This is a genomic window from Lacrimispora sphenoides JCM 1415, from assembly GCF_900105615.1.
Taxonomy (GTDB): Bacteria; Bacillota; Clostridia; order Lachnospirales; family Lachnospiraceae; genus Lacrimispora; species Lacrimispora sphenoides.
In genome coordinates, this window is record NZ_LT630003.1 from 576,714 (window position 1) to 692,056 (window position 115,343).

A 115,343-nucleotide genomic window follows, 5' to 3' on the forward strand; every position below is an offset into this window, starting at 1 on the left:
ACGGATACCTTTGGCTGGCTGTTTATGGCAGCGCTGATATTAACGGTTATGAATCTATCCATGTACCCCATTTACTTAAGATTAGTGGAAACCATTCAGCTAAAAAGGAATTCTTCTATGTATGTAAAACAATTGGAAAACTATGAAAAACAGCATGGCCTGGAGGAAGCGGCGGCAGCAGAGATACAGGAAATGAAACATGATATGAAACAGCACCTGATCTATTTACAAGAGCTGACAAAATCTGATCAAAAAGAAAAATTATTAGTGACTTTGGAACATTTGATCGGCCAAACAGGGAGCATAGGACGATTGGAGTCAAGAACAGGAAATTTGATAATAGATGCTTTTGTAAATCATGTGTGGGAAAAGACCTGTAAAAAAGGGATACTTTTACATACAAAGCTGGATGTACCTCATGTGATGAAGATAAAAGATGAAGATCTGGGAGTTTTGCTGGGAAATGCCTTGGACAATGCGGTGGAGGCTTCAGAACATGTAAAAAGGGGCAAGGGAGAGATTTGGATAGAGATAACGTATGAAAAAGGATATTTGTATATTTTCGTCAGAAACCGCTATCAGGGAAAAATAGAGTATAACAAAGAAAACAGACTGGAAAGCCGGAAAGAAGAGGCATTTCATGGCTGGGGGATTCACTCGATGAAGAAGATAGCAAAAAAATATCATGGTCATGTGGAATTGGATTGGGAGGGAGATATATTTTCATTGGAAACTATATTATACGATGATATATAATTAAATTTAAAATTAAAGATTTCATGAAAGACAGGATGACATTGAAGCATGAGTTGGATGTCATTTTGTCTTTTTTATTGGATCCATTTCATTTAAAAGTTACATATAAACCGTTAATAATTACATGGAAGGGGAAAAACACGAGAATTATAGTATATTGTAAAAAAATAAAGGGGAGGTTGTTTGCTTATATAAAGATTTAAAAAGCATTCAGGTTGCGAAAGATGTATTTTTAAGGTTTGGTCTGGCGATTTGAGAGAGATAAGGAATTAATAAAGTAAGAATCTAAGAACCAGTTAAAGAAAGGTTAAAGATTCCGAATGATTAAGTGGAATCAATAGGAGGTCATAATTATGCAATCATATTTTGTACAAATGAACGAGGATTATATTAACAAACATTACCCGAAGCGTTCCGTATTTTCTTCGGTTAATAAATCTAATCAGAAAAATGGAATAGGTATTTATGTCTTCTTTGGTATTCTTATGGTGATGTCCGGATTGGGAACTGCTTGGGGGATCGTAACAACGATAGGAAGTATAAAAGAAGGGGAAAGTGATATGGTTGCTCCAGGTTTATTTATCATTGGGTTTTTCTTTGTCATTTTTGCTATTTCGATTTTTACAATAATATTCACCCATAAGCGGAATAGCCTAGGTGCCGAGGGGTTGATTAAAAAAAGCGCTAAAAATAGTGAGTGTAGTGAAAGTGAAATTCGCGAATTTGAGCTTCAGGCAATGGCTTCCGATAGCTTTATTCTTGCACTCACAGGGAAGATGAAAGCTGTGTTGTCCGGGCAGAAAGATGGGATACTGACAAGAGATTTCATCTATTTAGCCGATTGTAAAAATATTGTTATGAAACGCAGCGATATTGTTGGGGCTTTTCTTGTAGAACGGACATTTTATATTAATGAAAATAAATATACCCGCAAACCTGTTAGATATTTAACGATTACTATTGTTTCAAATAAATGCATTCAAACGTTAGCAGAAACTTCTATAGAAGCTGGCAAAGCTCTTTTAACGATGCTTCAAGAACAAAACCCACAGATTGATACAAAAGATTGCAGTGTCATACAGGAGAAGGAACATAATAAATACTGTAAAATGATGCTTTCTTCTCATTCATAGTAATAGCAAACTATACATAATCCTGTTGAGGGGTATAAGTAAACCGTAAAAGTTTAAACTCAAGTTGGCAGGATACTAATTAATAAGATAAATGAGGGGATCAGCTATGAGTTTAAGAAACATATATCGTAAAATTGCTAAGGGGAATGGTGTATCGGTTGCAGAAGTAAAAAGAGAAATGCAATCTGCAATTGACTATGCTTATAAAAAGAATGATAAATCTGAGCGTGAAAGGGTTATTCAAGAGAGTTTTTCTTGTAAGGGAGAAGTGCCTGATGCGGAAGAACTTATTAACGCCTCGGTTCGTAAATTAAAAGGCAACAGATCATAATAATGAATAAAAAATGACTACATATACCTCATAGGAGATATATGTAGTCATTTGAATGATTGCGCGTGTAATTTTATAGAATATACTCTTATTGTTTTATCTTACAATTTGAAATATAATAAACAGAATAATTACAATCTGGAGGAACGACCCCAATGACAAACCAAAGCCATTTTTGCACCTGTACAGAAACCACTTGCAAACTCAACCCATGCAATCACAACCTGGGCTGTGACCCATGTATCCGAAAGAATTTAAAGCAAGGAGAAATCCCTGGCTGTTTCTTTCACCTAATCAGTGATGATACATCTCAGCTTAAAGAATTTACTATTGAAAGTTTTGTCCAGTTCTATTTAAAAAACAAAGAATAGATGTTACGCTAAGCCTTCACCGGTCCAGCGGTTATTTACATAATATTGCCTGATTAAAATAACACCTATCACATCTGCCAGAGCCCACCCAATAGGAATTGCCCACCATATCCCAACCATTCCGATCCAATTTACACCCGATAATATATAAGCCAGGATAACTCTGGTACCAAGGCTTACAACGGTAAGTATAATGGATACTCCTGGCTTTCCGATCCCACGGAACAGGCCATAAAACATAAACAGATACCCGATCAGGCAATAAAAGCCAGCTACAATAGAAAGGTACTGCACTCCAATCCTCAATATCTCTGTTTCACTTTTATTAATAAAGATATACATCAAAGGCTTTGCAGACAATAATATTAAGACGGAAATGATAACGCAGTAAATGGTTATTATTTTAACTGCGGAGCGTATTCCGGTGTAAATACGTTTTTGCTTTCCTGCACCCATATTCTGGGCGATAAAGGTAGAAAAGGCGTTGCCAAAATCCTGCACCGGCATATAAGCAAAGCTTTCTATTTTAACGACTGCCGCAAAAGCTGCCATTGCAGAAACACCGAAGCTGTTTACCAGACCCTGTATCAACAAAATTCCAAAATTCATAACCGAATACTGGATGCTTGAGAGTATGGAGAAATTTGAGATTTTTTTAATAATATTCTTATTAAAATACAAATGCTCCCTTTTAAGATGGATCAGAGGAACGCGCAGCATGCAGAAAAGAGCAATGCCAATGGCAGAAAATCCTTGTGCAATGATTGTGGCATAGGCAGCACCGGCAATCCCCATCTGAAGTGGAACAACGAATATGATATCCAGCACGATATTAATAACTGCAGATAGAATAAGAAAGATAAGCGGCACTACCGAATTACCTATGCTACGCATAGCAGCGCTGAAATAATTATAAATATATGTAAAGCTAATCCCATAAAAAATAATCTGCAGGTAAGTTTTTGCGTCCCTAAAAATTTCCTCAGGAATATTGATAAAGGTTAAAATCTCATCAATAAAAATGATAGAGCACACATTGATAATAACTGTGACGATTCCAATGAAAACAAAAGCTGTAAAAAAGCAGTTTTTTAGTTTATCAATTTCCTTTGCTCCAAAGATCAGGGAAAATACCACGCTGCTGCCCATGCAGAATCCAATGATGATAGAGGTCAATAAAACCATAACAGAAAAAGAACTGCCTACCGCAGCAAGGGCATTGGCACCAATAAACTTTCCCACAATCACTGTATCTGCAACATTATATAATTGCTGAAATATGTTTCCTATGATCATGGGGATAGCGAAATTTATCATGACCTTTGTCTCATTGCCGTTGATCAGATCTCTTGTAGTGTTCATGTTTATCCATAATATCCTTTCAAAGTATTAATTGCGGCAGGGAAAATCAATTTGTGAATGTTTTTAAAAATTCATTGTGTCATGTAACCCCTTATTTATGCAATGCATAAAGGGTATCATTAGAATATTCTTTTGTCAATAAGTAAGGAAATAGCGATATTGGTAAAAAGGAGCCGTCAAAGCTGTGACATTAATGCTTCCTAAGGGCCATAAAAAATACTTTTCTTTTACATTAACCAGGCGTTCAGATATGAGCGTCTTTTTTCATGCCAAAATCTATGAAGAAAGTATAGCATAGACAGCATCATTAATACCGGTCCTTTTATACTGCCCCATCCCGTTTCGTTACAGCTCCACCCTGCGTGAGATGATATTCTTAATCACTGTTAAGGCAGATAAGCCATAAACCGTATATCCGCCATATTTAAGTATATAAATTGCCAGAACAAACGGCGGGTTTGAAAGTTAATTAACAACATTGTTAAAAAAATACCTAACAAGTCGAAGATCATTGTGCGAATCATACAAAAATCCAAAAACGGATTATCTGGTTTGGATGATGTATTGTAAGAAAAATTTCTTTAAAATAAAACCATGGATTCGAATCGATAGAAAAAAGATTCAGGAGGTAGCACAAATGGATATTTCCGTCAATGAAATCAGGGAAGCATTGGACTGGATGTCCTCTTATGGGAAAAACCAAACAGGGGGAATGACCAGACTCCTATATTCCAGGAGCTGGCTGGAAGTACAGCTGGCTTTAAAGGAAAAATTTGAGCAAATAGGAATGGAAACCAGGTTTGACGAAGTGGGGAATTTATATGGAAGGATTATTGGAACGGAACCGGAATCCGGTACCATTGCCACAGGTTCCCATGTGGATACGGTAGTGAATGGAGGGAATTTAGACGGTCAGCTTGGAATCTTTGGAGGATACTTAGCTGTTAAGAACCTTCTGGAAAACCATGGAAGACCGAAAAAGAATCTGGAGGTCATTTCCATGGCAGAAGAGGAGGGAAGTAGATTCCCCTATGTTTTCTGGGGAAGCAAAAACTTATTTGGCTTGGCAAAAAAAGAAGAGGTCGAAAATCTCACAGATTCAGAAGGAATCAAATTCGTGGATGCCATGCATGAGTGCGGATTTGACTTTAAAAAGGATGCTGTTGGTTCCATGAACGATGTAAAGGCATTTATTGAGCTGCATATCGAGCAGGGAAATACCCTTGAGATGGAAGGAAAATCCGTAGGAGTGATCACTGGAATCGTAGGGCAGAGAAGATATAACATCACCTTAAAAGGTGAAGCAAACCATGCCGGCACAACTCTCATGAAATACAGAAAGGATGTAATCCAAGTATTTTCCGAAATCGTATATGATTCCTTACATAAGGCAAGAGCCATAGGGGACCCGTTGGTTTTAACCTTTGGAAAAATCGAAGTAAGACCAAATACAGTAAACGTGGTCCCTGGAGAAGCTTTGTTCACCATGGATTGCCGCCATACGGATAAAGCTCTTTTAAAAAACATAACTACCGAGCTGGAAGAAAACATGAAGCAGATCGCAAAAAAACATGGGGTGGAAATAGATTTAGACTTATGGATGGATGAGATGCCTGTTCCAATGAATGATGAAATGATCCGTCTCATAGAAAAGGTTTGCAGGGAAAAAGGCTTGAATTACCGGATGATGCACAGCGGCGCAGGCCATGATTCCCAGATCATAGCGCTCAGGATTCCTACCGGCATGCTATTTGTCCCAAGCATTAAGGGAATCAGCCATAATCCGGCGGAACGGACAGAACTATCGGATTTGAAGCAGGGAATTGAGGCATTAACGTCATCTCTATATGAATTATCATATCAATAAGAAAAGTGAGGGGCATTATGGGAGATCAAAGTTTAGCAAAGCAACTGCCAAAGGATTATTGGAAGACAATCGTATTTACCTTCTGTTTAGGTTGGGTAGTCATCTGGATCTACCGGTCCATGCTGTCGCCCATCTATTCGGAAATCCAGGGGACAGTAGGGCAGCATTCCAACACGGCAATGGGGCTTATTGCAAGCTGTTATTTCTTTGGATATACATCGTTACAGATACCATCCGGATTCTTAGTAGACAGATTCGGACAGAAAAAGGTTCTTATACCGGGCTTTCTCCTCTTTGCGATAGGAGCCTTCAGCATTGCCATGTCTAGGTCCCTAAATACGATTTACCTTGGCAGCGTTTGTGCGGGTATAGGCTGCGGAACGTATTACGGCGCAGCGTTTTCCTTAACAGCAGAGCACGTGCCGCCTGAGAAAAAGGGGATCTCTACGGCAATTGTAAACAGCGGTTCTGCCCTGGGGCTGATCCTTGGAATGACAGGTTCCAGTTTTATCGTTAAGACCTTACATCTGCCCTGGCAGACAATGGTGACGATCTCAGGCAGCCTTATCGTGCTTTTAGTTATCTGGTTTGCCATTGCGATCAAGGACAGGGGAAGGCACCATGACATTCAGAAGGAAAATAAAGGAAAGACAGAAGATGCAGTTTTAGGATCAGAGAAAAAGGCTTCCTTACTTTCACTTAACATGATTTCCTGCTACATACTGTATTTTTCCACCTGCTACGCCTATTATCTGATTGTAACCTGGCTTCCCAAGTTCTTAGAGTCAGAGAGAGGGATCACCGGAGGAATGATTGGCCTTGTGGTTTCCATGATATCGGTTACGGCAGTACCGGGAGCGCTGTTTTTTGCAGGACTGTCCGATAAGTTCAGAGGAAAAAAGGCTCTGATCATCATTGGCTTAGAGCTTTCCGCATTTGTGTTGGTGGCCTTATCCATGTCAATGCCAAATGCTATATCCCTGACTATCATTTTACTGCTGTATGGGTTCCTGGGCAAGATGGCCGTTGACCCTGTCCTCATATCCTATGTGTCAGACAGAGCCAATAAAAAGAACATGGCAACCACTCTGGGACTGTTCAACTTTTTCGGAATGTCCTCATCCATTATCGCACCGGCGGTAACAGGATTTATTATAGATAAAACCGGATCAGGCACCGCAGGCTTTTATATCGGAGCATTGCTGCTGATTTTAGGAACCATACTATTCCTGATATTTAATGCAAGGACATTTTTCAGTAAAGCAAAATAATTACAAAATAAAGGAGAAATTATCATGAGCTATCTAAATCACATAACAGGGTACCGGGAAGACATTTTATCAAGCCGTTCCATCGTAAAAAGGGGGAACTTCGCATTAATAGAACCGGATGGCCTGGTAAAAAATGTGGTACCTGGATTTGAACTATGCGCTGTTACTATTTTATCCTCTCCAAAGCTGGGAGCTTCCTTCGTAGATTATCTGGTAACAATGGAGCAGGGCGGAGGACATCCAAAGGGATTTGGAGGAGAAGGGATCGAAGTATTCCTCTATATTCTGGAAGGCAGGGTAAAGGTGAAAAATAAAGATAAAGAAGAAGAACTGACAGAAGGCGGTTACATTTATTCTCCTGAGGGAAATTTGGTAAGCTTTGAAAATATAGGAGATACCCAGGCAAGGGCGTTTCTATATAAGAGGCGCTATCACAGAATCGAGGGACACCAGGCCTATACGGTTTGCGGAAATATTGGAGATGTGCCGTTTACTCCTTATGAGGGAATGGAAGATGTAGGAGTTAAGGACTTTCTGCCGTCAGCAGCTGACATTGGATTTGATATGAATTTTCATATCTTAAGCTTTAAGCCCGGGGCCTGCCATGGCTATATTGAAACCCATATCCAGGAGCATGGCGCATACATCTATTCAGGGGAAGGAATGTACAACCTGGATAATCATTGGATTCCTGTTAAAAAGGGTGACTATCTGTTTATGGGTGCTTATAGCCTGCAGGCTGCATATGGAGTAGGTCGAAATGAAGATTTCGCCTATGTGTATTCAAAAGACTGTAACAGGGATGCAGAACTATAAAAAAATATAACCGAAGAAAGGTTGCATATCTTATGAGATTAACGGAAGGACAATTACATGAATTAATCAGCAATAAGCTTCAAAAGGCAGGGCTTACCAAGGAACATGCGGATATTACCGCAGATATCCTTACATGGTCTGATGCAAGAGGGATCCATTCCCACGGAGCTGTCAGAGTAGAGTATTATTCGGAGCGGATAGCAAAAGGCGGTATCACCATCCAGCCGGAATTTAAATTCGAGAAAACAGGCCCGGCAAGCGGAATCTTCCATGGAGACAATGGTTCAGGCTATGCAGCGGCAGTGCTTTCCATGAAAGAAGCCATTAAAATGGCGAAGGAAACAGGGGTTGCAGTGGTTGGAGCCAAGCATATTTCCCACAGCGGCAGCTTGGGATATTATGTGGAGATGGCTGCGGACGAAAACCTGGTTTCCATCTCCATGTGCCAGTCAGACCCAATGGCAGTTCCTTACGGAGGATCAGAACCTTACTATGGAACCAATCCCATTGCCTTTGGAGCTCCGGGAGCTGATGGAAGAAATATCATATTTGATATGGCGACTACGGTTCAGGCCTGGGGAAAGGTACTGTATGCCAGGTCTAAGAAGGAACCCATTCCAAGCACCTGGGCAGTGGATATTAACGGCAACCCCACAACCGATTCCACGTTAGTAAATGCCCTTGTCCCTATTGCAGGAGCGAAAGGATACGGACTGATGATGATGGTGGATGTGCTGTCAGGCATCCTTTTGGGCCTGCCCTTTGGAAAACACGTAAGCAGCATGTACGAAGACTTATCAAAGGGCAGAGATCTGGGACAGCTGCATATTGTACTGGATCCAAACAAATTTGTAGGCCTGGATCAATTTAAAGAAAACATAACCACTACCATGGAGGAACTAGCCGCTATTAAGCCGGCAGAAGGTTTTGAAAAGGTGTGTTATCCGGGAGAACGGGGGCTTTTGAGAAAGGCCGGTTATGACAAGGATGGGATAGAAATCGTAGATGATATCTATCAATACTTGATCAGTGAAGATATCCATTACAACCGCTACGACCACAAGAACAAATTTGCCGAGTAAGAACATGCAATGATTATAGTTAAAAGGAGAATCGTAACATGATTAAAACGATAATTCGTAAAGGAAGTTATCAGGATTCCGTGGTTCTTATGTTGCTGACAAATAAAATTTCCTCCATGCCGGGAATACATAAAGTCTCCATTATGATGGCAACACCCGCCAACAAAGACTTATTTAAGGCGAGCGGTCTGGATACTTCTGAATTAATGGAAGCCCAGTCCAATGATATGGCGATTGTGGTAGATGTGGAATCAGAGGAGATCATCGGGCAGGTTTTAAAAGAGGCGGAGGAATTTCTAAACAACCAGTCCAAAAGTTCCTCCGGAAATGAAGAAAAACACATCGTTTCCTCCTGGGAACAGGCTATTAAAAGAATGCCGGATGCCAATCTGGCAGTCCTGTCCATACCAGGCATGTATGCGGCGGCTGAGGCCGACAGGGCACTTGATGAGAATCTAAATGTATTTATTTTCAGCGACAATGTATCAAAAAAGGATGAAATATATCTGAAACAAAAGGCTCATGAAAGAGGCCTTCTGGTCATGGGACCGGATTGCGGGACCGGTATTATCAAGGGGGTGCCAATCGCCTTTACCAACCATGTCAGGATGGGGAAGATCGGAGTCATCGGCGCATCTGGTACAGGAATCCAGGAAGTTACAACCATCATTGATCATCTTGGGGAAGGAGTGGCAAATGCCATCGGTACAGGCGGCCGGGATTTATCGGGGGAAGTAGGCGGAATCACCATGCTTGATGCCATTGACGCCATGGAAAAGGATCCCCAGGTAGAGGTGGTGGTCATCCTGTCAAAACCTCCGGCAAAGGAAGTAAGAGATGTGATTGTAAACAGGCTTTGGGATTATGAAAAGCCTGTGGTGACCCTGTTCCTCGGGGAGAAGCCGGAAATACATGAGGAGAATTTCTACCATGCCTGCACCCTGGATGAAGCAGCCAGGATCGCGGTTTCCTTAGTAAGAAACGAAGAAATCACAAAGGATACATGGAAACCGGAGTTACAGGGAGGATTTAAAAAGGAAGATCATAAAACCATAAAAGGTTATTATTCCGGAGGAACTTTGGCAGCAGAGGCTGTAATGCTTATAAAGGATACCATTGGCATTACCGGAGCAGGAGGAAAACAGGAAGGTTATCTGCTTAATACACAGGGCTATACCATCATAGATCTGGGAGATGACATCTATACCGTGGGAAAACCGCATCCCATGATCGATCCCTCAAACAGGATCTCATGCATGAAGCAGGCCCTGGAGGAGGAGCAGACAGGAGTCATTCTGTTCGATCTGGTACTGGGATATGGTTCTCATGAGGACATGGCCGGAGTTCTTGTTCCGGGGATCCTGGATATGATGGGACAGGTGAAAAAGCAGGGGCGAAAGGTTTATTTTGTAGCGACGATTTGCGGAACCAGAGGGGATATGCAGAATTATGATCTGCAGAAGAAAAAACTGGAAGATATCGGTGTCATACTTTGTACCAGCAATAAAAGAGCGGTGGAAACAGCTCTCTCACTGATCGGCCATCCATACGTGGAGAAGGAAAAAACGATTCTTCCCAGGGAAAAGATGAAGGCAGATAAGGATCATGCCGTATCCGAAAAGGTTATGGAATTGCTTGGGCAAAAGCCCAGAGTCATCAATATCGGACTGAAAGGTTTTGCCGATGTACTGGAAGAATTCTCATGTAAGGTCGTGCAGTATCAATGGACACCGCCTGCAGGAGGGGATTTAGAGATGATCAAAGCCCTGCAGTATTTAAGAGGTTACAAGTTTTCCGGGCAGTAGGAATCGGTAAAAAGACTTATGTGGATATAAGGAGGTTCTTATGTTGTACAATACAATCGACGATGCAAATCAGGCGGTCATACAGAAAATAATCCTTGCTTCACCGGTTTTATTGGATGTGGTACCGGCTAAAACCGTGATGAAAGAATTAAACCAGGGAAAGGTACTTCTCCATGCAGGACCGCCTATCCGGTGGGAAAATATGACCAGCCCTATGAAAGGCTCCTGTATAGGTGCCGCCCTGTTTGAAAAATGGGCAGCTACCAAGGAGGAAGCAGTGAAGCTTTTAAGCCAGGGAGAGGTGGATTTTATTCCCTGTCACCATGTGGATGCAGTAGGACCTATGGGAGGCATTACTTCTGCTAACATGCCTGTATTTGTAGTAGAAAATACCACGGATGGGAACAGGGCCTATTGTTCCATGAATGAAGGAATTGGCAAAGTTCTCAGGTTTGGTGCATATTCCAGTGAGGTGATCCTAAGATTAGGCTGGATGAGAGATGTACTGGGACCGGTACTTTCTATGGCGCTTAAGGAGTCTGAAAAGGGGCTTGCTATTAATCCCATGATCGCAAAGGCCATTGCCATGGGGGATGAATTCCATCAAAGGAATATTGCAGCTTCCCTTCTATTCTTAAAAGAGATGTCCCCAGTCATATCAGGTCTTTCCATAGAAGAGGAGAAGAAAAAAGAAGTCATTCAGTTTCTGGCTGACACGGATCAGTTCTTCTTAAATATTATGATGGCAGCTGCCAAGGCGGTAATGGATGGGGCGCGAAAGATCACAGAAGGTACCATTGTGACAGCAATGTGCAGAAATGGAGAAAACTTTGGGATCAGGATCAGCGGCATGAAGGAAGAGTGGTTTACAGCTCCTGTAAACACTCCCCAGGGCCTTTACTTTACAGGATATTCCGGAGAGGATGCCAGTCCGGATATAGGAGACAGCGCCATCACGGAAACCTTTGGAGTAGGAGGAATGGCAATGATCGCAGCACCTGCTGTTACCAGGTTTGTAGGAACAGGCGGCTTTCAGGATGCACTTCGCATCAGCAATGAGATGATGGGGATTGTCATTGGCCAGAATCCCAATTTTTCCATTCCTACATGGAATTTTCAGGGAACCTGCCTGGGCATTGATGCGAGAAAGGTAGTAGAAACAGGGATTACTCCTGTGATCAATACGGGAATCGCCCATAAGGAAGCCGGTGTGGGGCAGATAGGAGCGGGAACCGTTCATCCCCCTGTTGAATGCTTCCAAAAAGCAGTGAGGGCTTATGCAAAAAAACTGGGATATAAAGGGTAAAGATATGAGAAGCTTATCAGCAAAGCTGGCAGCGTCAGAGCTGTTTGAAGCATTAAAGGAAGATGAAGCTTATAGAATCCACAGCCAATTTGAGAGCGGATGCAATCTGTCGCTTCCTCCGTTCCTTTGCTTTATTGGAAATAAAAACGAAGCCCTGGTCCCATATGGTATTTTATTAGACAAGGAGGATCTGCCTGTATTACTGAAACAGGCAGCCTCCTCCAGCTGTTTTCGGTGGAATGAGAAGGAAAGGACCCTGTATTCGGATTCCATCCGGCTTTGCTTAAAAAATACCCGGAAATACAGCAGCTTTATTCAGAAAAGGGATTATCCCATAGACGGTGAAGGGCTTTCCATGTTTGAGAGGCTCATTGATTGGAATCTTCCAACAGGATTTGGGGAATCCATAGGCTCCTTTTTGATAACAGAGAAAAAAGAAGTGGAGGAATTATATCAGGCATTTTCCAAACCAAAAGAAGAGGCTGAGAAAATGATAAAGAGATGGATCGGAAGAGGGAGGGGTCTGACTCCTTCAGGTGATGACGTTCTTATGGGGCTTCTGTATATGGACAGAATTTGCCCTATATTGGAAATACCTTTTCTCCAGAGCTTAAAGGCACTCATTGAACATCAATACACCACAGATATCAGCGGACATTATTATCATTGTGCATTGGAAGGGTATTTTAATTATGTTTTGATGGAACTGTTGGACGCCTTGATTCAAAAGAATTCTCCGAAAATGAAGATGTGCATAGACAGGATAAAGATGATAGGTTCTACCTCTGGCTGCGATATGTTGTTAGGTATGGCAGCAGGGGTTAATTTTATCAAAGGTGAAGCAAACATATAATGGGAGGTCCGTGAATGAAAAAAATGAAATTATCAATGACAGTGCAGATCATGATTGGAATGGCTGCAGGACTGCTGCTTGGAATCATTCTGGGGGATAAGGTGAAGGATATCAAGCTGATCGGAGATATCTTCCTGCGTCTCATTCAAATGTCTGTCGTGGTAATGATCATGGGGGCGGTCACTGAATCAGTGGCTAATTTAGATCCTAAAGAATTGGGGAGATTTGGGGTAAAGATGTTGTTCTGGTTTCTGCTGACCACGGTTCTGGCGGCAGTAACAGGAGCGGCTTTAGGCCAATTCTTTTTGCCTGGAAAAGGACTTTTTCTCCCTGCCACCGACCAGATTGTTCAGACGTCAGATAAGGGGCTTTATAACATCATTCTAGATTTTTTACCCAGCAATATCGTTCAATCTATGGCAAACTCCAATATGATCCAGGTAATTATATTCTCTGTATTATTCGGTGCCTCCCTCGGATCCTGCCGCGTAAAAAAGGGGAGAAGCCAGCTTATGGGAGTCATAAAGGAATTTAATGAAGTAATATTGGGAATTGTACATAAGGTTATGAACCTGGCTCCTTTGGGGATCGGTGCCCTGTTAGCCTATACCGCGGGCACAACAGGTATTAAGGTCATTATGCCATTGATCAGGTTTCTCTTAATATTCGCGTGTGGTTCTCTTCTGTATCTGGGGGTTATGATCGCATTCGTATCTTTTTACTGTAAGACCAATCCATTGAATGTTGGAAGAAAGCTGTGCAATATGACCATTGTAGCATTTACCACAACCTCTTCCGCCGTTACTCTTCCCACAAAAATGGAAGACAGTGAGAAGAAGCTTGGAGTCAGCAAAAAGGTATCAGGGATTGTCAATCCCCTTGGCATGACCTTGAACAGCAATGGTTTATCCATGTTTCTCGCTCTGGCATGCATTACCGTTTCCCAGATTTATGGAATTCCCCTCCCCATGCCCCAGTTGGTCCGTGTGATCATTATATCTACGTTAGCCTGCCTGGGAACGGTGGCAGTACCTGGAGGCGGTCTTGTGGCATTGGCTACAGTGGTTCCCGCACTTGGGCTTCCGCTGGAAAGCATTGCTTTCTTATCCAGCATTGACTGGTTTTCCGGGATGTTCCGCACCATATTGAATGTGGATATTGACGCTCTGGTTGCCATGATGATAGCAAAGGATGAAAAGGAACTGGATTACGGGATTTTAAACGGAAATCAATAATCAGAGGATTTATTTATAAATGCCGGATTGCCAGGCTGGCAGGGCCATAGTATAATGAGTGCAGGTGAGAAGAATGTGCTTGCACAATGAGCGAACGGTAGATGACGATAAACGATTCCGGATGTAAAAAGAGGGGCTTAATATGACCATAGGGAAATTACTGGAAGAATCAATATTTCAAAATCTAAAGGTGCTGAATAAAAAGGCTGATTTAAGCAGAGAGATTTTCACGGTTGAGTCCACGGAAACTCCGGATGTTGCGTCTTATTTGCCGGAGAATACGTTATTGATCACTACCGGGATGGCGTTTAAGGAAAACCAGTCTGGATTGTGTGAATTTATTCTCAGTCTTGACCGCCTGCCCTGTGCTGGGCTTGCTATTAAGCTGGGACGTTTTATCGATCATCTGGAGCCGGAGGTCATAGACCTTGCAGACCAGTTGGAATTTCCCCTGATTCAGATTCCTTATCATATGACATTGGGGGAGGTCTTTCAACAGTTATTGGCTTATATCTGGGATAATCAGAACGCAGAACTGACCTTTGTCTTAAACACGCAGAAGAAATTCTCTGCTTTGCTTCTTCAGGGTGCTTCCATGAGTGTCATGATGAACAATTTAGGGCTTGTCATTAAGAAGCCGGCCGCATTATTAAATCCCTTTGGTGAAGTAGAGGCTGCAACTCATACGTGTCAAAAGGATTATTTAAAGGCGGCACAAAATCTGTTCTATGATCTGTCACTTTATGAAAGAAGAACGGACAGTTTTGAGAATTTCGTTTATGTGTCAAAGATTAAGGAAAAGGTTTGTATCTATCCGATTCAGACGGTGGGAAAAAATCCTTATTATCTTTACATCTATGGCGGCCAGGGAAAGGAAGATACCTTGTCCGGCATGGTGATCGAACAGCTGGTACTGGTGTTTGGCATCTTTCTATATAAGAACCTGTATGTGAGATGCAATCCATTAAAGCAAAAAGAAGCGATTTTACATATCCTTGTCAATAAATATAAGAAAGAACGGTGGTCCTCTGCCCAGTTATACACGGTAGGGGAGAAATATGGGCTTAAGCCGGCAGCCGGCTATAAGATAATCCTGGCGACCCTGGAGCCATTTGGAGGAAGAGAGTTTGATTTCCTAAACTTATCCCACAGGGAGGAACGGTACATCTTAATCTATGACTGGCTTAGCAGGAAGCTGCAGGAGAAATTCCATGGGGATATCATCATATTTCCAGAGCCCCTGACGTACCAGTATATTTTGCTGATACAGGGAAATTACAGGGAGTTGGAGAAGGTTCTGGAGGAGTACCACGAGGCTTTGCAGCATTTTTTGCAGGTCTCTGTCACATTCTCCTTTGGAAATGGTGTAATGGAGCTGGAAACCATTGGAAATTCCTATGTTACGGCATTGGAAAGCTATCAGTACGGGGAAGAGAAGGAGAATATTCCCTATATTAAATATTTCAAGTCAACCGATGCCAATGAACTGTTTAAAATGGTATCCAGTGAACAGATCAAAGGATACTGCTTATACCATTTAAAGGGCTTAACGAATCCTGAAGATGAGATGACATTGGAGCTTAGGAGGACACTTAAGACGTATCTGGATTGCAGATGCAGCGTCACTGAGACTGCCAATCATATGTTCCTTCACAGGAACACCATAAAATACCGGATCAAAAAATGCGAAGAAATTCTCGGCAGGGAAATCGTTGATGCCAATTACTGCTTTCAATTGCAGTTAAGTCTGGTGTTATTAGAACAAAATGAATGAAAACGGAATGTTAGCATAACGGATAAAAAGGGAAAACGCCCTGCAGAAAGTTTAAAAGCCTGCAGGGCGTTTTTGTATCGTACCCATTTGAAACAAACAAAAATTTACCGTAGCATTATGCCGCTTTTCATTTACCGTTGACGTCATTGTAGTGATAAAGTTAATATAACCTAAAGAAAGCGAGGAGGAAGTGTATGAAGATTTTAGCCATCACGGCATGTACGGCAGGAATCGCCCATACGTACATTGCCAAGGAAAAGCTGGAAAATGCAGCGAAGGAATTGGGAGACTATATCAAGGTTGAGACCCAGGGCTCCATTGGGGTGGAAGATGAGCTTACCCCTGAGGATATCCGGGATGCGGATGTGATTTTGATTTCCGCGGATATCCGGGTAAACAAAGACCGTTTTGCAGGAAAACCGGTCGTGGAGATACCGATCAGCATGGTTATGAAATCTCCAAAAGGGGTAATTTCAAAGATTCACGAAAAATTGGGGAAGTAGCCGAAACGCAGCAAAGAAAAGAATATGGAGAAAGAGGGGAATACAATGGCAAGGCAAAAACTTGATATTAAAAAACATGTTATGACTGGAATTTCTTATATGATCCCTATTGTTGTATGCGGGGGAATTCTCTGTGCACTGGCAAAAGGGTTTGGCGGTTATGACATCGGCAATGCCGTAGAGGCAGGGGCAACACCGTTTACAAATTTAAATCCCTTTTCCTGGTTAGGCTTCTGGTGGGGAGTGAATAAGTTGGGTTCCGTAGCAATGGATTTTGCGGTAGCTGTGATGACGGCCGGTGTGGCCTATTCGATAGCGGGGCGGCCTGGAATTGTGCCTGGTATTGTAATCGGCTACTGTTCGTCCCAATCCAAGGCAGGATTTCTTGGGGGACTGCTCATGGCCTTTATCATCGGTTACTTTGTAAACTGGATGAAGACCTGGAAGCTTCCAAAATGGTGCGTAGGGCTGATGCCGGTTATGTTCATACCGGTGATATCGACTGTGGTATGCGGCATGATTTTCCTCTGCGTGTTCTCAATTCCACTTTCCTTTATTATGAATGTGTTCCAGCAATGGATCATCTCCTTAAACGGAGGAGCAAAGGCTGTAATCGGTGGGGTTATCGGCGCATGTATGGGATTTGATATGGGCGGCCCCATTAATAAGACGGCTTCCATGGCTGCTAACGCTCTGGGAACAGATGGAATTAACGGCCCTATGGCTGCCAAGATCATCGGAGGTATGACCCCTCCTATCGGTATATTTATCGCAACCTTATTAAGGAAAAACAGGTTTTCAAAAGTGGAACTGGAAACTGCTAAAACGGCGCTTCCTATGGGCCTTTGCTTTATTACGGAAGGTGTTCTTCCCTTTGCGGCAGCGGATCCTGCAAGAGTAATCCCCAGCAGCATGATCGGTTCTGCTGTGGCCGGTGCCATTGCAGTAGGCATGGGCTGCGAGTCAGTAGCAGGTCATGGAGGTATATTCGTAGTTCCCATGATGAAGAATCCCCTGTGGTTTTTGATTGCCCTGGTTATTGGGTCTTTGGTGACGGGAGTAATCTATGCAGTTCTTAAGCGTCCCTTAGATGAACAGGTGGAAAAGGAAGAGGAAGAACTTGACTTTGAACTGGATATTAATATCCAGTAAGACTGAGGATAATATGGAACGCCCTGCGGGCATACCTTTATGCCCAGAAAACATGGGCATAATTAAGGAAAGGAAGAGGAAAGCATGTTAGTATCAATGAAAGCCATCCTTGATGATGCAAATAAAAATTACTACGGTGTTATGGCGATGAACAGCATTAACATAGAGATGGCCAGGGCGGGAATTATGGCAGCAGAAGAGGAGCATTCTCCCATTATTATGCAGTTTGGACCTGGACAGATGAAAAATCATGCTCATGCGGAAGAAATGCTTCCGGTGATAAGGGAGCTGGCGGCAAGGGTCCATGTACCGGTCGCCCTAAATCTTGACCATGGTTCTGATTTTTACACCATTGCGGACTGTATCAACCGTGGATTTACCAATGTTATGTACGATGGCTCCTCCCTGCCTTATGAGGAGAATGTTAAACGCACGGCTATCATCACTGCTCTTGCTCATGGAATGGGCTGTTCCGTAGAAGGGGAACTGGGACATGTGGGCCAGGCAGATCATGAGGACGATGCGGATACGGATTTGTATACCGATCCTGACCTTGCAATGGATTTTGTAGAAAAGACAGGCATCGATGCTTTGGCTGTGGCAATTGGCACGGCTCATGGGGCTTATCCAAAAGGAAAGATACCGAAGCTGGACTTTGAACGGCTTCATCTGTTAAAAGAGACGTTGAACATGCCATTGGTACTTCACGGCGGTTCCGGTTCCGGAGAAGAAAATTTAAGAAAGGCAGTTGCCGGAGGCATTAATAAGATCAATGTATGCACGGATGCCTTTGAAGCAGGAAAAAAGGCCATGCTTATGGAGATTGGGCAGAATCCGGAGATCGATTATATGCATCTTTGCATGGCGGCGGAAGCAGGGATCAAACAGTTTGTAAAGGACTATATGAAGGTGATCGGTTCCAGCGGAAGATATATATATGGCGCAGCAAAGCAGGCAGGAAATGAGTAATTCCTAAAGAATAGGGGTGTTTACTTGAAGGTAGATAAGAACGCATTATATAACAATAAAATATTGCAGTGCCTGATAGGCGGAGAAACTTACACCATACTGCAGCTTGCCGATAATGTGGGATTATCTGAAAAAACGGTGAGGACCCGTATGAAACAGCTTGATGAATGGCTGGAGGCGGAAGGGCTTGGCAAAATAGAAAAAAGACCGGGAACCGGGATATGGCTGGAGCTTGACAACAGGCAGAGAAAGATCCTGGAAGGCCGCCTGAAGAAGGGAGAAGACCCTGCCGGGGATTTGGATAACCGGAATATACAGCTTATAGGCAAGCTTCTCAAAATGAGGCCTGGAGAAGTCGTGACTCTTCAGCAGCTGGCAGACAGCCTCTATTTAAGCCCTCCCACTGTCAGCAATCTGCTGAAAGATATAAGGTCATGGTTTGAGGAACGGAACATAAAAATAACAGCCGTACGAAACAAAGGTATCTGCCTGATAGGGAAGGAGTACAGCTTCCGGATTGCCATCAAAGACTATATGCTGGATATGCTGCCGGAAATCATGGAGGCGCTCTTTGGAACCTATGCACCGGGAGTGGATGCGGCCCGCATCCGGCGGATGATCGTGGAAGCGGAAAACGCCTGGCGAATCGAGCTTGCCGACCATTCCTTTAAGATGGTATGGATCATGACCTGCCTCTCTGTTTCCCGAAAAGGTCTTGACGATGGACTTCTTTCCAGCAATATGCAGGAGGAAAATATCCAGCGCTATAATGAATATTCCTTTGCCGAATCCATTTACCAGAGGATCGGAAGGGAATATCAGATTGACTTAACAGAGGATGATACCGTTCTTCTGGCGGTGCTGCTGCTTTCGGCTAAAAAACTGAAAACTTTTACCGATGTCAGTGACGAAGATTATGCCATGCAGTATGATAAGAATCTGGAGCACTTTGTAAAACTGGTGATCGAAACCATTGGTGATCTGCTGGAAGCAGACCTTTCCGGGGACCAGATGCTGTATGAAGGCCTGTTGATCCATATGAGGTCGGCCATATTCCGAATGAAGTATTCCACGGTTGCGGGAGACAGCATAAGCAAGTATGTTAAGAACGAATATAAGCAGACCTTTCTGGCTGCCTGGTCGACCAGCAGCCTGTTTGAGGAGTATTACGATGTACAGGTGACAGAGGATGAACTGGCAGGAATCGCACTTTATATCCAGGCTGCCATAATCCGCAGAAAAAAGGGGAGACCCCTGACCGCACTGCTGGTGAGCCAGAGGGGCATGGCTGCCTGCCAGCTTTCCATTGAGATGATTAAATACAGTATTCCTGAGATCACGGACATACAGGCGGTCAGCCGTCATGATTTTAAATTGTCCCTTCATTCGGAAACGGATATCATTATCAATGGATCCGGCCTGGATTTAGATGATTCCAGGGTGGTTACAGTGGAAGACCGCATAAGCGAAAAAGAAATTGAGATCATTCGGCGGAAGGCCGCCCAGGTTTCCAGGCTAAGGAATAAACCGGATTTCCAGTTTAACAGCTTATGCCATCAGTTGTTTGAGGTCGATTTAATCCTGGTAAGGCCTCAGGTCAGGGATAAGGACCAGCTGATCACCATGATGGTGAAGAGGCTGGAAGAAAAGGGAGATGTGACTCAGAATTATCTGGAAAGTGTATTTGACAGGGAAAGGGCTACAACGACTAGTATCGGCAGAGGCATCGCCATTCCTCATGGAAACATAGCAGAGGTGAATGAAGCCCGTATTGTGGTGGCTATTTTAGATAAACCGGTCAAATGGCATGAGGATATGGTTGATACCATATTCCTTCTTGCGACAAAAATGACGTCAAAATTTGAGATAAAAAGGACAAAGCAGTTTTATAAAGATTTTCTGCTGCTTACAGAGAATGACGAGAATATGGAGGCAATGAAACGGCTGGAGTCATCTCTGGAAGTCTATCAGTATTTTATCAAGTAAGGGGAGAAACAAGATGGCAGTAAAAGAGATTCTGGATAAGAGAGTCATTGATTTAAATATGAAAGCAGGTAATAAGGATGAGGTGATCCGCCATCTGGCAGGCCTCTTAAAGAAGGCGGGATACGTGGAGGATCTGGAAGGCTTCATTAAGGATGTATATTTAAGGGAAGAGGAAGGAATCACAGGGATCGGAGGACATGTGGCCATTCCCCACGGAAAATCCGATTTTGTGGATAAGGTAGGGATTGCAGTGGGCAGAACGGAGCAGATGGTGGAATGGGAATCCTACGATGAGGAGCCTGCGGACCTTTTCTTCCTGTTTGCAGTGCCTTCCGATAGCGGAGGTGCCAAAGACCATCTTCGCCTGATAGCGGAACTGGCGGGTAAACTTGGAAATGAGACCATCATGGGAAAACTGCAGGCTGCATCTACTTATGAAGACTTATTAGACGCATTTTCATAAAGGAAAAACATGGAGGTTTGGTTATGGAAATGAGAGAGATAGGAAAATCAGGAATCAGGACCAAAGCCCTTGCCCTGGGCTGCTGGGCAATCGGCGGCGGAGAATGGTGGGGAGCCAATGACGATGAAATGTCAGTGAAAACCATCTTAAGAGGACTGGAACTGGGGATCAACTGGATTGATACTGCAAGGGTTTACGGCTTTGGACATAGTGAGGAAGTCATCGGGCAGGCGTTAAAACAGACGGACCGCAGCCGTGTCATCCTTTCCACCAAATGCGGACTCCAGTGGTATGACCATGGCGGAGAGGTGCATTTTACAAAAGAAGGCAATACCGTGAGCAGGGATCTATCTCCCAACGCCATACGGAGGGATTTGGAACTGAGCTTAAAAGCCCTGGGAACGGATTATATTGATGTATATTACACGCACTGGCAATGCAAAACCTATGGGATGGTACCTGTGGCAGAGACCATGGGAGAACTTTTGAGGATGAAGGAAGAGGGAAAGATCAGGGCCATCGGTGCTTCCAACGTGGATCTGACAGTTCTTAAGGACTATGTAGCCGCAGGGGAGCTGGATGTGATCCAGGAAAAATTAAGCATCCTGGACAGGAAAGCGGAATCAGACCTCCTTCCATTCTGTGAAGCAAATGGGATCACCCTTCAGACCTATTCCCCCATAGAACAGGGACTTCTTGCCGGGAAAGCCCCGGATGATTATATACCAGCAAAGGGAGAAGTACGGGACGGAAAAATCTGGTGGAAGCAGGAGAATATCAGGACAGCAAATGAGATGCTGGCAGGCTGGAAGGATTTAACGGATAAGTACCGGTGCAGCCTTGCAAACCTGTGCATCAAGTGGAATTCCATGGTTTCTCCTAATATCAACGTGCTTTGCGGAGCCAGAAAGCTGTCCCAGATCGAGGATACCGCAAAATCCATGGACATTCCTATGTCTCAGGAGGATTTTTTAAGGATGAGAAGGGATGCGGACAAGGCCATAGGAAAACAGGTTTAGAAAAATAAACAGACGGAGAGGAATGGAACAAATGAAAATTGCATTATTAAATGAATTCAGTCAGTCACCTAAGAACGGGATTATATTAAAGGAGTTAAAATCAGTAGCAGAGCCAATGGGGTATCAGGTATATAATGTAGCTATGGAAAAACCCCTGTCAGACCAGGATGTGCCAGAGGCATATACCAAGGAAAATCCCAGGCTTACTTATTTGCATTTAGGCATCCAGGCAGCCCTTCTATTAAACTCAGGGGCGGTTGATTTTGTAGTAACCGGATGCGGCACGGGACAGGGGGCATTGATGTCCTTAAATATGTATCCGGGAGTTGTGTGCGGCTACTGCATAGAGCCAACGGATGCCTATCTGTTTTTGCAGATCAATAACGGAAATGCTTTATCCCTTCCTTTTGCCAAGGGCTTTGGCTGGGGAGCGGAGCTTAACTTAAATAATATTTTTACCAGGGCTTTTGGTTCCCCAAAGGGAATGGGATACCCGGAAGACAGGAAAGAGGCGCAAAACAGGAATGCCAACCTTCTTTTTGAGGTGAAAAAACAGGTGGCAAAACCACTTTTGGAGGCTCTTAAATCCCTGGATCCCCAGATGGTAAAGGAATGCATAATTCCAAGATTTCTGGATTGCTTTTATGAGGGATGTAAGGATGAAGAAATCAAGGCTTTTGTGGACCAGATGGCCGCGGAAGCAAATGGAAATTAATCATATGTTTTTACTCTATATGAAATAATTCCTGTAGAAAAAACACAAGGTGTCTTTTATGAGAAACATGTACCTAAACGGTATGTCATGTTACTGGATGGGCCGCCTCTGTTTTCTTACCCTCTTTTTTGTATTATAATTTTTATATAAAAAGGAGGGCTTTATATGAACAAGAAAATTAAAATTGTAACCATTGGAGGCGGTTCCAGTTACACTCCTGAATTAATGGAAGGGTTTATTAAGAGAAAAGACGACCTTCCCATAAAAGAAATCTGGCTGGTTGATATTGAAGCAGGAAAAGAAAAGCTTGAGATTGTTGGGAATTTGGCAAAGCGTATGGTGAAGGCAGCAGGACTTGACTGGGAGATCCACCTGACATTAGACCGGCGGGAAGCTCTTAAGGATGCAGATTTTGTCACGACCCAGTTTCGTGTCGGCCTGTTGGATGCGCGTATCAAGGATGAAAGAATCCCATTATCCCACGGAATCCTGGGCCAGGAAACCAATGGCGCCGGAGGTATGTTCAAAGCGTTCCGTACCATTCCAGTCATTTTAGATATTGTAGAAGACATGAAAGAGTTGTGTCCCGATGCATGGCTTGTTAATTTTACAAATCCATCCGGAATGGTTACAGAAGCTGTTATGCGCTATGGCAACTGGAATAAGGTGGTAGGTCTATGTAATGTTCCCATTCTTTGCAGAAAGATTGCAGCAGGAGCTTTAAAGGAGAATGAGGAGAATCTGTTTTTCCGTTTTGGAGGCCTGAATCATTTTCATTGGCACAGGGTATGGGACAAAGCCGGCGGGGAAAGGACCAATGAGGTACTTGAAACGGCTTATACCAGTGTTGAAAATATGAAAAATGCGCTGAAAAGCTTTACAAGTGCAAATTCAGGAGTGCAGAACATTCCAAATATCTCGTTTTTACCGGAACAGATTTTAAATCTTGGAATTATCCCCTGTATGTACCACAGATATTATTATATTACAGATGACATGCTGAGGGAAGAATTGGAAGCCTTTGCAAAGGGTGAGACCCGCGCCGAACTTGTAAAACGTACGGAAGCTGAATTGTTTGAACTGTATAAGGATCCGAATCTGAGCATTAAACCGCCGCAGTTAGAAAAGCGGGGCGGAGCTTTTTATTCTGATGCTGCCTGCGAATTAATTAATTCCATCTATAATGATAAGCGTACCCATATGGTAGTCAGCACGAGAAATAATGGAGCTATTTCTGATTTGCCCGATGATGTGGTTGTGGAAGTAAGCAGCATCATAACATCAGGCGGTCCGGTTCCGATCTCCTGGGGTTCCTTTGAACCTTCCTGCAGAGGACTGCTGCAGTTAATGAAAGACATGGAGTTAACTACCATTAAAGCAGCGGTAACCGGTGATTACGGAACTGCCCAACAGGCATTTACCATAAATCCTCTGGTTCCCAGCGGCAAAATTGCTAAGACGGTTTTGGAAGAATTATTAGTTGCACATAAGGAGCATTTACCTCAGTTTAAAGAGACGATTGATCATTTGGAAGCTAAGAACAGCTAAATTTCCGATAGTTTTTTTACATCCTGCTGTGTAAGGAGTCATTGCAAGCTAAGTTAGCGGCAATGACTCCTTTTGGTGGTTAAAGATATCCTGTTCATTGAAAATACACCCCCTTTATGTTAATATTAGAAAGACAACTTACAGCAGTCATTGGAATATCAGATTTTAACCGAATCAAGTAAGGTCACGGATTGCGAATATCTGCTTGACTTAATAAATATAAAAGGCGGTAGCGGAATATGATGATGTTTTCCAATCAGGTACTGAATCAGTTTAGTGAACTTGATTATGAGGTTTATAATTTCATATTGAAAAACAGTGAGAAGATTCCTTATATGACCATTCGGGAATTTGCCAATGAAGCCCATGTTTCCACCACCACCATTACCCGGTTCTGCAGGAAATTAAATTGCAATGGATTTTCCGAGTTTAAGATCAGATTTAAGATGGAGCAGGAGAGTACAAAATCAATTAAGCAGAAATTTGATTCCAGCTCAATTTTAGATTTTTTCCAAAGAATCGAAACGGAATCTTTTCATAAGCAACTTAAGTCTATCGCCAATATTATCGCTGAAAAGAAGCAGATTATTTTTCTTGGAATAGGTAATTCCGGAATTATTGCAGAGTATGCCAGCCGGTATTTTTGCAATATCGGTATATTTGCCACAGGAATAAATAATCCTATGTTTCCTATTAATCTGGAATTTCCTAAGGAAAGCATTATTATCATTCTTTCCGTAGAGGGGGAAACGGACATACTCATTGAAAATTCAGAGATCATTAAGCAATGCAACAGTACGGTAGTATCGATTACAAACAGTAAAAACAGTACATTGGCCAGGATTTCTGATTATAATATCTCTTATTATATCCAGGGAGAGCGGACGGATTATAAGAAGATGAAGGTGGATATAACTTCTCAGATACCGGCAGTTTATATCGTGGAAGCATTGGCTAAGCTGGCGGTGCAGAAGAAACAGGGTTTTGTAAATTAATTAATAAGGATGAGATTGTATGGAAATTGACCATATTTACATATGTACAGAAATTAAAGCACCATCAGGAGATTTACTTGTGGAATTTGGACTTGTAGAAGGTTCTTCAAATACACACCCTGGACAAGGGACTGCAAATAGGAGATTTTATTTTCATAATTTAATGTTGGAACTTTTGTGGATTGAAAATTTAGAAGAAGTGCAAAGTGAACGAACAAAGCCAATGAGATTGTTTGAGCGATGTGAATTGACTTCAGATAAGGTTTCTCCTTTTGGAATTGGATTCAGACCTACAAAGGAAAAAGACGAAACAGCACCATTTCCATCATGGGATTATCATCCTATTTATTTGCCGGATTTTCTTAAAATTCAAGTGGCTGATAATACACCTTTGAGCGAGCCAATGTATTTTTATCTATCTTTTGCTATGCGACAAGATAAAGTTTCCGATGATAAAAGAGAACCGATGGAACATAAAGTTCCTTTAAAAGAAGTAACAAATGTAAAAATACATGTAAATCAGGATATTTCATTATCGGCTTCTGCTTACATTCTAAATCAACTTCATGATTTATCAATTGAAAACGATAAAGAACATTTTATAGAGTTAGAATTTGATAATGGAACAATAAATCAATCGAAAGATTTTAGACCGAATTTACCTTTATTAATTAAGTGGTAATTATATTTATAAAAAGAATTCTATAAAATAAGGATAATTGGATCGGATACCGGTGGGATGCTCTTGTGAAAGGGGGCGTTATCACCGGTATTTTTGTGATGCGTGCCAATGGATCTTGACTCAAAATTGCACTTGATGATCTCCTGTAAAATATTAAATCTTAATAAAAATAATTGACACATCGTTTAATCAGATGTAGAATGATAAACATTGAAAATTGTTAACATTGTTAAGTGAAGAAAATAGGGGGGTTTTATAGTGAAGGATGGACAGGAAGAGTACATAAAGAAGTTTAAAACGGAATTAGCGATGATGATGGGAAGAAAGCAAAGCCTCCATAGAAACTGTATTCCGGAAGGCGTCACGCGCAGCGAATTCTTTGCACTGCATCAAATATGGACCGGTATGAATGAGAATCCGGAAAAGAAGGGGATTCATGTATCTGATTTGGCCAAGAGGATGAATATTGCATTGTCGGCAACATCCCGGATGCTGAATTCTCTGGAGGAAAGGGGCTTGATATACAGAGAAATAGATCCCAAAAGCCGCAGAAATATCTGTGTTTCCTTAACGGAAGATGGAGAAACTCTATGGAAGAAGTGCTCGGGAGGTATGAGTGACCTTCTGGAGCGGGTAGTGATTGGCATGGGAGAAGAGGATGCATGTAAATTAATTGAATTGTGGAAAAAGTTCACAGATCTAATGGAGAAAGAAGTGGATTTAATGATGAAAGAAAAGGATATGTGAGGAATAAAGTAGATTGCAGAGGATAAAGACAGATTTAGAAAAGACAGACAGATCTACAAAACGTTTGAAAAAAAGTATTAGAGATGAAAGGAAAGGAGGGAATAAATGTGAAAATATTTTTTCGGTATTTTAAGCCATATATTTTATTTTTAGCAGTGTCTGTAGCACTGTTATATAGTCAGGCTACTTGTGACTTATCACTTCCTGATTTCATGTCTGATATTGTAAATAAAGGAATTACAACGGGCAACACCTCTTACATTTTGAAAGTGGGATTTCAAATGTTAGGCATTGCCCTTATTAGTGCCTGTTGTACGATCTTAGTAGGTTTCATCGCCGCCAGAATAGCGGCCGGTGTCAGCCGGGATATGCGCCAGGACATTTTCACGAAAATAGAGAGCTTTTCCAATACAGAGCTGGAGAAATACTCTACCTCTTCCCTGATCACAAGGACAACAAACGATATCACCCAGATCCAGCAGTTGATCGTTATGGTGATCCGAATTGTATTTTACGCACCGATCATGGGAGTTGGAGGCGTGATCCATGCACTGGACAAAAACAAATCAATGTCATGGATTATTGCACTTTCTGTGGCGTTATTGTTAGTAGTGGTTTTCAGTATGCTTGCAGTTGTTATGCCAAGTTTTCAATTTGTTCAAAAGCTCATTGACCGATTAAACCTGGTAGTAAGAGAAAGCCTGGAAGGAACGCTGGTGATCAGGGCATTTAACACCCAGCGTTTTGAGGAAAAACGGTTTGAAAAGGTGAATGCAAGGCTGACTGAGACAAATTTGTTTGTCAATAGAGTCACCTCCGGTATGATGCCGGCCATGATGCTGATTATGAATCTGACCAATCTACTGATCATATGGGTAGGGTCAAAGGCAGTATCCTCCTTCCGTATGGAGGTGGGAGATATGATGGCTTATATGCAGTACGTTATGCAGATCATCATGGCATTTTTGATGATGACCATGATGTTTATTATGATCCCGAGAGCGATCGTTTCCATCAGGCGTGTTGTTGAAGTACTTCAGACGGAACCTTCCATTGCAGATCCCAAGGTTGCGGCTGTTATTCCTAAATCTCCCAAGGGGGTTGTGGAATACCGGGATGTATCGTTCCGGTATCCGGATGCAGATGAGGATGTGTTACATAATATTACGTTTACGGCGATGCCGGGACGTACTACGGCATTTATCGGCGCTACGGGAAGCGGAAAGAGCACGTTAGTGAACTTACTTCCCAGATTCTACGATGTAACGTCAGGAGAAATCCTGATTGACGGAATAAATATCAAGGATTGGCCCATTCACCAACTACGGGGGATAATCGGATTTGTTCCCCAAAAAGGGATCCTATTTTCAGGGACAATTGAAAGCAACCTGATGTATGGAGACCGGAAGGCCACCAAGGAACAGATAGAAGAGGCTGCACAAACAGCTCAGGCTACAGAATTTATCAATTCCAAGGCGGACGGCTTAGAGTCCTCCATTGCCCAGGGAGGGGGAAATGTATCCGGCGGACAAAAACAGCGTCTTTCCATTGCCCGGGCACTTGTAAAAAGAGCTCCTGTTAACGTATTTGATGACAGCTTTTCTGCTCTGGATTTTAAAACAGATGCAAAGCTTCGGGCGGCCCTTCGTGAAAAAACCGGTGACAGCGCGATCTTTTTGGTGGCACAGCGCATCAGTACAATTATGAATGCAGACCAGATCATTGTTTTGGAGCATGGAAGGATTGCCGGAAAAGGAACTCACCGGGAGCTGATGAAAACCTGTGAGGTTTACCGGGAGATTGCATTGTCACAGCTTAGCGAGGAGGAATTGAAATGACAGAGAAAAAACCATCCAGTTCCCCCATGGGCCCAGGAGGCGGAATGCATAAACCGGAAAGCGCAAAGGACTTTAAAGGAACCATGCTGCACCTGGTCGATTATTTAAAGCCATATAAAAACTCCGTATTTATCGTAATTCTGTTTGCCAGCTGCTCCTCCGTATTTTCCATTGCAGGACCAAAGATTTTAGGAAAGGCCACGACAAAGCTGTTTGAAGGCCTGATTGCCTGGGCGGCGGGGACCGGATTATTGACGGATTTCCGGTATATCCGAAACCGTCTGCTGCTTTTGGTTGTGCTTTATCTGATATCGGCTGCATTTTCTTACTTGCAGAGTTATATCATGTCCGGCATCAGCATGAAGGTCACTTATGAGCTCAGGAAAAATATTTCGGAGAAAATGAACCGTCTTCCCCTTAATTATTATGATACAAGAACTCATGGTGAGATTTTATCAAGGATCACCAATGATGTGGATACGGTGAGCCAGACATTGAATCAGAGCTTGACCCAGATCATTACCTCAGTGACCACACTGGTGGGTATCGTGATCATGATGATATCCATCAGCATCCGGATGACCTTGGTGGCTGTTTTGGTCCTTTTCGTTTCCATGGGCCTGATTATGGGTGTGGTAAAGAAATCCCAGAAATATTTCCAGAAGCAGCAGGAGAGCCTTGGATATTTAAACGGCCATATTGAAGAAATTTACAGCGGCCATAATGTGGTTCAGATATTTAACGGAGAACAGGAAGCAATTGAAAAATTCCGGTCCATCAACCACAAATTATATGGATCAGCCTGGAAATCCCAGTTTTTATCAGGTATGATGATGCCCATCATGACCTTTGTCAGCAACTTAGGCTATGTCGGTGTCTGTTTATTAGGCGGATATCTAACGGTAGAAAAGGTAATCGAGATTGGAGACGTTCAGGCATTTATCCAATACATGAGATCCTTTATGCAGCCCATTTCCCAGATTGCCAACGTATCCAATACACTGCAGTCCACAGCAGCAGCTGCTGAGCGTGTATTTGAGTTTTTAGATGAGCAGGATGAGGTGCCGGAAAACGAGGCGCCGATCCAGCTGCAGGAGATCCAGGGAAATGTGGAATTTAAAAACGTTAATTTTGGTTATTCGCCCAATACAATGATCATCCACGATTTCTCTTCCGCCATAAATGCCGGCCAGATGGTCGCCATCGTAGGTCCTACTGGAGCGGGTAAAACAACGGTGGTGAAATTGCTGATGAGATTTTACGAATTAAATGCCGGTCATATTTTGATCGACGGTCATGACACCCTTGACTTTACAAGAGGGTACTTACGATCCATGTTCGGTATGGTGCTTCAGGAAACATGGCTGTATAATGCAACCGTAATGGATAATATCCGGTATGGAAATTTTGATAAAACAGATGAAGAAGTCATGGAGGCGGCAAAAGCGGCTCACTGTGATGAATTCATCCGGTCATTGCCGGGTGGCTATCATATGGTGATCAACGAGGAATCCAGTAACCTGTCCCAGGGGCAAAAGCAGCTTTTGACGATTGCCAGGACGATTTTAGCGGATCCAAAGATCTTGATACTGGATGAAGCAACCAGTTCCATTGATACAAGAACAGAAGTCTTGATCCAAAAGGCCATGGGTAAATTAATGCAGGGCAGAACCAGCTTTGTAATCGCCCACCGCCTTTCCACCATTCGGGATGCAGACTTGATTCTGGTAATGAAGGACGGCGATATCATAGAACAGGGTAATCATGAATCGTTGTTGGAAAAGAAAGGATTTTATGCAGATCTGTACCACAGTCAGTTTGCAGATCAATAATAGAATGGAGAGAAAAAATATGCAGGAAAACAAACATATTAATATTGAGGATCAGGAAATAAAGACAGGAACAGGAAAACTAAAAAAGATCTTAGCTCCCCTGCTGATCATACTGGTGCTTGCCGGATGCGGGGTCGGATATTATATCTATGATTCCAGTGTCTCTTACTTTAAAACCGATAATGCAAAAGTAACAGCAAAGCTGTATTCCATAAAAGCAGTAGCAAGTGGCAAGCTTTTATCATGGGATGTGGAAAATGGGGACTTAGTAGAGCAGGATCAGGTGATGGGGCGGCAGGAGGTTCTTCCTTACATTAGTTCCCCCATTGCAGGAACTGTGGTAAAAAATGACGGAGCCGTGAATCAGACGGTGGCTCTGGGATCAGAACTGGCGCAGGTAGCCGATACCTCAAATCTATACATAGGGGTAAATGTGGAAGAAACAGATATCATGAAGGTTCACTTAGGACAGCGGGTGGATGTGAAAATCGATGCATATCCCGGAAAAACCTTTAAGGGGCAGGTGACGGAGATCGACCCGGCCACTCAAACCTATTTTTCCGGTAATATGAGCTTTAACACCAGCGGGGAATATACAAAAGTGACGCAGCTGATACCAATTAAGGTGACGATTGAAAACGAAGAAGATCTTCCCCTTGTTTTTGGGATGAATGCATCTGTTAAAATACATCTGAAATGAAAAGGGCTTACAGGAGGTCGGAAAAGATGAGAAAATTGATCACAGGTTTTATGGCGATGGCAATGCTGGTGGGCCTTCTTACCGGATGTGCGGGAGAGAGTAAACAGACTGAGGTAACCGTAGCGGTAGCGAAATCAGGTAAGGATTTGTCCACCATGGTGTGGCAGGGAACCGTGGAAGCGCTCAGCAGTGTTGATGTGATGCCAAACAGCAATGGAAAAATTTTAGAGATCCCGGTAAAGCAAGGGGATCATATAAATGCAGGAGACGTTTTGTTCCAGGTAGATAATCAGGATGCAAGGCTTCAGCTGGAACAGGCAAAGGCAGGCTACCAGGCAGCAGAAGCCGCTTTTAAAAATGCAGAGAAGGCAAGCCAGCAAAATACAAGCGTAAGGCCGGCGGAAATTGCCTTTAATACAGCCAGAGATAATTTTAGCCGGCTGGAAGCCTTATATTCCGGCGGAGCTATTTCCCAGGCAGAATATGAGGGTGCCAAGGCGCAGATGGATTCGGCGTCCGTACAGCTTCAGGCGGCAAGAAACGGGCAGACAGGCAATTATGAGGTCACAAAGGCCCAGATGGACAGCGCCAGGGCTGCACTGGATATTGTGCAGAAAAAATACGATGACTGCACGGTTACATCACCCTTATCCGGAATGATAACAAATGTTTATGTGGAAGTTGGTCAAATGGTTTCCCCGCAGGTTAAGGCCATGGCGGTGATTGACGACAGCGGAAAGAAGGTGAAGATTCAGGTGGCCGATATGGACATTGACCAGCTGAAAACAGGAATGCCTATGAATGTCAGCCTTCAGTCATTGGGTGAGAGCTGCCAGGGAACGATCTCCGAGATATCCGCAGTCAGCAATGCTTCCACAGGGATGTTCACAGTGACCGTACAGCTGGAAGAGGCAAGCAAGGTCAGCTATATTGGCATGACGGCGGATCTAAGGGTGGCCGATAATAAGGAAAACACTTCTGTATACATTCCGGCAAAGTGCATCCAGTCCGATGACTCCGGGTCTTTCGTTTATAAGGTTTCAAGTGGAACTGTGGTAAAGACGGCAGTCACAGAGGGGAAGAAAAAGAACGCTTATTATGAGGTATCCCAGGGTTTGTCCGAAGGGGATGAAGTGGTAATGCAGAGCAGCAGTCCTTTGGAAGACGGCAAAAAGGTTCATGTACTGACTGTAAAGTAAACTGGTATCGGGTAAAAAAACATAAGAAAAGCACCGCCTTGTATATGCCTGGCCAGTTAAGCGGGCATGTACAAGCGGTGCCAGTTTATAGACAAATTATTATAAATCCTCAATGGAATCCTTCTCAAGATTTAACATTTCATGACATTTAGAACAGGGGAAGTTATTGGCGATGCAGATATCAACATTGCAGGTGGTCGTTTTATTTATGTATGATGCACCCCACTCCATTATTTGAGTCATTACGGGAATAAAGCTCTCTCCAATGCCCGTTATGGAATACTCTACTTTTGGCGGTACTTCCTTATATACTTCTCTATGAATGAGATTATCTCGTTCCAATTCTTTCAGCTGCTGTACCAGGACCCCGCGGGACACATCGGGTATAAGCTTTTGCAGCTCACCAAACCGTCTTGTTTTGCGGCTGACGATCCATAAAATAGTTAATTTCCATTTGCCCATCAATAAATTCTGCGTTACATTTACGGGACATAATTTGTTTGCATCAAATTTATCAGACATCAAGTTCCGCTCCTTTTCTGATAGTCATATTTTTATGACTATGTCATAATCCTATGCCTACTTGTAAAGCATATCTTATTGCCGTACTATTATATAGCAAAGAAAAACAGCAGTCAATCCCTACGAACATGGAGGATAAGTGAGTGAAAGAAGTTTATGAATTTTTAAAAAAGTGTGAAACATATTATATTGCAACCATGGATGGCGACCAGCCAAGGGTCCGCCCATTTGGCACAGTGGACATATTTGAAGACAAACTTTATATTCAAACCGGCAAGGTGAAAAAAGTATCAAAGCAGATTCATGCCAACCCGAAAATTGAAATTTCCGGTATGGCTGATGGGAAGTGGATCCGCATAGAAGCTGCTGCTATTGAGGATGACAGGGTGGAAGCTAGGCAGCATATGCTGGATGCTTACCCCATTCTTAAGAAAAATTATGGGGCTGATGATGGCAATACCGAGGTTTTTTATCTTAAAAATGCAACCGCAACGATTTCTTCGTTTACGGATGAGCCAAAGGTCATTCAATTTTAACGAAACTACCTGCCCGCATTGCCGGGGCCTAATGGTCAATGGAACCATCCAAGATACCGCTACGCACATGCCCGACTGCGAATTGACCGGGCGTGCACAAGGCGGTGTTTTTTTGCTTCCGGAGATTTTTTGGGGAGACTGGACTAACACCGTTTTTTAATCACATATGCTTACCGGCTTCTATTATATCGTCTTTAAGCATTTCGTTCATACTCCCGGTACGGTAGCCCAATAAATCCAGGGTAATATATGTAAATCCAATTTCTTTAAACGCGCAATGGATTTTTTCGCGGTTGTCAGGGGAAAGCATGATAGAGAATCCATCCGCGTCGGTTTCGATTCGCGCAAGCTTGCCGTGATAGCGGACCCGCACCTGGTGAAAGCCCATATCTAAAAGAAACTGCTCTGCTTTATCGATCATTGTTAAACGCGGGATGTTAATTTCCTCACCATAAGGGAAACGGGAGGAAAGGCAGGCAAAGGATTGCTTATTCCATGTCGGCAATTCCATTTCTTTGGAAAGCTGCCGGATTTCTTGTTTGCTCAATTCTGCATAGCGCAAAGGGCTTTTTACGTCCAGCTCCGCAACTGCAATCAAACCGGGACGATAGTCACCGTTATCATCCATATTAGAGCCTTCGGCGACATGGGCGATCCCGTGTTCTTTTGCGACCTTCCAGATTTTTGTGTAATTCCTGTTTGCAAAGATAACAGCGGTTTGTGGGGTTTTTAGAAAACCCGTCTATCTCAAGTTCTTCGGAATCGCATATGATATGAGCAATCCCTTCTTTTTTGCAAAAAGCGGCTGCTTCGTCAAGCTCTCTCTTTGGGAAAGAGCATGAGCGGGCAGTAACGGCTATGACCTTATTGCCTAAAACATCATGAGCGCATTTTAATAAGAACGTAGAATCGACACCGCTGGAAAACGCGATTGCCACACTTCCTAAATCCTGCAGATAACCTTTTAGTTTTTCGTGTTTTTGTTTTGCTTCCATGATTCTTTATCCTCCTGATTATTGAGCTGTTAGGCAGCTTGGGATCCGGCCATATAAAATCTCTTATTCTCCATAAAATAAAAAAGATGCCAAAAGACACTTGCGTTACTGCTGTCACGCAAGATACCTTCATGGCATCCGTTTGCTTTTATTGAGAGAATTGCTATCATACCTTCATGATATGAATTTCCATTATTTTACTACAAGCATAAGAATATGTCAATCTATGGACCAGAGAAATGCTGATGAAATCGTGCATGCCTGGCTTTTATTTGACCAGGCATGCGGCGCTTTTTATTGGAAACAGGTTCGGTCCCCGCTGGGGAAGAGGGAGTCCGTGGACTTAGTTCCGGCATTTATTGCATTCAAAGCATTCCAGGCATTCCATGTAATGCATATTGGCACACTCCCAGTCCACCACATTGAACCAGTTCTGAATGTATGCTTCCCTGTCATTGTAATGCATTAAGTAATAGGCATGTTCCCAAACGTCTATAGTAAGTACCGGACAAAGGTTTTGGACAATAGGAGTATCCTGATTTGCTGTGGTTATGATTTGAAGCTTGCAGTCTTGGTCTACAGTCAGCCATGCATATCCGGAACCAAAAACAGACAGTGCCTTTTCTTTAAACTCATAAAAAAAAGCTTCTACGCACCCGAATTCGGTCACAATTGCATCATAGAGTTTTCCGGCCTGACAGCGTGTTTCGGAGTTTGAGATGCCGTTAAAATAAAAGATATGATTGAAAACACCGCCTCCGTTATTCCGAATGGACCGCCGAATATCTTTTTTTAGACAGTCTACATTGCAGAGCAGCCTTTCCAGTGACCAGTCATGCAGGTCCGGACAGTCTTTTAAGGTTTCGTTAAGGTTGTTCACATAGGTTTGTAAGTGCCTGTCATGATGGAGACACATGGTCAGAGCGTCGATGCACGGCTCCAGCGCATCGTAAGCATATGGAAGGGGAGGATTTACAAATGGATAATGCTCGTTCATTCGATAGTTTCCTATTTCTGTCATTTGTATAATTATATTCAGAAAATATAAGCATGTGAGGGTAAAAACTAATTTGTTATTTTTTTATTTTAATGTTTGTCTGATAATTAGTGAATAACTTTCCTTGTTTCCCCCGTTGTTTTCGGTGTCCATCCGGGAAGAAGTTCCGGAAAATGGAAAAGTTTAGAAAATAATAAGAATTTTATACTTAAAAAAGTTATATCAGCCCGCTATAATAAAGAAAAAAGAAGTGTCAAGCACAGGAGGGAAACGGGCATGAACAGATTTAAGAGCAAAGTGGAAGAAACAGACGGAGCAGCAGAAATGGAGCAAATGTCTGATGAAGCCTTTGATAAAGAGTTAGAAAATCTTATGGAAGAGGAAAATACCGGCAAAAAGAAGAAAAAGAAAGGCTCAAGAAAAAAGTGGAGCAAAAAGAGAAAGATCATAACCATTGGAGCAGCGGCCATTGGGGCCTTTTTTATTGCCTTTAAAGTTCTTGCAGGGGGCGGCGGCGTAGCATTACCGGTAACCGTTTCACCACTGGCCAAAGGAGAGGTGGTTGATATGCTGTCAGTCAGCGGCCCCGTCCAGGGAACGGACAGTGTAGAAGTGGTATCCAATCTTCATGCGGAGATCCTGGAGCTTCCGGTAAAGGAAGGGGACAGTGTAGAAAAAGGGCAGGTTCTGGCATTGCTTGATGACAAGGACGCAAAAAAAGAAGTGGACATTGCCCAGAACGCCTATGATCTGGCTGTCAGCACCTATCAGGATAAGCAGCTGGAAGCAGAGAACGGATATGCAAAGGCAAAGCAGGATTTTGAAACAGCCAAGGCCAACTATAACCGGACACTGGCTCTTTACCAGGGTGGAAGTGCTTCCCAGGTGGAGCTTGAAGCAGCTTCTAATACCATGAATGACGCACAGAGGGAAATAAGTACATACACGTTAAAGAACGGAAAACCTGTAGCAAATGAGTCATATGCCCTGCAGATCGAGAAAGAGGCCTTTGAACTGGAACAGAAGAAGGAAGCGCTTACGAATACCAAAGTTACCAGCCCCATTGCAGGAACCGTAGTAAGAGTGAACTGCAAGGTAGGCCGTTTTGCGGATAAAACCGACGATGACAAACCAATGTTCATTATTAACAACCTGGATGTATTGGAGATGAAGATCAATGTCAGTGAATATTCCATCGGAAAGGTAGCCATCGGTCAGCCGGTGGAAATCAGCGCCGATATTTTAAGCGGTGAAACCGTAAGAGGTGAGGTAACCGCCATATCACCAACCGGTGAGGAGAAGGGAAATGGTTCCACGGAGAGAGTCATCCCGACCACCATACGGATTATTGATCAAAACACCCGGCTGATTGCAGGCATTACTGCCAAGGCGAAGATCGAGCTTCGAAAGGCAGAAAATGTATGGGTTGTTCCGATTTCCGCTGTTGTCCAGCAGCCGGATGGCAGCATAGCGATCGCTTGTGTAAAGGATAATACCGTATCATTTATTCCGGTGACAACCGGGGTGGAGAGTGACATCCAGGCGGAAGTCATTCCAGAGGAAGAAGGGGCCTTAACAGAAGGGCTGCAGGTCATCGATACTCCCTCCTCCATGCTTACAGAAGGAATGACAGTAACCGTGATTCCAACCGTTCAGTAAGGGGGAGCCAGTATGTGGAAAAAGAAAGATAAGCTTCCCGATTGCGTAACAGAGAATGTTCGGGAAGATTTGATAAAGCTGGTGGATGTGGTGAAGGTTTATGATACCGGATCCATTAAAGTACTTGGTTTAAAGCGGGTGAATTTAACCATTAAACGAGGAGAGTTTGTTGCCATCATGGGGCAGTCCGGCTCGGGAAAATCAACGCTTATGAATATTTTAGGATGCCTGGACCGGCCCACCATGGGACATTATTATCTAGACGGCATCGATACGGCAGAACTTTCTGCTGATGACTTATCGGCAATCAGAAACCGCAAGATAGGATTTGTATTCCAGTCCTTTAACCTAATTTCAAGGACCTCTGCGTTAAAGAATGTGGAGCTTCCCATGACTTATGCCCATATTTCCAAAAAAACAAGGGAAGAACGTGCCTTAATGCTTTTGGAACGGGTTGGCCTTGGAAAAAGATACGAGCATATGCCCAATGAGCTATCCGGCGGGCAGCGGCAGAGAGTAGCCATTGCCAGAGCCCTTGCCAATGAGCCGCCACTCATTATGGCTGACGAACCTACGGGCAATCTGGATACCGCTTCCTCCGTGGAGATTATGGGGCTGTTCTCCCAGCTTCACCGGGAAGGCGCCACTGTGGTGCTGGTAACCCACGAAGAGAATATTGCTGCATTTGCAGGGCGTATCATACGGTTTCGGGATGGACAGCTGGTCAGCGATTTACCCAATGTCCCTCAAAGCCAGGGACAGGAGGAGACTGCTAAAACGGAGAAAGAGGGGGCGCCATGCTGATAGAAAATATGAGTATGGCGCTTCACGCCATACGATCCAATAAAATGAGGTCCTTTTTGACCATGCTGGGAATCATCATTGGTATTGGAGCAGTAATTGCTATTGTATCAGTGGGGGACAGCATGAGAAACCTGTTTTCCGATGCCTATAAGGATGTGGGCTTTAACCGGGCCGTTATCATGGTATCCTGGGATGTAACAGATTTCCGCATGACGGATTATTTTACCAGGGATGAGATGGACCGGGTCAGGGAAGTATACCAGGATAAAATTCAGTATATTGACAGCGATGCCAGCACCGAGGCAGAGGCCGTCAATGGGCGCAGAAAAGTAAAGTATCAGTTCCAGGGAATTGACTCCAATTATTCCGATGTGCAGCCACTGGATATTATTTACGGCAGAGCCCTCAATACGACGGATATAAAAGCGGCGGCAAATCACGTGGTTCTGGAAGATAAGGGGGCAGTACAGCTGTTCGGTACGGCTGACTGCGTCGGCAGAACCTTCCGTATGACCATAAATAAGGACACTCAGGAATATATGGTCGTGGGAGTCTATCATAAGGATATTTCTCCCATGATGGCCATGCTTATGGGAAACGGGCAGACACAGTCAGGATTTCTGCCATATACAGTTCTAACAAAATCTAATGGTTATTTTCAAGACTTAAATTTTTATGTCCGGGATGGAGTAGATGTGAAAGCATTCCTGGCGGAACTCACCCGGTACGTGGCAAAATTAAAGGGCCGTCCGGAATCGGAGATCCGAACCATGTCAGTGGTAGAGCAAATGGGGAGCGTGGATACCGGTCTTTCCGCCATGGCGGCAGCGGTAGGTGGAATTGCTGCCATCTCTTTGCTGGTAGGCGGAATCGGAATCATGAATATCATGATGGTTTCTGTCACAGAGCGGACGAGGGAGATCGGGATCCGAAAGGCCCTGGGCGCGAAGACAAGAGATATCATGATTCAGTTTTTAACGGAATCTGCTTTTATGTCGGCCTGCGGAGGGATTATCGGCATCTTTCTTGGAGTAGGTCTCGTTAAAGCAGGAGGAGCCGCCTTTCAGATGACTGTGGTCGTCAGGCCTTCTGTGGTGGTCATGGCTGTTGGCTTCTCGGCTCTTGTGGGCATATTCTTTGGTCTTTATCCGGCTTCCAAGGCAGCGAAAAAAGATCCCATTGAAGCATTAAGATATGAATAGGAGGGGAGAACATCATGCTGCTGGAAAATATGAGTATGGCAATTCATGCCATTAAGGCGAACAAGATGCGGTCCTTTCTGACCATGCTTGGAATCATTATAGGCATTGGGTCTGTCATTGCCATCGTGTCCATTGGTGATACCATGCGGTTTATGGTATCGGATCTCTATAAGAATGCGGGAGTAACTCTTGCCTATGTCTACGTCTGGCCAAAGGACGGCGGGGATATGAGGGATAGCGACTACTTTACTCTTGATGAAATGGACCGGTTAAAAGAAGTATTCGGAGATGAAATCAGTTACATAGACAGCAATGCCAGCACAAATGCAGAAGCCGTTGTCGGCCGCAATAAAGTCAAGTACCGGTTTGAAGGTATTTTCTCCAATTATCCTCAGGTCCAGAAGATCAATATTATCTATGGCCGTAATATAAACGAAGCCGATGTAAAAGGAAGAAAGAATAATGTTGTACTGGAGGCAAAGGGAGCAAAAGAGCTTTTTGGCACGGAAAATGCAGTGGGAAAGACTTTCCGCACCACCATTTATGGCAATACGGACGATTATAATGTAGTCGGAGTTTACAGAGAGGAATTAAATCCCTTTGAGGCGATGATGGCGGGAACCAACGCTACCAGGGCCGGATATGTACCGGATTCCTTATTAACCTGGCCAAATGACAACATTTACGGTCTTCGTCTCTATGCAAAAGAAGGAACTGATATGAATGGGTTTTCTGAATTGTTCACTTCCTATCTGGCAAAGACCAAGAACCGGAATAAGGAAGATGTCACCTTCTATTCGGTATCCAGTGAAATGGGAAGTGCGGACACCATAATGGGCGGCTTATCTGCTGCTGTAGGTGGAATCGCAGCCATCTCCCTATTAGTTGGAGGGATCGGAATCATGAACATCATGCTGGTATCCGTTACGGAACGGACCCGGGAAATAGGGATCCGTAAAGCTTTAGGTGCAAAAACAAAGGATGTTTTGATCCAGTTTTTAACGGAATCCGCCATACTTTCCGCCCTGGGAGGAATCCTGGGTGTCGGCGTCGGCGGGGGGCTTGTGTTAGCAGGAGGAGCGCTGTTTGGCATGAAGGTGGTCATAAAGCCGTCAGTCATCCTGGTAGCGGTGGGATTTTCAGCTTTAGTAGGCTTATTTTTTGGTATTTATCCTGCTTCCAAGGCGGCAAAGGCAGATCCTATTGACGCCCTGAGGTATGAATAAAAGAGCGCAGCATATCCGCTGCGCTCTTTCATTCATAGCAGCGGCGTCCCGCAGGCTTCTGACTTTGCCGGAATCCTTCATGAAATACCAGAAATGATATAAAATAATAAAAATTCCGTAAACGGCTCGCAAAGTAAAAGGTTCTATGATATAATAGGGTGATATCTTATGGTTTAGTGAGGGAACTATATGCTTAGTGAAGAGAAAATAAAGATCATGACCAGCCTTGCAATGTTTGAAAAACACGAAGGAAAAAGGATATTTCCCATCAACCGGTACTTTAAAAGTGATTACATCAGCAGTAAGCTGTTCCGTTCTTTTTTCAGCTACACCCTGAGCTTTGTTTTATGTCTGGTTTTATGGGAATTATATGATATGGAACAGTTGCTGGGTACCATGGAGATAAAGGGCCTGACGGCGGCCGGGATGCGAATTGGACTGATCTATCTCGTTGGACTGATCATTTACCTGGGAATCAGTGCTGCTGTATATATGAAGCGATACGAATATGCCAGCCGTGGTACAAAGGTATATTTGGCAAAATTAAAAAGGCTGGACAAGCGGTATGAGGGAAATACCAGACCTTTAAAAAGAACTAAGGGAGGACGAACATCATGATGAGCCTTCTTGTATTTAAAGAACGATTGAAAGAGTTTTATGCCAGGTTTGAAATTTATATAACGCCTGCGATCAAATTTCTATTCAGTCTCCTGGCGTTTTCTCTGATGAATAAGAATATTGGCTTTATGACAAAGCTAACGGTGCCATACATTCCATTAGTACTGGCTCTGGTATGCTCTTTTTTGCCCTATGGAGCCATCTCCTTTCTGGCGGCATGCTTTATGCTAGCCCATCTGTCGGGAATTTCCCTTGAGATCACTCTGGTCATGGCTGTTTTTATTGTGGTGGCAGGACTTCTTTATTACGGATTCCAGCCGGGTGACAGTTATCTGCTGGTGCTGACCCCGGTATTTTTCCTGTTAAAGATCCCTTATGCGATCCCTTTGATCGTAGGGCTTTCAGGGAGCGCCATATCTGTGATACCGGTAAGCTGCGGTGTATTTATTTATTATACGCTTTTATATGTGAAGCAGAATGCAGGAGTGCTGACCAACGATATGTCGGTGGATGAAATCGTTAAATTCATGCAGCTCATGAAGGTTCTGCTGTCTAATAAGCTGATGCTTGTGATGGTTACGGCGTTTGCCCTTTCTCTTGTGGTGGTGGCGGTTACCCGTAGCTTATCCATGGATTATTCCTGGATCATTGCCATTGTGGCAGGAACCATTGCACAGCTTGGTGTAATTTTTGTCGGAGATATCGTTGCAGATGTATCGGTATCGGTTATCGGACTCCTGGTAGGAATCCTGTTTTCCATCGTAATTGCAGGGATTTATACATTTTTTGTCTTTGCAGTGGATTATTCCAGGACAGAATACGTACAATTTGAAGATGATGATTATTATTATTACGTCAAGGCAGTTCCAAAGCTGACAGTCAGCGCGCCTGACGTGAAAGTTCAGAAAATCAATGCCAGAAAGCTCCAAAGGCCGCAGAGGTAGGAAAATAAAGGGAGGTGGAGACAATAGCAGATTTTTTAGACGGAATGTACTCCTGGGTATCGTTCCTGCCCAGAATATCGAAAACAAACTTAGTTGAAATTATTATCATAGCCGTTCTGCTGTATGAGCTGCTGACCTGGATCATGAATACAAGAGCATGGACATTATTAAAGGGAATTATTGTGATCCTTCTTTTCTATCTCTTTGCATATGTATTCCGGCTGGATAATATTTTTTGGATTCTAAATAAAATTGCTACGCCGGCTGTGACCATGGCGATTGTAATCTTTCAGCCGGAGCTTCGGAAGGCTCTGGAGCAGTTAGGAAGCAAGAATCCCTTTACCGGGATTCTCACATTTGATGACGGCAGGGATAATTCCGCTTTTACGGATAAAACCATCAACGAGGTGGTAAAGGCTACTTTTGAGATGGCAAAGGTCAAGACCGGAGCACTCATGGTCATCGAACGGGGGGATTCTTTAAAGGAGATCGAACGAACGGGAATAGAAGTGGGAGGAGTTGTAAGCAGCCAGCTTATTATCAACATCTTTGAGCATAATACACCGCTTCATGACGGGGCGGTGGTAATCCGGGGAAACCGTGTTGCAGCGGCTACCTGTTACCTGCCTCTATCCGATAATATGAGCATCAGTAAGGATCTGGGTACAAGACACAGGGCCGCAGTAGGTGTCAGTGAAGTAAGCGACAGCATTACCATTGTGGTATCGGAGGAAACCGGGCGTGTGACGGTGGCTCTGGAAGGCGGCCTTAGGAAGATTGCGGATGCTGATATGCTCCGGTCTGTTCTTGCAGGTGTAAAACAGGCGCAAGAGGAAGGAAGCAGATTCAGGATTTTGAAGGGAAGGCGTAAGAATGAAGGAAAAGCTGTTAAATAATCTTGGACTGAAAGTTGCCTCTCTGGTGCTAGCCTTTGCAGTATGGATGGCTGTTGTCAACATTTCCAATCCCATCATTGACGATTCCCAGATAGTTACGGTCGAGGTGCTCAATGAGGATGTGCTGGAGGCTTCCAATTTAACCTATGAAATTGTGGGAAAGGATTCGGTAACAATCAGTTATCAGGTGAGAACAAGAGACCGTTCCCTCTTGAGGGCTTCGGACTTTCATGCCTATGTAGATTTAAAGGATTATAACGTGACTGGAGCCATTCCGATCACGGTGGAGATTAATAAAGATAAAGAAAACCTTGTAAAGAGCGATGCCATTACGGCTAAACCAATGGTGATCCGAATCAGAACGGAAGAGCTTCAGCGCAAGAAGTTTGATCTTCAGGTTCAGACCAAAGGAAACCAGGAGGACGGGTATGAATTGGGAATGATCACCCTTTCACCGGATTATGTGACAGTGGAAGGTCCCGAATCCCAGATCGGCCAGATCAACCATATGGGAATCGAAATCGATGTGGATAATGCCAATGCGGATATAAAGGGAGTGGCTAATCCGGTCTTTTACGATGCCAACGGCAACAAGATGCCGGAACTGGAAAATAAGGTAACTGTTAACAGGCATGAGATCGAATATACGGTATCTGTGCTAAAGGCAAAAAATCTTACGATCAACTTCGAGGTTTCAGGGGAAGTGGCAAAAGGATACCGGTATACGGGATTGGAATCTAACTTTAAATCCGTGCCGGTGGTAGGTACGAATTCCCTTCTTGCCTCCCTGACCAGCTTATCTGTTTCTTCTGATAAGCTGAATATTGACGGTGCCACCTCTGATAAGGTGGTTCAGCTGGATTTAAGCCAGTATCTGCCGCCAAACACCTCTATTGCAGGGGAAGAATATAAGAATGTAACCGTGAAGCTGAAGGTAGAACCATTGACTACCAGGGTATTCACTTTAAAACTGAAGAATCTGGATAAAAAAGGTGCAGAAGCTGATTACGATTACAGTTTTGATAAAGAAACTTCTGATGTTACGGTAAAAGGGCTCAAAGCAGATTTGGATGCATTGACGGAAACGAACTTGAATGCAGTTCTTGACGTAACGGACCAGGAGGCTGGCCCTCATGCCGGAATGGTGACATTTGAGGTTTCAGGAGGATTGGAAGTGGTTGGTTATACACCTTTCAATGTGACGGTAACCCATAAGAATCCTGGACCCGGAACGGATGAAAGTACTACAGCCACTTCTGCGGAAGTGCCTGAGTCACAATGAGAACGTTTGATGAAGGAATGGAGGGAGGGAATTCAGTATGGTTAGTGCTAAAGTTGTTATAAAGAATCCTACCGGCCTGCACCTAAGGCCGGCGGGGATTCTTTGTAAGGAAGCCATGAACTTTAATTCTTCGGTGAGTTTTCGATTTAAGAACACCACCGCCAATGCGAAAAGCGTGCTTAGCGTATTGGGTGCCTGCGTAAAAAGCGGGGATGAGATTACTTTTGTCTGTGAGGGAGCAGATGAGGAGGAAGCTCTGGCAACCATGGTCAAGGCTGTTGAAGAGGGTCTTGGCGAATAGATTAATGATCCAGTAATTAATAAGGAGGCTAATTATGTTTAAAGGAACAAGTGCATCTGCGGGAATCGGTATTGGGAAGGCCGTTAACGTGGAAGAAGCAGAACTTAAGATCAGGAAAGAGGCAATAACGGATCCGGAGGCTGAAAAGGCCCGCTTTCAGGCAGCAGTCAAACAGGCCATGGAAGAGACAGGCCTTCTGGCACAGGATCTGGCAACTAAAGTGGGAGAGAAGGAAGCGGAGATTTTAAATGGTCATTTATTGCTCCTTTCCGATCCAATGCTCACAGGTGAGATCGAAAATTCCATAACAGGGGAGAAGGTTAACAGCGAATATGCGGTTGAAAATGTATGCAATACTTATGCCGATATGTTTGCTTCTATGGGAGACGAGCTCATGCAGCAGAGAGCAACGGACATGCACGATATCAAAACCCGTGTGCAGAAGATACTTATGGGGGTAAGCTCTGTGGATATTTCCGCTCTGCCGGAAGGAAGTGTGATTGTAGCAAGAGATTTAACACCTTCCATGACAGCCGGGATCAATCCGGAAAAGGTAGTAGGTATTGTCACAGAACTGGGAGGAAAGACATCCCACAGTGCAATTCTTGCAAGAGCCTTGGAAATTCCTGCAGTGGTTGCCATTGAGGGATTTTTAGGCCAGGTATCCGATGGAGATGATATGATACTGGATGGTTCTCAGGGAATTGTCATCGTAAAGCCGGAAGATTCGTTAAAAGCGGAGTATTCCGTAAAAAGAGAAGCCTTTTTAAAGGAAAAGAAGGAACTGGAGCAATACATCGGAAAGCCTACTGTGACAAAGGATGGCACGACCATTGAATTGGTAGCCAATATCGGAAAGCCTGAGGATGTGGAAAAGGTTCTACATTATGATGGGGAAGGAATCGGACTGTTCCGTACGGAATTTTTGTTTATGGACCGTACATCAATGCCAACAGAGGACGAGCAGTTTGAAGCTTACCGGAAGGTTGCGGTTGCTATGAACGGCAAGCCCGTGATTATCCGGACTCTGGATATCGGTGGAGACAAGGAAATCCCATACATGGGCCTTGAAAAGGACGAAAATCCATTTTTAGGATACAGAGCGATCCGTTTCTGCCTGGACCGGAAGGAAGATGTGTATAAGCCTCAGCTGCGGGCCCTTTTAAGAGCCAGCGCGTTCGGCAACATCCGCATCATGGTTCCCATGGTGACCTGTCTGGAAGAGTTCAGGGAAGCAAAGGCACTTGTCGAGGAGCTTAAGAAAGAATTTGATGAAAAGGGAATAGCATATAAAAAGGACATTCAGGTAGGAATCATGGTGGAGACGGCTGCTGCTTCTTTGATGGCGGATGCATTTGCAAAGGAAGTTGATTTCTTCAGCATCGGAACCAATGACCTGACCCAGTACACCATGTCCGTGGACAGGGGAAATGATAAGGTATCCTACTTATATTCCCCGTTAAATCCTGCAGTATTAAGAAGCATCCGCCATGTCATTGAATGCGGACGCAGAGAAGGGATTATGGTTGGAATGTGCGGGGAAGCTGCCAGCGATCCCATGATCATCCCTCTGCTTCTGGCATTTGGCTTAAATGAATTCAGCATGAGTGCGTCGGCTATCTTAAACGCCAGAAAGCTGATCACCGGTTACAGCATTAAGGATTTACAGGCAGTGGCAGAAAAGGCAATGTCCTATTCCACTGTAAAAGAGGTAGAAGATTACATGAGAGAGTTTATTAGTCATATATAATGGACGACCAAAGGGGAAGTGCGGCTGTCGCTAGGGCGGCGGCTGCCTTTTTCCATATAAGACGGCGTTTCTATTATTTGCAAAAGGGGATATTTTGTGATGAGTGTTTATCTGATCAGCTATGGAGCGTCTTTTTTATTTGCAAGAGCAGGTTTCTACTGGCTGTCTGGTATTATATTAATACTGGCCGCTCTTTTCCTGTATTGGCGGGATTACTGCCGAACCGAGAATATCATTCATTTGAGGGGATTGTTTTCTCTGTTCTGGGTAGGAGGAGAAGGCATCGCCTGTTTTAAGCTCTCAGAGCTTTCTTTTGACTGGAATATTATTACGTGGCTCTGCTTTCTGGTAGCATTCCTGGGATTTTGGGTCACCTTTGAATTTTTTGCAAAGCTGCAGGGAGAATCAGGAGGGCAGCGTTCCAGCTGGTTCAGTTTTAAAGGCTATGAAAGGCCTCTGTTTCTATCTATGGTTTTTGTCACCTTTGTATCCCTTGCCGGTTTTATCGTTGAGGCGGCGGTGCTGGGATTCATCCCCTTCTTTGTAAAAGGAGTGCCCCATGCTTACTCTGCGTTCCATATAACAGGAATTCATTATTTCACGGTATCCTGTGTGCTGGTGCCTGCGCTGTCGGTCCTTTATTTTTGCATAGAACAAGGGAGAAACGGCTTAAGGCTGATTCTGGCCATACTTATGGACGTTATCGCATGTTTGATTCCGATTTTATGTGTGTCCAGGTTCCAGCTGATCCTTTCTGTGGGATTGGCAGTTCTCACCTATATTGCGATGGAGCACAGGCTGAAGATCGCTTATGGGGTGGGCCTGGCGATCGGTATGATCCCCATTTATGTGATTCTCACCATTGCAAGAGGCCATGATGTCTCCTATTTAAACGGCATATTTCAGATGAAAAACAGCCAGATGCCCATATTTATCACCCAGCCTTATATGTACATTGCGAACAACTACGACAATTTCAACTGTCTGGTGGAGTGGCTTCCGTCCCATACCTTTGGTCTTCGGATGCTCTTTCCTTTATGGGCGCTTACAGGGCTTAAATTCCTTGTCCCGGCTCTTGTGGATTTTCCCATCTATGTGACAAAAGAGGAATTGACTACGGTTACCCTGTTTTATGATTCCTTTTATGATTTTGGAATCGTGGGTGTCCTTCTTTTTGGATGTATTCTTGGCGGAGTTGCGTTTTTCCTGGTGAGGATGGTAAAGCGTATCCGAAATCCCATCGGCTATCTGTTCTATGCCCAATTTGCCATGTATATGATCCTTTCTTTTTTCACGACCTGGTTCAGCAATCCCTCCACCTGGTTTTATTTTGTGATGACAGGGTTTTTATTCGTTTTCTGTTCGTGGAAGAACAATGGAAGACATGGATGACGTAGATGACAAATAAAAAAAGCTCCTGGAAAAAATCCGGGAGCTTTTTTTATTTGGTATGATTTGAAGTCAAACTTTGGGTGTGCCGGAAGGTTCTTTCTCCTCCTTGGTAAGAGCAATGGGAGGGAGTATTTTCTTTCTTCGCCTGCGGAAGAAGATAATGGCAGAGGCGGCGGCTGCTATGGGGAACCAGAATGGAATGGTAGTAATGATACCGATCGTAAGGTTTAACACGACATTCTTAAAAAGCTTAAGATTGCTTGTAAATCCATTACTAATGCGGGTACCGGCTGATTCCGGGGCAATGGGAGTAAATGTGGTGACTTCCGTGATACTGAGAGAAACCGTACTGTAATCCACCTGATTGTCGTAAAGCTTAAGCTGGGATTCCATGGATTCCAACTGATAGCGTATCTCAGAAAGCCTCTGCTGAAGGGTGATGACCGTATCAATTGATTCCGCCTTTTCAAGGAATTCCCACAGCTTTTCCTGCTCTATTTCCAGAGACTTCTTTCTGCTTTCCAGATCGCTGTACTGCAGCGTAACATCCTGGGTGGATTCGGATTTATTCGTGACATTTCCGTTTGTTTCTACTGTATCGATAAAGCTGTCAATTTGGTTTACGGGAACCCGGACTGTCATATTGGCAAATCTTGGACTTGGACTTCCCATGCGGTCCTGGCGGCTGCCTGACATGTCGGACTGTTCCACATATCCGCCAAGCTGTGTGATTTTGGACTGCAGGTTTGACAGTAGTGTTTCAAACTCATTTGTTTCCACGTTCATGGATATGTTCCGTATAAGCTTTCTTCCAGCCGGAAGCATCTGTCCGCCTCCGGTTTCGCTTGCCAGTGATGTTACCGACTTTTCCCCCGTCTCATTTTCGTACTGGCTGTCTGCGCTAACCGAGTCATTTATCTCTGCAGGCATAGCAACCCCATAATCTGATGCGGTGTTCTGGGCCATTGTTGCGGACTTGCTTGAGCATGCACTTAAGCAGAGAACGAACAGAAGAGACGGAATAAATCCCCATTTTCTTATTCTCATTGAACCCCTCCTTTTATCAGCATATTTCTAAGAATCATATGATATCCTTAGAATAGCATGACGCCTTGACCATTTCAACAAGGGCAGAGGAAGCTTAAGAAAAACTTATATATTTACACGTTTTTTTATGGCTTCAGATGGAGAAACGTGATAGTGTTTTTTATAGGCTCTGAAAAACGTTGAGTAGTTTTTAAAACCGCTGGCAAAGCATGCTTCGGTAACTGTCATTCCTGTTCTTAACAGATCCCTTGCCAAAGTCAGACGTTTTTCCGTGATATAATCAAACAGCGTGTAGCCGGTTTCCCCTTTGAATAAGTGCATCAGGTGATAACGGCTGATATAACAGGCCTCTGCAATTGTTTCCACGGTTATCTCCTCTGTTAAGTGATTGTTGATGTAGTCCATAATGTTTAAAATGCGCCGGTCACCGGTGGAAGGGGGCAGGTATTGTACCCGGTTGGCCAGGGAGGCACGGTTTAACTGGATCATGAATTCCAGAAAAACCACCTGGCAGTACAGATCTCTGGCATATCCGTCATGGGTACAGGCATATTCTAAGTTCGCCAATGTGCGGTATATGCCGCTCTTTTCCATGGAATGAATCCGCAGGACGTGGGAGTGAAGCTCTTTCGATTTCTGAAAGCAGGTGCTCAAATCATAGCTTTCGGACCGGTAAGCCAGTAAGAAACCGGGAGAAAGATAGACGATGATCCGTTCATAAGGCACCGAAGGATCGATGTCAGGCTTATGGATATCGTTATGGCGGACCAGTATAATGTCATAAGGCTTCAGTTTATAAGCGCATCCTTCGATCCGGTAAGTCACGGATCCCCGGATGAATATGATAATTTTATCAAAATCATGGTAATGGTATTCAAAATCCTGTTTTTTTGTATCGGTCAGATGAAACAGACGGAAATCACTGTTTAAATATCCCCGCTTTTCGTAGTTGTCCATATCAATCTTAATCCTCCTGTATACTGCCTTTTATAATACAACATAATTTGCAATAAAAAAAGCATTATATTGATGGAAATGATAAATAGTGCTGTATATAATGGAGTATATAAAACAAATGTGCAGGAACAGAAGGAAGACAAGAATGAAAATAGTCGTGATGGCGGGCGGTTACAGCCCGGAAAGAGAAGTCTCATTATCTTCAGGTGCGATGATTACAAACGCTCTGATAAAAAACGGACATGAGGTTTACCTGCTGGATTCTTATCTGGGAGTTGCTGACGGAGAAGCGGTCTGCTTTAAAAGCCTTAAAGATGGTACAGACTTTTCCTGGGAAATCGGAAGAAAGGTACCGGAGCTTGACCGTTTGAGCGAAGAGCGAAGGGGAGAAGGATATATAGGAAACCGGGTCATTGAAATCTGCAGTAAGGCAGATGTAGTATTTCTGGCCCTGCACGGAGGGGCGGGAGAAAACGGACAGATACAGGCCGTTTTTGATGCTTACGGCATTTCCTATACCGGAACTGGTTATGAAGGGTGTTTAAAAGCCATGGATAAGCCTATGGCAAAACTCCTGATGAAAGCTTCAGGCATACCAACCCCGGATTGGCGTCTTTATACGAGAGGGGAGCCTTTGGAACCGTTTTCATTTCCCTGTGTGGTAAAGCCATGCGGCTGCGGATCCAGTGTAGGTATTACCATGGTGGATAAGGAGGAACAATGGGAGCAGGCCCTTGATTCTGCTTTTGCCTATGAAGAACGGATACTGGCGGAAGTAAAAATTACTGGCAGGGAATTTTCTGTTGGAATCCTGGGAGAAAGGGCCCTTCCCTCAATCGAGATCATACCAAAGTCTGGGTTTTATGATTATGAAAATAAGTATCAGGCAGGCATGACAGAGGAGGTCTGCCCGGCAAGGCTGACAGAAAAAGAGGAGGAGGCCTTGGGTTTTATGGCTTTAAAGGTCCACCGCGCTCTGGGACTTGGCTATTATTCCAGGGTGGATTTCATCATGGAGGAAGATGGCAGTCTTTACTGTCTGGAGGCCAATACGCTGCCGGGAATGACGCCTTTCAGCCTTCTTCCGCAGGAGGCTTTAGCTGCCGGAATTTCATATTATGAGTTATGTGAGGATATTGCAAGACACGGGAAAGGAGTTCTATCATGAATATCACATTGGAAAAATACCATGGACTGGGCAATGATTATCTGATTTTTGATCCCAATAAAAATGAATTGGAGCTGACAGAGGAAAGTGTCCGGCTGATCTGCAACCGGAATTTTGGCGTCGGATCTGACGGGCTTTTGGTTGGTCCGATTCTGGGGCAGGATAAGCTGGAGCTAAAAATCTTAAACCCTGATGGAAGCGAAGCTGAGTTAAGCGGCAACGGAGTCCGGATCTTTGGAAAATACTTAAAGGATGCCGGATACGTACAGAAAAACCGCTTTATTGTCAATACATTAAGCGGGCAGCAGACGATCCAGTACTTAAATGAGACCGGGACCAAAATAAAGGTATCCATGGGAAAACTCAGCTTTTACAGCGATGAAATTCCTGTAACAGGGCCGAGGAGAGAGGTACTGAATGAAACCATGATGTTTGGAAGCATCCCTTACCGGGTTACCTGTGTGACCATAGGCAATCCTCACTGCGTCATCTGGCTGAATGACATATCAAAGGAACTGGCCTGCAGGATCGGAAAGCATTCAGAAGCAGCCGATTATTTCCCGGAAAAGATTAATACGGAGCTTTTGAAGGTTGTGGACAGGACCAATATTGAAATTGAGATTTACGAAAGGGGAGCCGGATATACCCTTGCCTCTGGAACCAGCGGCTGCGCGGCGGCTGGTGCGGCATACCGCATGGGGCTTACAGATCCCAAAATGTACGTGCACATGCCGGGAGGCGTGCTTGAGGTAGAGATTGAAAAGGATGGCAGCGTGCTGATGACAGGAGAAGTCGGTTACGTGGGAAGATTTACCCTTTCTCATGAAATGACGGAGGAGCTGCGGGCGATCCGGTAATTAAATATAATGATTAAAAAACAGGCACGACGATCACCGTAAACTCAGAGCAGGAGGGAACTGCCCTGTCTGGGATAAACGGAGGACCGTAGTGCCTCTTTCGTGTTCCTGTTTCATGATCTGGGGCTGAACCGGTTGACGGAATCAGCGTTTTCATACTATAATATTACAATAATTTATATGGTCGCAGATAATGTGATGCAGGAGAGGCGGGGGCTTATGAATCTTATGTCGGCTGAAAATGTAGAAGCCGGTATTTACATAGTTAACCAGGATTACAGAATCATTTATCTCAATGATGCGGCTAAATCATATTATCCGGATTTAAGAGAAGGTATGTACTGTTATCAGGGGGTTGGGAAAGGACCGGAACCCTGTAAAGACTGTCCTGGTGCAGGGGGAAAGTCCGGGCATGTGATATTATATAATTCTGCCTCAGAGCTTTGGATGGATGTATCCTCAGGCACAATTGACTGGCCGGGACACGACGGATGCAGGCTCATCATGTTCCGGCCGGTGGCTGAAAAGAATAAGAATCTTTTTTATCATCTGACGGACAACACCGTTTATGATGAGCTTTTTGAATTGAACATTGCATCAAATTCCTATAGGATCCTGTTTCACCAGAAAGATAAATTTAAGATCCCCAAGCTGGAAGGACAGTTAGATGCCATGTGCCTGGAGGTGGCGGATTACATGATCTACCCGGAGGACAGGGAGAGGTTTTTGGAATTCTGGGATGGGCCTACCCTGCTTGACCGCCTCCATGCCAATGGAAAGATCATTAGGGGAGAATTCCGCAGGTTGCTGGTGGACGGAAATTATTGCTGGACCAGTGTGATCGCTGTTTTGTTCCGGTGCGGGGATTGCGCGGACCCTATAATCATGAGTTATGTCCAGGATGTTGACATAAAAAAGAAGCAGGAAGAGGAAGAAAAGAAAAAGCTTAAGGAAAAGCGGGAAGAAACGGATTCCATGACAGGGCTTTTCCGATACGGTCCTTTTTTTGAGAAAGCGGAGCAGCTTTTAAAAGCTCAATCCGGCACAAGGTATTTTATGGTGGCCATTGACATTGAGCATTTTAAACTTTTTAACGAATGGTATGGGGAAGAGGAAGGGGACAGGTTCCTGATAAAGATCGGTAAATATCTGAAGTCCTTGGAACTGCTGTATGGGTCCATCGCAGGGTATATGGGAGGCGACGATTTTGTCGTCATACTTCCGGAAGATATCTCCATTTTAAAAAATCTGGAAGGCGAGATCAATTACTATGCCAGACAATATGGCGGTAATGCAGGATTTCTTCCGGCATTTGGCGTCTACCGGATCGAGGACCGCAGCCTTTCAGTCAGTATGATGTATGACAGGGCGGCCATTGCACTGAACTCCGTAAAGGGCAATTATGCCAAGAGAATCGGCTGGTATGACCCTGGCATGAAACAAAAGATGGAAAATGATCAGATCCTTCTCTCAGAAATTCAGAGCGCCCTGGAAAAGAAGGAGTTTATTTTTTACGTTCAGCCCCAGTGCAATATGCTTACAGGCAAGATCATCGGTCTGGAATCCCTGGTCAGATGGAGGCATCCCTTACGTGGGCTGATCTCTCCCGGAAAGTTCATACCGCTTTTGGAGCAGAATGGGTTTATTACATATCTGGATATTTATATCTGGGAGATGGTGTGCAGGCAGTTAAACATCTGGGGGAAGGCCGGGAAAAAGCTGATACCCATTTCCGTCAATATGTCCCGCATGGATATCTATGCCATTGATGTCGTGGAGAAATTCAAGGAATTGGTGGGCAAGTACGAGATCGATCCAAAATACTTGGAAATCGAGATTACGGAAAGCGCTTATGCAGAGGATGATGATAAGATGCAAAGGGTACTGGAGGACCTGCGCAGGGCAGGCTTTCCGGTGTTCATGGATGACTTTGGAAGCGGCTATTCCTCACTTAACATGCTCAAAGATGTCAATGTCGATGTCATTAAGATCGACACCAAATTCCTGGATATGAATGAGAACAGCCAGAGCCGTGGAATGGGAATTTTAGAGACCATTGTGAGAATGGCAAGGGTCATGCAGATGAAGATCATTGCGGAAGGGGTCGAAACAAAGGATCAGGTAGATTTTTTAAGAAATATCGGCTGTATTTACGGGCAGGGATATTATTATTATAAGCCGCTTCCTGTGGAAGAAGCGGAGCAGCTCCTGATGCAGGAGGATCACGTGGATTACGGGGGGATCCAGGCCCGCCAGTTGGGGCAGCTGAAACTGGAGGACTTATTTAATGAGAACATCACCAGTGAGGCGATGTTAAATAACATGCTTGGAGCAATCGCTCTGTATGAAGTGTATGAGGACCGGTGCGAGGTTCTCCGGGTAAATCAGGAATATTACCGCATTACAGGAGATAATCCGGTGGATATGGAAGACCGCAGATGGTTTCTCTTAAACCGGATCTATAAAGATGACAGAGACTGGGTTTTGAATATATTTGAGAACGCATACAGCAATCCGATCCGGGGAGGGGAAGGTATTTTCCGGCAGTACCGTCTAAGCGGGGAACTGATGTGGGTACATCTTCGCGTATTCTTTTTAAGGGAACAGGATGAGCACCGTTTGTACTATGGAGCGGTAAGGGATGCGACTGAACAGATGGAGCAGCGCCAGAAGCTTGAGGACTCCCAGAAAATATTAGGAGATGTGCTGAGGCTTTCCGGGAGAGATCTTTCCTTTGAGAGGCTGCCCGACCGTCATGCCGCCATTTCCATGATGGAGTCTTATGTGATGCGCCGCCGCTTCCAGCCTTCTGCTCTGGTTTTGTTTGAGATCCTGGGGCCGGAAGATATAAGCAGAAAAGGCTGCAAGGCAGAAAAGCCGATTTTTGCACCTTATGTGGACTGCTTAAAGCGCTTTTTCAGGGAAGATGATATCATCTGCCTGAATGGTGTATATGAAGCAATGGTATTATGCAAAAATATCCGGAGCAGTGATATGGAACATAAGCTTAAGCGGGTGGCAAATGCTTTAACCCGGGAACTTAAGGGAAATGAGAAAGACCCTCTGTTTTGGATCAATACCGCCTTTGCTGTGATCGAGGCGCAGGAGAAGAATTTTGAAGATTGCTGTGATAAGGCAAGATTGGCTCTGATACAGTCCAGTAAGATTTCAGATAGAGAAAGTGTGAAATTGGAATAGACCGCTTCCGGCACTTGTGATACAATGAGCGCAAGTAAGCGCAAGTGAGCGAAGATAAATTCACTTCAGGGAAAGGAATAAGATTATGATAGCAGACAAGATGAGACCCCTTGTAGAAAACAATTCCGCCATCCGTGCCATGTTTGAAGAAGGTAAGAAGATGGCTGCCGTATACGGCAGGGAGAATGTCTATGATTTCAGCCTTGGAAATCCCAATGTGCCGGCTCCTCCGGCGGTAAACCAGGCCATTCTTGACATTATCCGGGAAGAGGAAACCACTTTCATCCATGGATACATGAGCAATGCGGGATTTGAAGATGCGAGAGATGCAGTTGCCCAGTCCTTAAACAGGCGGTTTGGAACTCATTTTCGTCTGGAGAATATCCTTATGACCGTTGGAGCAGCCAGCGGCATGAACGTCATATTAAAAACCATTTTGGATCCCGGCGATGAAGTGGTGGTATTCGCACCGTATTTTATGGAATACGGTTCTTATGTCCGGAATTATGACGGCGTTCTCGTGACAGTACCTCCGGATAAGTCCAGCTTTCAGCCTGATTTAAAGGAGTTTGAACGGCGGATCACCTCTAAGACAAAGGCAGTGATCATCAATACTCCCAATAATCCTACGGGTGTGGTTTATTCTGGGGAAACTCTCCGGGAGATCGCAGGCATCCTTATGAAAAAGGAGACAGAGCTTGGTATCCAGATTGTGCTGATCTCTGATGAACCTTACCGGGAACTGGCTTATGACGGGGTGGAGGTTCCTTATGTCACACCGTTTTATCATAATACCATAGTCTGCTATTCTTATAGCAAATCATTATCCCTGCCTGGGGAACGGATCGGATATCTGGTAATTCCCGATGAAGTGGAGGATTCCCCTAAGGTCATAGCTGCCGCCGCTGTTGCCACCCGAGTGCTGGGCTGTGTCAACGCACCTTCCCTTATGCAGCGGGTGATCGTCCGCTGTGTGGATAGCCAAGTAAATCTGGAAGCCTATGACAGGAACAGGGAGCTACTCTACAACAGTTTAAAGGAATATGGGTTTGACTGCATCAAACCGGAAGGGGCTTTTTACTTATTTGTAAAATCTCCTGTTGATGACAAGGAATTCTGCCAGTCCTGCAAAGAGCACCGGGTACTTCTGGTGCCTGGAACTTCCTTTGCATGTCCGGGCTATGTAAGGATCGCTTATTGCGTATCCTATGAGCAGATCGAACGCTCTCTGCCTGCATTTAAGAAGATAGCAGAGGAGTATGGCCTTACAGGAAAAAGGGAGGAAGCAGAATGAAGCCATGGGAAGCCAACATCCGCAGAGTTGCCCCTTATGTACCTGGGGAGCAGCCAAAAGGAGAGAAGTTAATTAAGTTAAATACCAATGAAAATCCCTATCCGCCGTCTCCCGGCGTTAAGCAGGCTTTGGCCCAGATGGACTGCGACTGGTTCCGCAAATATCCGGATCCGGCTGCCACAGTTCTTATTAAAGCCCTTTCAGAAGCTTATGAGATAGAAGAGGACCGGATTTTCGTAGGTGTAGGTTCTGATGATGTGATCGCCGTAGCTTTTATGACCTTTTTCAATTCCGGCAAACCTCTCCTGTTTCCTGATGTGAGCTATTCCTTTTATAAGGTTTGGGCGGATTTATTCCGGATTCCATATGAAACACCTGCCCTTGATGAGGAATTTTGCATCCGGAAGGAAGATTATTACAGGGAAAATGGGGGAATCATATTTCCGAATCCCAACGCGCCCACCGGTCTTCTTATGCCTCTTTCCGAAGTAGAAGATATCATAGCCCATAACCAGGAGTCAGTGGTGATTGTGGACGAAGCTTACATTGACTTCGGCGGAGAAAGCGCGCTAAGGCTGACTGAAAAATACGAGAACCTCCTGGTGGTGCAGACCTTCAGCAAATCCCGTTCCATGGCCGGAATGAGAATCGGCTGTGCTTTCGGACATCCGGATCTGATCCGTGCACTCAATGATGTGAAGTATTCCTACAATTCCTATACCATGAATATTCCTTCCCTGGTTTTAGGAGCAAAAGCCCTTAAAGATGACAAATATTTTAAGGAAACTCTGGATAAGATCATATACACAAGGGAACAGGCCAAAAAAAGGCTTGGGGAACTTGGATTTACTTTCCCGGATTCCATGGCAAACTTCATCTTTGCCTCTCATAAAGAACGCAGGGCAGAGGAGATCTACAAGGCTCTCCGGGAAAACGATATTTATGTCAGGTATTTTAATCAGCCAAGGCTTGATAATCATTTGCGTATTTCCATAGGAACGGATGAAGAGATGGAAGGGCTGTACACTTTTTTAAAAGAATTTCTTTAGATTTTTTTCGTTTGCCAGAAAAGCTTTTAGGTAGTATCATATAATGGGTGATTAAAATGGAAAAAGTTAGAAAGTATTGCAGACTGATACTCAATATTGTTATACCGATTTTATTTATATACTTGATTTGTGTATGGGGACCGAGGATTTTAAATTTCTTCCTTCCCTTTGTCATTGGCTGGATCATTTCGGTCATTGCAAATCCTCTGGTGCGCTTCCTGGAGAAACGTTTGAAGATTGTCAGGAAACACAGTTCTGTGCTCATCGTAGTTGCAGTGCTGGCCCTTATTATTACAGTGCTTTATTTCCTGATCTCTAAGCTGGTTTATGAAGCTGCCGGATTTGCAAGAGATATTCCAAAGTATTATGAATCTGCCTGGATTGAGACCCAGAAGCTGCTTTTGCAGGTGGAGAGACTTTTGCAGTTTTTGCCTCAGAACATTCAAGATTCTGTGAACCAGTTTTTTACCCATATGGGCGAATATTTAAATGTAATGGTTCAGAAGATCGCTTCTCCTACGGTGACGGTGGCGGGAAATGTGGTAAAGAGCATTCCGGCAGCTTTGGTTTATACCATAGTTACGATTTTTTCCTCCTATCTGTTTATTGTGGATCGGGATAGGATTATGGAATTACTTCGCCGGTATATACCGGAGGGAGGGACAAAATATTACCAGTATCTTAAAAAAGATGCAAAGCGTCTGGTAAGCGGTTATTTTCTTGCCCAGTTTAAAATCATGTTTGTCATTGCCGCAGTACTGGCGGCTGGATTTCTGGTACTGGGAGTAAAATATGCGCTTCTTCTTGCAGTTATCATAGCGATTCTTGACTTTCTGCCGATATTAGGAACCGGAACCATTCTGATTCCATGGGCATTGGTCCGCCTTGTTGAAGGTGAGTATGCCTTTGGTATCGGCCTGGTGGTCATTTATGTTCTGACTCTGGTATTAAGGCAGGTCATACAGCCAAAGATCGTAGGGGACACCATGGGACTTGACCCCCTCATGACACTGCTGTTTTTATATTTGGGATTTAAGATCAGTGGGATTGCCGGTATGATTTTAGCGGTGCCCATTGGTATGCTGTTTTTAAATCTATATGAATTCGGAGCCTTTGATTCTATTATTAACAGCGTGAAAACATTGCTCCATGATTTAAATGCGTTTCGCAGGGGACCGGATTAAATACCCTGTGGGTATACTGTATGCCAGGAAAGCATGAACAGGAAAGAGGAAATGATGAATAAGAATACAAAGATAAGAATAGCCTTATGTCTTGTTGCCGGACTGATGACGTTAAAAGCCACGGCTGTGCCGAAGGAAGGATTTTCTGCGGAGGCATGGAAGCTGGAAAACGGGCAATATGTGGATGCCTCCGGTATTCCCATCGCAGGCGCGCTGGAAAAAGGAATTACCGTATCAAAGTACCAGAACCGTCAGAATGGCTTAACCGGCGGAATCGATTGGAAGAAAGTGGCACAGGATGGAATTTCCTTTGCCATGGTGCGGATCGGTTATCTTAATGACATGGATCCTTATTATACCGTAAATATGACAGGCGCAGCGTCAGGCGGGCTTAAGACCGGCGTGTTTTTCTATACCCAGGCTCTTGATACCCAGACTGCGGTAGAGGAAGCCAGGTATGTGCTTCGGATGGTGAAGGATTACCAGATTTCCTATCCGATTGCATACGATGTGGAATCCCAGTACCTGCTTGATAATCATTTATCAAAGCAGCAGATAACGGATAATATCAATGCATTCTGCAAGACCATTTCAGACGCAGGATACCGGCCGGTGGTTTATGCCAATAACAAATGGCTGACCAATTACATTGATATAAACCAGATCCCGTATGATGTCTGGTATGCCAGATACGGTTCCGTCAACAATTACAAGAACCGAACTATTTGGCAGTGTACGGACCAGGGGAGAGTGGAAGGAATTGACGGTGATGTGACCATTGAATTTTCCTTTGCGGATTATAATGCACTGATCCCTTCGGAAGGCTGGAAGATTATTGACGGAAACCAGTATTATACTAAAAATTATATAAAGCAGACTGGTTGGATCCAGGTGGGAGGCACCTGGTATTATCTTGATTCCAATGGTATCATGATTCATGATACGACTATGGATATAGACGGAGTTACCTATACCTTTGGCTCTGACGGAGCCATGGTTCAGTGACCGGATTAATGGAGTTTTGACGTGAAGACAGAAAATAATTTAGATACGGATCAAATAAAAGGACTGGTATGGAGACTGGCGATTCCCTCTATGCTGGCCCAGTTTGTCAGTGTTTTTTACAGCATTGTAGACCGAATGTACATAGGAAACATCGCCGGAATAGGCGAGATTGCTTTGGCAGGAGTAGGAATCTGCGGGCCAATTGTAACCATGATCTCTTCTGTTGCATTTTTAGTAGGAGTAGGCGGCTCCCCCTTAATGAGTATCCGCATGGGAGAGAAAAACCATCGGGCAGCCAGCCAGATTCTAGCAAACTGTTTTTTACTTTTAACGATTTTATCGGTGGTGATCACCGTTCTTTCCTTTATGGGAAAGGGAAGGCTTTTGATGTGGTTTGGGGCCAGCGAGGCAACCTTTTCCTATGCCAATGAATACATCAGCATATACTTACTTGGCACTATTTTTGCCCTTTTGTCTACGGGGATGAACCAGTTCATCATTTGTCAGGGCTTTGCAAAGGTCGGCATGAAGTCGGTTCTTTTGGGGGCCGTTTGCAATATCATTCTGGACCCGGTATTTATGTTTGTGTTTGGTCTGGAAGTAAAGGGAGCTGCTATCGCCACAGTTTTGTCCCAGTTGGCTTCCTGCATCTATGTGCTCCGGTTTTTGTTTGGAAACAAGCCCCCTATCCGGATCACCTTTGGAAATTACGACTGGCAGGTCATGAAGCGCGTTCTGGTGCTGGGCCTAAGCCCCTTTCTTATTATCGCGTTTGATAATATTTTGATCATATCCTTAAATATGATGATCCAGCGTTTTGGCGGAGAGGGCCAGGGAGACATGCTCCTTACCTGCATGACCATTGTGCAGAGCTTTATGTTAATGGTTACCATGCCGCTTGGGGGAATTACCGGTGGAACCCAGACCATCTTAGGCTATAATTACGGAGCCGGAAGGCCTGACCGGATTAAAAAGGCAAGCCTTCATATTTCAGGTCTGGCTCTTGGTTTTACTACCATCATGTTTATCCTCGCTCATACGGTTCCTAAGTATTTTGTCCTCATCTTTACGAAGAATGAGGCTTACGTGGAACTGACAGTATGGGCAATTAAGATTTATACCATGGGCATCATACCTTTGGCCCTGCAGTATGCGGTTGTAGACGGATTTGTGGGAATGGGAGTCGCAAAAGTTGCAATTTCTCTTTCCATGTTCCGGAAGGTGATATTTTTAGGCGGTGCTGCCCTGATCCCGATCTGGTTTGGAATCGATAAGATATTTTATACGGAGCCTGTTTCAGATTTTATCAGTGTAGCCGTGTCGCTGATTGTGACTTTTTTGGTGTTTGACCGGGTCATTAAAAAAAGTGGGGCGGTAAACAAAGGATCCTGAGAATGGAGGTCGTTTTTATGAAGATTGCAGTAACTTATGACAACGGAGAAATATTCCAGCATTTTGGAAAAACAGAGCAGTTTAAGGTGTACCAGATAGAAGAGAAAAAAATAACATCTGCGGAAGTGGTTAATACAGAAGGAAATGGGCATGGTGCATTGGCAGACTTCTTAAAAGGACTTGGCGCTGATGCCGTAATCTGCGGGGGAATTGGAGAAGGTGCCAGAACCTCTTTAGGTAAGGCTGGGATCCAGTTGTACCCCGGAGTGACCGGTACAGCTGATCCTGCGGTGGAAGCCTTATTGGACGGCAGCTTAGTTTATAACCTGGATGCGTGCTGCAGCCATCATGGAAAAGATGGGCACTAAACCGTAAAGAAAGACCGGGGAGCAAACGGAATCTTAAGATTCCGCCTGCTCCCCGGTTTTTTGTTTCAGCTTAAGAACCGGTCGATTGGTAACGGGACAGTCCAAAATTCCAAAAAAGGCCGGCCGGCACCAAAAAGAGACAGGCAGCCAGAGGAAGGAGGCTGTACCATGATTCAGAGGCCTTTCCTGTGAGATATAAAAAGGGATAATACTGAAACAGGGCAAAGGGAACCAGGTAAGTACAGATGGTTAAAAGGGTTTTCCCATAGATGCCGATGGGATATTTCCCGTATTCTCTGGCTCCGTCTGTAAATATGTTCATAAACTCCAGGCCCTCCAGGGTAAAAAAGCAAATGGAGGCAAAAATCAGATAAATGGCTGCGAAAACCGCCACCCCGCCTATGATCATAAGGACAACGGTCATAATACGGACAGGGGTCCAGATAATAGAACTGGAATACAGGCCGTAGGCAAGCATAACGACAGCCTGCAAAAGCCGGCCGATTCTGGTCAGCTCTATTTTACTGCACAGGACAAGAAACAGGCTGCCCCTTGGCCGGAGGAGGATGCGGTCAAATTCTCCGTTTCCGATGATGGTTTCAAACGTATCCAGGCTTCGGAAGATGGTCTCAGCGATGGTAAAGGCCATAAGTGTAATGGAAAAACAGAGCAGGACCTCTCCATAAGAAAATCCCTTTACTTCTTTAAATCGGTCCATCATAAAGCGGACTCCAAGAAATATGTTAAAGGATATTAAAAACTGCCCGATGGTGGTTAAAAGGAAAGAAACCTTATGCTGCATCATGCTCTTTAAGTGTATCATAAGATACTTTTTATATAACTGTATTGAATTCATGTTTCCTCCTTTCAACCGCCCTGGATCACAACACGCTTTAAGGCATTGCGCTCCATAAGCTGTCCGATAACCAGGAACACCGCCAGCCAGCATACCTGTCCAAGAAGGCTGACATACATATCATGTCCTTTCAAGTCGCCGCCGAAAATCCGGAAAGGGACATTCTGGGCCGATGCAAAAGGCAGAAAGTTCACAAATTCCCTGATCCCATCCGGCAGGAATGGAAGAGGGATGACCGCGCCGCTTAAAAACTCGGAAAGGGAGGTAACAATCAGTTTAATTCCCTGGGAGGAAATGGTGTAAAAAACGGAAAGATATACCACCATACCAAAGGCGACTACAAAAAGAAGCCCCAGAGTCATAGATAAAAGGGTAAAAAACCATGTATGGAGGCTTCCGGGAAGTGCTAGCCCGTAAGGAGCCGGCAGCAGCCAGGCAAACAGCAGGATCGGCATGCACCGCAGTACTGCTTTGGAAAGGCGGACAGCCAGACTCCTGACAAACCACATATGGTAAAGACGGATTGGACGGCATAATTCGTAGGCTACGTTTCCGGTGGTAATGGAATTAAATAGCTCAGACTCCCAGAACCAGGTCATGTAAAGGGCCAGAAAGGCCTGCTGAAGCCATATGTAGGTGGAAAGAGCCTGGAATTCCATGGGAAAGCTTTCCGGAGCAGCCTCATAAAAGGCCCGGAATAAAAGAATCTCCATAGTTCCCCATACGAACTGGGTAACCATGCCGGAAAGGGCCGCTGCCCGGTATTGAAGCCCGTGGATAAAACGGATGCGGAAAAAGGACCAGTATTTTTTCATGATTCCTTCCTCCTATATCCGGTAATCCCGGTAAAGGGCGGCAATGATTTCATCCAGTGTGGCTTCTTCTGTGGGACGGTGGGATTTTAAATCGGAAAGGGTACCATCCAAAAGCAGCCTTCCTCTTCCAATTAAGAGGACCCTGTCTGCAAGGGCATCAATGTCCTGCATATCATGGGTCGTAAGAAGGACTGTGGTCTTGTGTTCCTTATTCTGCTTTCGGATAAAGTCCCGGACTGCAAGTTTGGATACTGCATCCAGACCGATGGTGGGCTCATCCAGAAACAGAACTTTAGGCCTGTGAAGAAGGGACGCTGCGATTTCACAGCGCATTCGCTGGCCCAATGACAATTGCCTTGCCGGAGTGCGCAAAAGCTCACCTAAGGATAAAAGCCCGGTCAGCTCGTCAAGGGTTTTCTGGTATTGGTGTAAAGGGATTTCGTAGATGTCGCGGAGCAGTTCAAAGGAATCAAGAATGGGGACATCCCACCAAAGCTGGCTGCGCTGGCCGAAGACAACGCCAATGTCCTTTACATGTTCCTTGCGTTCCTTCCATGGGATGCGGCCATTGATCTTGCAGGTGCCGTTATCCGGTGTCAGTATTCCGCTGAGAATTTTGATGGTGGAGCTTTTACCTGCTCCATTCGGCCCGATATAGCCTACCATTTCTCCGTCTCCTATGGTAAAGGAAATATCGTTAAGAGCTTGGATGAGTTCCATCTCTCTGTGAAAAAGGGCTTTCACTGCTTCTGAAAAGCCGGCACTTCTTCTTGCGACCTTAAAGGTCTTGTTCATGTGTTCCACTTGAATCATATAAATTCCTCCTGGTAGTAATATTTGTGAATCCGTTCGTTCCGGCAGCGGGCAGTTCTTTGTTAAAAAAGAAGCTTGTCATGACCAGTCAGAGGATCCTAATATCTTTCCAAGCGGTGAGCGCCATTGGGGAAACTAATGGAAACGCTGCTCTCCGGAATCCGTAATTTTCTTCTTCCGGGGACTCTACCGTGGTATCAATATTCTCTTTTCCTGAATGTCAGATGTGAAATTAGATTGGAAAAGGAACTTTAGTCTACCACCGCCGATAATGGCTGTCAAGTGAGGAAGAAAAAACTCTTGACATTTTTAGAAAAAGTGATAATATAAACATATGAACAATTATTCATATATTAATATAAGGATTAAGGAGGTACCAAATGGAGCAGGATAACAAAAAGAACATTCGGGATTGTGAGATCGACCAATGCGATTTTATCTGTGTTCATGAAAACGTTGTGAACCAGGTGCTAAAGGTCATGCCCCAGGATCAGGAGCTTCTTGATCTGGCGGATTTCTTCAAAGTATTTGGTGATGCTACCAGAATAAAAATACTCTATGTTCTCAGCCAGTCGGAGATGTGCGTGTGCGATATTGCAAATCTTTTAAAGATGGGGCAGTCAGCCATTTCCCATCAGCTTCGGGTGTTGAAGCAGATGCGCCTGGTGAAGTTCCGCAGAGAAGGGAAGACCGTATTTTATTCTCTGGCCGACGGCCACATCGAGTCAATTCTGGCTCAGGGGATGGAGCATATCAATGAGTGATAAAGACGCTGATAAAAAATATAAAAGGAGAGAATAGTTATGAAAAAGATTATTAAACTGGAAGGCTTATGCTGCGCCAACTGTGCGGCTAAGATTGAAGAAGAGGTAAAAAAACTGGCTGGTGTGGAAAGTGCATCCTTAAGCTTTATGACTCAAAGGATGACCATGGATATAGAAGACAGTAAGTCGGAGGAAATCGTAGAGGCAGCCAGAAAGATATCAAATAAGATTGAACCGGAAGCAGAATTTAAGGTACTTCGGTAAGAACAAAGGAGCAGCTATGACAAAGAAACAGAAACGGATGGCAATAAGGCTTTTAGCCAGCGCCCTGTTTTTTGCAGCAGGGATGTTTGTGGAAGGAAAGGTTGCCTGGGACTGGATATTCTTTTTGATCTCCTATCTGGCAGCAGGTTATGACATACCTTTAAGAGCAGCACGGAATATTATGAACGGCCAGTTCTTTGATGAAAACTTTCTTATGTCAGTGGCAACCTTCGGTGCCATCGGCATCGGTGCTTTGGAGGAAGCGGTAGGAGTTATGCTGTTTTACCAGGTAGGTGAACTTTTTAATGACTACGCGGTAAATAAATCCAGAAAATCTATCACCGATCTTATGGATATTAATCCGGAATATGCGAACCTTATTAAGGATGGGAAGGAAGAGAAGGTTGACCCTTATGAGGTTTCCGTTGGAGACAGAATCGTAATAAAGCCGGGAGAAAAAGTACCCCTTGACGGCATCGTCGTAAAAGGGACCGGAGGACTGGACACCAAGGCCCTGACCGGGGAATCCATGCCGGTGGAAGTGAAGGAAAACGATGCCATATTAAGTGGTTCCATCAATTTAAACGGTGTACTGGAGGTTGAGGTAACAAAGCTGTTTGATGACTCTACGGTAGCAAAGATCTTAGAACTGGTGGAAAATGCCAGTTTCAGAAAAGCAAAAGCTGAGAACTTTATTACCAGATTTGCAAAAATTTATACACCGGTTGTAGTAAGCCTGGCGCTTATATTAGCAGTGATTCCGCCTCTGGTCTTTGGCGGAGAATGGGGCACCTGGATTTACCGTGCCTGCAGCTTTCTGGTTGTCTCCTGTCCGTGCGCCCTGGTGATTTCTGTGCCTCTTAGCTTTTTTGGAGGGCTTGGAGCAGCGTCCAGACATGGGATTCTCATGAAGGGAAGCAATTATCTGGAAGCCATGGCTTCTTTAGATACGGTTGTCTTTGATAAAACTGGAACCCTTACAACAGGGAAATTCCAGGTGACAGATGTAGATCCTTTAGAAGGAACAAAAGAAGAGCTTTTAAGGCTGGCGGCTTATGGTGAGTTTCATTCCAACCATCCCATCGCTTTATCGGTAAAGGAAGCTTACGGAAAGTCTGTTGATGAGGCATTGATCGGCTGTGTGGAAGAGATAGCAGGATATGGCATCAAGGCAGAGCTTAAAGATGGGGATAGAATAAAGGAACTTTATATCGGCAATGCAAGGCTTATGAAGCAGAAGGGAATTGAAATCACCGACCAGGGACCTGTGACAGGAACCTCCCTTTATGTGGCAGATGGAGGGCACTATCTTGGTTCCATTACCATATCCGATACCATCCGGGAAGATGTGCCCATGGCCTTAAAAGGGTTAAAAGCAGCCGGAGTCAGGAAACTGGTAATGCTGACTGGCGATAAGCCGGAAGTTGGTCAGGCGGTTGGCGAAAAGCTTGGGCTTGATGAGGTTCACGGCGGACTGCTTCCCGGTGATAAGGTAGGAAAGGTAGAGGAACTGCTGCGGGGAAAACCGGAAGGACATAACCTGGCCTTTGTGGGTGACGGCATCAATGATGCTCCGGTCCTTGCCCGTGCCGATGTTGGAATCGCTATGGGAGGAATCGGCTCCGATGCTGCAGTGGAAGCTGCGGATGTGGTGATTATGACGGATGAACCGTCAAAACTTATAGACGCCATTGCGATTTCGAGAAAAACCGCAAGAATTGTAAGGCAGAATATTATTTTCGCCATTGGAGTGAAAGTGCTCATTCTGATATTATCGGCGGCCGGAATAGCGACTATGTGGGCAGCCGTATTTGGAGACGTAGGCGTCTCGGTGCTTGCCATATTAAATGCCATCCGGGCTTTAGCATATCAAAGTAATCAATAAAAAATATTGACAAATTTTTTTCTAGCTGTTATATTTTACACATATGACGGGGTGGTGCAAAGATGGTCCATTGATGTGAGACTGTATTTGCCTACCCCTTTTCCTATTACAGGAAAACGTGTTTCTTATGGTTTTTAAGAAGGGAGAAAGCATTATGAACAAGTACAGCAAAGAAGATATATTCCGGATTGTAGAGGAAGAAGATGTGGAATTTATCCGGCTTCAGTTCACTGATATTTTCGGTATGCTGAAGAACGTTGCAATTACCAGAAGCATGCTTGGGAAGGCTTTGGAAAACCGCTGCATGTTCGATGGCTCTTCCATTGAAGGCTTTGTAAGAATGGAAGAATCCGACATGTATCTATATCCGGATCTTGATACCTTTGAGATCCTGCCATGGCGTCCCCAGCAGGGAAAGGTTGCCCGCCTGATGTGCGATGTGTACTGTCCGGACAGGACGCCTTTTGAAGGAGATCCCAGGTTTGTGCTGAAAAAGGTGCTAAAAAAAGCCAGGGACATGGGATATGAATTTCACGCGGGTCCGGAATGTGAATTCTTCCTTTTCCATATGGACGAAGAGGGACGCCCCACAACAGATACCCATGAAACGGCAAGCTACTTTGACGTGGCTCCCATTGACTTAGCTGAGAATGTCCGCCGGGATATGGTGCTGACTTTGGAGGAAATGGGATTTATGATCGAAGCTTCCCATCATGAAATTGCACCGGGACAGCATGAAATTGATTTTCAATACGCAGAGGGAATGGTGACGGCAGATAACATCATGACTTTTAAGATGGCGGTAAAGACCATAGCCAAGCGCCACGGACTTCACGCAACCTTTATGCCAAAGCCGAAAGCAGGGGTCAATGGCTCCGGAATGCACATTAATATGTCCCTGTCTGATTTAAATGGCAGAAATATGTTTGAGGATGAGGCAGATGAGCTGGGCTTAAGCAGGGCTGCCTACCAGTTTATAGCCGGAATCCTTTATCATATGAAGGGAATGACCATACTCACCAATCCCCTGGTCAACTCCTACAAGCGTCTGGTTCCCGGATACGATGCTCCGGTTTATATTGCATGGTCGGCAAAGGCAAACAGGAGTCCCCTGATCCGAATCCCATCTTCCAGAGGAGCGGGCACCAGGATCGAACTTCGCTGCCCAGATACTGCCGTTAATCCGTACCTGGCTCTGGCCGCCTGCCTGGCTGCCGGTCTTGACGGGATCGAAAAAGATATGACTCCGCCGCAGAGCGTTGACCGTAATATATTCACCATGCAGCCGGAGGAAATATTGGAAAAAGGCATTGAACATCTGCCGGAGACCCTGGGTGAGGCCATCGAGGCCTTCCGGAAAGACGATTTTATGAAAGAAGTGCTGGGCGAACATATCTACACCAAATACCTGGAAGCCAAGGAAACCGAATGGCATATGTTCCGGGTGCAGGTGACGGATTGGGAAGTGGAAGAATACCTGTATAAGTACTGATGATTCCTGTTTTCTGATATGGTTATCTGGAGGTGAGAGTGTTTGACCAATGTGATAGTGGCATTTTCCAGAGAAGAGGATGCAAAAAATATTAGAAATATTCTTGTGAGAAATGGCTTTGCGGTGGCGGCGGTCTGCACCTCCGGCGCCCAGGCGGTAAACAGTGCCGATGAGCTTGGCAGCGGAATCGTAGTATGCGGCTGCAGGTTTGCTGATATGGTATTTCATGAGATTTACGAATGCCTTCCGGGAGGCATGGAGATGCTCCTTCTCGTGTCGCCGAGCCAGTGGAGCGGCAGAGTGCCTGAGGGCGTGGTCTGCTTAAGTCAGCCCTTAAAGGTACAGGACTTAGTAAGCACTCTGGAAATGATGGTAGAATCCCTTACCAGAAGGCGGAAGAAATTAAAAAGCCAGCCAAAAGAGCGGAGCATGGAAGAAAAGGAAATAATCAGACAGGCAAAGGAGCTTTTGATGGAACGAAACCATATGTCCGAAACAGAGGCACACCGTTACATCCAGAAATGCAGCATGGACAGCGGTACCAATATGGTGGAAACCGCCCAGATGATCGTGAGCCTGATCAATCGATAGTTATGGGAGAGAATGATGAAATTTACAAAAATGCAGGGAACAGGAAACGATTACGTTTATATTAATTGTTTTGAGGAATCCGTGGAAGATCCGGCGGAGTTTGCAAGAAAAGTCAGTGACCGCCATTTTGGGATCGGATCGGATGGACTGATTCTCATTTGTCCGTCAGAAACGGCGGACTGCCGCATGCGGATGTTTAACGCCGACGGTTCGGAAAGCCAGATGTGCGGCAATGGAATCCGTTGTGTAGGGAAATATGTTTACGATCATCATCTGGTGGATAAAACGGAATTCGATGTGGAAACCGGAGCAGGGATCAAACACTTAAAGGTTAAGCCGGAACATGGCAGGGCTGTTCAGATTACGGTGGACTTGGGAGTGCCGGAGATCACCAGCCAGGTGCCGGAGTTAATTCGCATGGAAGGAAAGGACTACGAGTTCATCGGCATATCCATGGGCAATCCTCATGCCGTTTACTACATGTCTGATATTGACGGTCTGGATCTTCAGGCTATGGGACCTGCCTTTGAAAACCATGAGCGTTTTCCGGAGCGCACGAATTCCGAATTTATTGAAGTGGTGAGTCCTGAGTACATCCGTATGCGGGTATGGGAGAGAGGCAGCGGGGAAACCTGGGCCTGCGGAACGGGAGCGGCTGCCAGTGCAGTTGCCTCTGCCTTAAGCGGCCGCACTTTCGATACGGTGGAAGTGGAATTAAAGGGCGGCAATCTGACCATCCACTGGGACCGGAAGGGAAGCGGTCATGTGTTCATGACCGGTCCGGCGGTAGAAGTGTTTGAGGGAGAGTTTGATATAAAAAATCTTTAGGATAACAGGAGGAACCAATGGTAAAAATTAATGAAAATTACTTAAAGTTACCGGGAAGCTATCTTTTTTCCACCATTGCAAAAAAGGTAAATGCCTTTACCGAGGCAAATCCAGATAAGAAGATCATCCGGCTGGGGATCGGAGATGTGACCCAGCCCATTGCACCTGCTATTATTAAGGCTCTTCATGAAGCAGTGGATGAGATGGGAGAAAAGGAGACCTTTCACGGTTATGCGCCGGATCTGGGCTATGGATTTTTAAGGGAAACCATTGCAAAGGAAGATTACACCGCCAGAGGCTGTGAGATATCCCCTGATGAGATCTTTGTCTCGGACGGAGCCAAGAGCGATTGCGGAAATATCCAGGAGATCTTTGATGAAAGCTGCAGAATCGCAGTCTGTGACCCGGTTTATCCGGTTTATGTGGATTCCAATGCCATGGCAGGAAGAACAGGAGAATATGAGGAAGAGGCCGGTAAGTGGAGCAATGTGATTTATATGCCCTGTACGGCTGAAAACCATTTTGTGCCTGAGCTTCCGAAAGAGACACCGGATCTCATTTACTTATGTGTTCCGGGCAATCCTACCGGTACGACCTTGACGAGGGACCAGTTAAAGGTCTGGGTGGATTATGCCAATGAAAACGGTGCGGTGATCCTTTATGATACAGCTTATGAAGCCTATATCGCTCAGGATGATGTACCCCATTCCATTTATGAGATTGAAGGCGCGAAAACCTGCGCCATTGAATTCCGTTCCTTTTCCAAAAATGCAGGCTTTACCGGGGTTCGCCTGGGATTTACCGTTATTCCCAAGACTCTGGAAAGGGGAGGGGTTACCCTTCATTCCCTGTGGGCCAGACGCCATGGAACCAAATTTAACGGAGCCCCTTACATCGTTCAGAAGGCAGGGGCAGCGGTTTATTCGGCTGAGGGAAAAGCCCAGTTAAAGGAACAGGTGGCTTATTACATGAGAAATGCGAAAGTCATTTACTCAGGATTAAAGGAAGCCGGGTGTGAAGTTTACGGCGGTGTCAATGCGCCCTACATCTGGTTAAAGGTACCGGCGGGAATGACCTCCTGGGAATTTTTTGACCGACTTCTTGAGGAGGCCGGTGTGGTGGGAACTCCTGGAAGCGGGTTCGGGCCAAGCGGTGAAGGATATTTCCGTCTGACCGCATTTGGAACCTATGAGAATACCATAGAAGCCATTGATCGGATGAAAGAAATGCCATCCCTTAAAAAATAAACATTGACAAGTTTTTAATGATTGATTATGATGAATTTATGAAGAACAAAAGCGTTCAGTGCCCTGGTGGTACTGGCGCTTTTCTAATTTTTGGGAGGAAGTAATGGACGATATCGATAAAAAAATAGTGAAGACCCTGCAAAACAATGCCCGGGCATCCTTAAAAAATATAGCGGAAATTTCCTTTCTGTCTTCTCCTGCAGTTTCTGCCAGAATTGAAAAGCTGGAACGGGATAAAATCATCACCGGATATCATGCGGCGGTGGACTCAAGGAAGCTGGGATATCATATCACCGCATTTATAAGTCTTGATGTTTCTTCGGCGGATAAAATCCGGTTTTATGAAGATATGGAGTCCATTCCCAATGTGTTGGAGTGCAACTGCGTCACAGGAGAATACTCCATGCTGGTCAAGGTGGCCTTTCCAAGCACCATGGAGCTGGATATTTTTATCGGGCAGCTTCAGAAATATGGAAAGACCAGTACCCAGATTGTATTTTCTACTCCGGTAGGGCCAAGAGACATGGATGTAATGGCGGAATTAGGAGAAAAAGAATAAATGTAGTACGAAAAAATGGTACCGAGAAGGCTGCCCTTACATACTTTATATAATAGAAGTATGTGAAGGGAGTTTTTCTTTTGGCTGAGAGAATGATCGTAGTAATAGATGCCGGTCACGGCGGCACAGACCCAGGTGCGACCTTTGACGGACGGCAGGAAAAAGATGATAACTTAAGGCTTGCGATGGCTGTGGGAAGAATTCTTGCAGACAACGGAATGGATGTCAGGTATACGAGAACTGACGATACCTACAATACGCCCCTTGAGAAGGCCTTGATGGCCAACGAAGCGGAAGCTGATTTTCTCATTTCCATTCACCGAAATGCCATGCCGGTTCCAGGTACCGGTTCCGGAATAGAGGTTCTTGTATTTGAAGATAAAGGGGTGCCGGGCAAGCTGGCAAGAAACATAGGTGAAGCCTTAAATAAGTCGGGATTTACCAACTTAGGAACAGTGGAACGTCCGGGGCTGGTAGTACTCAGACGGACAAAGCTGCCATCGGTTCTGGTGGAAGCAGGATTTATTGACAACGAAGAGGATAATAATCTGTTTGACCAGAATTTTCAAATGATTGCCCAGGGGATTGCAGAAGGCACTCTGAATTCTATACAAGAACAGGTAGCGACACGCCCCGAATATTATCAGGTGCAGACAGGAGCATTCCGGGTTCACACTTTGGCCGAAGATCAGGTTAATACTTTAAAGGCTCAGGGGTTCCCGGCATTTGTTGTTTATGAAGATGGACTTTATAAGGTTCGTGTGGGGGCATTCCGCAATATTGATAATGCGGTGCGCATGGAGCATACGCTCAGACGGAACGGATATAATACGTTCATGGTAAAAAGACCGGCTGTGTATTGAAATCTGGCCGCAGGGAGCAGGCAATGCCCTTGCGGCTTTTTGTCATCCGCTTAACGTGCTGTCAGGTAATGTCTGGAACCAGGGGAAAAATGTATTAGAAGCGGTTAAAAAGGCATAGGATATACCATATCTATAAATTCAGGAGGAATTGCTTGGAGTATATCAGTGAACTTCTAAAGGGTGTTATCATTGGTGTGGCGAACATACTTCCCGGCATCAGCGGGGGTATGTTAGCCATTACCATGGGAGTGTATGATAAGATCATTCATGCGGTAACGCAGCTGTTTCGGGAGCCTTTAAAAAGCCTGCGGGTTCTCCTTCCCTATGGGGTGGGAGCGATGGCCGGCATTGTTTTTCTGTCTCTGGCATTTGAATATCTTTTCCATACATATCCGCTCCAGACCAAAATGGCATTTTTGGGGTTGATCGGGGGCGGGCTCCCTACCTTGTTTCAAAAATCATTTTCAAAAGACCGGGCAGACAGGAGGAAAGGGATATTAACGGCTGCCTTTACCTGCGGCGTGGTCATTCTCATTACCTTTATCGCTGAATCAACCATTACCTCCGGCAGCAGCGGTGAGGGAATGAATATGGCATCTGGTGCGGCTTATCTTTCTTCCGAAAAGTTCTGGGTATTTACGCTGTTTCTGGTGGGGCTGATAGCGGCAGCCACCATGGTGGTTCCGGGAGTGAGCGGGTCCATGATTATGATGATGCTGGGTTTTTATGAACCTATCCTGCAAACAAACAATGCCTGCATAAGAGCTCTCTCATCTTTTGATGTCCAAAGCCTTTTGTTCAATGGAAGGGTGCTTGCGCCTTATGCTGCAGGTCTTGTGATAGGTGTTTTTCTATTTGCAAAAGTGGTGGAACGTCTTCTTACCCGCTATAGACGCCAGATGTACCGGGTTATTATAGGCCTGGTGTTTTCCTCTCCTTTTGTCATCTTATGGGATATGCCGTGGGAAATGGTGAAGCTGTATGAGCTGCTCGGAGGAATCGCTCTTGCTTTGCTGGGATATGTGTCAGCCGAGATGCTGGGGGGAGAAGGATAGAGAGTATAGAAAAAGGAGGAATGATTTCCTCCTTTTTTATATGCTTGCCTGATAAAAATGCGGATATATCTCAGAGCTTTATGAACTGGTTTTTTAAGAGTATTCTGCGATTCGGGTAATTCCTACATAAATGTGAGAGATTCTGTACCATGTAGCGAAGTCGATGATACCGGTTACCGGAAGCCCGAAGATGGACTGGAACTGCCGGACGGCGTTTGCGGTTGCCTGGCCATAGATTCCGTCGGCCGTGATACGTGGAATCGCAGTGTAGACGGAAGCAATTGTATCAAGCTGCTCCTGGACCTGGCGAACCTTATCTCCGCTTGCGCCGATGGTTAAGTTATAACCTGGGAAGGAGGAGGGGATTCCGGATACCTGTTCGGCGGTGTTGATATACATATTGCTTCCATAAAAGTGCCGCAATATTTCTATAGCGGAGTAGCCTTGTTCTCCAAGCCTTAAGCTTCCCCACTGAGTCATCCAGTTAGGGCATTGGACCCTGTTGCCGTCACAGTACTGGGTAAGTATTGGCTGCCTGATGCCGGGGCGGGATAGGTAATTGTTAAAGATTTCGTCAACGACTTGGGAAATGCTTTCATAAATGTTTCGTCCATAGATCCATTTATGGTCAAAGGCTGTGGAAGATGTAATGGTGAAATCATATCCCTGGTTCCTGTACCATTCTGTATAAACCCGGTTTAATGTAAAGCTCATGATTGCAAGGACATTGGCAGTTATCGTAGACCGGGGCCACGTTGCATAAATTTCGCTGGAAGCCACGTTTTTAATATAGTCAAGGTATGGGACGTAATAATTGGTAGCCGTCGGATCGGTAGGGACTCCGTCGTGGACTACGATTGTCTGGGGGATCACCACACGGCTTAAAACAATTTCTCCGGTCTCCGCTACTGTTTTTACTTCAGCTTCCGCAATTTTTGGGGGATATTCTCCATATAAGGTGTGGTCCGGAATAACAATTGGAACATCCGGAGATACTGCTTCCTGGATCGGAACCATGCGTACCGGCTGTATGGCTGTGGTGTCCGGAAGGATTTCCGTGCCGGAGATGGCGACGGGCTCAAATCCCTGGGCCCGGATGTTAACAACATATTCCGAGTAAGGTTGGGCAAGGCCGGGGGATAAGCTTAAGTCAAGGGGAGGAGCAGCTAGACTGACCTGTTCCGTCTGGCCGGAAGAATTGGTGGTGAGCTGTTCCACGGTACTTTCAGGATCTCCTTTGTAGGCAATGGAAACCTCCGCATCCCGGACGGGAAAGTTGTTTTCCTGGGAAACGACGTTTACCTGAAGGATACCGGTATATGCGGCTTCCTGGTCGCCGGAAACATTGGTTTCCTGGGCTACGGCTGTTATGTATTTTTTCATAGAATGCCCCTTAATGAATTGATTATTATTAAATATATTAAGGGGTAAAAGGAATAATTACAAAAGCACCCGCAGGTTAAGATAAATTTTAATCCTGCGGGAAGCTTTTAGAAAAAGGATGATTTTGTTTCTTGAAACATGGACTCCACATAGTTTCGCATTTCATCCCGGCTATCTACGTTTCTGGCTCCGTCTACGATCCTGTCTCTCTCTTTATCAGAGAGGCCGGCAAACCGGGTCAGAATATCCGAGTGCTGCGCTAACTCCATGGTAAAGCCAATGGGCAGTTCGCTGTTATCAATCATGATTTATCACCTCAGTCTTAGTCTGTGCGGATTGTCCCGAAAGTATACTTTTGAAAGAATTACCATGTATTTTGTATTATTATGCAAGGATTTAAGCAAGAATAATTAAATATGCAGTATTTATAAGTAAATATTAAAAAAATTTATAAGAAGAAAACAGTTGAAAAATGTCGCGGTATCATGTATAATCTATTCAATTTGGGCATTACTGTTCAACATGCAGTAGCATTCAGAAAGGCTCAACAACCATAGCATTAAGAAAGGACAGGACTTTGCGTATGAAAGCTTTTTTAATACTGGAAGACGGTACTGTGTTTACAGGATCGAGCATCGGTTCAACCCAGGAAGTGATCAGTGAGATCGTATTCAATACTTCCATGACAGGTTATTTAGAAGTCCTAACCGACCCCTCCTATGCAGGGCAGGCGGTTGTAATGACTTACCCCCTGATTGGTAATTACGGTATTTGTCATGAAGACATGGAATCATTAAAACCTTGGCCGGATGGCTACATTGTCAGAGAATTATCTAGAATTCCCAGCAACTTTAGAAGCGGGGATACCCTTCAGCATTTCTTAAATGAACACAACATTCCAGGTATCAGTGGTATCGATACGAGAGCCCTTACAAAAATTCTAAGAGAAAAAGGAACCATGAACGGCATGATCACTACGAATGAAAGTTTTGATCTTGACGAAGTCATTTTGCGTATGAAGACATATTCTGTGACTGGTGTGGTGGAGAAAGCTACCTGCAGGGAGAAATATGTTCTTCCCGGCGGCGGGAAAAAGGTAGCTCTTCTGGATCTTGGAGCCAAGAAAAATATTGCCCGCTCCTTACAGGAGAGAGGTTGTGAGGTGATCGTTTACCCTGCAGCGGCAAAAGCAGAAGAAATCCTCTCCGGCTGCCCTGACGGAATCATGTTATCCAACGGGCCTGGGGATCCCAAGGAATGTGTGGGGATTATTGAAGAGATAAAGAAATTATACGAATCCAATGTGCCGATTTTTGCCATCTGCCTGGGACATCAGCTCATGGCACTCGCCACAGGTGCGGATACCCATAAGCTGAAATACGGCCACAGGGGCGGCAATCACCCGGTAAAGGATTTAGAAACCGGACGGGTGTACATCTCCTCTCAGAATCACGGCTATGTAGTCGATGTGGATACCATTGATCCGTCAGTGGCGGTTCCTGCCTTTATCAATGTAAATGACGGGACCAATGAGGGACTGAAATATACAAACAAAAACATATTTACCGTACAGTACCACCCGGAGGCCTGTCCGGGTCCCCAGGATTCCAGCTACTTATTCGACCGGTTTATAAAAATGATGGAGGTGGGAAAATAATGCCGAAGAATCAGGATATTAAAAAAGTGCTCGTTCTTGGCTCCGGGCCTATTATCATCGGCCAGGCAGCTGAATTTGATTATGCCGGAACCCAGGCCTGCCGTTCCCTGAAAGAAGAAGGGGTCGAAGTAGTCCTGCTAAACTCCAACCCGGCAACCATCATGACGGATAAGGATATTGCGGATAAAGTTTACATTGAACCCCTGACCGTAGAAGTGGTGGAACAGCTCATTTTAAAAGAAAAGCCGGACAGCGTCCTTCCCACTCTTGGTGGACAGGCCGGCTTAAACCTTGCCATGGAGCTGGAAGATAAGGGATTTTTAAAAGAACATAAGGTGCGCCTGATCGGAACTACGGCTCTTACCATTAAGAAGGCGGAGGACCGGGAGCTTTTTAAAGAGACCATGGAAAAGATCGGCGAACCGGTGGCGCCCTCTGATATCGTAGAACATGTGGAGGACGGCCTTAAGGTGGCTGAAGCCATCGGATATCCTGTAGTGCTTCGTCCTGCCTATACCCTGGGAGGTTCCGGAGGAGGAATTGCCGATAATCCAGGACAGTGCCGGGAGATTCTAGAGAATGGACTCCGCTTATCCCGCGTGGGACAGGTTCTTGTGGAACGCTGCATATCAGGCTGGAAGGAGATCGAATACGAGGTAATGCGTGACGGCGCCGGCAACGTGATCACCGTATGTAATATGGAAAACATCGACCCGGTCGGCGTTCATACCGGAGACAGCATTGTGGTGGCCCCTTCCCAGACCCTGGGGGATAAGGAATACCAGATGTTACGCACCTCTGCCTTAAAGATCATCAGCGAGCTGGGTATCACAGGAGGCTGCAACGTGCAGTATGCCCTTCACCCGGAAAGCTTCGAGTATTGCGTGATCGAGGTAAATCCCAGGGTCAGCCGTTCCTCGGCTCTGGCCTCTAAAGCAACCGGTTATCCCATTGCAAAAGTTGCGGCTAAGATCGCAATGGGCTATACCCTGGATGAGATAAAGAATGCGGTGACAAAGAAAACCTACGCCAGCTTTGAGCCGATGTTAGATTACTGTGTGGTCAAGATGCCCCGCCTTCCTTTTGATAAATTCTTAAGCGCTAAGAGGAACCTTGGAACCCAGATGAAGGCCACCGGTGAGGTTATGAGCATTTGCACCAACTTTGAGGGCGGCCTTATGAAGGCTATCCGTTCACTGGAACAGCATGTGGACAGCCTGATGTCCTATGATTTTACAGGGCTAACAGATGAAGAACTGGCTGAGACCCTTCACCTTGTGGATGACCGGAGGATCTGGGTCATTGCCGAAGCATTAAGAAGAGGCTTTTCTTATGAACAGATCCATGATATTACAAAAGTTGATGTGTGGTTCATTGATAAGCTGGCAATTCTTGTGGAAATGGAAGAAGCCCTTAAGAATGGGCCTCTGACTCTGGAACTTCTAAAGGAAGCAAAGAGGATTGAGTTTCCGGATACAGTCATTTCCAGGCTGACAGGGACTCCTTTGGAAGAAATCCGCCGCATGAGAAAGGATAACGGCATTACAGCCGCATTTAAAATGGTGGATACCTGCGCCGCTGAATTTGCAGCTGAGACTCCTTACTATTATTCCTGCTTTGGAAGTGAGAATGAGGCGGTAAAAACAACTGGAAAAAAGAAGGTGCTGGTTCTCGGCTCCGGTCCCATCCGTATCGGCCAGGGAATTGAGTTTGACTACTGTTCGGTTCACAGCACATGGAGCTTCCGAAGGGAAGGCTATGAGACGATTATTGTCAATAATAATCCGGAGACCGTGAGCACGGATTTTGATATTGCAGATAAGCTGTATTTTGAACCCCTTACCCCGGAGGATGTGGAGAGCATCGTTGACATGGAAAAGCCTGACGGGGCGGTGGTCCAGTTCGGCGGCCAGACAGCCATTAAGCTGACGGAGGCCTTGATGAATATGGGGATTCCCATTCTGGGAACGTCTGCAGAGGATGTAGATGCAGCAGAGGACCGGGAGCTGTTTGATAAGATTTTGGAGGATTGCGGGATCCCAAGACCTGCGGGCCAGACGGTATTCACGGCAGAAGAAGCCAAGAGTGCGGCAGGAGAGCTTGGATATCCGGTGTTGGTAAGACCCTCCTATGTGCTGGGCGGCCAGGGTATGCAGATTGCCATCTCTGACCAGGATATCGATGAATTTATTGGGATCATCAACCTGATCGCACAGGATCACCCCATTCTGGTAGATAAATATATCCCAGGCAAGGAAATCGAAGTGGATGCGGTTTGCGACGGTGAGGATATTCTGATTCCCGGAATTATGGAGCATATAGAAAGAGCCGGCGTGCACTCCGGCGACAGCATTTCCATATATCCGGCTCAGAGCATAAGTGAAACGGTAAAGGAAAAGCTGGTGGAATATACAAGAAGGCTTTCCAAAGCCCTGCACGTTAAGGGAATGATCAACATTCAGTTCATTGTAAGCGGGGAAGATGTATATGTCATTGAGGTAAATCCCCGGTCTTCCCGTACCGTGCCTTATATCAGCAAGGTGACCGGAATTCCCATCGTCCCCCTGGCAACCCAGGTCATTTGCGGGCATTCCATCAGGGAGCTGGGATATGAACCCGGGCTTTCGCCGGAAGCAGATTATATCGCTGTCAAAATGCCGGTATTCTCCTTTGAAAAGATCCGGGGCGCCGATGTAAGCCTTGGTCCGGAGATGAAATCCACCGGAGAGTGCTTAGGAATAGCAAAGACCTTTAATGAGGCTCTTTACAAGGCGTTCGCAGGAGCAGGAATCAAGCTTCCTAGGCATAAAAACATGATCATAACCGTGAAGGATTCCGATAAGGAAGAGATCATTGACATCGCCAGAAGATTCCAGGCTCAGGGATATAAGATATTTTCCACATCAGGAACGGCCAGAGTGCTTAACAGTCATGGGATAAAAGCTCTTATGGTCCGCAAGCTGGAACAGGAATCACCAAACCTTCTGGACTTAATCCTGGGCCATGAGATCGATCTGGTTATTGATACGCCGACTCAGGGAGCGGATAGAAGTAGGGACGGATTTGTAATCCGAAGAAATGCCATTGAGACCGGTGTAACGGTTTTAACTTCCTTAGATACGGCAGCGGCCTTAGTGACCAGCATGGAAAACAAAGCCAAAGAACTGACTCTGATCGATATTGCCAAAGTTAAAAATAAATAAAAAAAAGCTGGGACAGTGGAAAACCTGTTCCAGCTTTTTTCTTATTGCATTGGGGTTTTTACAAATTGCTTGTCAAATTCCGGATTATAATAATAAAAGTTTTTAGGATTCAAAGTGGATTTAATATTTTCAAGAGCTTCGCCAAACCGCTGGAAATGCACGACCTCCCTTTCCCGAAGGAATTTTAACGGTTCTCTTACATCAGGATTCGGTATGATCCGGATTAAGTTGTCATAGGTTGTCCTTGCCTTTTGCTCGGCTGCCAGGTCTTCGATCAAGTCGGTAATAGCATCACCTTTGGACTGGAATTCACAGGCATTAAAAGGAACTCCGGCCGCAGCAGTGGGCCAGAGGGCTGTTGTATGGTCAATATAATAGGCATCAAACCCTGCAGTCTTTGCCTGTTCCACAGTTAAATTTTTCGTCAGCTGATAAATGATAGCGCAGATCATCTCCAGATGCCCAAGCTCTTCCGTACCAATATCTGTTAAAAGTCCCCCAACTTCCTTGCATGGCATGGAATATCTTTGGGAAAGATAACGCATGGAAGCTGCCAATTCTCCATCAGGTCCGCCAAACTGGCTAATAATGAGAGAGGCTGTTTTCGGACAAGTTTCTTTGATGTTTACAGGGAACTGCAGTCTTTTTTCGTAATTCCACATTATAAGTTACCTCCTTCCCAAGGCAACGGGCCGTCTACCCAGGTAAAATGCTTTTGACCCGCATATTTTGTATTAGATTCTGTTTTGTTGTTGGTATCAGGGCAGACACAGTTTATGGTAAGAGGTTCAAAGTTTTCCGCATAAGTTTTTAAAAGCTGTTTTCTTTGTTCCATGGCCTGCTTAAAGGCTGTTAATGCATTTTCATCCACTGGATGAGTATCCAAATACAATGTTAAATCATTAACAGTAAAGCTTACTTCTGTGATCTGCTTTAAGAGAGCTTTTTGATCTGCCATTACTGTTCACCTCCCGTTACATAAAAAGGAAGATTGAGGGATGGAAAAATAGTCCCATGTTTTAAAGCTGTCTGAGGATCATAAGGCTGTTCCCAGGGCTGCATGGGAATCGTAGCAATACCCAGTTGAACTGTTTTTGTTGGTGTAGCAAGATTGGCCTTTGTTGTGCCGCATTCACATGAATTCATACTAACACTCCTTTCTACTTTCCTGCCCATCCTTTCAGGGCAAAGGTGTTTCATTGATTCATTGAGCTTTCTTTTTTAGTATGGTTGAAACAAAAAAAAATACGTTACAAAAATTCTCCCATTTTAACCACTGTAATGATATTGTAATAATTAGAAAAATGAAATATAATGGAAAAGCAGAATCGAATTGACAGAAAAAAAGAAAATTAAAAAGACGGGAGAGCAGTGTATTGAGTGACAAGAAATTTGCAGTATTGATTGATTCGGATAATATCTCCGCAAAGTATATTACAAGTATTCTGGATGAAATGACCCGCTACGGTGTTATTACTTACAAAAGGATCTACGGGGATTGGACAAGCTCCCAGATGGGAAAATGGAAAATGGAGCTTTTGGAGAATTCGATCACCCCAATCCAGCAATTCTCCAATACCGTAGGAAAGAATGCAACCGATTCAGCCCTTATTATTGATGCTATGGACTTGCTCTACACGGATAATGTAGATGGATTCTGCATCGTATCCAGTGACAGCGATTTCACCCGATTAGCCAGCAGACTTCGGGAGTCCGGCAAGGAAGTCATCGGAATGGGAGAGGATAAGACTCCCAAATCGTTCCGGGCGGCCTGCACGGTTTTCACCAATCTTGAGGTCCTCCTTGATCAGGAAGAGGATGGGACTGGCGGAGGCGCCATAGGAAAAGAGGTGATCGAACAGGATATCACTTCGATTCTTTTAGAAAATGAAGATAAAAATAAGGCAACAGGTCTGGGAGAGATCGGCAACCGCCTTGTGAAAAAATACTCTGATTTTGATGTAAGAAACTACGGCTACAGCTCCCTTTCCAAATTTTTGGAGGAAATGGGCGGCTTTGAGCTTAAAAAATCCAATAATGTGGTAACTGTCCGGATGAAAGATAACCGTACCAAAAAGCAGGAACTGGATGATTTCGCAGTAGGGCTGGTTAAGGGCAGCGGAAAGAACGGTATGGAACTGGCGGCTCTGGGTAATGGCATACACCGGAAATTTGCTGATTTCAAAGTAAAGGATTACGGGTATTCCACCTTCTCAAAATTTGTAAACAGCATTGGACAATTAGAGGTACGGGAGAATAAAAACAATAATAAGACTGTGTATTTGAAAAAAGAAGACTAAAAGAAGCCGGCCAGGAAAACGAGATCCACGGGATCCATGTTTCCTGGCCGGCTTATTTCTATAAGAAGTGATCCTCGCTTTACCAGATACCGAGGACCACTTGAAGGACCAGACTTACCACCGATAATCCAAGCCAGCAGCAAAAACCTAATAAAAGAGGCTTTTTGCCTGTCCGTATCAGCTTGACCAGGTCCGTATTGGTTCCGATGGCTCCCATAGCCATGATAATAAAAAGCTTGCTTAAGTCTTTTAATGAACCGGTAACGCCTGCAGGTATAGGAAAAACGGTAGTAATGATTGAAGCCAGAAAAACAGTGTAATGGGGATGATGGCCAGAGTTCTGGTCAGTTTTACCATGGTGGCTGCTTCCAGGGTGTTGCTGCCGTACATGCCATCCCAGGCGGATGCGGCGGCAGTAACGGAAGAGGTATCGTTAATGGCGGTTCCTGCAAATAAGCCAAAGCCTTCATTGGAAAACCTAAAGCAGAGCCTAATGCCGGAAAAAGCAGAGCGGCAATTTTGCGGATCAAGGGAATAACCGTCATATCCCCTCGATTCATAAGGACATAAAAATGGCGGAAATTCCCTTAAAATCGAGGTTTCTTTAAGAGATAGGAAAAAATGAAAAAAATTGACAAAAAAGTGTTGACAATTAATACAATTAATATTATACTAATGAAGCAGTCGGGAACGAGAGAAAAAAACGAGCTCCTGACCAAGGAAAGTACTGGGATCTTAGCTCAGCTGGGAGAGCATCTGCCTTACAAGCAGAGGGTCACAGGTTCGAGCCCTGTAGGTCCCATTGATAAGCGTAACGCTTATCCAGTGAATTGAATATGGCGGAATAGCTCAGTTGGCCAGAGCACACGGTTCATACCCGTGGTGTCGAGAGTTCGAATCTCCCTTCCGCTACTGTTAAACCCTGTGATTGAAAAATTGCAGGGTTTTTTATATTTCGACATTGCGGATTCCTTTTTCTATTTTCTTATATTCATTTTTTCTGTTTTATGGTATACTTACAAATAGTAAAAAGTGGAGGGATTCCATGTACTATTTTATTGTAAACCCGAACTCACGCTGCGGACGGGGAAGAAACGTTTGGAAAAAATTGGAACGAGTATTAAAGGCCGGGCATGTGGAATATCAGGCATTTCTTACGGAGAAGCCTGGGGATGCCAAGAGATTTGCCAGGGAACTGACAGAAGGCTGCAGGGAATCAAGCGTTATCATAGGAGTAGGCGGAGACGGAACTGTAAATGAAATTCTTGATGGGCTTTCCTTCTGCGGTTCTGTAACGTTTGGGTATATTCCGGCCGGATCCGGTAATGATCTGGCAAGAAGCTTAAAACTTCCTAAGAATCCGGTCCGATGCTTAAAGAAAATACTGCATCCAAAATATTATAAGCTCATGGATTACGGAGTTTTGTCCTATGGCGATGGGGAAATATCCCACCGCCGCTTTATGGTCAGTGCGGGGATTGGAATGGATGCGGCCGTTTGTCATAATATCCTCTATTCAAAGTCAAAGGGACTGCTCCGTAAACTTTTCATTGGGAAGCTTATCTACATTCTCATAGGAATCAAGCAGCTGATTCTTGCCAGGCCCTCAAAAGGGTATATTCTCCTTAACGGAGTACAAAAGATTGAGTTTAACCACGCTTACTTTATATCCGTCCACATCCATCCTTATGAGGGCGGCGGATTTAAATTTGCACCGGATGCAAACTTTGAAGACGGTCAGTTATCAGTTTGTGTTATGAACAGCCGGAATAAAAGGAAACTGATCCCTGTACTGATACGTTCCCTTATGGGAAGAAAGTCCTTACACAGGGGCATCAGGTTTTATACTTGTGAGGAAGTTATGATCCATATGGATCATCCAATGGCAGTTCATGTAGATGGAGAAAGCTGTTTTTGCCAAAACGATGTGCAGCTTCGGTGCATTGGCAAAAAATTGCGTATGATTGTATAGAAATGTATATATTATAGAAGAAACACCTTCGGGTCCCTGCGGGTATACCATTATGCCCAAAAAGCATGGGCAAGAAAGAGGAAACACCCTGCGGGTATACCATTATGCCCAAAGAACGTGGGCAAGAAAGAGGAAACACCCTGCGGGTATACCATTATGCCCAAAGAACGTGGGCAAGAAAGAGGAAAGGAAGAATTATGAGGATTGGACAGGGATATGATGTGCATAAATTAGCGGAAGGAAGAGATTTGATCCTGGGCGGCGTAAAGATTCCTTATGAAAAGGGACTTCTGGGCCATTCTGATGCAGATGTGCTGGTCCATGCAGTGATAGATGCTCTTTTAGGTGCGGCAGCTCTGGGAGATATCGGAGAACATTTCCCGGATACGGATCCTAAATATAAAGGAGTATCCAGCATTGAACTTTTAAAGCACGTAGGCAGGCTTTTGGAGGAGCAGGGATATGTGATCGAGAACATTGACGCCACTGTCATTGCACAAAAACCAAAGCTTCTTCCCTATCGGCGTTCCATGGCACAAAACATTGGGGAAGCTCTGAAGCTGACCGAAGGAAAGGTCAATGTAAAAGCTACTACAGAGGAAGGACTTGGCTTTACCGGAATGGGAGAGGGGATATCCTCACAGGCCATAGCCCTGTTAACCTCCATAGACGATTACTGTTATGACGACAGGATCATGTCTGCTGATTGTAAGGGCTGCTGCGGAGGCTGCGGGAGATAAGAAGAGGATTGCGGGAAGAAACACCCTACGGGTATACCTATATGCCCGAAAGGCGTGGGCTATAAAAAAGAAAGGAAGAAACTATGAAAATTTATAATACATTATCCAGACAAAAGGAAGAATTCGCTTCCCTGGAACCTGGAAAGGTTCGGATGTATGTATGCGGACCAACCGTTTACAATTACATTCACATTGGAAATGCAAGACCCATCATCGTGTTTGATACGGTCCGGAGATATTTTGAATATAAGGGATATGAAGTTAACTTTGTTTCAAACTTTACCGATATAGATGATAAGATCATTAAAAAAGCCATTGAAGAGGGCGTGGATGCAGACACCATTTCCAAGCGTTATATTGAGGAATGCAAAAAGGATATGGAAGGGCTGAATGTAAAGCCGGCAACCAGAAGCCCGCTGGCTACAGAGGAAATATGCGGCATGCTGGAAATGATCCAAAAGCTTGTTGCCTCCGGTCATGCCTATGCGTCAAAAGACGGAACGGTTTATTTCCGTACCAGTTCCTTTGAGGAATATGGAAAGCTGTCCCATAAGAATCTGGATGATCTGCAGTCAGGTTTCCGTGAAATCAAGGTGACCGGTGAAGACGGAAAAGAGGATCCCACCGATTTCGTGCTCTGGAAGCCGAAAAAGGAAGGAGAGCCTTACTGGGAATCCCCATGGTGCGAAGGACGGCCTGGCTGGCATATTGAGTGCTCCGTAATGTCCAGGAAATATCTTGGAGATCAGATCGATATCCATGCAGGTGGAGAAGACTTAATCTTTCCCCATCATGAGAACGAGATCGCACAGAGTGAAGCAGCGAATGGAAAAGAATTCGCTAAATACTGGATGCACAATGGTTTCTTAAATATTGACAATAAAAAGATGTCCAAGTCTCTGGGTAATTTTTTCACGGTCAGGGAAATCAGTGAGAAATACGATTTACAGGTGCTGCGCTTCTTCATGCTGAGTGCTCATTACAGAAGCCCTATTAATTTCAGCGCCGAATTGATGGAGTCATCAAAGAACGGATTAGATAGAATTTTAACTGCAGTCGGTAAATTAAAGGATCTGGAAGCTTCTGCGAAGACAGAAAAACTTCTTGATCATGAGGATAAAAATGCCGTACAGGAGTTGGTTTCCAAATATGAGGCAGCCATGGATGATGACTTTAACACGGCAGATGCCATTTCTGCTGTTTTTGAGCTGGTAAAATTAAGCAATTCCACCACAGATGAAAACAGCTCGAAAGAATATGTGGATTATTTAAAGGAAACCATTGTAAGACTGTGCGATGTTCTTGGAATCATTACGGAAAAGGAAGAAGAGATCCTGGATGATGAAATCGAAGCCATGATCGCAGGCAGGCAGCAGGCCAGAAAAGACAAGAATTTCGCCCTTGCCGATGAAATCCGCGGAAAGCTTTTAGAAAAGGGGATCGTTCTGGAGGACACCAGGGAAGGTGTGAAATGGAAGAGAATATAACATCAGTGGCAGCGTTTTCTGATTTTTTTAAGGATACGTTAAAACTAAAAGAAGTAGATGTGAAAACCTATTCCCCACTGGCATTGGCATATATCGGAGATGCAGTTTATGAACTGATCGTACGTACGAAGGTGATGAACCATGGAAGCACTCAGGTGAATAATATGCATAAGAAGAGTGCGAGGCTGGTAAACGCAGGAGCGCAGGCAGAGATCATCCGCCGGCTTCTTGAAGACGAGGACTTAACTCCGGAAGAGGTGGCAACATACAAACGGGGACGCAATGCCAAGTCTGTGACAACCGCGAAACACGCAACTGTTGCCGATTACAGGACTGCAACCGGATTTGAGGCCCTGTGTGGTTATCTGTATTTAAACGGCAATTTAGACCGTCTGATCACCCTGGTAGGCAAAGGACTTGAACGAATAGGAGAACTGGAATGATAGAGGAATTTACCATAGAAGGAAGGAATGCGGTATTAGAAGCATTCCGCTCCGGAAAAACCATTGATAAGCTGTATGTACAAAAGGGAGTCCAGGATGGCCCCATCCAGTCCATTATCAGGGAAGCGAAAAAGAAAGACACCATCATTAATTTTGTAGAAAGAGAACGCCTGGACCAGATGTCCGAGGAAGGGCATCACCAGGGCGTTATTGCCCATGCTGCGGCTTATGAATACGCAGAGGTTGAAGATATACTTAAGGCAGCCGAAGAAAAGGGAGAACCTCCCTTCCTCTTTCTGCTGGACGGAATTGAAGACCCTCACAATCTGGGAGCGATCATCCGTACGGCAAATTTAGCAGGAGCCCATGGGGTTATCATCCCTAAGCGCCGGGCCGTTGGTCTTACGGCAACGGTTGCAAAGACTTCTGCCGGGGCGCTTAATTATACGCCTGTGGCTAAGGTTACCAATCTCACGGCTACCATGGAAGAATTAAAGAAAAAAGGGATGTGGTTTGTCTGTGCAGATATGGATGGAGAACTCATGTACCGTCTTGATTTAAAGGGACCGATCGGCCTTGTGATCGGCAGCGAAGGAAGCGGCGTGGGAAAATTGGTCAAAGAAACCTGTGACATGGTGGCATCCATACCCATGAAAGGGGATATTGATTCTCTCAACGCTTCCGTGGCAGCAGGTGTACTGGCCTATGAGATCGTAAGACAACGTTTGGGATAAGAGATGAGGTGTGATGATCATAAAAAAGAATGGTACGGCTATGGTGGCTGCCTGTGCAGCGATTCTGTTTACTTTCAGCGGATTTGTTTCAGCTGGTGATATTGCTGCGGCGGACAGCATAGAAGAAAGTATTGAGTGGAAGACTGTAGTAAGCATTGGGGATGAAGCAGTTCCTCTTTATTCAAAGCCTTCCGGGAGCAAAGTGAAGATCCCTCAGGCTCCGGGAACGGTTACCTATGGAAATGGTACAGCACTGGTAGATGCGTCCAACGCCAGTCATGGCTATGTGATGGTCCAGTATAGCGGAAATTCAACCAAGATAAAAGTCCAGGTAATTAAAAACGGAGGAGAGACTTATTCCTATGATTTAAATGCCAGATCTGCCTATGAGGTATTTCCTCTGACAGAAGGAAACGGAAAATATACGGTCCGGGTTTTAGAGCAGGTACAGGGGAACCAGTACGCCATAAAATCCAGCAGTGATATCAATGTAACACTTGCAGACCAGTTTGAACCGTTCCTTTACCCCAATCAATATGTGAATTTTTCCGCCGGAAGTGCCGTGGTGAAAAAGGGGGAGGAGCTTGCAGCTTCTGCACCTGATGCCATTGGCGTAGTCACTAATGTTTATAATTTTGTTGTAAAGAATTTTACCTATGATACGGCACTGGCAAGCTCTGTCCAGTCCGGCTATCTGCCTGATGTGGATCAGGTGCTGTCTCAGAAAAAGGGAATTTGTTTTGACTATGCGGCAGTTATGACTGCCATGCTGCGTTCCCAGGATATCCCAACAAAACTTGTGGTGGGTTATACAGGCAGCCTGTATCATGCCTGGGTCAATGTTTATATTGAAGGCCAGGGCTGGGTGGATAATATCATCTATTTTGACGGATATGACTGGAAGCTTATGGACCCGACGTTTGCATCCTCCGGAGGCAGTGATCCGTCCATACAGCAATATATCACAAACAGCTCCAATTATAAGGCGAAATATACATACTAAAGAACTTCATTTAAAGGAGAAACGACAGATGAAAATGAAAGCGAAAAAGCGATATTCCGCAAGGGAACTTTCCGCTTTCTGCCTTCAAATATCAATTCTACTCCATGCTGCAATCCCTCTTGATGAGGGATTGTCTGTTATGGCGGAGGATTCTGTATGGGAGGAAGAGAAACAAATTCTTAAGCAAATGGCAGAAGAGGCTGAGCTAGGGGTTCCTTTCTCAAAAGTACTGGAGAATACAGGCCTTTATCCAGCCTATGTGATCCGGATGTCAAAGCTGGGGGAGGAGACAGGGACACTGGACCAGATCATGGAATCCTTGGCCGGATATTATGAAAAAGAGCATATCCTTATGAAAAACATCAGGAATGCAGTTACTTACCCTATCATCATGATTTTTATGCTTCTGGTGGTTCTTCTGGTTTTATTCACCAGGGTTATGCCCATATTTGAACAAGTATACCAACAGCTGGGGGCAGAGATGTCGCCGGTTTCTCTTGCTGCAACAAGGCTTGGAGGCGTATTCTGTGCAGTTGCCCTGGTTCTTGGGATCCTTATGGCTTTTGCAGCTGCCCTGGTATGGCTTCTTGGCAGGAAAGGGAAAAAGCTTTTGGTTGCGGAACGGCTGATCCAGTGGATTAAAAAAAGAAGCCGCATGGCTCTTGCAATATCCAACCGGCGTTTTACTGCAGTCCTAGCACTGACTCTTCACAGCGGATTAGAGCTGGAAAAGGGGATGGAGCTGGCAGAGCAGCTGGTTGAGAATCAGACAGTGGAAGAAAAGATCAGACATTGTGCGAAAGAGCTTGAAGCTGGAACAGACTATTATACCGCCATGAAGAATACCGGGCTGTTTAACGGCTTCTATGCACAGATGATAAAAGTAGGAACCAGAAGCGGCCAGCTGGACCGGGTCATGGAGGAAATCTCCAGAAGCTATGAAGATGAAGCGGATACGACCATGGAACATATGGTCAGCCGGTTTGAACCTACGGTGGTGGCAGTGCTTGCCATTGCGGTGGGACTGGTGCTTTTGTCTGTCATGCTTCCTCTTGTCAGTGTCTTGTCGGCGATCGGATAGGGGGCGTCTTGATGATAAAATGGAAACAATCTCCCAGAGAGGTCATAGGTCAGTTGTTCTCTTTGCTGGCCTTCGCTTGTGCGGTTGCCCTTTTTGTTTCAGGAGTTCTCATGTTCTCGAGGAAAGCCGATGCAAAGGGAGCTGATACCCTTCGGGATGCCATACGCAGGGCTTCGGTGCAGTGCTATGCCATTGAGGGAAGATATCCGCCAAACGTGGAATATCTGGAAGAAAATTATGGAATACAGATTGACAGAAACCGGTATGACGTGTTTTACAGCGGCTTTGCTTCAAACTTTATGCCGGATATTACGGTCAATCCCCATGAACGATAACCGGGAGGTGGGCAAGTGAGCGGAAAAGAATACCAGAGAGGCCAGATGGCCAATGCTCTGTTTACCATACTGCTGTTCCTTGTATTTGTGCTCTGCGCTTTATTCTCGGTGCTCATCGGAGGCAAAGTCTTTGAGAACATCAATGCCAGAGCAGAGAATACCTACCAAAAGGATGTAGCCTTAAGTTACATAGCCAACAAAGTGAGGCAGGGGGATGAAGCCGGCAGGGTAACTCTGACAGAGATGTCAGGAACCACTGTCCTTAAGCTGGAACAGGAGATACAGGATTCGGTATATGTGACCCTTATTTATTACCAGGATGGCAGGCTGTGGGAGCTTTTTACAGACGAAGAAAGCGGCCTGGGAGTAGGAGACGGGAATGAGATTCTGGAATGCAGCCCGGTTTCCATGGAAATGGATGGCAGGCTTCTGCATATAAAAACGGAGATGGAAGGCGGAGACCGCATCTGGCTTTCCTTAAGAAGCGGAGGGGCAGTTCATGAATAGAAAACACCCCTCAGGCGTATTTATGATGGAGATGATTGCCGTTGTTTTTTTCTTTATCCTTTGTGCAGGCATCTGCATAAAAACATTTGTAAAAGCGGATTTCATGAGCCGGGAGGCAGCGGATTTAAATCAGGGTGTGCTGATCGCCCAAAGCGTAGCAGAGGTCTGGAAAGCGGAGGGCCCGGAGGGACTTGAAAATAGGTTTCAGGCTTATGGGCAGGAGGGCGGTTCTTTAGGCTATACTATGGGCCTTGATAAGTCCGGTAATCCTTGTGAAAAAGAGAAGGCTGTTTTTGATGTAAAAGCAGATATTGCCGGGCTGGGACATGCGGAAGTGACCGTAAGCAAAAACGGGAAACGAATTTATACCCTTACGGTGACCAGACATGTGACGCAACAATGACGGAGGTGGAACCATGGCAAAACAGGAGAATGGATACAGGGCCAATATAGGCAGTCCTTCCCTTATACTCATATTTATTGTCATGTGCCTGATAACCTTTGGGATGCTTTCCCTTAGTACCGCCAAAAGTGAGCGGAATCTGGCAGAACGCAATGCTTCTGCTGTGACAGAGTACTACCGGGCTGACGGAGAGGGAGAGGCTTTTTATCAGATGGTTTTAAATAAGGCGGCGAAAGTCCGGGAAAAGAGCCAGGATCCACAGGAACGGAAACAGCTTTTGTCCCTGGAACTGGGAGATGCCTATGAGCCGGATAAGGGAACCGTGACAGTAAATATCCCCATGGGACGTTCCCAGGCTCTTTCTATAGAACTGCTTTTCCAGCCGGAGGGAGAAGAAGATATTCAGATATCAAAATGGAAGGTAATTCAGACAGAGGATTTTGAAATTGATCATTCCATGCCAGTGTGGACAGGTGGGGAGACTTAAGAAACAGGAGACAGGGCGATGAAAGTAAAAGATTTGTTAAGTGCTGCTGTGGCGCAGAAAGCATCGGATATTTTCCTGGTGCCAGGTATGCCGTTTTCATATAAAATAGGAAGCAGGATCATAAATCAGAATGAAGAAAAGCTATCTTCGGCTCAAATGGAGGTATTGATCACTGAATTGTATGAGTTGGCGGGAAACAGAACCATGGAGAAGGTGCGGGAGCATGGGGATGATGATTTTTCCTTTGCCCTTCCCGGGGTTTCCAGGTTTCGTTCCAGCATATTCCGTCAGAGAGGTTCCCTTGCAGCGGTGATCCGGGTGGTGACCTTTGAACTGCCTGATTACAGAACGCTTCATATTCCTGAGGTTGTTATGGAGGTTGCCAGGATGACAAAGGGATTTGTCCTGGTCACAGGGCCGGCGGGAAGCGGTAAGACTACCACTCTGGCCTGTATCATTGACAAGATCAATAATACCCGCAACTCCCATGTGATCACTTTGGAAGATCCTCTTGAATATCTGCACCGCCATAAGAAGAGCGTGGTGACTCAGAGGGAGGTAACCACAGACACGGACAGCTATGTGACCGGCCTTCGGGCGGCTCTGCGCCAGGCTCCGGATGTGATCCTTGTGGGTGAGATGAGGGATTATGAAACCATACGGATCGCTATGACAGCAGCAGAAACCGGTCATCTGGTGATTTCAACCCTGCATACGGTGGGAGCGGCCAATACCATTGACCGCATCATTGATAACTTCCCGCCAAACCAGCAGCAGCAGATCCGGATGCAGCTTTCCATGGTAGTTCAGGCCGTGGTCTCCCAGCAGCTGATCCCTGCTGTGGATGGAAGTGTCTATCCGGCATTTGAAATTATGTTTTTCAATAATGCCATCCGGAATATGATCCGCGAGTCCAAAACCCATCAGATTGATTCTGTAATCGCCACCGGCCAGGGAGAAGGTATGATTTCCATGGATACCAGTATATTAAATTTATATAAAGAAGGAAAGATCACAAGAGAAAACGCCATCATCTACAGCGGAAACAGTGAATTGATGGCAAAAAAAATCGATCGTGGACTGTAAGAGTGCATAGTTTGCATTTCAGGCAGATACACTATCCCTAACAATGAGAGGAGAGTGGCCGGATTATGAGAACAGATAAAAGAAAAATTGTATTAGTCGGTACAGGCATGGTCGGAATGAGTTATGCCTATTCCCTTTTGAACCAGGGAGTTTGCGATGAACTTGTTTTGATTGACATCAACCGGAAAAGAGCGGAGGGCGAGGCAATGGACTTAAACCATGGACTTGCTTTTTCAGCATCCCATATGAAGATTTATGCAGGAGAATACAAAGACTGCTCGGATGCGGACATTGTTGTGATCTGCGCTGGGGTAGCCCAGAAGTCCGGCGAGACAAGGCTTGATTTGCTAAAGCGTAATGCAGCCGTATTCCGGTCCATTGTGCAGCCGGTAACGGAATCGGGCTTTAACGGGGTTTTCCTGGTGGCGACTAATCCGGTGGATATCATGACAAGAATTACCTATTCGTTGTCAGGCTTTAATCCCAAGCGGGTGATTGGAAGCGGCACGACTCTCGATACTGCCAGGCTCCGTTATTTGTTAGGGGATTCCTTGCGGGTAGATCCAAGAAATGTCCATGCCTATGTCATGGGAGAGCACGGAGACAGTGAGTTTGTGCCCTGGAGCCAGGCCATGATCGCCACAAAGCCCATTCTGTCCCTTTGCGAAGAGGAGGGCATGGTATGCAGGAGTGAACTGGAACGGATCGAAGACGAGGTCCGGGGAGCCGCTTACCGGATCATTGAGGCCAAGCAGGCCACTTATTATGGGATCGGCATGGCACTCACCAGGATCACCAGGGCTATCCTCGGGGATGAAAACAGCGTTTTTACGGTATCTGCTATGCTGAGGGGAGAATATGGGCAGTCTGAGGTATATGCAGGAGTCCCCTGTATCATCAATAAAAACGGGATTCAGAGGATCATTTCCCTGTCATTAACGGATGAAGAGATGAAACAGTTTCAAAATTCGTGTGATACCCTTCGTGATAGTTTTGATGGCATATTATAAGAAATGGCGGAAGAGAATAGGAAACTTAGAATCCGGTTTCCTGCTCTCTTCCTGGTTTGTGAATCCTGAAATAAGAATGAATTTTGTGGTAAAAATCTGTAGTTTTACCTAATTTATGTATTTTAGTAAAAAATTAAAATAATCGTTGACAAACAGATTTCTCCATGCTATGATATACGAGGTTCAGCGATGAACGAAAAAAGATGCTGATGTGGCACAGGTGGTAGCGCACCTCATTGGTAGTGAGGAGGTCACGGGTCCGAGTCCCGTCATCAGCTCTGAAAACAAACGGGAAGTCTTAATAAAGAGGCTTCCCGTTTTTGTCATATACAGAGATTGAAAGAAAGATATCTATCAGCATTAAGCTTATAAACAGCGTACAGATATTGATGAAAAGGAGGCACATTAATATGGCAAAACATAAAAAGAAACGAAAAAGTCCATGGTCCATATTCTTTCGGCCCATTAAAGTCATTCTTTTCGTATTTCTGGGAGTCATGGTTTTAGGATGCCTTGCCGGCGGCATTGTATTCTTAAAATATCAGAATGAGATTATGGCCTGCAAAGAAAAAGCGGATACCATTATAAGCAAGACGGTCAAGACTGATTTTTCCCAGCCAACGGATACGAGAATCTATGATTCTGCCGGAACTTTGATCGGAACTATCAATTCCGGTCACTATGAATATGTCCCGATTTCAGGGATCAGCAAGAATCTTCAGAATGCCTATGTAGCCCAGGAGGACAGAAGATTTTATAAGCATCATGGCATCGACTACAAGGGGTTAATGCGTGCAGGTGTCGTATACTTAAAAAACAAAGGGAAAGCCACCCAGGGAGGAAGCACCATCACCCAGCAGGTGATTAAGAATACCTATCTGACCCAGGAGAAGACGATCCAGAGAAAGCTGACCGAATTTTTTGCAGCCCCGCGCATGGAGGATAAGTATTCCAAGTCAGACATCCTGGAATTTTACTGCAATACCAATTTCTTTGCCAACCGGTGTTACGGCGTATCAGAGGCCAGCCGCTATTATTTTGATAAGGAAGCAAAGGATTTAACCGTGTGGGAGGCGGCTACCTTAGCGGGAATCAGCAATAATCCGTCAAGGTATGATCCGGTGGCCCATCCGGAAAACGCAACGTGGAAGAGGAACCAGATCATCGATAATATGGCTCTCTGTAAGTTTATTACGGAAGAGGAAAAGGAAAACGCCAAGGCCCAGCCTTTGACAGTTGCTAAGATCTATGAGCCGGGAACAAAGGAAAATTATCTGACAAGCTATGCCATACACTGCGCTGCTTTGGAATTAATGAAGAACGAAGATTTTGTTTTCCAGTATGTTTTTAATAACCAGGCTTCTTATGAATCTTATAGAGAACAGTACCAGGAACTTTATCAGGCAAAGAGTGATATGATCCGAAACGGAGGCTTTGAAATACATACCAGCCTGGAGACACCTATCCAGAACTCCTTGCAGGAGATTATTGACAACCGGCTGAAAGGCTTTAAGGATCTGCAGGAGAATGGGAAATTCGCCTTACAGGGGGCAGCGGTATGCATTGACAACCAGACCGGATATGTGGTGGCAATTGTGGGCGGCCGGGGTACGGATGATGAGTACAACCGGGGATTCCTAAGCAAGCGTCAGCCAGGATCTACCATAAAGCCGCTGATCGATTATGCTCCTGCCTTTGAAACTGGATATTATTATCCCTCCAGGCTGGTGAATGACCATCTGTTTGATAAAGGGCCCAAAAACAGCGGAGGAAAATATTTTGGCAATATTTCCGTAAGAGAGGCATTGAACCGAAGTCTTAATACGGTGGCCTGGCAGGTGCTGGGAGACATCGGCGTTGACAAAGGCATAAGCTATCTGGGAAAGATGCATTTTGCAGGTATAAGCTATATGGATAACGGAAACAGCAGTATGAGCATCGGAGGCTTTACCGAAGGCGCCAGAGTGGTGGATATGGCAAGGGGATACTCCGTTTTGGCGAACAAAGGGCTGTACAGCAATAAAACATGTATCGTCAGCTTAGAAAGCCAGTATGACGGCGAGATATACAATGGAAACCAGGCGGATGAAAGAATATTTACGGAAGATACCGCTTACATGATCACCGATGTGTTAAAGGGTACTCTGGATAAGCCTTACGGAACAGGCAATGGCCTGGGTCTTGGAGTTCCGGCTGCTGGAAAGACCGGAACCACCAACAGCAATAAAGATACCTGGTTTTGCGGGTATACAAAGCATTATACAACAGCTGTCTGGGTAGGATATGACACTCCAAAGGCTATGCCAGGAGTTTACGGTAAAACCTATTCGGGAAAGATCTGGCAGGAATTTATGGCAGGAATAAACGATGGGCTTCCGGTTCTGGATTGGGATATGCCGGCAACCGTTTCCCTTAAGAATGTGGATTCCACAGGGGAAAAAACCGACGCTGAAACAGGAAGGAAGGATCTGTTTTCTTCTGTTGCAGAACAAACGGCCAAAGCCAATGGAAGTAAATGGAAGGAAGAGGAAGAACGTAAAAAGCTGGAGGCCCAGGCCCAGAGAGAGCAAGATGCTTCCAAAGAAGCCAGGCAGGCGGTGGAGCAGACAGTTTCTGCCCTTCAGTCCCTGATCGGAGAACTATCTGCACTGAGCCACAGGGACAGCTCTACTGATGAAACCATAAGCACTGCTTACACCCTTTTAGACCAGCTGGCTGGCACCGAATATTATGATGGGTTGAAGACTCAGCTTGATGAGGCGGCAAGCCATGCCTCATCCCTGCCCTGGCAGGAGGATTCTTCCGGGAAGCCCCAGGAGATCGGTCCGGGAGTCACCAAGCCGAAGGAAACGGTTCCTCCGGTTTTTCCTGGGGATATGGATTCAGATGAGGATTATGCCCCCGGCTTTGGTCCGGGAGGCCCTGATTCCGGTGCACAGGCAGTAGGGCCGGGTATGGAATAAGAGAGAAGGACAGGTTAGGGCTTGCTTTTTATCATGTCAGCTGTTATCCTTAATTAAGAAAATCATTCAGGAAAGGAAGTGAACCAGAGTGGAAGGTCGGAGTCAGACGATGGAAGCAGACAATGATCATAGGCGTAAGGCAGTGAGGGCAGAATCCTGTACTTCGGGTCTGCTCTGGATTCGCTGCCGTTAAAAGAGTACGATTCTTTGCGTTTATGATAGCCATGAATTACAGGCAGCCCTGTAATTCTGGCTATTTTGCGTTGCAGGAAACTGCCTGCATGGCAGAATTTGTTTTGCTTCCATATAGCCGAGACGGAAAAACAGGTTCATGTGGAGGAAGAGTGAGATGCAGGAGAATTACAATGTGGAAGAACTGATGGAGCTGGCTGACAGCCGTCAGTTTAGAAAACTGAAGGATGTGCTGATGGAATACAATGAAGTAGATATTGCAGCTTTCATTGAAGCATTGGATTCAGAAAAAACAGTGGTGGTGTTCCGGATGCTTCCCAAGGGGCTGGCAAGTGATGTGTTCGCATGCCTGGAGGTGGAGAAGCAGGAACACATTATAAACAGCATGACTGATCATGAATTGGGAACAATTGTAGAAGATCTGTTTGTGGATGATGCGGTGGACATGCTGGAGGAACTGCCGGCCAGCGTGGTAAAAAGGGTTCTGCGAAATGCGACCCCTGATACCAGAAAGCTGATCAACCAGTTTTTAAACTATCCGGAAAACAGCGCCGGAAGCATTATGACGGCTGAGTATGTGGGGCTTAAAAAGGCCATGACCGTGGCGCAGGCCTTTGACTATATCAGGCTGCATGGAGTGGATAAAGAAACCATTTACACCTGCTATGTGATGGATGCCACGAGAAGGCTGGAGGGAGTGGTCACGGTCAAGGATCTTTTAATGAATCCCTACGAGGTTGCCATCGGTGATATCATGGATACCCATGTTATAAAGGCGGTCACGACAGAAGACCAGGAGGCCGTTGCGGACAGCTTTCGAAGATACGGCCTTTTAAGTCTCCCTGTAGTGGATCATGAAGACCGCCTGGTGGGAATCGTTACCGTCGATGACGTTGTGGATGTTATGGAGCAGGAAGCCACGGAGGACTTTGAAAAGATGGCGGCCATGATTCCCAGTGAAAAGCCGTATTTAAAAACCAGCGTGTTCCAGCTGGCGAAAAACAGAATCATGTGGCTTCTTGTACTGATGATCAGCAGCATGGTGACCGGCGGGATCCTGGCCAGATATGAATCGGCCTTTGCAGTGATTCCTCTGCTCGTGACCTTTATTCCCATGCTTACGGATACAGGCGGCAACGCGGGAAGCCAGAGCAGTACCATGATCATCAGAGGAATGGCAGTGGGAGAGATAGAAACAAAAGATTTTTTCCGGGTGATCTTTAAAGAGTTTAAGGTAGCCATCCTTGTGGGTCTGATACTGGGACTTGTGAATTATGTCCGTCTGATCCTCCTTTATCCTGGGCAGCAGATGCTTTGTCTGACAGTAATGCTCAGCCTTTTGATCACAGTCATTGTGGCAAAAACCATCGGCGGAATTCTTCCCATTGCAGCCAAGGTGTTTCATATGGATCCGGCTATTATGGCGGCTCCCCTTATTACCACAATCGTGGATGCGGTCAGCCTGATCATATATTTCCGGCTGGCCTGCAAGCTTCTGGGATTATAATTGCTTTGGAAAATTACGCCAAATCATTGTTTTTTCCAGTGGTTCGTTATATAATGGACTACGTGGCTTTGGCGTAACTTCCTTTAACCGGCCCAAACGAGAAAGAAGATATAGGAGTGTGTTCACAATGAGTAAAATAAGAACAAGATACGCACCGAGTCCTACGGGCCGTATGCACGTAGGAAATTTAAGAACTGCATTGTATGCTTATCTGATTGCTAAACATGAGGGCGGCGATTTCCTTCTCCGCATTGAAGATACAGATCAGGAACGGTATGTGGAAGGTGCTGTCGAGATCATTTATAGAACCTTAAAAGAAACCGGGCTTATCCATGACGAAGGTCCGGACAAGGATGGCGGCGTAGGCCCCTATGTACAGAGTGAGCGCCAGGCTTCCGGTATTTATTTGGAATATGCGAAAAAGCTTGTAGAAAAAGGGGAGGCTTATTACTGCTTCTGTACTCAGGAGAGGCTGGATTCCCTTAAAAAGACCGTGGATGGCCAGGAGATCATGACTTATGATAAGCATTGCCTCTATCTTTCCAAAGAAGAGGTAGAAGCCAATCTGGCGGCAGGTATGCCTTATGTCATCCGACAGAACAATCCGACAGAAGGAATGACTTCCTTCCATGATGAAATATACGGAGACATTTCCGTGGATAACTCAGAGTTAGATGATATGGTACTCATCAAATCCGACGGATATCCAACATATAATTTTGCAAACGTGGTAGATGATCATCTCATGGGAATTACCCATGTAGTGAGAGGGAACGAATATCTGTCCTCTTCTCCAAAGTATAACCGTCTTTATGCAGCATTTGGCTGGGACGTTCCGGTATATGTACACTGTCCGCTGATTACCAACGAGGAGCACAAGAAGCTGAGTAAAAGAAGCGGCCATTCCTCTTATGAGGATCTGATCATGCAGGGCTTCATTTCTGAGGCTGTTGTGAATTACGTTGCTCTTCTGGGCTGGTCCCCGGTGGGCAACCAGGAGATTTTCTCCCTGGATGATCTGATAAAGGAATTTGACTTCCACAATATCAGCAAATCCCCGGCAGTCTTCGATATGACCAAGCTGCGGTGGATGAACAGTGAATATATGAAATCCATGGACTTTGAGCGGTTCTACCAGCTGGCAGAGCCTTATCTGAAGGCTGTTATTAAGAAGGATATGGACTTAAAGAAGATCGCAGCTATGGTTAAAACAAGAATTGAAGTTTTTCCGGATATTGCAGACCATATTGATTTCTTTGAGACTTTGCCGGAATACGATACAGCCATGTACACCAATAAGAAGATGAAGACAGGCAGCGAAACCTCCCTTGACTTATTGCAGGATATGCTTCCGATTCTGGAAGCTCAGGAGGATTACAGCAATGATGCGCTGTATGAAACGCTTTCAAAGTATGTTTCCGAAAAAGGGTATAAAACCGGTTTTGTTATGTGGCCCATCCGCACCGCAGTTTCAGGAAAGCAGATGACTCCCGCAGGCGCTACCGAGATTATGGAGGTCCTTGGAAAAGAGGAGACCCTTATGAGAATAAGAAAGGGAATCCAGCTTTTAAGCAATGGAGCGTGTTAAATGATAATTGCAGAAGCAGAGGCTCCGGATGTGACCGGGCCTCTGCTTTTGTTTTGACTTGACGGGACGATCCGCCAAACTGATGACTGGAATCCTGCTTAAGGCATGATTCCCAAAACGGAGGAAAACATGAAGGAACAGGTCACATATGAGGGAGCCCAGAAGGAGGCAATCCTTCACCACAAAGGTCCCATGCTGGTCCTCGCCGGGCCAGGTTCAGGAAAGACCTTTACCATCACCCACCGGATATGCCATTTAATAGAGACATACGGTGTGGATCCGTCAAATATCCTGGTCATCACCTTTACAAAAGCAGCTGCCAGGGAGATGAAGGAACGTTTTGAAAGCCTTGTGGACGGCAGGCCGTCTGCAATCAGCTTTGGAACCTTTCATGCCATATTTTTCCGGATCCTTAAGTTTGCCTACCGGTATGATGCCAGAAGCATTGTTAGGGAGGAGCAGAAGATCCAGTATATAAAGGAGGCCATGGATAAGAACCAGGTAGAGGTGGAGGATGAGGCGGAATTCGTGACTTCCATCCTGTCGGAAATCAGCTCTGTAAAAGGCGAGATGATTGACTTGGATCACTACTATTCCAAAAACTGCTCTGAAGAAATATTCAAACAGCTTTATCTTACGTATGAGGACCGGCTTCGTAAGGCCAATCTCATTGATTTTGACGATATGATGGTGATGTGTTATGAATTATTTGTCCAGAGGAAGGACATCCTGGAAGCATGGCAGAAAAAGTACCAGTATATCCTGGTGGATGAGTTTCAGGATATTAACCGGGTACAGTATGAAATTGTCCGGATGCTGGCTGCGCCGGAAAACAACCTGTTTATCGTAGGGGATGATGACCAGTCCATCTATCGTTTCCGGGGAGCAAAACCGGAAATTATGCTGGGCTTTGAAAAGGATTACCAGGGAGCAAAAAAGGTTCTTTTAAATATCAATTTCCGAAGTACCAGAGAAATTGTGGAGTCTGCCGGAAAGCTGATCGCTCACAATGAGATGCGGTTTCCCAAAAAGATCATCACAAAAAAAGGACGTGGAAAGCCGGTTGTTACAAGAGTATGGCAGGATCCGCAGGAGGAAACTTTAGAGATTGTTCAGGAAATCATGGCTTATGCAAAGGCCGGGTTTGCCTGGCAGGAGATTGCGGTCCTTTACCGGACGAATCTGGGCCCCAGGCTCCTAATCGAAAAGTTCATGGAATATAACATCCCCTTCTCCATGAAGGATTCCGTCCCCAACCTATACGACCATTGGATTGCAAAAAATATAATTTCCTATATCCAGGCAGCGTCCGGAGATTTATCCAGGGCCAATGTGCTCCAGATCGTCAACCGGCCGAATCGCTATATCAGCCGGGATGCGGTGGAAAATAATCCGGTGAACTGGGAATCGGTAAAATCCTTTTATCAGGACAGGGGCTGGATGGTGGAGCGGATCGAACAGCTGGAATACGATTTAAAGATGATAAGAAATATGGCGCCTGTGGCTGCTGTAAACTATATCAGGAAAGCGGTGGGATATGACGATTACATTCGGGAATACGCCCAGTACCGGAGGATGAAGCCGGAGGAGCTTTTAGAGGTGCTGGATCAGCTTCAGGAGAGCGCAGCCGGTTATCCCACTGCAGAGGAATGGTTCCGTCATATGAAGGAATATGGAGAGGAATTAAAAACTCAGGCCCAGTTAAGGGAAGGAAATTCCCAGGGAGTCGCCCTTATGACCATGCACAGCTCCAAGGGCCTGGAATACCGGATCGTCTACATACTGGATGCCAATGAAGGCGTGACGCCTCACCAGAAGGCAGTACTCCCTGCCGATTTGGAAGAGGAGCGCCGGATGTTTTACGTGGCCATGACAAGGTCTAAGGAACGGCTTCACGTCAATTATGTGCGGGAGAGATACAGCAAAAAGCAGGAAGTTTCCCGTTTTGTCCGGGAATATCTGGAACGGGAATGACCGGGGCAATAATAAGGAAACACCCTGCGGGTATACCTTTATCCCCTGAAAGAATGGGGAATAATAAGGAAAGGAGAATGAAATATGAAATCCTGTGTACACATATACTGTGGGGACGGAAAGGGAAAAACCACAGCTGCCATAGGACTGGCTGTGCGTGCCTGCGGCAGCGGGAAACGGGTTCTCATTACCCGTTTCTTAAAAACCGATCATTCCGGTGAAGTGAATGCATTATGCGGGCTTGACCGTATTACGGTAACACCCTGTGAGCGAAGCTTTGGCTTTTTTTCCAGAATGTCTCCTGAACAGAAAAAGGAAGCGGGGATCTACTATTCCCAGTTATTGGAAACGACCCTGAATAAGGCGGTGAAGGAGAAGTATGATCTGCTCATCCTTGATGAAATCATGGCCGTATGCAATTTTGGCCTTGTAGAGGAAACTAGGGTTTTGGAGTTTCTTTCTGTACGTCCTGAGGGACTTGAAGTGGTTCTCACAGGAAGAGAACCTTCAGAAAAGCTTGTAGAAATGGCGGATTATGTGTCGGAAATCAGAAAGGTAAAGCATCCATACGACAGAGGTATTTCAGCAAGGCAGGGAATTGAATATTAACGGTAAAATCCCTTGATTTTTGCCGGATAGTTTGATAGAGTGGAAGCAGGCGACAGATGCGCCGTACAACTAGATTAAAAAAAGAGAGGTATCAGAATGGCACAGGATCCTAATTTAGAGCGGGATGATATGGAACCCCAGGAGGAAATGACAGTTACACTGACCCTGGATGACGGATCAGAGCTGGAATGCGTAGTACTTACCATTTTCACAGCAGGCGAAAGAGATTATATTGCGTTGCTTCCTATGAATGGCCCTGAGGAGGAAGAGGGAGAAGTTTATCTGTACCGTTATTCTGAGAAGGAAGATGGGCAGCCAAATCTTGAAAATATCGAAGATGACGATGAATATGAGATCGTTGCGGAAGCCTTTGACGAATTACTGGACGAAGCGGAATATGATGAGCTGGTAGGCGAAGACGAAGAATAGACAGAGGAAAAACCGGGGCGGTCCTAATAAGGACTGGTCCCGGTTTTAAGATTTATCAGGAATATGTGATTTTGAAACCTTACATATCATAGACACTACAAATAATAGAAGCATATACAGCGAGTATTGCAATCTATCAAAGCTGCATTCTATATACTACTATAATTGTATCTATGGAAGTGAGGGATAGCTGTATGGACAACGAGGCGGTACTTAAGAAAATCGAGGAAATCAACAGAAGCAAAGAGTGGTCTATGTACAGGTTATCAAAAGAAAGCGGGATCGCTCAGTCTACATTGTCCAGTTTATTTGGAAGAAGAGCCAATATCAGCCTGCCGAAGCTGGGCAGGATCTGCAGGGCGTATGGCCTTAAAATGTCGGATTTTTTTTCCCTTTTAGAGGAAGAGGCAGAAGACGGGGAATCTGGCCAGAATGATTATGAAATCATTGAGATGGTGCAGAAGGCGGCGATGCTGTCAAAGAATGACAGGCGGCTTTTAAGGTCTATGATTATTGTAATGGAAGAACTGGAAAGAGAAAATAGAAGCAAAGGAGAACGGTAATATGGAGAAAATTGTAGATGCCAGAGGCCTGACATGCCCCCAGCCGGTTATTAAGGCAAAAGAGGCATTAAAGGGTATGGAAAAGGGGTTATTAAAAGTCCTTGTGGACAATGAAATTGCAGTTCAGAATGTAATGAAGCTGGGGAATTATGAGGGTGTTTCTCCGGTTTCAGAGAAAAAAGCGGAAGGGGAATTTGAGATCCTGTTCCACGTAAACAGAGAATCCGGCGATACAGAAGAAACCGTAAAAGAGGAAGAATGCCTTCCCGATGCCAGAAAAAAAGGCCTTGTAGCGGTGCTTTCATCGGATCAGATGGGAGGAGGCAATGAAGAGCTTGGCCGAATTCTGATGAAGGGATTTGTTTATGCCCTTACCCAGCTGGAAGAACTCCCTGAAACGGTCCTGCTCTACAATGGAGGGGCCAGGTTATCCGTGGAAGGCTCCCAGTCACTGGAGGATTTAAAGAATTTAGAAGCACAGGGAGTAGAGATCCTTACCTGCGGAACCTGCTTAAATTATTATGAATTATCAGACAAGCTGAAGGTTGGCTCAGTAACCAATATGTATGAAATTGCAGAAAAAATGGCAGGAGCCCGTCTGGTGATCCGTCCTTAACCATCATCGGTTTCATGGGCAGGGGATATTTTTTATTGACAAAGCAGGGGTTTTCGTTTTATAATTCATTCAGTTATTTTTAAATCTGGCATGGCACCAGAAAAGTGGAAGTGCCCGTAAGAAAATTTCTTTCTTCCGGGCACTTTCCTTTTTTATCATATTTTATCATAATCGATCGTATCTCCACCTGTTTTTTGGGGTCAGGACCCTGCGGTAAAGCCTTTGGAGCAGAAAGGTACTGGAGAGGATGAAAAATATTTCCAGTACGGTACTCACGATTCCGGTCAGGAAAAATAAAAAAGCGGACAATACCGTAATCACCAGTAAGCAATGCAGATAGGGACGGTAAACCTCCTTATTCATGCAGTAAAGCTTCCAGACGATCATATACAGGCAGATAAGAAGAGAAATAGATGCTAAAAAGGATAAAATAACATGGAAGACCGCATGAAGAGGCTGTGAGTCCGGCAGATAAGGTGTAATGACTGCCAGAACCAGAAGCAAAAGGGCAGTGATGCTCATTACGGTTTCTTTTCTGTTTCGGGGAAGTCCGCTTATGATCCGTTTTAAAATGTAATAAAAGTACGTTCCTATGATGATACCCCATAGGAGAAACAGATTTTTTCTGGTGGATAAATTTCCCAATACGGAAAAATTTAATGCAAACCAGTCGGTTCCCCAGGCAAACAGAATGGTATATATGGGTATAATGAAGTAAGCAGTAATGGTTAATAGGGACATAAGGCACCTCCGGTCATTCGTCTCTTCCTAGTTTGGCACTTACTTCGGAAAATAATAATAAACAAGTATTATTTTTATATAAATTTAATTTCAGAGGAAAAACAATGATTCAATTACCGGATGAGTTCAGAGAAAAAATGAAACGGCTTTTAGGAGCGGAGTATGATTCTTTTATTGAAAGCTATGATAAGGAACGGGTACAGGGATTAAGGATAAATCCCTTAAAGATTTCCAGGGAGAAATTTGATGAGATCAGCCCATTTCATCTGGAAAAGATTCCATGGGCAGAAGAAGGGTATTACTACCAGCCGGCTGAGCGGCCGGGAAAGCATCCATACCATGAGGCAGGTCTTTATTATATTCAGGAGCCTAGCGCCATGGCCGTTGTGGAACTGTTAGATCCAAAGCCCGGAGAAAAGATCCTTGACTTATGCGCTGCCCCAGGAGGAAAAACCACTCATATTGCAGGGCGGATGCAGGGAAAAGGCTTCCTTCTAAGCAATGAGATCCATCCGGCCAGGGCAAGAATTCTTTCCCAAAACGTAGAACGCCTGGGAATCGGGAATGCGGTTGTGTCAAGCGAGGATTCCGGGAGCCTGTCTCATCGGTTTCCCGGTTTTTTTGACAGGATTGTGGTGGATGCTCCCTGTTCCGGGGAAGGCATGTTCCGCAAGGATGAGACGGCCAGACTTGAATGGACGCCCGGGCATGTAATAGCCTGCGCGGACCGTCAGGACGAGATCCTTTCCAATGCAGCGTTCATGTTAAAGCCCGGCGGAACCATCGTCTATTCCACCTGTACCTTTTCTCCGGAGGAGAATGAACAGGTCATCGAACGTTTTCTTTTTTCTCATCCCGATTTTTCCATCGCAGATAGAGGAACTCGTCCCGGGCTTTACCCGGGCCGTCGGTCATGGAGCAAATCCGGTATGGCAGAATTAGAAAAGACCTTCCGCATCTGGCCTGATAAGTCAGAAGGGGAAGGCCATTACCTGGCAGTATTAAAAAGGAGCGAAGATGGGATTTCTGAAAAAAAGCAGGCCAAACCGGAGTACTGCAGCGACAAATCCGTAATAAAAGAAGTAGAAATGTTTTTAAAAGACCTTCTGGTAAACCCTGCCCCATTGCTTCTTCGTAAAGAATATATTCTCTTTGGGGACCAGTTGTATCTGATCCCACCGGAAATGGTTGATTTTAAGGGAATGAAAATCATTCGTCCGGGGCTTCACCTTGGAACTGTGAAAAAGAACCGGTTTGAGCCCTCTCATGGTTTTGCCCTTTTCCTTAAAAAGGAAGAGGTAAACCGTTTCATCGATCTGCCGGCTGACGGAGAGGAAATTATAAAGTATTTAAAGGGAGAAACTCTGTCGGGAGAGACTTCCCTTTCTCTTGGCAATAAAAAAGGCTGGGTGCTTGTTAATACCGACGGATATTCCATCGGATTTGCCAAGCTGGCCGGGGGAATTCTTAAAAATCATTATCCCAAAGGCCTTCGGTGGATGTGATCCCAAGAAACTGCATGTCCTCAGGAAGAGGCGCCTCAAAAGAAAGAGGCTCCTTTTTGATTGGGTGAAGGAAATCCAGCCGGAAGGAATGCAGGGCCTGACGGGTAATGTAACGGTAGTCCGGATGATAGAGGAAATCTCCTGGCAGGGGATGTCCGATGGATTTTAAATGGACCCGGATCTGGTGGGTGCGGCCGGTTTCCAGGCAAAGACCTGCAAGGGAATGCCCTGTCGCAGGGTCATAATAAAGCCGTTTATAATGAGTGCGGGCCTCTTCTCCATTTATCGGGTCCACACACCGTTCAATGGTGGAACCGTCTACCCGGGCAATCGGAGCGTCGATGGTTCCTTCTAAAGGAAGCTCTCCCTGGACAACTGCAAGGTAACGGCGGCGGATCTCTCTTTTTTTCACCATATCCGAAAGAATGCAGGCGCTTAAAGGATTTTTTGCCACCACCAAAAGTCCGGTGGTATCCCGGTCAAGGCGGTTAATGGCCCGGTAGATAAAAGACTCATTCTTTTCCTCAAAATAATAGGCGATCCCGTTAGCAAGGGTATGATCAAAGTTCCCCTGGGACGGATGAATGGGGACACCGGCTTCCTTGTTAATGACCAGGATATGTTCATCCTCGTACTGGATATGGATCGGCATGGGTGTGGGAACAATATTCTTAGAACTTTCTTCTTCGCAGATAAATATGGATAAAAGCTCGCCAGGCTTAAGGGCGTGTGTTGTATAGACAGGCTCTCCTCCTACAGTGATTCCGTTTGATTGGTTCCGAAGCTGTCTTATGAGGCTCTGGGAGTATCCCAGATTTAATAAATACTGCTTTACAGTCATAGCTTCAAAGGTTTTTGTTATGGTATAATTCATAGTCATTTTCATAAACCGATTCTAACATGGCGGGTGGTGATTGACAAGGAGAATCTATGGGTTATAATTAGCTGGTAGAAAATGAAAGTGGGGTTTTGATAATGTTAGATCAGGATATTTATGAAGCATTGGAAATGGAATTAGAAAGAAACCACATTAGGGAAGATGTGGATGAAGTTCTGCTGGATTTGGCGGAAGCGCTTGCAGACAAGGGAATTATGGATAAAGAATTGGTTTTGACGGAATCCTATGGTAAGACACAGATTCAGGTGACCGGGATCTGCTCCGAAGAAGAGGGGGAAGTTAACATCCTCATGAAGCAGGTGCGGATCGGGAAAAAGGAATTTGAAATTAATGATTATTTTCTGTAAGGAGAAAACAGGGCGGAAGAAATGGAGGCAGTACACTCATGATGACAATCAAACAGGAATATTCGCCAAAGGAGCTGGGGATCGATCTTCTGTGTGATTTGGCGGGAGCAATTTTATTTAATATTGGAATCTATAATTTTGCAGTAAATGCGGAGTTCGCTCCCGTTGGTGTATCTGGTATCGCACTGATTCTGCGCTATCTGTTCGGCCTGCCAATGGGCATTACCAGCATAGTCTTAAACATTCCCATCGTATTAGTCAGTTACAGGCTTTTGGGAAGGGGGTTTTTGCTTCGTTCCATGAAGAGCATGATCATCTTTGCCCTTGTCCTGGACTATGTAGTTCCTTATCTGCCGGTTTATCAGGGAAATCCTCTGTATGCTTCCGCTTGCACCGGAATCTTTTCCGGTCTGGGGTTAACCATCGTTTATTTAAGAAACTGCTCCACAGGGGGTACGGACTTTCTGGTTATGGCAATCCGGAAGATTTTCCCTCACCTGACCATCGGGCAGATATCCCTTGTGGTGGATGCCGTGGTAATCATCGCCGGAGGACTGGTATTCCGCAATCTGGATGCGGTCATCCTGGGCATGCTTTCTACCATTGTAACCACCATGGTGATCGACAAGATTATGTATGGCCTGGGAGCCGGTAAACTGGTTTTTGTGGTCACCTCCCATGCAGAAGAGGCAGCACAGAGAATCGAGGAAAGTACCGGACGAGGCTGCACCTTTCTTCAGGGCCAGGGCTCTTATTCCCTGGATGAAAAGAAGGTGATTATGTGCGCCTGCAATAACAGTCAGGTGGTGCCCATCCGCCGTGCCATTCACGAAACAGACAAAGAGGCTTTTCTCATCATCACGGATTCCAATGAGGTTTACGGCGAAGGGTTTAAAGCCATTGGAGGCCAGCTATAGCCCCCTTATTTTATGCCGGATTTCCCCCGGCCGGATGTATGGTCCACAATTGAATCCTTTTTTAAGAAACTGGCTCTTTTAACGCTGTCAGTTCCGAATTTGCCGCGGATATGATCCACGGCTTTTTCCATTTCCTTCATCTTTCGGGCCTGCTCTGACTCAAATAGATTAAGCTGGCAAAACCCTTCCTCAGAAATCTTGGTGGCTCGCACGCCGATTAAGCGAAGAGGGGTGCGGTCCCAAAGCTCCTTAAGTAAGTTACAGGCGTTTTCATAAATTACAGTCGTGGAGTCCGTAGGATTGTTTAAGGTCATCTGATGGGACTTGGTATGAAAATTCCAGTCTTTGATCTCCACACAGACACAGTCAGATAAGACATGGTCTGAACGGAGACGGGCTCCTACGGTTTCGCATAGGGACAGAAGAACCTGACAGGCCACGTCTAGGTCATCGATATCATGGGAAAGGGTGGTACTGTTTCCATAACCCTTGTTTAAGGGCTCCCGTTCTTCCACAGGCGAGGTATCAATGCCCAGGGCATAATCATGGATCAGCAGGGCATACTTTTCCCCCAGCAGGGGTTTTAAATGGCCTACGCTGCAGGCCGCCAGTTCCCCTATGGTGTGGATGCCGATGCCTTCCAGCTTTTTCTGTGCGGAATGGCCCACAAAAAACAGTTCCCGTATGGGAAGGGGCCACATTTTGGAAGGTATTTCATGGGCAAACAGGGTATGGCAAAGATTGGGCTTTTTAAAATCCGATGCCATTTTAGCCAGAAGCTTATTGGGAGCCACACCGACGTTCACCGTAAACTTCAGTTCCTGCCAGATCCTTTCCCGTATCTGGTTTGCTACCTCCAGCGGGGGGCCGAAGAGGTGGATGGTAGAGGTCATGTCAAGAAATGCCTCGTCGATGCTGAATTTTTCAATGTCTGGAGTGTAATCGGACAAAAGCTCCATAAGCTTCCGGGATTTATCAAGGTATATATCAAACCGGGCCGGAACAACCGTGAGGGCAGGGCATTTGCGCAGAGCCTGGCTGATGGGCTCTCCGGTTATGATTCCATATGCTTTTGCGGGCGTGGATTTAGCCAGAACGATCCCATGCCTTAAAGAGGCGTCGCCGCCTACTGCCGATGGAATGGTACGTAAATCAAGGGCGTTAAAGTCAGCTTCCAGCCGGCTGACAGATTCCCAGCTTAAAAATGCGGAGTTCACATCTATGTGAAAAATTAAGGGCTCCTGTGCCATGTCAGTCCCTCCTTTGGCATCTTTTACTTAAATTTCCTTCACTTTCTATTATATCGAAAATACGTTCGGAAAGTAAAGGGGAATAATTAAAAAACCATTGGAATAGGATAAAATAAATCCATGGGGGAGGCTCTTTCATGAGGCATGCCATAGGAATCCTGCTGGCAGCAGCTTTTGTCTTTCTTATAGGGACAGGGGCTGCCGCGGTCTGGCTGACGGGAAAAGAGGCCGTTAATGAAAACACAACAGTAACAGAGGAGAGGGAAGAGAAAAATACAACGATTCAGACAAAGGATGAGCTAAATCTTTATGCCCAATCAGCAGTTTTGATGGATGCCTCAACCGGCCGCGTTTTATATGGAAAAAATGAGAATCTGGCCCGGCCCATGGCCAGCACCACAAAAATCATGACTTGCATCCTCGCCCTGGAGAGCGGGAATCTTTCTGACACGGTAACTGCCAGCCAGAATGCGGCTTCCCAGCCTAAGGTTCATTTAGGAGTCTATAAGGGAGAGACGTTTCTGCTAAAGGATTTACTTTACAGTCTGATGCTGGAATCCCATAATGATGCAGCCATGATGATCGCAGAGCACATAGGAGGAAGCCAGGAGGGGTTTGCCAGGCTGATGAACCAGAAGGCCAGGGATTTAGGCTGCGAAGATACCTATTTTATCACACCCAATGGGCTTGATGCCAAAGAAGAAAAGGATGGACAGGTGAAGATCCATTCCACGACAGCCACAGATTTGGCCAGGATCATGAATTACTGCATCGGCCAGTCGCCCAAAAAAGAGGAATTCCTTGAGATTACGGCAACAAGAAGCTATGCCTTTGCTGATCTGGAAGGAAAACGTTTCTTTTCCTGCAATAACCACAATACCCTTCTGGCCATGATGGACGGGGCGTTTTCAGGAAAGACAGGGTTTACCGGAGGAGCCGGCTATTCTTATGTGGGAGCTGTCCAGGATGAGGGAAGAGTTTATACCATCGCCCTTTTAGGCTGCGGATGGCCGCCTCATAAGGCTTATAAATGGTCAGATGCAAGAAAGCTTTTCCAATACGGGATGGAACGCTTTCATTACAGGAACGTATTTGAAGACGTCAGTCTTCCGGATATTCCCGTAAAAGAGGGGATTCCTTCCTCAGGACGCTTAGATGAACCGGTCCTGGTATCCTGCAGCATAGGCGGAGAAGAAGAAAAGAGCTTAACCCTCCTTTTGGCGGATGAGGAAGAGGTCACGGTACAGACTGAGATTCCCAAGGAATTAAATGCTCCGGTCCGAAAGGGGCAGACGGTGGGGACTGTTATTTACCGCTTAAACGGAGAGGTCGTAAAAAGCTATCCGGTATATCTGACGGCTGGAGCAGACCGCCTGACAACGGCCTGGTGTATAAAAAATATTTTCAATAGATATTTATCCATGCCCGGAGTTATGGGACTTATCCCTAACTGACCGAATACATAAAAGAATGAGGCGTAAGGAATCTTAAACGTTCCCTTACGTCTCATTTTTTGTTCTTTATTAACGGCAAGCCGGATTACATTCCGGTTAAAGGGAGATACTGATATTTCATAGGGATTCCTCACATAAACGGCAGAAAATAAATTGTATAAAACATTGTCACATGGTATATTAAGAGTGTTTGTTTATACAAGGAAAGGAAATTACAAAAGTATGAATATGAAAAAGATCGCAACAGTGCTAGTGGGCAATACCATTTATGCTCTGGCCGTATCCTTGTTTATTCTGCCGGGGGGACTGATCACAGGCGGAACAACCGGTCTTGCTTTGGTGGCCCATCACCAGTTGGGCATTCCCGTAGCTGCCTTTATCGGAGCCTTTAATATTATCATGTTTGTGGCGGGAGCCTTCTTTTTGGGAAAGCAGTTTGCATTTACAACCATGATCAGTACTTTTTATTATCCGTTTATATTAGGAGTATTTGAAAATCTGTTCGGTCAGGCCGCTATGACAGATGACCGGATGCTGGCCACTGTTTTTTCCGGACTTTTAATCGGCGTGGGCATCGGTATGGTAATACGGGCCGGCGCTTCCACCGGAGGAATGGATATTCCCCCTCTGATCCTTAATAAAAAAATGAATCTGTCCGTATCTATGACCATGTCGGCCTTTGACTGCCTGATCCTTCTGTCACAGATGTTATTTTCCAATAAGGAGCAGATCCTTTACGGAATCCTGCTGGTGCTTACCTACAGCACGGTTCTTGATAAGGTGCTCTTAATCGGCCGCAACCAGATGCAGGTAAAAATCATAAGTGAAAAGTATGAGGAGATCAGCCAGGCGATCCAATCCCGGATGGACAGAGGAACTACCTTGCTTGCCAGCGAAGGAGGATATTTAAGAACGGCTTCCTTTACGGTTCTTACCGTAATTTCCGGGAGACAGCTTTCAAAGGTGAACGAACTGGTCATGGGGATTGATCCCAGTGCATTCATGATCATTAACCAGGTCAATGAGGTGCGGGGAAGGGGATTTACCCTTCATAAAGAATATAAATAGTGGATAAAGAACAGACGAGAATCTTACGGAAAGATGACTAAGGTTTACGGTTTTAGAAACCCTATTGACTTAACAGTCTGGCAGGTGCTAAACTGAACCCGGATTAGAAAATGGACGCAGGGAGGAACCAGGAAATGCTGAAAAAGAAAATCAGTTTATTTTGTTTTGCCGTCGCTTTTGCTGTGCTGTTGACAGCAGGCTGCGGCAGGAAGCAAGCTGCAGATTTGGGCGGAGCTCCTTCGGAAGCGGCAAAGACAGAGACTGCGGCCGTAAAAATGGAGAGATCGGGGACAAATCAAGGAGATGAGGAAGCAGTTCCGGAAGAGGAAATGGATCAGTCAGGGCCGGGAATAGAGGCCGTGGAGAGTGAAGTAAGCACTGGAGCGGGAAAAAAGGTGGAGGCGTTTGCCGAAAAGATTCAGGAAGCGGTAGGAGACCGGGATCTGGAAGCATTTGCAGGCCTGATGTTTTATCCCTGTGTTTTCGTAACAGCGGATGAGGAGACGATTACCCTTAAAAACCGGGAAGATTTATTTAAGCAGAACCCTGACATGGTGTTTGGAGATGATCTGATGGTATCAGTGGCCAATGTGGATACAGTTTCTCTGAACATGACGGATAAAGGCGTGACCATGGGAGAAGGAGCATCGAAAATCATCTTTCAGGAACGGTCAGACGGAAGCTTTGGAATAGTAGAAATCAGGGAATAAGCAATACCCTTAACAGGAAATAAAAAGGAAAAGACAAAAGTGGAAGAAAATGTGACTTTAGATGAGATGCTTTCTTTCCGGGAAAAGAAAGTAAGTATGCAGGAAGCACTTCATAAAAAGCATGAGGAAGCCACGATTGTGGCTCTTGGGATGAACATTCCCGGTCCGAGGAAAATCTCTCCAGGTATCTTTCAGGCATTTTCCGCAGGGGGAGAAGCACTTAACCGCCTGTTTTTGGAACATGGGCTGACTGTGACGGAAGAGACCGTGGTAAAAGAGAAGGCCGGCTATTTAAAGCTCTATGCAGTAAAAAGCCAGGACCCTCTATTTGTGAAAAAGATAACGATTCACATGGAAGAAACCCATCCTCTTGGAAGGCTGTTTGATATCGACGTTTACGATGAGGCTGTAAACGGGATCGGCAGAGCGGAATTGGGATACCCTGTGCGCAGATGTCTGATATGTGAAAAGGATGCAAAGCTATGCGGCCGCAGCCGGAGCCATACGGTAGAGGAGCTTTATGGACGTGTTGAGAGTATGATAAATTCCTGGTTGATCGAAAGGGGCAGATGAAAATCTGCCCCTTTCTTAATAAATTTTAAGATTCCATTTTTCCCTGGTTAAGATTCTCCCTTTAAAATGAAAGTATAGAACATAAAAGGGAGGCTTTAAGCAAAATGGAAATTAAAAAACCAGCCATGGCCGGTACATTGGAGTCCAGCGACTGTCAGGTGACTGTAGAGCCAGGTGATGGTAAAATCGATTTTGTACTGGAAAGCGCAGTAATAAACCAGTATGGCAACAGGATTCGGAAGGTAATTATGGAGACCCTTAAGAATCTGGGAATCGACAATGTGAGAATCACGGTTGTTGATAAGGGAGCACTGGATTGCACCATAAAGGCGCGGGTGGAAGGTGCGGTATCCCGTTCCACGGACCAGTTTGAAAATATTCTTTGGGGAGGCAGAAGAAAACGATGAATCCGAATAAGAAACGGCTCAGAAGAACTATGATGTTTTTAAATGCCCAAAAACCAGGCCTCATTAAGGATCCGCATATTTATAAACCGGATTCTATTATGCTGGATCTAGAAGATGCGGTCGCAGAAAATCAGAAGGATGCAGCCAGGTTTTCCCTTTATCATGCACTTCAGGAGATTGATTACAGGGGCTGCGAGCGGGTAGTCCGGATCAATGGACTGGATACTCCTTATTGGAAGGAGGACATCCGCTGTGCGGTTGCAGGCGGCTGTGATGCGATCCGGATCCCGAAAACAGAAAGGCCTGAGGATGTAATAGCAGTGGAGGCAGAGATCCGGACTGCAGAAGAGGATTTTGGCATTCCGGAAGGAAGGACCCTCATTATGGCTGCCATAGAATCTGCAAGAGGTGTGGTGAAAGCACTGGATGTCTGTGAGGCTTCCGAGAGGCTGTTTGGAATCGCACTATCCGGCGGGGACTATACCAAAGACTTACAGACCTATATTACAGGAACCGGAATTGAGCTGATGGGAGCCAGACAGAACTTGATCATTGCGGCCAGGGCGGCAAAGATCCAGTGCTTTGATACGGTTTATACGGACCTTGATGATATGGAAGGCTTCCGGCGGGATGTGGAAACCATTCATCTGATGGGATTTGACGGAAAATCCATTATCAATCCCCGCCAGATCCCGGTTGTCCATGATATCTTTACTCCGGCACAGAAGAATATCATCTTTGCAGAAAAGGTGGTTATGGAAATCGAGGACAAAAGGGAAAAGGGAATCGGAGTATTTATCGTAGACGGAAAAATGATCGACATTGCGTTCTATGACGGAGCCAAGAGAACCATAGAGCTTGCCAAGGCCTCTGGCGTATACAAAGGAGGATTGTAAGATGATAAATGCAGTAGGGAGAGATATTCCGGAAGAAATCTTAAAACTCACAGGAAAAGAACCTTTTATGGGAGTTCATCACTTTGATGGATCCGTGTATAAAAAGGATGGTCCTGTGACAAAATGCGTGATTAATTCGGAAGGGAGCAAACTGGTGGACAGCATTCACGATTGTCTGGTGAAATGCGGGATCCGGGATGGCATGACCCTGGGCTTTCACCATCATTTCCGGGAAGGCGACTACGTGGTAAACATGGTAATGGAGGAGATCCACAGCATGGGAATTAGGGATATTACCATCTGTGCAAGCTCCCTTGGAAAAGCCCATGATCAGCTGGTGGATTACATAGAGGATGGGACCATTACCGGGATTCAGTCCTCCGGCGTCAGAGGAAAGATCGGCAGGGCCATATCAGAAGGAAAATTAAAGGGCCTGGCCATTATGCGTTCCCATGGCGGAAGAGTCCGTGCCATCGAAACCGGTGAGGTTAGGATCGATATCGCATTTGTCGGTGCGCCCACCTGCGATGATTATGGAAACTGCCGGGGCATCGGCGGAAAATCCGATTGCGGTGTTCTCTCTTATTCCATGGTGGATGCAGATTATGCGGATAAGGTGGTAGCAATCACGGACTGCCTGGTTCCATTTCCAAACTTCCCCGCCCATATTTCCATGACAAAGGTAGATTATGTGGTAGTTGTTGATGAGATCGGAAATCCGGATAAGATTGCTACCGGAGCCGCAAAACCAACCACAGATATGCGAAAGCTTATGATGGCTGATTACTGCACCAATTTTGTCGTGAATACCCCGTATTTTAAGGACGGATTTTCTTACCAGACCGGAGTTGGCGGAGCTTCCATCGCTTCCACCATTTCTCTTGCAAAAATCATGAAGGAGAGAAATGTGCGTATGCGCTTCGGAGTGGGAGGGCTGACAAAACCCATGTGCGACTTATTGGAGAACGGTCAGGTGGATGCCCTGTTAGATACCCAGGATTTCGATCTGGATGCGGTAGAATCCGTCATGAATCCAAAGCATTTTCGAATCAGTGCAGGGGAATACGCGGATCCCTTTAACAAGGGAGCTGTTGTCAACAAGCTGGATTTTGTGATCCTGGCTGCTCTGGAAGTTGATGTGAATTTTAACTGTAATGTAGTGGTTGGTTCTGACGGCATGATTACAGGCGCTCAGGGAGGGCATCCGGACACTGCGGCAGGAGCAAAATGTACCATAGTGATTACTCCGCTGCTGCAGGGAAGGATTCCGGCAGTCTGCACAGATGTAACAACAGTTACGACTCCCGGCGAATCCATTGA

At 45.1% G+C, this 115,343-nt stretch carries 110 protein-coding genes, 3 tRNA genes and 2 pseudogenes (2 of these 115 cut by a window edge); 96 read left to right on the forward strand and 19 right to left on the reverse strand.

The annotated features are described in order from the left end of the window. The 4 genes from BMX69_RS02490 to BMX69_RS25180 all read left to right on the forward strand — a co-directional run. Positions 1-756, forward strand: the 3' portion of a protein-coding gene (locus BMX69_RS02490; protein ID WP_242941420.1) for an ATP-binding protein. 264 nt of this gene lie to the left of the window's left edge; the window shows 756 of its 1,020 coding nt (coding positions 265-1,020); the start codon falls outside the window, past its left edge; its stop codon occupies positions 754-756. Between the two features lie 353 nt (positions 757-1,109). Beyond that, positions 1,110-1,889, forward strand: a complete 780-nt coding sequence (locus BMX69_RS02495; protein ID WP_100041474.1) for a hypothetical protein — start codon at positions 1,110-1,112, stop codon at positions 1,887-1,889. Between the two features lie 106 nt (positions 1,890-1,995). Then, entirely contained in the window at positions 1,996-2,220 is a 225-nt protein-coding gene (locus BMX69_RS02500) for a sporulation initiation factor Spo0A C-terminal domain-containing protein (protein WP_054789780.1), read from the forward strand. A gap of 155 nt (positions 2,221-2,375) precedes the next feature. Further along, on the forward strand, positions 2,376-2,591 hold the full coding sequence (locus BMX69_RS25180) for a DUF6485 family protein (RefSeq protein WP_100041475.1): 216 nt from the start codon (positions 2,376-2,378) through the stop codon (positions 2,589-2,591). Positions 2,592-2,594: 3 nt separating this feature from the next. Here BMX69_RS25180 and BMX69_RS02510 read toward each other — a convergent pair whose 3' ends face one another. Further along, positions 2,595-3,953 carry an MATE family efflux transporter gene (locus tag BMX69_RS02510; protein ID WP_100041476.1) on the reverse strand — a complete coding sequence of 453 codons (1,359 nt, stop codon included), beginning with the start codon at positions 3,951-3,953 and terminating at the stop codon, positions 2,595-2,597. Positions 3,954-4,590: 637 nt separating this feature from the next. Between BMX69_RS02510 and allC the strand changes: the two genes are divergently transcribed. The 24 genes from allC (at position 4,591) to BMX69_RS02630 (ending at position 32,310) form a co-directional block, all read left to right on the forward strand. Then, complete coding sequence (gene allC, locus BMX69_RS02515; RefSeq protein WP_100041477.1) at positions 4,591-5,820, forward strand: allantoate deiminase; 1,230 nt, start codon at positions 4,591-4,593, stop codon at positions 5,818-5,820. A 17-nt stretch (positions 5,821-5,837) separates the two neighbouring features. After that, positions 5,838-7,091, forward strand: a complete 1,254-nt coding sequence (locus tag BMX69_RS02520; protein WP_100041478.1) for an MFS transporter — start codon at positions 5,838-5,840, stop codon at positions 7,089-7,091. A 24-nt stretch (positions 7,092-7,115) separates the two neighbouring features. After that, entirely contained in the window at positions 7,116-7,907 is a 792-nt protein-coding gene (allE, locus tag BMX69_RS02525; RefSeq protein ID WP_100041479.1) for a (S)-ureidoglycine aminohydrolase, read from the forward strand. A gap of 32 nt (positions 7,908-7,939) precedes the next feature. Beyond that, the gene (gene allD, locus BMX69_RS02530; protein ID WP_054789781.1) at positions 7,940-8,989 is read left to right on the forward strand and encodes an ureidoglycolate dehydrogenase; all 1,050 of its coding nucleotides are present in this window, start codon (positions 7,940-7,942) and stop codon (positions 8,987-8,989) included. A gap of 38 nt (positions 8,990-9,027) precedes the next feature. After that, positions 9,028-10,794, forward strand: a complete 1,767-nt coding sequence (gene fdrA, locus BMX69_RS02535; protein WP_100041480.1) for an acyl-CoA synthetase FdrA — start codon at positions 9,028-9,030, stop codon at positions 10,792-10,794. Positions 10,795-10,834: 40 nt separating this feature from the next. Then, positions 10,835-12,100, forward strand: a complete 1,266-nt coding sequence (locus BMX69_RS02540) for a YlbE family protein (protein WP_100041481.1) — start codon at positions 10,835-10,837, stop codon at positions 12,098-12,100. A 4-nt stretch (positions 12,101-12,104) separates the two neighbouring features. Further along, positions 12,105-12,953, forward strand: a complete 849-nt coding sequence (locus BMX69_RS02545) for an oxamate carbamoyltransferase subunit AllH family protein (RefSeq protein WP_157724384.1) — start codon at positions 12,105-12,107, stop codon at positions 12,951-12,953. A 14-nt stretch (positions 12,954-12,967) separates the two neighbouring features. Beyond that, positions 12,968-14,188: a dicarboxylate/amino acid:cation symporter gene (locus tag BMX69_RS02550; RefSeq protein WP_100041483.1), complete on the forward strand. Its 1,221-nt coding sequence runs from the start codon at positions 12,968-12,970 to the stop codon at positions 14,186-14,188. 142 nt (positions 14,189-14,330) lie between these two features. Next, positions 14,331-15,962 carry a PucR family transcriptional regulator gene (locus tag BMX69_RS02555; protein ID WP_100041484.1) on the forward strand — a complete coding sequence of 544 codons (1,632 nt, stop codon included), beginning with the start codon at positions 14,331-14,333 and terminating at the stop codon, positions 15,960-15,962. A 194-nt stretch (positions 15,963-16,156) separates the two neighbouring features. After that, positions 16,157-16,465: a PTS fructose transporter subunit IIB gene (locus BMX69_RS02560; protein ID WP_025232016.1), complete on the forward strand. Its 309-nt coding sequence runs from the start codon at positions 16,157-16,159 to the stop codon at positions 16,463-16,465. Between the two features lie 45 nt (positions 16,466-16,510). Continuing rightward, positions 16,511-17,617 carry a PTS fructose transporter subunit IIC gene (locus tag BMX69_RS02565; RefSeq protein WP_100041485.1) on the forward strand — a complete coding sequence of 369 codons (1,107 nt, stop codon included), beginning with the start codon at positions 16,511-16,513 and terminating at the stop codon, positions 17,615-17,617. Between the two features lie 84 nt (positions 17,618-17,701). After that, entirely contained in the window at positions 17,702-18,586 is an 885-nt protein-coding gene (locus BMX69_RS02570) for a class II fructose-bisphosphate aldolase (RefSeq protein ID WP_100041486.1), read from the forward strand. 24 nt (positions 18,587-18,610) lie between these two features. Next, positions 18,611-20,572, forward strand: a complete 1,962-nt coding sequence (locus BMX69_RS02575) for a BglG family transcription antiterminator (RefSeq protein ID WP_100041487.1) — start codon at positions 18,611-18,613, stop codon at positions 20,570-20,572. Positions 20,573-20,585: 13 nt separating this feature from the next. Continuing rightward, the gene (locus tag BMX69_RS02580) at positions 20,586-21,035 is read left to right on the forward strand and encodes a PTS sugar transporter subunit IIA (protein WP_054789787.1); all 450 of its coding nucleotides are present in this window, start codon (positions 20,586-20,588) and stop codon (positions 21,033-21,035) included. Positions 21,036-21,058: 23 nt separating this feature from the next. After that, the gene (locus BMX69_RS02585) at positions 21,059-22,054 is read left to right on the forward strand and encodes an aldo/keto reductase (protein WP_100041488.1); all 996 of its coding nucleotides are present in this window, start codon (positions 21,059-21,061) and stop codon (positions 22,052-22,054) included. A gap of 31 nt (positions 22,055-22,085) precedes the next feature. After that, on the forward strand, positions 22,086-22,769 hold the full coding sequence (locus BMX69_RS02590) for an RpiB/LacA/LacB family sugar-phosphate isomerase (protein ID WP_100041489.1): 684 nt from the start codon (positions 22,086-22,088) through the stop codon (positions 22,767-22,769). Between the two features lie 165 nt (positions 22,770-22,934). Beyond that, positions 22,935-24,317: a 6-phospho-beta-glucosidase gene (locus BMX69_RS02595; RefSeq protein ID WP_054789788.1), complete on the forward strand. Its 1,383-nt coding sequence runs from the start codon at positions 22,935-22,937 to the stop codon at positions 24,315-24,317. A 239-nt stretch (positions 24,318-24,556) separates the two neighbouring features. Further along, complete coding sequence (locus tag BMX69_RS02600) at positions 24,557-25,312, forward strand: MurR/RpiR family transcriptional regulator (RefSeq protein ID WP_100041490.1); 756 nt, start codon at positions 24,557-24,559, stop codon at positions 25,310-25,312. Positions 25,313-25,331: 19 nt separating this feature from the next. Next, positions 25,332-25,994 (forward strand): hypothetical protein, encoded by a 663-nt coding sequence (locus tag BMX69_RS02605; RefSeq protein WP_054789791.1) that lies wholly within the window; start codon positions 25,332-25,334, stop codon positions 25,992-25,994. 258 nt (positions 25,995-26,252) lie between these two features. Then, on the forward strand, positions 26,253-26,741 hold the full coding sequence (locus tag BMX69_RS02610) for a MarR family winged helix-turn-helix transcriptional regulator (RefSeq protein WP_054789792.1): 489 nt from the start codon (positions 26,253-26,255) through the stop codon (positions 26,739-26,741). A gap of 107 nt (positions 26,742-26,848) precedes the next feature. Next, a complete protein-coding gene (locus tag BMX69_RS02615; protein ID WP_330387596.1) occupies positions 26,849-28,579 on the forward strand; it encodes an ABC transporter ATP-binding protein in 1,731 nt (576 codons plus the stop codon). After that, a complete protein-coding gene (locus tag BMX69_RS02620) occupies positions 28,576-30,411 on the forward strand; it encodes an ABC transporter ATP-binding protein (RefSeq protein WP_100041492.1) in 1,836 nt (611 codons plus the stop codon). Before BMX69_RS02615 ends, BMX69_RS02620 begins: the two co-directional genes overlap by 4 nt. A 19-nt stretch (positions 30,412-30,430) precedes the next feature. Next, positions 30,431-31,111: an efflux RND transporter periplasmic adaptor subunit gene (locus tag BMX69_RS02625; protein WP_100041493.1), complete on the forward strand. Its 681-nt coding sequence runs from the start codon at positions 30,431-30,433 to the stop codon at positions 31,109-31,111. Positions 31,112-31,137: 26 nt separating this feature from the next. Continuing rightward, positions 31,138-32,310, forward strand: coding sequence for an efflux RND transporter periplasmic adaptor subunit (locus BMX69_RS02630; RefSeq protein WP_100041494.1), 1,173 nt, complete (start codon positions 31,138-31,140; stop codon positions 32,308-32,310). A gap of 99 nt (positions 32,311-32,409) precedes the next feature. Here the strand turns inward: BMX69_RS02630 and BMX69_RS02635 are convergent, their stop codons facing one another. Further along, positions 32,410-32,832 (reverse strand): winged helix-turn-helix transcriptional regulator, encoded by a 423-nt coding sequence (locus tag BMX69_RS02635; RefSeq protein WP_054789796.1) that lies wholly within the window; start codon positions 32,830-32,832, stop codon positions 32,410-32,412. Between the two features lie 143 nt (positions 32,833-32,975). On the opposite strand from BMX69_RS02635, the gene BMX69_RS02640 reads away from it, so the two are divergent. After that, positions 32,976-33,368, forward strand: a complete 393-nt coding sequence (locus tag BMX69_RS02640; RefSeq protein ID WP_025232031.1) for a pyridoxamine 5'-phosphate oxidase family protein — start codon at positions 32,976-32,978, stop codon at positions 33,366-33,368. Between the two features lie 160 nt (positions 33,369-33,528). On the opposite strand, the pseudogene larE reads toward BMX69_RS02640, so the two are convergent. Both larE and BMX69_RS02650 read right to left on the reverse strand, forming a co-directional pair. Continuing rightward, positions 33,529-34,363: pseudogene (larE, locus tag BMX69_RS25075) on the reverse strand (ATP-dependent sacrificial sulfur transferase LarE). Between the two features lie 343 nt (positions 34,364-34,706). Further along, positions 34,707-35,360: a superoxide dismutase gene (locus tag BMX69_RS02650; RefSeq protein WP_054789797.1), complete on the reverse strand. Its 654-nt coding sequence runs from the start codon at positions 35,358-35,360 to the stop codon at positions 34,707-34,709. Positions 35,361-35,636: 276 nt separating this feature from the next. Between BMX69_RS02650 and BMX69_RS02655 the strand changes: the two genes are divergently transcribed. The 11 genes from BMX69_RS02655 to BMX69_RS02705 all read left to right on the forward strand — a co-directional run bounded on the left by BMX69_RS02655 (position 35,637) and on the right by BMX69_RS02705 (position 47,434). Further along, positions 35,637-37,019 (forward strand): efflux RND transporter periplasmic adaptor subunit, encoded by a 1,383-nt coding sequence (locus BMX69_RS02655; protein WP_100041495.1) that lies wholly within the window; start codon positions 35,637-35,639, stop codon positions 37,017-37,019. A 12-nt stretch (positions 37,020-37,031) separates the two neighbouring features. Beyond that, positions 37,032-37,823, forward strand: a complete 792-nt coding sequence (locus BMX69_RS02660) for an ABC transporter ATP-binding protein (RefSeq protein WP_054789800.1) — start codon at positions 37,032-37,034, stop codon at positions 37,821-37,823. After that, on the forward strand, positions 37,817-39,025 hold the full coding sequence (locus tag BMX69_RS02665) for an ABC transporter permease (RefSeq protein ID WP_100041496.1): 1,209 nt from the start codon (positions 37,817-37,819) through the stop codon (positions 39,023-39,025). Before BMX69_RS02660 ends, BMX69_RS02665 begins: the two co-directional genes overlap by 7 nt. A gap of 14 nt (positions 39,026-39,039) precedes the next feature. After that, entirely contained in the window at positions 39,040-40,251 is a 1,212-nt protein-coding gene (locus tag BMX69_RS02670; RefSeq protein WP_100041497.1) for an ABC transporter permease, read from the forward strand. A 189-nt stretch (positions 40,252-40,440) separates the two neighbouring features. Then, complete coding sequence (locus BMX69_RS02675; RefSeq protein WP_100041498.1) at positions 40,441-40,869, forward strand: hypothetical protein; 429 nt, start codon at positions 40,441-40,443, stop codon at positions 40,867-40,869. Beyond that, the gene (locus tag BMX69_RS02680) at positions 40,866-41,813 is read left to right on the forward strand and encodes a hypothetical protein (protein WP_054789801.1); all 948 of its coding nucleotides are present in this window, start codon (positions 40,866-40,868) and stop codon (positions 41,811-41,813) included. The genes BMX69_RS02675 and BMX69_RS02680 overlap by 4 nt, the downstream gene beginning before the upstream one ends. 23 nt (positions 41,814-41,836) lie before the next feature. Further along, positions 41,837-42,709: a diadenylate cyclase CdaA gene (gene cdaA, locus BMX69_RS02685; RefSeq protein ID WP_100043749.1), complete on the forward strand. Its 873-nt coding sequence runs from the start codon at positions 41,837-41,839 to the stop codon at positions 42,707-42,709. Then, entirely contained in the window at positions 42,687-43,991 is a 1,305-nt protein-coding gene (locus BMX69_RS02690; protein WP_100041499.1) for a CdaR family protein, read from the forward strand. The genes cdaA and BMX69_RS02690 overlap by 23 nt, the downstream gene beginning before the upstream one ends. Before the next feature lie 37 nt (positions 43,992-44,028). Next, positions 44,029-44,292 (forward strand): HPr family phosphocarrier protein, encoded by a 264-nt coding sequence (locus BMX69_RS02695; protein WP_025232049.1) that lies wholly within the window; start codon positions 44,029-44,031, stop codon positions 44,290-44,292. Between the two features lie 34 nt (positions 44,293-44,326). Then, positions 44,327-46,042, forward strand: coding sequence for a phosphoenolpyruvate--protein phosphotransferase (ptsP, locus tag BMX69_RS02700; protein WP_025232050.1), 1,716 nt, complete (start codon positions 44,327-44,329; stop codon positions 46,040-46,042). A 99-nt stretch (positions 46,043-46,141) separates the two neighbouring features. Continuing rightward, positions 46,142-47,434 carry an O-antigen polymerase gene (locus BMX69_RS02705; RefSeq protein WP_100041500.1) on the forward strand — a complete coding sequence of 431 codons (1,293 nt, stop codon included), beginning with the start codon at positions 46,142-46,144 and terminating at the stop codon, positions 47,432-47,434. Positions 47,435-47,503: 69 nt separating this feature from the next. Here BMX69_RS02705 and BMX69_RS02710 read toward each other — a convergent pair whose 3' ends face one another. Together BMX69_RS02710 and BMX69_RS02715 are read right to left on the reverse strand one after the other, a co-directional pair. After that, positions 47,504-48,481: a DUF4349 domain-containing protein gene (locus BMX69_RS02710; RefSeq protein ID WP_054789805.1), complete on the reverse strand. Its 978-nt coding sequence runs from the start codon at positions 48,479-48,481 to the stop codon at positions 47,504-47,506. Positions 48,482-48,586: 105 nt separating this feature from the next. Beyond that, positions 48,587-49,438, reverse strand: coding sequence for a helix-turn-helix domain-containing protein (locus BMX69_RS02715; protein ID WP_100041501.1), 852 nt, complete (start codon positions 49,436-49,438; stop codon positions 48,587-48,589). A 145-nt stretch (positions 49,439-49,583) separates the two neighbouring features. On the opposite strand from BMX69_RS02715, the gene BMX69_RS02720 reads away from it, so the two are divergent. The 9 genes from BMX69_RS02720 (at position 49,584) to BMX69_RS02760 (ending at position 60,953) form a co-directional block, all read left to right on the forward strand. Continuing rightward, the gene (locus BMX69_RS02720) at positions 49,584-50,606 is read left to right on the forward strand and encodes a D-alanine--D-alanine ligase family protein (protein ID WP_100041502.1); all 1,023 of its coding nucleotides are present in this window, start codon (positions 49,584-49,586) and stop codon (positions 50,604-50,606) included. Then, entirely contained in the window at positions 50,603-51,463 is an 861-nt protein-coding gene (gene dapF / locus BMX69_RS02725; protein ID WP_054789808.1) for a diaminopimelate epimerase, read from the forward strand. Before BMX69_RS02720 ends, dapF (BMX69_RS02725) begins: the two co-directional genes overlap by 4 nt. 219 nt (positions 51,464-51,682) lie before the next feature. Then, positions 51,683-54,661: an EAL domain-containing protein gene (locus BMX69_RS02730; RefSeq protein WP_100043750.1), complete on the forward strand. Its 2,979-nt coding sequence runs from the start codon at positions 51,683-51,685 to the stop codon at positions 54,659-54,661. Between the two features lie 85 nt (positions 54,662-54,746). Beyond that, the gene (locus BMX69_RS02735) at positions 54,747-55,955 is read left to right on the forward strand and encodes a pyridoxal phosphate-dependent aminotransferase (protein ID WP_100041503.1); all 1,209 of its coding nucleotides are present in this window, start codon (positions 54,747-54,749) and stop codon (positions 55,953-55,955) included. Continuing rightward, positions 55,952-57,004 (forward strand): histidinol-phosphate transaminase, encoded by a 1,053-nt coding sequence (hisC, locus tag BMX69_RS02740; protein WP_100041504.1) that lies wholly within the window; start codon positions 55,952-55,954, stop codon positions 57,002-57,004. The genes BMX69_RS02735 and hisC overlap by 4 nt, the downstream gene beginning before the upstream one ends. 56 nt (positions 57,005-57,060) lie before the next feature. Next, entirely contained in the window at positions 57,061-58,188 is a 1,128-nt protein-coding gene (gene ytvI, locus BMX69_RS02745; RefSeq protein ID WP_100041505.1) for a sporulation integral membrane protein YtvI, read from the forward strand. 33 nt (positions 58,189-58,221) lie between these two features. After that, a complete protein-coding gene (locus BMX69_RS02750; RefSeq protein WP_330387604.1) occupies positions 58,222-59,193 on the forward strand; it encodes a glycoside hydrolase family 25 protein in 972 nt (323 codons plus the stop codon). 21 nt (positions 59,194-59,214) lie between these two features. Beyond that, positions 59,215-60,585 carry an MATE family efflux transporter gene (locus BMX69_RS02755; protein ID WP_100041506.1) on the forward strand — a complete coding sequence of 457 codons (1,371 nt, stop codon included), beginning with the start codon at positions 59,215-59,217 and terminating at the stop codon, positions 60,583-60,585. A gap of 17 nt (positions 60,586-60,602) precedes the next feature. Beyond that, positions 60,603-60,953: a NifB/NifX family molybdenum-iron cluster-binding protein gene (locus tag BMX69_RS02760; protein ID WP_054789814.1), complete on the forward strand. Its 351-nt coding sequence runs from the start codon at positions 60,603-60,605 to the stop codon at positions 60,951-60,953. A 70-nt stretch (positions 60,954-61,023) separates the two neighbouring features. Here the strand turns inward: BMX69_RS02760 and BMX69_RS02765 are convergent, their stop codons facing one another. From BMX69_RS02765 to BMX69_RS02775, 3 genes are read right to left on the reverse strand one after another with little or no spacing between them, the layout of a single operon-like run. Then, entirely contained in the window at positions 61,024-61,809 is a 786-nt protein-coding gene (locus tag BMX69_RS02765) for an ABC transporter permease (RefSeq protein WP_100041507.1), read from the reverse strand. 11 nt (positions 61,810-61,820) lie between these two features. Then, complete coding sequence (locus tag BMX69_RS02770; protein ID WP_100041508.1) at positions 61,821-62,624, reverse strand: ABC transporter permease; 804 nt, start codon at positions 62,622-62,624, stop codon at positions 61,821-61,823. Between the two features lie 12 nt (positions 62,625-62,636). After that, positions 62,637-63,437, reverse strand: coding sequence for an ABC transporter ATP-binding protein (locus BMX69_RS02775; protein ID WP_054789815.1), 801 nt, complete (start codon positions 63,435-63,437; stop codon positions 62,637-62,639). Between the two features lie 380 nt (positions 63,438-63,817). Between BMX69_RS02775 and BMX69_RS02780 the strand changes: the two genes are divergently transcribed. The 10 genes from BMX69_RS02780 (at position 63,818) to BMX69_RS02825 (ending at position 72,985) form a co-directional block, all read left to right on the forward strand. Then, positions 63,818-64,201 (forward strand): ArsR/SmtB family transcription factor, encoded by a 384-nt coding sequence (locus tag BMX69_RS02780; protein WP_029701568.1) that lies wholly within the window; start codon positions 63,818-63,820, stop codon positions 64,199-64,201. A gap of 39 nt (positions 64,202-64,240) precedes the next feature. Continuing rightward, on the forward strand, positions 64,241-64,465 hold the full coding sequence (locus BMX69_RS02785) for a cation transporter (RefSeq protein WP_054789816.1): 225 nt from the start codon (positions 64,241-64,243) through the stop codon (positions 64,463-64,465). 16 nt (positions 64,466-64,481) lie between these two features. Beyond that, on the forward strand, positions 64,482-66,350 hold the full coding sequence (locus BMX69_RS02790; protein ID WP_100041509.1) for a heavy metal translocating P-type ATPase: 1,869 nt from the start codon (positions 64,482-64,484) through the stop codon (positions 66,348-66,350). Positions 66,351-66,504: 154 nt separating this feature from the next. Continuing rightward, positions 66,505-67,842, forward strand: a complete 1,338-nt coding sequence (gene glnA, locus BMX69_RS02795) for a type I glutamate--ammonia ligase (RefSeq protein WP_025232068.1) — start codon at positions 66,505-66,507, stop codon at positions 67,840-67,842. A 42-nt stretch (positions 67,843-67,884) separates the two neighbouring features. Then, the gene (locus BMX69_RS02800) at positions 67,885-68,433 is read left to right on the forward strand and encodes an ANTAR domain-containing response regulator (RefSeq protein ID WP_054789817.1); all 549 of its coding nucleotides are present in this window, start codon (positions 67,885-67,887) and stop codon (positions 68,431-68,433) included. Positions 68,434-68,448: 15 nt separating this feature from the next. Beyond that, on the forward strand, positions 68,449-69,261 hold the full coding sequence (gene dapF, locus BMX69_RS02805; protein WP_054789818.1) for a diaminopimelate epimerase: 813 nt from the start codon (positions 68,449-68,451) through the stop codon (positions 69,259-69,261). Between the two features lie 17 nt (positions 69,262-69,278). After that, on the forward strand, positions 69,279-70,508 hold the full coding sequence (locus BMX69_RS02810; protein ID WP_100041510.1) for an LL-diaminopimelate aminotransferase: 1,230 nt from the start codon (positions 69,279-69,281) through the stop codon (positions 70,506-70,508). Between the two features lie 103 nt (positions 70,509-70,611). Then, positions 70,612-71,067, forward strand: a complete 456-nt coding sequence (locus BMX69_RS02815; protein WP_100041511.1) for an Lrp/AsnC family transcriptional regulator — start codon at positions 70,612-70,614, stop codon at positions 71,065-71,067. A 92-nt stretch (positions 71,068-71,159) separates the two neighbouring features. After that, positions 71,160-71,930 (forward strand): N-acetylmuramoyl-L-alanine amidase, encoded by a 771-nt coding sequence (locus BMX69_RS02820; RefSeq protein ID WP_054789867.1) that lies wholly within the window; start codon positions 71,160-71,162, stop codon positions 71,928-71,930. Positions 71,931-72,082: 152 nt separating this feature from the next. Further along, positions 72,083-72,985, forward strand: coding sequence for a DUF368 domain-containing protein (locus tag BMX69_RS02825; RefSeq protein ID WP_100041512.1), 903 nt, complete (start codon positions 72,083-72,085; stop codon positions 72,983-72,985). 93 nt (positions 72,986-73,078) lie between these two features. On the opposite strand, the gene BMX69_RS02830 is transcribed toward BMX69_RS02825, so the two are convergent. Both BMX69_RS02830 and BMX69_RS02835 read right to left on the reverse strand, forming a co-directional pair. Beyond that, positions 73,079-74,368: a peptidoglycan-binding protein gene (locus BMX69_RS02830; protein WP_054789819.1), complete on the reverse strand. Its 1,290-nt coding sequence runs from the start codon at positions 74,366-74,368 to the stop codon at positions 73,079-73,081. 107 nt (positions 74,369-74,475) lie between these two features. Continuing rightward, the gene (locus tag BMX69_RS02835) at positions 74,476-74,673 is read right to left on the reverse strand and encodes a hypothetical protein (RefSeq protein WP_025232076.1); all 198 of its coding nucleotides are present in this window, start codon (positions 74,671-74,673) and stop codon (positions 74,476-74,478) included. Positions 74,674-74,951: 278 nt separating this feature from the next. On the opposite strand from BMX69_RS02835, the gene BMX69_RS02840 reads away from it, so the two are divergent. Together BMX69_RS02840 and carB are read left to right on the forward strand one after the other, a co-directional pair. Further along, complete coding sequence (locus BMX69_RS02840) at positions 74,952-76,025, forward strand: carbamoyl phosphate synthase small subunit (protein ID WP_100041513.1); 1,074 nt, start codon at positions 74,952-74,954, stop codon at positions 76,023-76,025. Beyond that, entirely contained in the window at positions 76,025-79,228 is a 3,204-nt protein-coding gene (gene carB / locus BMX69_RS02845; RefSeq protein ID WP_100041514.1) for a carbamoyl-phosphate synthase large subunit, read from the forward strand. Before BMX69_RS02840 ends, carB begins: the two co-directional genes overlap by 1 nt. 41 nt (positions 79,229-79,269) lie before the next feature. Here the strand turns inward: carB and BMX69_RS02850 are convergent, their stop codons facing one another. The 3 genes from BMX69_RS02850 to BMX69_RS02860 are packed head-to-tail and all read right to left on the reverse strand — an operon-like array spanning position 79,270 to position 80,374. Continuing rightward, on the reverse strand, positions 79,270-79,890 hold the full coding sequence (locus BMX69_RS02850; RefSeq protein WP_038278883.1) for a manganese catalase family protein: 621 nt from the start codon (positions 79,888-79,890) through the stop codon (positions 79,270-79,272). Continuing rightward, entirely contained in the window at positions 79,890-80,186 is a 297-nt protein-coding gene (locus BMX69_RS02855; RefSeq protein WP_054789820.1) for a spore coat protein CotJB, read from the reverse strand. Before BMX69_RS02855 ends, BMX69_RS02850 begins: the two co-directional genes overlap by 1 nt. Then, positions 80,186-80,374, reverse strand: coding sequence for a spore coat associated protein CotJA (locus BMX69_RS02860; protein WP_025232081.1), 189 nt, complete (start codon positions 80,372-80,374; stop codon positions 80,186-80,188). The genes BMX69_RS02855 and BMX69_RS02860 overlap by 1 nt, the downstream gene beginning before the upstream one ends. A 230-nt stretch (positions 80,375-80,604) precedes the next feature. On the opposite strand from BMX69_RS02860, the gene BMX69_RS02865 reads away from it, so the two are divergent. Further along, positions 80,605-81,528 (forward strand): NYN domain-containing protein, encoded by a 924-nt coding sequence (locus BMX69_RS02865; protein WP_100041515.1) that lies wholly within the window; start codon positions 80,605-80,607, stop codon positions 81,526-81,528. Between the two features lie 79 nt (positions 81,529-81,607). On the opposite strand, the pseudogene BMX69_RS02870 reads toward BMX69_RS02865, so the two are convergent. Beyond that, a pseudogene (locus tag BMX69_RS02870) lies at positions 81,608-82,073 on the reverse strand (putative sulfate exporter family transporter); the annotation flags it as partial. 184 nt (positions 82,074-82,257) lie between these two features. On the opposite strand from BMX69_RS02870, the gene BMX69_RS02875 reads away from it, so the two are divergent. From BMX69_RS02875 to BMX69_RS02955, 17 genes are all read left to right on the forward strand, one after another. Continuing rightward, positions 82,258-82,330 (forward strand) — tRNA-Val (locus BMX69_RS02875). Between the two features lie 36 nt (positions 82,331-82,366). Further along, positions 82,367-82,440, forward strand: a tRNA-Met gene (locus BMX69_RS02880). A 133-nt stretch (positions 82,441-82,573) separates the two neighbouring features. Next, complete coding sequence (locus tag BMX69_RS02885; protein ID WP_100041516.1) at positions 82,574-83,500, forward strand: diacylglycerol/lipid kinase family protein; 927 nt, start codon at positions 82,574-82,576, stop codon at positions 83,498-83,500. A 197-nt stretch (positions 83,501-83,697) separates the two neighbouring features. Then, positions 83,698-84,240 carry a 2-C-methyl-D-erythritol 2,4-cyclodiphosphate synthase gene (gene ispF / locus BMX69_RS02890; RefSeq protein ID WP_100043751.1) on the forward strand — a complete coding sequence of 181 codons (543 nt, stop codon included), beginning with the start codon at positions 83,698-83,700 and terminating at the stop codon, positions 84,238-84,240. Between the two features lie 83 nt (positions 84,241-84,323). Beyond that, positions 84,324-85,727: a cysteine--tRNA ligase gene (gene cysS, locus BMX69_RS02895; RefSeq protein WP_100041517.1), complete on the forward strand. Its 1,404-nt coding sequence runs from the start codon at positions 84,324-84,326 to the stop codon at positions 85,725-85,727. Next, positions 85,712-86,170, forward strand: a complete 459-nt coding sequence (locus tag BMX69_RS02900; RefSeq protein ID WP_025232088.1) for a Mini-ribonuclease 3 — start codon at positions 85,712-85,714, stop codon at positions 86,168-86,170. Before cysS ends, BMX69_RS02900 begins: the two co-directional genes overlap by 16 nt. Further along, the gene (rlmB, locus tag BMX69_RS02905; RefSeq protein WP_025232089.1) at positions 86,167-86,904 is read left to right on the forward strand and encodes a 23S rRNA (guanosine(2251)-2'-O)-methyltransferase RlmB; all 738 of its coding nucleotides are present in this window, start codon (positions 86,167-86,169) and stop codon (positions 86,902-86,904) included. The genes BMX69_RS02900 and rlmB overlap by 4 nt, the downstream gene beginning before the upstream one ends. A gap of 19 nt (positions 86,905-86,923) precedes the next feature. Further along, positions 86,924-87,907: a transglutaminase-like domain-containing protein gene (locus BMX69_RS02910; protein WP_054789868.1), complete on the forward strand. Its 984-nt coding sequence runs from the start codon at positions 86,924-86,926 to the stop codon at positions 87,905-87,907. Positions 87,908-87,935: 28 nt separating this feature from the next. Next, positions 87,936-88,988, forward strand: coding sequence for a type II secretion system F family protein (locus BMX69_RS02915; RefSeq protein ID WP_100041518.1), 1,053 nt, complete (start codon positions 87,936-87,938; stop codon positions 88,986-88,988). 11 nt (positions 88,989-88,999) lie between these two features. Further along, positions 89,000-89,323 carry a hypothetical protein gene (locus BMX69_RS02920; protein WP_100041519.1) on the forward strand — a complete coding sequence of 108 codons (324 nt, stop codon included), beginning with the start codon at positions 89,000-89,002 and terminating at the stop codon, positions 89,321-89,323. A 15-nt stretch (positions 89,324-89,338) separates the two neighbouring features. Next, complete coding sequence (locus BMX69_RS02925; protein ID WP_174715196.1) at positions 89,339-89,830, forward strand: DUF4860 domain-containing protein; 492 nt, start codon at positions 89,339-89,341, stop codon at positions 89,828-89,830. Next, positions 89,823-90,233: a hypothetical protein gene (locus BMX69_RS02930; RefSeq protein WP_100041520.1), complete on the forward strand. Its 411-nt coding sequence runs from the start codon at positions 89,823-89,825 to the stop codon at positions 90,231-90,233. The genes BMX69_RS02925 and BMX69_RS02930 overlap by 8 nt, the downstream gene beginning before the upstream one ends. A 13-nt stretch (positions 90,234-90,246) precedes the next feature. Further along, the gene (locus tag BMX69_RS02935; RefSeq protein WP_054789825.1) at positions 90,247-90,720 is read left to right on the forward strand and encodes a hypothetical protein; all 474 of its coding nucleotides are present in this window, start codon (positions 90,247-90,249) and stop codon (positions 90,718-90,720) included. A gap of 18 nt (positions 90,721-90,738) precedes the next feature. Continuing rightward, positions 90,739-91,806 (forward strand): type IV pilus twitching motility protein PilT, encoded by a 1,068-nt coding sequence (locus BMX69_RS02940; protein ID WP_100041521.1) that lies wholly within the window; start codon positions 90,739-90,741, stop codon positions 91,804-91,806. A gap of 65 nt (positions 91,807-91,871) precedes the next feature. Next, entirely contained in the window at positions 91,872-92,816 is a 945-nt protein-coding gene (locus BMX69_RS02945; protein ID WP_025232097.1) for an L-lactate dehydrogenase, read from the forward strand. Positions 92,817-93,021: 205 nt separating this feature from the next. Then, positions 93,022-93,094, forward strand: a tRNA-Thr gene (locus BMX69_RS02950). A 132-nt stretch (positions 93,095-93,226) separates the two neighbouring features. Beyond that, positions 93,227-95,779: a transglycosylase domain-containing protein gene (locus BMX69_RS02955; RefSeq protein ID WP_100041522.1), complete on the forward strand. Its 2,553-nt coding sequence runs from the start codon at positions 93,227-93,229 to the stop codon at positions 95,777-95,779. Between the two features lie 49 nt (positions 95,780-95,828). Here the strand turns inward: BMX69_RS02955 and BMX69_RS24325 are convergent, their stop codons facing one another. Continuing rightward, complete coding sequence (locus tag BMX69_RS24325) at positions 95,829-96,005, reverse strand: hypothetical protein (RefSeq protein WP_166433165.1); 177 nt, start codon at positions 96,003-96,005, stop codon at positions 95,829-95,831. Between the two features lie 123 nt (positions 96,006-96,128). On the opposite strand from BMX69_RS24325, the gene mgtE reads away from it, so the two are divergent. The 7 genes from mgtE (at position 96,129) to yedF (ending at position 103,257) form a co-directional block, all read left to right on the forward strand. After that, the gene (mgtE, locus tag BMX69_RS02960) at positions 96,129-97,478 is read left to right on the forward strand and encodes a magnesium transporter (protein WP_100041523.1); all 1,350 of its coding nucleotides are present in this window, start codon (positions 96,129-96,131) and stop codon (positions 97,476-97,478) included. Between the two features lie 127 nt (positions 97,479-97,605). Further along, positions 97,606-99,066, forward strand: coding sequence for a glutamate--tRNA ligase (gene gltX, locus BMX69_RS02965; protein ID WP_054789826.1), 1,461 nt, complete (start codon positions 97,606-97,608; stop codon positions 99,064-99,066). 129 nt (positions 99,067-99,195) lie between these two features. Further along, positions 99,196-101,040 (forward strand): ATP-dependent helicase, encoded by a 1,845-nt coding sequence (locus BMX69_RS02970; RefSeq protein WP_100041524.1) that lies wholly within the window; start codon positions 99,196-99,198, stop codon positions 101,038-101,040. Positions 101,041-101,124: 84 nt separating this feature from the next. Further along, a complete protein-coding gene (locus BMX69_RS02975) occupies positions 101,125-101,649 on the forward strand; it encodes a cob(I)yrinic acid a,c-diamide adenosyltransferase (protein WP_100041525.1) in 525 nt (174 codons plus the stop codon). A 96-nt stretch (positions 101,650-101,745) separates the two neighbouring features. Beyond that, entirely contained in the window at positions 101,746-102,078 is a 333-nt protein-coding gene (locus BMX69_RS02980) for a DUF1292 domain-containing protein (RefSeq protein WP_054789827.1), read from the forward strand. Between the two features lie 173 nt (positions 102,079-102,251). Next, complete coding sequence (locus BMX69_RS02985; protein ID WP_085961537.1) at positions 102,252-102,641, forward strand: helix-turn-helix domain-containing protein; 390 nt, start codon at positions 102,252-102,254, stop codon at positions 102,639-102,641. 1 nt (position 102,642) lies between these two features. After that, on the forward strand, positions 102,643-103,257 hold the full coding sequence (gene yedF, locus BMX69_RS02990; RefSeq protein ID WP_025232105.1) for a sulfurtransferase-like selenium metabolism protein YedF: 615 nt from the start codon (positions 102,643-102,645) through the stop codon (positions 103,255-103,257). A gap of 165 nt (positions 103,258-103,422) precedes the next feature. Here yedF and BMX69_RS02995 read toward each other — a convergent pair whose 3' ends face one another. Continuing rightward, positions 103,423-103,998 (reverse strand): hypothetical protein, encoded by a 576-nt coding sequence (locus BMX69_RS02995; RefSeq protein ID WP_054789828.1) that lies wholly within the window; start codon positions 103,996-103,998, stop codon positions 103,423-103,425. Positions 103,999-104,102: 104 nt separating this feature from the next. Here BMX69_RS02995 and BMX69_RS03000 point away from each other — a divergent pair, with 104 nt between their 5' ends. Further along, complete coding sequence (locus tag BMX69_RS03000; protein WP_174715197.1) at positions 104,103-105,503, forward strand: RsmB/NOP family class I SAM-dependent RNA methyltransferase; 1,401 nt, start codon at positions 104,103-104,105, stop codon at positions 105,501-105,503. On the opposite strand, the gene BMX69_RS03005 is transcribed toward BMX69_RS03000, so the two are convergent. Then, entirely contained in the window at positions 105,466-106,389 is a 924-nt protein-coding gene (locus tag BMX69_RS03005; protein ID WP_100041526.1) for an RluA family pseudouridine synthase, read from the reverse strand. The genes BMX69_RS03000 and BMX69_RS03005 overlap by 38 nt on opposite strands. 89 nt (positions 106,390-106,478) lie before the next feature. Here BMX69_RS03005 and BMX69_RS03010 point away from each other — a divergent pair, with 89 nt between their 5' ends. Together BMX69_RS03010 and BMX69_RS03015 are read left to right on the forward strand one after the other, a co-directional pair. Next, entirely contained in the window at positions 106,479-106,748 is a 270-nt protein-coding gene (locus BMX69_RS03010) for a hypothetical protein (protein ID WP_054789829.1), read from the forward strand. A 38-nt stretch (positions 106,749-106,786) separates the two neighbouring features. Next, positions 106,787-107,665: a YitT family protein gene (locus BMX69_RS03015; RefSeq protein WP_025232110.1), complete on the forward strand. Its 879-nt coding sequence runs from the start codon at positions 106,787-106,789 to the stop codon at positions 107,663-107,665. 5 nt (positions 107,666-107,670) lie between these two features. On the opposite strand, the gene BMX69_RS03020 is transcribed toward BMX69_RS03015, so the two are convergent. Beyond that, on the reverse strand, positions 107,671-108,915 hold the full coding sequence (locus tag BMX69_RS03020) for a DNA polymerase Y family protein (RefSeq protein WP_054789830.1): 1,245 nt from the start codon (positions 108,913-108,915) through the stop codon (positions 107,671-107,673). Positions 108,916-109,052: 137 nt separating this feature from the next. On the opposite strand from BMX69_RS03020, the gene BMX69_RS03025 reads away from it, so the two are divergent. The 7 genes from BMX69_RS03025 to citF form a co-directional block, all read left to right on the forward strand. Then, on the forward strand, positions 109,053-110,369 hold the full coding sequence (locus tag BMX69_RS03025; RefSeq protein ID WP_100041527.1) for a D-alanyl-D-alanine carboxypeptidase family protein: 1,317 nt from the start codon (positions 109,053-109,055) through the stop codon (positions 110,367-110,369). A gap of 222 nt (positions 110,370-110,591) precedes the next feature. Next, positions 110,592-111,437: a YitT family protein gene (locus tag BMX69_RS03030; RefSeq protein ID WP_092247553.1), complete on the forward strand. Its 846-nt coding sequence runs from the start codon at positions 110,592-110,594 to the stop codon at positions 111,435-111,437. Between the two features lie 134 nt (positions 111,438-111,571). Then, a complete protein-coding gene (locus tag BMX69_RS03035) occupies positions 111,572-112,147 on the forward strand; it encodes a hypothetical protein (RefSeq protein WP_100041528.1) in 576 nt (191 codons plus the stop codon). A gap of 39 nt (positions 112,148-112,186) precedes the next feature. Then, positions 112,187-112,720: a citrate lyase holo-[acyl-carrier protein] synthase gene (gene citX / locus BMX69_RS03040; RefSeq protein ID WP_054789834.1), complete on the forward strand. Its 534-nt coding sequence runs from the start codon at positions 112,187-112,189 to the stop codon at positions 112,718-112,720. Between the two features lie 104 nt (positions 112,721-112,824). Continuing rightward, on the forward strand, positions 112,825-113,127 hold the full coding sequence (citD, locus tag BMX69_RS03045; RefSeq protein ID WP_025232116.1) for a citrate lyase acyl carrier protein: 303 nt from the start codon (positions 112,825-112,827) through the stop codon (positions 113,125-113,127). After that, on the forward strand, positions 113,124-114,023 hold the full coding sequence (locus BMX69_RS03050) for an aldolase/citrate lyase family protein (RefSeq protein WP_054789835.1): 900 nt from the start codon (positions 113,124-113,126) through the stop codon (positions 114,021-114,023). Before citD ends, BMX69_RS03050 begins: the two co-directional genes overlap by 4 nt. A gap of 1 nt (position 114,024) precedes the next feature. Continuing rightward, positions 114,025-115,343: the 5' portion of a citrate lyase subunit alpha gene (gene citF, locus BMX69_RS03055; RefSeq protein ID WP_100041529.1), read on the forward strand. 244 nt of this gene lie beyond the right edge of the window; 1,319 of the gene's 1,563 nt are visible here — the first part of the coding sequence; it begins with the start codon at positions 114,025-114,027; the stop codon falls past the right edge of the window.

Coding starts and splice junctions, on each gene's coding strand:
- dapF (WP_054789818.1), top strand. CDS start 68,449: ATGAAATTTACAAAAATGCAGGGAACAGGAAACGATTACGTTTATATT.
- BMX69_RS02585 (WP_100041488.1), top strand. CDS start 21,059: ATGGAAATGAGAGAGATAGGAAAATCAGGAATCAGGACCAAAGCCCTT.
- BMX69_RS02885 (WP_100041516.1), top strand. CDS start 82,574: ATGTACTATTTTATTGTAAACCCGAACTCACGCTGCGGACGGGGAAGA.
- BMX69_RS03025 (WP_100041527.1), top strand. CDS start 109,053: ATGAGGCATGCCATAGGAATCCTGCTGGCAGCAGCTTTTGTCTTTCTT.
- BMX69_RS02940 (WP_100041521.1), top strand. CDS start 90,739: ATGAAAGTAAAAGATTTGTTAAGTGCTGCTGTGGCGCAGAAAGCATCG.
- BMX69_RS03005 (WP_100041526.1), bottom strand. CDS start 106,389: ATGAAAATGACTATGAATTATACCATAACAAAAACCTTTGAAGCTATG.
- BMX69_RS02850 (WP_038278883.1), bottom strand. CDS start 79,890: ATGTGGAATTACGAAAAAAGACTGCAGTTCCCTGTAAACATCAAAGAA.
- dapF (WP_054789808.1), top strand. CDS start 50,603: ATGAATATCACATTGGAAAAATACCATGGACTGGGCAATGATTATCTG.
- ispF (WP_100043751.1), top strand. CDS start 83,698: ATGAGGATTGGACAGGGATATGATGTGCATAAATTAGCGGAAGGAAGA.
- BMX69_RS02590 (WP_100041489.1), top strand. CDS start 22,086: ATGAAAATTGCATTATTAAATGAATTCAGTCAGTCACCTAAGAACGGG.
- BMX69_RS02780 (WP_029701568.1), top strand. CDS start 63,818: ATGGAGCAGGATAACAAAAAGAACATTCGGGATTGTGAGATCGACCAA.
- BMX69_RS02900 (WP_025232088.1), top strand. CDS start 85,712: ATGGAAGAGAATATAACATCAGTGGCAGCGTTTTCTGATTTTTTTAAG.
- BMX69_RS02975 (WP_100041525.1), top strand. CDS start 101,125: ATGAAATCCTGTGTACACATATACTGTGGGGACGGAAAGGGAAAAACC.
- BMX69_RS02620 (WP_100041492.1), top strand. CDS start 28,576: ATGACAGAGAAAAAACCATCCAGTTCCCCCATGGGCCCAGGAGGCGGA.
- BMX69_RS03015 (WP_025232110.1), top strand. CDS start 106,787: ATGATGACAATCAAACAGGAATATTCGCCAAAGGAGCTGGGGATCGAT.
- allC (WP_100041477.1), top strand. CDS start 4,591: ATGGATATTTCCGTCAATGAAATCAGGGAAGCATTGGACTGGATGTCC.
- BMX69_RS03000 (WP_174715197.1), top strand. CDS start 104,103: ATGATTCAATTACCGGATGAGTTCAGAGAAAAAATGAAACGGCTTTTA.
- BMX69_RS02970 (WP_100041524.1), top strand. CDS start 99,196: ATGAAGGAACAGGTCACATATGAGGGAGCCCAGAAGGAGGCAATCCTT.
- BMX69_RS03030 (WP_092247553.1), top strand. CDS start 110,592: ATGAATATGAAAAAGATCGCAACAGTGCTAGTGGGCAATACCATTTAT.
- BMX69_RS02715 (WP_100041501.1), bottom strand. CDS start 49,438: ATGGACAACTACGAAAAGCGGGGATATTTAAACAGTGATTTCCGTCTG.
- rlmB (WP_025232089.1), top strand. CDS start 86,167: ATGATAGAGGAATTTACCATAGAAGGAAGGAATGCGGTATTAGAAGCA.
- glnA (WP_025232068.1), top strand. CDS start 66,505: ATGAACAAGTACAGCAAAGAAGATATATTCCGGATTGTAGAGGAAGAA.
- BMX69_RS02605 (WP_054789791.1), top strand. CDS start 25,332: ATGGAAATTGACCATATTTACATATGTACAGAAATTAAAGCACCATCA.
- BMX69_RS02765 (WP_100041507.1), bottom strand. CDS start 61,809: ATGAATTCAATACAGTTATATAAAAAGTATCTTATGATACACTTAAAG.
- BMX69_RS02540 (WP_100041481.1), top strand. CDS start 10,835: ATGTTGTACAATACAATCGACGATGCAAATCAGGCGGTCATACAGAAA.
- BMX69_RS02495 (WP_100041474.1), top strand. CDS start 1,110: ATGCAATCATATTTTGTACAAATGAACGAGGATTATATTAACAAACAT.
- BMX69_RS02625 (WP_100041493.1), top strand. CDS start 30,431: ATGCAGGAAAACAAACATATTAATATTGAGGATCAGGAAATAAAGACA.
- allE (WP_100041479.1), top strand. CDS start 7,116: ATGAGCTATCTAAATCACATAACAGGGTACCGGGAAGACATTTTATCA.
- BMX69_RS02820 (WP_054789867.1), top strand. CDS start 71,160: ATGATCGTAGTAATAGATGCCGGTCACGGCGGCACAGACCCAGGTGCG.
- yedF (WP_025232105.1), top strand. CDS start 102,643: ATGGAGAAAATTGTAGATGCCAGAGGCCTGACATGCCCCCAGCCGGTT.
- BMX69_RS03050 (WP_054789835.1), top strand. CDS start 113,124: ATGAATCCGAATAAGAAACGGCTCAGAAGAACTATGATGTTTTTAAAT.
- BMX69_RS02695 (WP_025232049.1), top strand. CDS start 44,029: ATGGTTAGTGCTAAAGTTGTTATAAAGAATCCTACCGGCCTGCACCTA.
- BMX69_RS25180 (WP_100041475.1), top strand. CDS start 2,376: ATGACAAACCAAAGCCATTTTTGCACCTGTACAGAAACCACTTGCAAA.
- BMX69_RS03010 (WP_054789829.1), top strand. CDS start 106,479: ATGTTAGATCAGGATATTTATGAAGCATTGGAAATGGAATTAGAAAGA.
- ptsP (WP_025232050.1), top strand. CDS start 44,327: ATGTTTAAAGGAACAAGTGCATCTGCGGGAATCGGTATTGGGAAGGCC.
- BMX69_RS02810 (WP_100041510.1), top strand. CDS start 69,279: ATGGTAAAAATTAATGAAAATTACTTAAAGTTACCGGGAAGCTATCTT.
- BMX69_RS02635 (WP_054789796.1), bottom strand. CDS start 32,832: ATGTCTGATAAATTTGATGCAAACAAATTATGTCCCGTAAATGTAACG.
- BMX69_RS02730 (WP_100043750.1), top strand. CDS start 51,683: ATGAATCTTATGTCGGCTGAAAATGTAGAAGCCGGTATTTACATAGTT.
- BMX69_RS02770 (WP_100041508.1), bottom strand. CDS start 62,624: ATGAAAAAATACTGGTCCTTTTTCCGCATCCGTTTTATCCACGGGCTT.
- BMX69_RS02565 (WP_100041485.1), top strand. CDS start 16,511: ATGGCAAGGCAAAAACTTGATATTAAAAAACATGTTATGACTGGAATT.
- BMX69_RS02560 (WP_025232016.1), top strand. CDS start 16,157: ATGAAGATTTTAGCCATCACGGCATGTACGGCAGGAATCGCCCATACG.
- BMX69_RS02665 (WP_100041496.1), top strand. CDS start 37,817: ATGCTGATAGAAAATATGAGTATGGCGCTTCACGCCATACGATCCAAT.
- BMX69_RS02570 (WP_100041486.1), top strand. CDS start 17,702: ATGTTAGTATCAATGAAAGCCATCCTTGATGATGCAAATAAAAATTAC.
- BMX69_RS02840 (WP_100041513.1), top strand. CDS start 74,952: ATGAAAGCTTTTTTAATACTGGAAGACGGTACTGTGTTTACAGGATCG.
- mgtE (WP_100041523.1), top strand. CDS start 96,129: ATGCAGGAGAATTACAATGTGGAAGAACTGATGGAGCTGGCTGACAGC.
- BMX69_RS02720 (WP_100041502.1), top strand. CDS start 49,584: ATGAAAATAGTCGTGATGGCGGGCGGTTACAGCCCGGAAAGAGAAGTC.
- ytvI (WP_100041505.1), top strand. CDS start 57,061: ATGGAAAAAGTTAGAAAGTATTGCAGACTGATACTCAATATTGTTATA.
- BMX69_RS02550 (WP_100041483.1), top strand. CDS start 12,968: ATGAAAAAAATGAAATTATCAATGACAGTGCAGATCATGATTGGAATG.
- carB (WP_100041514.1), top strand. CDS start 76,025: ATGCCGAAGAATCAGGATATTAAAAAAGTGCTCGTTCTTGGCTCCGGG.
- BMX69_RS02785 (WP_054789816.1), top strand. CDS start 64,241: ATGAAAAAGATTATTAAACTGGAAGGCTTATGCTGCGCCAACTGTGCG.
- BMX69_RS02580 (WP_054789787.1), top strand. CDS start 20,586: ATGGCAGTAAAAGAGATTCTGGATAAGAGAGTCATTGATTTAAATATG.
- BMX69_RS02735 (WP_100041503.1), top strand. CDS start 54,747: ATGATAGCAGACAAGATGAGACCCCTTGTAGAAAACAATTCCGCCATC.
- BMX69_RS02995 (WP_054789828.1), bottom strand. CDS start 103,998: ATGTCCCTATTAACCATTACTGCTTACTTCATTATACCCATATATACC.
- BMX69_RS02670 (WP_100041497.1), top strand. CDS start 39,040: ATGCTGCTGGAAAATATGAGTATGGCAATTCATGCCATTAAGGCGAAC.
- BMX69_RS02595 (WP_054789788.1), top strand. CDS start 22,935: ATGAACAAGAAAATTAAAATTGTAACCATTGGAGGCGGTTCCAGTTAC.
- cysS (WP_100041517.1), top strand. CDS start 84,324: ATGAAAATTTATAATACATTATCCAGACAAAAGGAAGAATTCGCTTCC.
- BMX69_RS02510 (WP_100041476.1), bottom strand. CDS start 3,953: ATGAACACTACAAGAGATCTGATCAACGGCAATGAGACAAAGGTCATG.
- fdrA (WP_100041480.1), top strand. CDS start 9,028: ATGATTAAAACGATAATTCGTAAAGGAAGTTATCAGGATTCCGTGGTT.
- BMX69_RS02705 (WP_100041500.1), top strand. CDS start 46,142: ATGAGTGTTTATCTGATCAGCTATGGAGCGTCTTTTTTATTTGCAAGA.
- BMX69_RS02955 (WP_100041522.1), top strand. CDS start 93,227: ATGGCAAAACATAAAAAGAAACGAAAAAGTCCATGGTCCATATTCTTT.
- citD (WP_025232116.1), top strand. CDS start 112,825: ATGGAAATTAAAAAACCAGCCATGGCCGGTACATTGGAGTCCAGCGAC.
- BMX69_RS02830 (WP_054789819.1), bottom strand. CDS start 74,368: ATGAAAAAATACATAACAGCCGTAGCCCAGGAAACCAATGTTTCCGGC.
- BMX69_RS02630 (WP_100041494.1), top strand. CDS start 31,138: ATGAGAAAATTGATCACAGGTTTTATGGCGATGGCAATGCTGGTGGGC.
- BMX69_RS02930 (WP_100041520.1), top strand. CDS start 89,823: ATGAATAGAAAACACCCCTCAGGCGTATTTATGATGGAGATGATTGCC.
- BMX69_RS02655 (WP_100041495.1), top strand. CDS start 35,637: ATGAACAGATTTAAGAGCAAAGTGGAAGAAACAGACGGAGCAGCAGAA.
- BMX69_RS02915 (WP_100041518.1), top strand. CDS start 87,936: ATGAAAATGAAAGCGAAAAAGCGATATTCCGCAAGGGAACTTTCCGCT.
- gltX (WP_054789826.1), top strand. CDS start 97,606: ATGAGTAAAATAAGAACAAGATACGCACCGAGTCCTACGGGCCGTATG.
- BMX69_RS02555 (WP_100041484.1), top strand. CDS start 14,331: ATGACCATAGGGAAATTACTGGAAGAATCAATATTTCAAAATCTAAAG.
- BMX69_RS02660 (WP_054789800.1), top strand. CDS start 37,032: ATGTGGAAAAAGAAAGATAAGCTTCCCGATTGCGTAACAGAGAATGTT.
- BMX69_RS02860 (WP_025232081.1), bottom strand. CDS start 80,374: ATGAATTCATGTGAATGCGGCACAACAAAGGCCAATCTTGCTACACCA.
- BMX69_RS03020 (WP_054789830.1), bottom strand. CDS start 108,915: ATGGCACAGGAGCCCTTAATTTTTCACATAGATGTGAACTCCGCATTT.
- BMX69_RS02935 (WP_054789825.1), top strand. CDS start 90,247: ATGGCAAAACAGGAGAATGGATACAGGGCCAATATAGGCAGTCCTTCC.
- BMX69_RS02650 (WP_054789797.1), bottom strand. CDS start 35,360: ATGAACGAGCATTATCCATTTGTAAATCCTCCCCTTCCATATGCTTAC.
- BMX69_RS03035 (WP_100041528.1), top strand. CDS start 111,572: ATGCTGAAAAAGAAAATCAGTTTATTTTGTTTTGCCGTCGCTTTTGCT.
- BMX69_RS02835 (WP_025232076.1), bottom strand. CDS start 74,673: ATGATTGATAACAGCGAACTGCCCATTGGCTTTACCATGGAGTTAGCG.
- BMX69_RS02815 (WP_100041511.1), top strand. CDS start 70,612: ATGGACGATATCGATAAAAAAATAGTGAAGACCCTGCAAAACAATGCC.
- BMX69_RS02945 (WP_025232097.1), top strand. CDS start 91,872: ATGAGAACAGATAAAAGAAAAATTGTATTAGTCGGTACAGGCATGGTC.
- BMX69_RS02710 (WP_054789805.1), bottom strand. CDS start 48,481: ATGAGAATAAGAAAATGGGGATTTATTCCGTCTCTTCTGTTCGTTCTC.
- BMX69_RS02985 (WP_085961537.1), top strand. CDS start 102,252: ATGGAAGTGAGGGATAGCTGTATGGACAACGAGGCGGTACTTAAGAAA.
- BMX69_RS02980 (WP_054789827.1), top strand. CDS start 101,746: ATGGCACAGGATCCTAATTTAGAGCGGGATGATATGGAACCCCAGGAG.
- BMX69_RS02520 (WP_100041478.1), top strand. CDS start 5,838: ATGGGAGATCAAAGTTTAGCAAAGCAACTGCCAAAGGATTATTGGAAG.
- BMX69_RS02545 (WP_157724384.1), top strand. CDS start 12,105: ATGAGAAGCTTATCAGCAAAGCTGGCAGCGTCAGAGCTGTTTGAAGCA.
- BMX69_RS02855 (WP_054789820.1), bottom strand. CDS start 80,186: ATGGCAGATCAAAAAGCTCTCTTAAAGCAGATCACAGAAGTAAGCTTT.
- BMX69_RS02760 (WP_054789814.1), top strand. CDS start 60,603: ATGAAGATTGCAGTAACTTATGACAACGGAGAAATATTCCAGCATTTT.
- BMX69_RS02600 (WP_100041490.1), top strand. CDS start 24,557: ATGATGATGTTTTCCAATCAGGTACTGAATCAGTTTAGTGAACTTGAT.
- BMX69_RS02775 (WP_054789815.1), bottom strand. CDS start 63,437: ATGATTCAAGTGGAACACATGAACAAGACCTTTAAGGTCGCAAGAAGA.
- BMX69_RS02790 (WP_100041509.1), top strand. CDS start 64,482: ATGACAAAGAAACAGAAACGGATGGCAATAAGGCTTTTAGCCAGCGCC.
- hisC (WP_100041504.1), top strand. CDS start 55,952: ATGAAGCCATGGGAAGCCAACATCCGCAGAGTTGCCCCTTATGTACCT.
- BMX69_RS02500 (WP_054789780.1), top strand. CDS start 1,996: ATGAGTTTAAGAAACATATATCGTAAAATTGCTAAGGGGAATGGTGTA.
- BMX69_RS02675 (WP_100041498.1), top strand. CDS start 40,441: ATGCTTAGTGAAGAGAAAATAAAGATCATGACCAGCCTTGCAATGTTT.
- BMX69_RS02680 (WP_054789801.1), top strand. CDS start 40,866: ATGATGAGCCTTCTTGTATTTAAAGAACGATTGAAAGAGTTTTATGCC.
- BMX69_RS02690 (WP_100041499.1), top strand. CDS start 42,687: ATGAAGGAAAAGCTGTTAAATAATCTTGGACTGAAAGTTGCCTCTCTG.
- BMX69_RS02750 (WP_330387604.1), top strand. CDS start 58,222: ATGAACAGGAAAGAGGAAATGATGAATAAGAATACAAAGATAAGAATA.
- allD (WP_054789781.1), top strand. CDS start 7,940: ATGAGATTAACGGAAGGACAATTACATGAATTAATCAGCAATAAGCTT.
- BMX69_RS02920 (WP_100041519.1), top strand. CDS start 89,000: ATGATAAAATGGAAACAATCTCCCAGAGAGGTCATAGGTCAGTTGTTC.
- BMX69_RS24325 (WP_166433165.1), bottom strand. CDS start 96,005: ATGGCTATCATAAACGCAAAGAATCGTACTCTTTTAACGGCAGCGAAT.